93 protein-coding genes (2 of these 93 cut by a window edge) are annotated in these 115,343 nt (G+C 45.2%); 58 read left to right on the top strand and 35 right to left on the bottom strand.

Annotation, left to right across the window (positions count from 1 at the left end; all coding sequences use genetic code 11):
- On the top strand, positions 1-983 hold the 3' portion of the coding sequence (locus ACO0K1_RS03315; protein ID WP_423022668.1) for a YihY family inner membrane protein. The gene continues 277 nt to the left of window position 1, outside the view; 983 of the gene's 1,260 nt are visible here — the last part of the coding sequence; its start codon lies off the left edge, out of view; its stop codon occupies positions 981-983.
- Entirely contained in the window at positions 980-2,032 is a 1,053-nt protein-coding gene (locus tag ACO0K1_RS03310; RefSeq protein ID WP_423022666.1) for a GNAT family N-acetyltransferase, read from the top strand. The genes ACO0K1_RS03315 and ACO0K1_RS03310 overlap by 4 nt, the downstream gene beginning before the upstream one ends.
- 18 nt (positions 2,033-2,050) lie before the next feature.
- Here ACO0K1_RS03310 and ACO0K1_RS03305 read toward each other — a convergent pair whose 3' ends face one another.
- Both ACO0K1_RS03305 and ACO0K1_RS03300 read right to left on the bottom strand, forming a co-directional pair.
- Positions 2,051-3,412 carry an undecaprenyl-phosphate glucose phosphotransferase gene (locus tag ACO0K1_RS03305; RefSeq protein WP_423022733.1) on the bottom strand — a complete coding sequence of 454 codons (1,362 nt, stop codon included), beginning with the start codon at positions 3,410-3,412 and terminating at the stop codon, positions 2,051-2,053.
- 83 nt (positions 3,413-3,495) lie between these two features.
- Positions 3,496-4,398 (bottom strand): glycosyltransferase, encoded by a 903-nt coding sequence (locus tag ACO0K1_RS03300; protein ID WP_423022664.1) that lies wholly within the window; start codon positions 4,396-4,398, stop codon positions 3,496-3,498.
- A gap of 265 nt (positions 4,399-4,663) precedes the next feature.
- Here ACO0K1_RS03300 and ACO0K1_RS03295 point away from each other — a divergent pair, with 265 nt between their 5' ends.
- Genes ACO0K1_RS03295 through ACO0K1_RS03275 form a run of 5 tightly spaced genes read left to right on the top strand, consistent with a single transcriptional unit; the run spans position 4,664 to position 10,196 of the window.
- Positions 4,664-5,779: an SLBB domain-containing protein gene (locus ACO0K1_RS03295; RefSeq protein WP_423022662.1), complete on the top strand. Its 1,116-nt coding sequence runs from the start codon at positions 4,664-4,666 to the stop codon at positions 5,777-5,779.
- A gap of 8 nt (positions 5,780-5,787) precedes the next feature.
- Positions 5,788-7,197, top strand: coding sequence for a Wzz/FepE/Etk N-terminal domain-containing protein (locus ACO0K1_RS03290; protein WP_423022660.1), 1,410 nt, complete (start codon positions 5,788-5,790; stop codon positions 7,195-7,197).
- 20 nt (positions 7,198-7,217) lie between these two features.
- Positions 7,218-8,186 (top strand): polysaccharide biosynthesis tyrosine autokinase, encoded by a 969-nt coding sequence (locus ACO0K1_RS03285; RefSeq protein WP_423022658.1) that lies wholly within the window; start codon positions 7,218-7,220, stop codon positions 8,184-8,186.
- 3 nt (positions 8,187-8,189) lie between these two features.
- A complete protein-coding gene (locus tag ACO0K1_RS03280) occupies positions 8,190-9,125 on the top strand; it encodes a glycosyltransferase (protein ID WP_423022656.1) in 936 nt (311 codons plus the stop codon).
- 21 nt (positions 9,126-9,146) lie between these two features.
- Complete coding sequence (locus ACO0K1_RS03275; RefSeq protein ID WP_423022654.1) at positions 9,147-10,196, top strand: acyltransferase family protein; 1,050 nt, start codon at positions 9,147-9,149, stop codon at positions 10,194-10,196.
- A 7-nt stretch (positions 10,197-10,203) separates the two neighbouring features.
- Here ACO0K1_RS03275 and ACO0K1_RS03270 read toward each other — a convergent pair whose 3' ends face one another.
- Positions 10,204-11,526 (bottom strand): O-antigen ligase family protein, encoded by a 1,323-nt coding sequence (locus tag ACO0K1_RS03270; RefSeq protein WP_423022652.1) that lies wholly within the window; start codon positions 11,524-11,526, stop codon positions 10,204-10,206.
- A gap of 67 nt (positions 11,527-11,593) precedes the next feature.
- Between ACO0K1_RS03270 and ACO0K1_RS03265 the strand changes: the two genes are divergently transcribed.
- Complete coding sequence (locus tag ACO0K1_RS03265; protein ID WP_423022650.1) at positions 11,594-14,008, top strand: hypothetical protein; 2,415 nt, start codon at positions 11,594-11,596, stop codon at positions 14,006-14,008.
- 428 nt (positions 14,009-14,436) lie between these two features.
- Positions 14,437-15,735, top strand: a complete 1,299-nt coding sequence (gene aceA / locus ACO0K1_RS03260; protein ID WP_423022648.1) for an isocitrate lyase — start codon at positions 14,437-14,439, stop codon at positions 15,733-15,735.
- A gap of 210 nt (positions 15,736-15,945) precedes the next feature.
- Here the strand turns inward: aceA and ACO0K1_RS03255 are convergent, their stop codons facing one another.
- Positions 15,946-16,737: a WecB/TagA/CpsF family glycosyltransferase gene (locus tag ACO0K1_RS03255; RefSeq protein ID WP_423022646.1), complete on the bottom strand. Its 792-nt coding sequence runs from the start codon at positions 16,735-16,737 to the stop codon at positions 15,946-15,948.
- Positions 16,738-16,915: 178 nt separating this feature from the next.
- Here ACO0K1_RS03255 and ACO0K1_RS03250 point away from each other — a divergent pair, with 178 nt between their 5' ends.
- The 16 genes from ACO0K1_RS03250 to bamC all read left to right on the top strand — a co-directional run bounded on the left by ACO0K1_RS03250 (position 16,916) and on the right by bamC (position 34,212).
- A complete protein-coding gene (locus tag ACO0K1_RS03250; protein WP_423022644.1) occupies positions 16,916-17,581 on the top strand; it encodes a phosphoribosylanthranilate isomerase in 666 nt (221 codons plus the stop codon).
- A gap of 44 nt (positions 17,582-17,625) precedes the next feature.
- A complete protein-coding gene (trpB, locus tag ACO0K1_RS03245; protein WP_423022642.1) occupies positions 17,626-18,906 on the top strand; it encodes a tryptophan synthase subunit beta in 1,281 nt (426 codons plus the stop codon).
- 191 nt (positions 18,907-19,097) lie between these two features.
- Positions 19,098-19,895: a tryptophan synthase subunit alpha gene (gene trpA, locus ACO0K1_RS03240; RefSeq protein ID WP_423022640.1), complete on the top strand. Its 798-nt coding sequence runs from the start codon at positions 19,098-19,100 to the stop codon at positions 19,893-19,895.
- Positions 19,896-19,987: 92 nt separating this feature from the next.
- Positions 19,988-20,860 (top strand): acetyl-CoA carboxylase, carboxyltransferase subunit beta, encoded by an 873-nt coding sequence (gene accD / locus ACO0K1_RS03235; protein WP_423022638.1) that lies wholly within the window; start codon positions 19,988-19,990, stop codon positions 20,858-20,860.
- A gap of 107 nt (positions 20,861-20,967) precedes the next feature.
- Positions 20,968-22,257, top strand: a complete 1,290-nt coding sequence (gene folC / locus ACO0K1_RS03230; protein WP_423022636.1) for a bifunctional tetrahydrofolate synthase/dihydrofolate synthase — start codon at positions 20,968-20,970, stop codon at positions 22,255-22,257.
- An 88-nt stretch (positions 22,258-22,345) separates the two neighbouring features.
- Positions 22,346-23,389, top strand: coding sequence for an SPOR domain-containing protein (locus tag ACO0K1_RS03225; protein WP_423022634.1), 1,044 nt, complete (start codon positions 22,346-22,348; stop codon positions 23,387-23,389).
- Positions 23,390-23,401: 12 nt separating this feature from the next.
- Positions 23,402-23,890 carry a CvpA family protein gene (locus ACO0K1_RS03220; protein WP_423022632.1) on the top strand — a complete coding sequence of 163 codons (489 nt, stop codon included), beginning with the start codon at positions 23,402-23,404 and terminating at the stop codon, positions 23,888-23,890.
- A gap of 22 nt (positions 23,891-23,912) precedes the next feature.
- Positions 23,913-25,433, top strand: a complete 1,521-nt coding sequence (gene purF, locus ACO0K1_RS03215) for an amidophosphoribosyltransferase (protein ID WP_423022630.1) — start codon at positions 23,913-23,915, stop codon at positions 25,431-25,433.
- Between the two features lie 261 nt (positions 25,434-25,694).
- Entirely contained in the window at positions 25,695-28,001 is a 2,307-nt protein-coding gene (locus ACO0K1_RS03210; protein WP_423022628.1) for a TonB-dependent receptor plug domain-containing protein, read from the top strand.
- Between the two features lie 87 nt (positions 28,002-28,088).
- Complete coding sequence (locus ACO0K1_RS03205) at positions 28,089-28,943, top strand: 3',5'-nucleoside bisphosphate phosphatase (RefSeq protein ID WP_423022626.1); 855 nt, start codon at positions 28,089-28,091, stop codon at positions 28,941-28,943.
- Positions 28,944-29,007: 64 nt separating this feature from the next.
- Complete coding sequence (gene htpX / locus ACO0K1_RS03200) at positions 29,008-29,883, top strand: protease HtpX (RefSeq protein ID WP_423022624.1); 876 nt, start codon at positions 29,008-29,010, stop codon at positions 29,881-29,883.
- A gap of 52 nt (positions 29,884-29,935) precedes the next feature.
- Complete coding sequence (locus tag ACO0K1_RS03195; RefSeq protein ID WP_423022622.1) at positions 29,936-30,559, top strand: L-threonylcarbamoyladenylate synthase; 624 nt, start codon at positions 29,936-29,938, stop codon at positions 30,557-30,559.
- A 124-nt stretch (positions 30,560-30,683) separates the two neighbouring features.
- The gene (locus ACO0K1_RS03190; protein ID WP_423022731.1) at positions 30,684-31,364 is read left to right on the top strand and encodes a site-2 protease family protein; all 681 of its coding nucleotides are present in this window, start codon (positions 30,684-30,686) and stop codon (positions 31,362-31,364) included.
- A gap of 7 nt (positions 31,365-31,371) precedes the next feature.
- Positions 31,372-31,971 carry a class I SAM-dependent methyltransferase gene (locus ACO0K1_RS03185; protein ID WP_423022620.1) on the top strand — a complete coding sequence of 200 codons (600 nt, stop codon included), beginning with the start codon at positions 31,372-31,374 and terminating at the stop codon, positions 31,969-31,971.
- Between the two features lie 111 nt (positions 31,972-32,082).
- On the top strand, positions 32,083-32,967 hold the full coding sequence (gene dapA / locus ACO0K1_RS03180) for a 4-hydroxy-tetrahydrodipicolinate synthase (RefSeq protein WP_423022618.1): 885 nt from the start codon (positions 32,083-32,085) through the stop codon (positions 32,965-32,967).
- A gap of 78 nt (positions 32,968-33,045) precedes the next feature.
- Entirely contained in the window at positions 33,046-34,212 is a 1,167-nt protein-coding gene (bamC, locus tag ACO0K1_RS03175; RefSeq protein ID WP_423022616.1) for an outer membrane protein assembly factor BamC, read from the top strand.
- 299 nt (positions 34,213-34,511) lie between these two features.
- Here the strand turns inward: bamC and ACO0K1_RS03170 are convergent, their stop codons facing one another.
- The gene (locus ACO0K1_RS03170) at positions 34,512-34,730 is read right to left on the bottom strand and encodes a hypothetical protein (RefSeq protein ID WP_423018390.1); all 219 of its coding nucleotides are present in this window, start codon (positions 34,728-34,730) and stop codon (positions 34,512-34,514) included.
- 304 nt (positions 34,731-35,034) lie between these two features.
- Entirely contained in the window at positions 35,035-36,189 is a 1,155-nt protein-coding gene (locus ACO0K1_RS03165) for a JmjC domain-containing protein (protein WP_423022614.1), read from the bottom strand.
- Between the two features lie 56 nt (positions 36,190-36,245).
- On the opposite strand from ACO0K1_RS03165, the gene ACO0K1_RS03160 reads away from it, so the two are divergent.
- Entirely contained in the window at positions 36,246-36,800 is a 555-nt protein-coding gene (locus ACO0K1_RS03160) for an FKBP-type peptidyl-prolyl cis-trans isomerase (RefSeq protein WP_423022612.1), read from the top strand.
- A 108-nt stretch (positions 36,801-36,908) separates the two neighbouring features.
- On the opposite strand, the gene mutS is transcribed toward ACO0K1_RS03160, so the two are convergent.
- The 3 genes from mutS to ACO0K1_RS03145 form a co-directional block, all read right to left on the bottom strand.
- On the bottom strand, positions 36,909-39,551 hold the full coding sequence (mutS, locus tag ACO0K1_RS03155; protein WP_423022610.1) for a DNA mismatch repair protein MutS: 2,643 nt from the start codon (positions 39,549-39,551) through the stop codon (positions 36,909-36,911).
- 399 nt (positions 39,552-39,950) lie between these two features.
- Complete coding sequence (locus ACO0K1_RS03150) at positions 39,951-41,342, bottom strand: DEAD/DEAH box helicase (protein WP_423022608.1); 1,392 nt, start codon at positions 41,340-41,342, stop codon at positions 39,951-39,953.
- Between the two features lie 101 nt (positions 41,343-41,443).
- A complete protein-coding gene (locus ACO0K1_RS03145) occupies positions 41,444-42,247 on the bottom strand; it encodes an inositol monophosphatase family protein (RefSeq protein ID WP_423022606.1) in 804 nt (267 codons plus the stop codon).
- 161 nt (positions 42,248-42,408) lie between these two features.
- Here ACO0K1_RS03145 and ACO0K1_RS03140 point away from each other — a divergent pair, with 161 nt between their 5' ends.
- Complete coding sequence (locus ACO0K1_RS03140; protein WP_423022604.1) at positions 42,409-43,167, top strand: RNA methyltransferase; 759 nt, start codon at positions 42,409-42,411, stop codon at positions 43,165-43,167.
- Between the two features lie 295 nt (positions 43,168-43,462).
- A complete protein-coding gene (locus tag ACO0K1_RS03135; protein ID WP_423022602.1) occupies positions 43,463-45,286 on the top strand; it encodes a type IV pilus assembly protein FimV in 1,824 nt (607 codons plus the stop codon).
- A gap of 81 nt (positions 45,287-45,367) precedes the next feature.
- Here ACO0K1_RS03135 and ACO0K1_RS03130 read toward each other — a convergent pair whose 3' ends face one another.
- Positions 45,368-46,168 carry a PP2C family protein-serine/threonine phosphatase gene (locus ACO0K1_RS03130; protein WP_423022600.1) on the bottom strand — a complete coding sequence of 267 codons (801 nt, stop codon included), beginning with the start codon at positions 46,166-46,168 and terminating at the stop codon, positions 45,368-45,370.
- A 94-nt stretch (positions 46,169-46,262) separates the two neighbouring features.
- Between ACO0K1_RS03130 and ACO0K1_RS03125 the strand changes: the two genes are divergently transcribed.
- Positions 46,263-46,463, top strand: a complete 201-nt coding sequence (locus tag ACO0K1_RS03125) for a YdcH family protein (RefSeq protein ID WP_423022598.1) — start codon at positions 46,263-46,265, stop codon at positions 46,461-46,463.
- A 39-nt stretch (positions 46,464-46,502) separates the two neighbouring features.
- Positions 46,503-48,521, top strand: coding sequence for an ATP-dependent DNA helicase (locus ACO0K1_RS03120; protein WP_423022596.1), 2,019 nt, complete (start codon positions 46,503-46,505; stop codon positions 48,519-48,521).
- A gap of 144 nt (positions 48,522-48,665) precedes the next feature.
- On the opposite strand, the gene ACO0K1_RS03115 is transcribed toward ACO0K1_RS03120, so the two are convergent.
- The gene (locus ACO0K1_RS03115; protein WP_423022594.1) at positions 48,666-49,409 is read right to left on the bottom strand and encodes a substrate-binding periplasmic protein; all 744 of its coding nucleotides are present in this window, start codon (positions 49,407-49,409) and stop codon (positions 48,666-48,668) included.
- Positions 49,410-49,937: 528 nt separating this feature from the next.
- Complete coding sequence (locus ACO0K1_RS03110; protein WP_423022592.1) at positions 49,938-51,998, bottom strand: M13 family metallopeptidase; 2,061 nt, start codon at positions 51,996-51,998, stop codon at positions 49,938-49,940.
- Between the two features lie 396 nt (positions 51,999-52,394).
- Here ACO0K1_RS03110 and ACO0K1_RS03105 point away from each other — a divergent pair, with 396 nt between their 5' ends.
- The gene (locus ACO0K1_RS03105) at positions 52,395-52,787 is read left to right on the top strand and encodes a hypothetical protein (protein WP_423022590.1); all 393 of its coding nucleotides are present in this window, start codon (positions 52,395-52,397) and stop codon (positions 52,785-52,787) included.
- 184 nt (positions 52,788-52,971) lie between these two features.
- Here the strand turns inward: ACO0K1_RS03105 and ACO0K1_RS03100 are convergent, their stop codons facing one another.
- The 4 genes from ACO0K1_RS03100 to ACO0K1_RS03085 form a co-directional block, all read right to left on the bottom strand.
- Complete coding sequence (locus tag ACO0K1_RS03100) at positions 52,972-53,373, bottom strand: hypothetical protein (protein WP_423022588.1); 402 nt, start codon at positions 53,371-53,373, stop codon at positions 52,972-52,974.
- Positions 53,374-53,449: 76 nt separating this feature from the next.
- Positions 53,450-54,607 carry a hypothetical protein gene (locus tag ACO0K1_RS03095; RefSeq protein ID WP_423022586.1) on the bottom strand — a complete coding sequence of 386 codons (1,158 nt, stop codon included), beginning with the start codon at positions 54,605-54,607 and terminating at the stop codon, positions 53,450-53,452.
- Between the two features lie 240 nt (positions 54,608-54,847).
- Complete coding sequence (gene recJ, locus ACO0K1_RS03090; protein WP_423022584.1) at positions 54,848-56,539, bottom strand: single-stranded-DNA-specific exonuclease RecJ; 1,692 nt, start codon at positions 56,537-56,539, stop codon at positions 54,848-54,850.
- Complete coding sequence (locus ACO0K1_RS03085; RefSeq protein ID WP_423022582.1) at positions 56,539-57,534, bottom strand: hypothetical protein; 996 nt, start codon at positions 57,532-57,534, stop codon at positions 56,539-56,541. The genes recJ and ACO0K1_RS03085 overlap by 1 nt, the downstream gene beginning before the upstream one ends.
- A gap of 125 nt (positions 57,535-57,659) precedes the next feature.
- On the opposite strand from ACO0K1_RS03085, the gene ACO0K1_RS03080 reads away from it, so the two are divergent.
- The 8 genes from ACO0K1_RS03080 (at position 57,660) to pbpC (ending at position 72,210) form a co-directional block, all read left to right on the top strand.
- A complete protein-coding gene (locus tag ACO0K1_RS03080) occupies positions 57,660-57,875 on the top strand; it encodes a DUF6434 domain-containing protein (RefSeq protein ID WP_423022580.1) in 216 nt (71 codons plus the stop codon).
- A gap of 235 nt (positions 57,876-58,110) precedes the next feature.
- Positions 58,111-59,367, top strand: coding sequence for a lipoprotein-releasing ABC transporter permease subunit (locus ACO0K1_RS03075; RefSeq protein ID WP_423022578.1), 1,257 nt, complete (start codon positions 58,111-58,113; stop codon positions 59,365-59,367).
- On the top strand, positions 59,360-60,091 hold the full coding sequence (lolD, locus tag ACO0K1_RS03070) for a lipoprotein-releasing ABC transporter ATP-binding protein LolD (RefSeq protein ID WP_423022576.1): 732 nt from the start codon (positions 59,360-59,362) through the stop codon (positions 60,089-60,091). The genes ACO0K1_RS03075 and lolD overlap by 8 nt, the downstream gene beginning before the upstream one ends.
- A gap of 49 nt (positions 60,092-60,140) precedes the next feature.
- Positions 60,141-61,463: a hypothetical protein gene (locus tag ACO0K1_RS03065; protein ID WP_423022574.1), complete on the top strand. Its 1,323-nt coding sequence runs from the start codon at positions 60,141-60,143 to the stop codon at positions 61,461-61,463.
- Positions 61,460-62,197, top strand: coding sequence for a polysaccharide deacetylase family protein (locus ACO0K1_RS03060; RefSeq protein WP_423022572.1), 738 nt, complete (start codon positions 61,460-61,462; stop codon positions 62,195-62,197). Before ACO0K1_RS03065 ends, ACO0K1_RS03060 begins: the two co-directional genes overlap by 4 nt.
- A gap of 144 nt (positions 62,198-62,341) precedes the next feature.
- Entirely contained in the window at positions 62,342-64,228 is a 1,887-nt protein-coding gene (locus ACO0K1_RS03055) for an MFS transporter (RefSeq protein WP_423022570.1), read from the top strand.
- A gap of 3 nt (positions 64,229-64,231) precedes the next feature.
- Positions 64,232-70,012 carry an alpha-2-macroglobulin family protein gene (locus ACO0K1_RS03050; RefSeq protein ID WP_423022568.1) on the top strand — a complete coding sequence of 1,927 codons (5,781 nt, stop codon included), beginning with the start codon at positions 64,232-64,234 and terminating at the stop codon, positions 70,010-70,012.
- A gap of 23 nt (positions 70,013-70,035) precedes the next feature.
- Positions 70,036-72,210 carry a penicillin-binding protein 1C gene (gene pbpC, locus ACO0K1_RS03045; RefSeq protein ID WP_423022566.1) on the top strand — a complete coding sequence of 725 codons (2,175 nt, stop codon included), beginning with the start codon at positions 70,036-70,038 and terminating at the stop codon, positions 72,208-72,210.
- Positions 72,211-72,260: 50 nt separating this feature from the next.
- On the opposite strand, the gene ACO0K1_RS03040 is transcribed toward pbpC, so the two are convergent.
- The 14 genes from ACO0K1_RS03040 to ACO0K1_RS02975 form a co-directional block, all read right to left on the bottom strand.
- A complete protein-coding gene (locus ACO0K1_RS03040; protein WP_423022564.1) occupies positions 72,261-73,823 on the bottom strand; it encodes a DHA2 family efflux MFS transporter permease subunit in 1,563 nt (520 codons plus the stop codon).
- Positions 73,823-75,052: an HlyD family efflux transporter periplasmic adaptor subunit gene (locus ACO0K1_RS03035; RefSeq protein WP_423022562.1), complete on the bottom strand. Its 1,230-nt coding sequence runs from the start codon at positions 75,050-75,052 to the stop codon at positions 73,823-73,825. The genes ACO0K1_RS03040 and ACO0K1_RS03035 overlap by 1 nt, the downstream gene beginning before the upstream one ends.
- Positions 75,052-76,572, bottom strand: a complete 1,521-nt coding sequence (locus ACO0K1_RS03030) for an efflux transporter outer membrane subunit (RefSeq protein WP_423022560.1) — start codon at positions 76,570-76,572, stop codon at positions 75,052-75,054. The genes ACO0K1_RS03035 and ACO0K1_RS03030 overlap by 1 nt, the downstream gene beginning before the upstream one ends.
- Positions 76,573-76,634: 62 nt before the next feature.
- Positions 76,635-77,105: a MarR family winged helix-turn-helix transcriptional regulator gene (locus ACO0K1_RS03025; RefSeq protein WP_423022558.1), complete on the bottom strand. Its 471-nt coding sequence runs from the start codon at positions 77,103-77,105 to the stop codon at positions 76,635-76,637.
- Between the two features lie 109 nt (positions 77,106-77,214).
- Entirely contained in the window at positions 77,215-78,936 is a 1,722-nt protein-coding gene (locus ACO0K1_RS03020) for a PhoH family protein (RefSeq protein WP_423022556.1), read from the bottom strand.
- Between the two features lie 116 nt (positions 78,937-79,052).
- Positions 79,053-79,529 (bottom strand): peroxiredoxin, encoded by a 477-nt coding sequence (locus ACO0K1_RS03015; protein WP_423022554.1) that lies wholly within the window; start codon positions 79,527-79,529, stop codon positions 79,053-79,055.
- Between the two features lie 44 nt (positions 79,530-79,573).
- Positions 79,574-80,509: a polysaccharide deacetylase family protein gene (locus tag ACO0K1_RS03010; RefSeq protein ID WP_423022552.1), complete on the bottom strand. Its 936-nt coding sequence runs from the start codon at positions 80,507-80,509 to the stop codon at positions 79,574-79,576.
- A 25-nt stretch (positions 80,510-80,534) separates the two neighbouring features.
- The gene (locus ACO0K1_RS03005; RefSeq protein ID WP_423022550.1) at positions 80,535-81,575 is read right to left on the bottom strand and encodes a bifunctional UDP-4-keto-pentose/UDP-xylose synthase; all 1,041 of its coding nucleotides are present in this window, start codon (positions 81,573-81,575) and stop codon (positions 80,535-80,537) included.
- 61 nt (positions 81,576-81,636) lie between these two features.
- Positions 81,637-82,557, bottom strand: a complete 921-nt coding sequence (locus tag ACO0K1_RS03000; RefSeq protein ID WP_423022548.1) for a formyltransferase — start codon at positions 82,555-82,557, stop codon at positions 81,637-81,639.
- A gap of 68 nt (positions 82,558-82,625) precedes the next feature.
- Positions 82,626-83,582, bottom strand: a complete 957-nt coding sequence (locus ACO0K1_RS02995) for a glycosyltransferase (protein WP_423022546.1) — start codon at positions 83,580-83,582, stop codon at positions 82,626-82,628.
- A gap of 18 nt (positions 83,583-83,600) precedes the next feature.
- Entirely contained in the window at positions 83,601-84,728 is a 1,128-nt protein-coding gene (locus ACO0K1_RS02990; protein ID WP_423022544.1) for a DegT/DnrJ/EryC1/StrS family aminotransferase, read from the bottom strand.
- Positions 84,729-84,900: 172 nt separating this feature from the next.
- Positions 84,901-85,272, bottom strand: coding sequence for an EamA family transporter (locus ACO0K1_RS02985; protein ID WP_423022542.1), 372 nt, complete (start codon positions 85,270-85,272; stop codon positions 84,901-84,903).
- Between the two features lie 102 nt (positions 85,273-85,374).
- Positions 85,375-87,075: a glycosyltransferase family 39 protein gene (locus ACO0K1_RS02980; RefSeq protein ID WP_423022540.1), complete on the bottom strand. Its 1,701-nt coding sequence runs from the start codon at positions 87,073-87,075 to the stop codon at positions 85,375-85,377.
- Positions 87,072-87,449: an Mth938-like domain-containing protein gene (locus ACO0K1_RS02975; protein WP_423022538.1), complete on the bottom strand. Its 378-nt coding sequence runs from the start codon at positions 87,447-87,449 to the stop codon at positions 87,072-87,074. The genes ACO0K1_RS02980 and ACO0K1_RS02975 overlap by 4 nt, the downstream gene beginning before the upstream one ends.
- Positions 87,450-87,971: 522 nt before the next feature.
- On the opposite strand from ACO0K1_RS02975, the gene ACO0K1_RS02970 reads away from it, so the two are divergent.
- From ACO0K1_RS02970 to ACO0K1_RS02960, 3 genes are all read left to right on the top strand, one after another.
- Positions 87,972-89,201 (top strand): pyridoxal phosphate-dependent aminotransferase, encoded by a 1,230-nt coding sequence (locus ACO0K1_RS02970; RefSeq protein ID WP_423022533.1) that lies wholly within the window; start codon positions 87,972-87,974, stop codon positions 89,199-89,201.
- A gap of 55 nt (positions 89,202-89,256) precedes the next feature.
- Positions 89,257-90,567 carry a homoserine dehydrogenase gene (locus ACO0K1_RS02965; RefSeq protein WP_423022531.1) on the top strand — a complete coding sequence of 437 codons (1,311 nt, stop codon included), beginning with the start codon at positions 89,257-89,259 and terminating at the stop codon, positions 90,565-90,567.
- 178 nt (positions 90,568-90,745) lie between these two features.
- Positions 90,746-91,987, top strand: a complete 1,242-nt coding sequence (locus ACO0K1_RS02960; RefSeq protein WP_423022529.1) for an MFS transporter — start codon at positions 90,746-90,748, stop codon at positions 91,985-91,987.
- A 42-nt stretch (positions 91,988-92,029) separates the two neighbouring features.
- Here ACO0K1_RS02960 and ACO0K1_RS02955 read toward each other — a convergent pair whose 3' ends face one another.
- The 3 genes from ACO0K1_RS02955 to ACO0K1_RS02945 form a co-directional block, all read right to left on the bottom strand.
- Positions 92,030-92,773, bottom strand: coding sequence for an NRDE family protein (locus tag ACO0K1_RS02955; protein WP_423022527.1), 744 nt, complete (start codon positions 92,771-92,773; stop codon positions 92,030-92,032).
- Positions 92,764-93,051: a DUF4936 family protein gene (locus ACO0K1_RS02950; protein ID WP_423022525.1), complete on the bottom strand. Its 288-nt coding sequence runs from the start codon at positions 93,049-93,051 to the stop codon at positions 92,764-92,766. The genes ACO0K1_RS02955 and ACO0K1_RS02950 overlap by 10 nt, the downstream gene beginning before the upstream one ends.
- A 195-nt stretch (positions 93,052-93,246) precedes the next feature.
- Positions 93,247-94,284 (bottom strand): YgfZ/GcvT domain-containing protein, encoded by a 1,038-nt coding sequence (locus tag ACO0K1_RS02945; protein WP_423022523.1) that lies wholly within the window; start codon positions 94,282-94,284, stop codon positions 93,247-93,249.
- Positions 94,285-94,679: 395 nt separating this feature from the next.
- Here ACO0K1_RS02945 and mltG point away from each other — a divergent pair, with 395 nt between their 5' ends.
- From mltG to ACO0K1_RS02865, 16 genes are all read left to right on the top strand, one after another.
- Positions 94,680-95,666, top strand: coding sequence for an endolytic transglycosylase MltG (gene mltG / locus ACO0K1_RS02940; protein WP_423022521.1), 987 nt, complete (start codon positions 94,680-94,682; stop codon positions 95,664-95,666).
- Between the two features lie 23 nt (positions 95,667-95,689).
- The gene (gene tmk, locus ACO0K1_RS02935) at positions 95,690-96,334 is read left to right on the top strand and encodes a dTMP kinase (RefSeq protein ID WP_423022519.1); all 645 of its coding nucleotides are present in this window, start codon (positions 95,690-95,692) and stop codon (positions 96,332-96,334) included.
- Positions 96,334-97,368, top strand: coding sequence for a DNA polymerase III subunit delta' (gene holB / locus ACO0K1_RS02930; RefSeq protein WP_423022517.1), 1,035 nt, complete (start codon positions 96,334-96,336; stop codon positions 97,366-97,368). Before tmk ends, holB begins: the two co-directional genes overlap by 1 nt.
- Before the next feature lie 17 nt (positions 97,369-97,385).
- Positions 97,386-97,766, top strand: coding sequence for a PilZ domain-containing protein (locus ACO0K1_RS02925; protein ID WP_423022515.1), 381 nt, complete (start codon positions 97,386-97,388; stop codon positions 97,764-97,766).
- Positions 97,767-97,772: 6 nt separating this feature from the next.
- The gene (locus tag ACO0K1_RS02920; protein WP_423022513.1) at positions 97,773-98,276 is read left to right on the top strand and encodes a GNAT family N-acetyltransferase; all 504 of its coding nucleotides are present in this window, start codon (positions 97,773-97,775) and stop codon (positions 98,274-98,276) included.
- 187 nt (positions 98,277-98,463) lie between these two features.
- The gene (locus ACO0K1_RS02915; protein WP_423022511.1) at positions 98,464-99,390 is read left to right on the top strand and encodes a 23S rRNA (adenine(2030)-N(6))-methyltransferase RlmJ; all 927 of its coding nucleotides are present in this window, start codon (positions 98,464-98,466) and stop codon (positions 99,388-99,390) included.
- Positions 99,391-99,757: 367 nt separating this feature from the next.
- Entirely contained in the window at positions 99,758-101,410 is a 1,653-nt protein-coding gene (locus ACO0K1_RS02910) for a 3-(methylthio)propionyl-CoA ligase (protein ID WP_423022509.1), read from the top strand.
- 157 nt (positions 101,411-101,567) lie between these two features.
- The gene (locus ACO0K1_RS02905) at positions 101,568-102,803 is read left to right on the top strand and encodes a branched-chain amino acid ABC transporter substrate-binding protein (protein WP_423022507.1); all 1,236 of its coding nucleotides are present in this window, start codon (positions 101,568-101,570) and stop codon (positions 102,801-102,803) included.
- Positions 102,804-102,973: 170 nt separating this feature from the next.
- On the top strand, positions 102,974-103,921 hold the full coding sequence (locus ACO0K1_RS02900; RefSeq protein ID WP_423022505.1) for a branched-chain amino acid ABC transporter permease: 948 nt from the start codon (positions 102,974-102,976) through the stop codon (positions 103,919-103,921).
- Between the two features lie 3 nt (positions 103,922-103,924).
- Positions 103,925-105,211, top strand: coding sequence for a branched-chain amino acid ABC transporter permease (locus ACO0K1_RS02895; RefSeq protein ID WP_423022503.1), 1,287 nt, complete (start codon positions 103,925-103,927; stop codon positions 105,209-105,211).
- Positions 105,208-105,975 carry an ABC transporter ATP-binding protein gene (locus ACO0K1_RS02890; protein WP_423022501.1) on the top strand — a complete coding sequence of 256 codons (768 nt, stop codon included), beginning with the start codon at positions 105,208-105,210 and terminating at the stop codon, positions 105,973-105,975. The genes ACO0K1_RS02895 and ACO0K1_RS02890 overlap by 4 nt, the downstream gene beginning before the upstream one ends.
- Entirely contained in the window at positions 105,972-106,685 is a 714-nt protein-coding gene (locus ACO0K1_RS02885) for an ABC transporter ATP-binding protein (protein ID WP_423022499.1), read from the top strand. Before ACO0K1_RS02890 ends, ACO0K1_RS02885 begins: the two co-directional genes overlap by 4 nt.
- Before the next feature lie 242 nt (positions 106,686-106,927).
- On the top strand, positions 106,928-109,006 hold the full coding sequence (locus ACO0K1_RS02880; protein WP_423022497.1) for a 3-hydroxyacyl-CoA dehydrogenase NAD-binding domain-containing protein: 2,079 nt from the start codon (positions 106,928-106,930) through the stop codon (positions 109,004-109,006).
- 196 nt (positions 109,007-109,202) lie between these two features.
- Positions 109,203-109,886: a GAF domain-containing protein gene (locus ACO0K1_RS02875; protein WP_423022495.1), complete on the top strand. Its 684-nt coding sequence runs from the start codon at positions 109,203-109,205 to the stop codon at positions 109,884-109,886.
- Positions 109,887-109,954: 68 nt separating this feature from the next.
- On the top strand, positions 109,955-111,193 hold the full coding sequence (locus tag ACO0K1_RS02870; RefSeq protein WP_423022493.1) for a voltage-gated chloride channel family protein: 1,239 nt from the start codon (positions 109,955-109,957) through the stop codon (positions 111,191-111,193).
- Positions 111,194-111,442: 249 nt separating this feature from the next.
- Positions 111,443-113,044 (top strand): ABC-F family ATPase, encoded by a 1,602-nt coding sequence (locus ACO0K1_RS02865; protein ID WP_423022491.1) that lies wholly within the window; start codon positions 111,443-111,445, stop codon positions 113,042-113,044.
- Between the two features lie 77 nt (positions 113,045-113,121).
- On the opposite strand, the gene ACO0K1_RS02860 is transcribed toward ACO0K1_RS02865, so the two are convergent.
- Complete coding sequence (locus ACO0K1_RS02860) at positions 113,122-113,733, bottom strand: hypothetical protein (RefSeq protein ID WP_423022489.1); 612 nt, start codon at positions 113,731-113,733, stop codon at positions 113,122-113,124.
- 389 nt (positions 113,734-114,122) lie between these two features.
- A protein-coding gene (gene feoB, locus ACO0K1_RS02855; protein WP_423022487.1) for a ferrous iron transporter B crosses the window boundary here: on the bottom strand, positions 114,123-115,343 show its 3' portion. The gene runs 669 nt beyond the window's last position; the window shows 1,221 of its 1,890 coding nt (coding positions 670-1,890); its start codon lies beyond the right edge, outside the window; its stop codon occupies positions 114,123-114,125.

Raw genomic sequence — 115,343 nt, 5'->3', positions numbered from 1 at the left:
CGCGATTATCTGCGGTTGGTGGTGTTGCCCTGATGTTTACGGCGATTGCAACGATGGCCATGATTGATCAGTCATTTAATCAAATTTGGCAGGTGAAACGTGCACGGCCTTTTTTTCAGCGTGTCTTGGTGTATTGGGCGATCGTTACGTTAGGACCGTTCTTGATTGGCGTATCGATTTCAATTACATCTTATCTGTTCACTGCTACGAGTGGCGTAGTTGGTGCTGTTCCTTTTCTTGGTGGTGTTTTTTATACACTGATATCGATCACCTTTACGACTGGCGCTTATACACTGTTGTATTTGACGGTTCCCAATAGAGTGGTGGATTGGCATGATGCTGCCTGGGGGGGATTATTTGCGGGCTGCGCATTTGAAATTGCGAAACGTGGGTTTGCGATTTTTGTGGTTCACTTTCCTACATATACGATCGTTTATGGCGCATTGGCGGCGGTGCCGATTTTCCTGGTCTGGATCTATTTATCCTGGTTGATTACCTTAATTGGCGCGGTGATTGCTGCCGCACTGCCAATTGTAAAGTTCGAACGCTGGTGGCACGTACCCAAGCCGGGTAGCGCATTCGAGGATGCAATGAGGATTCTTCAACTGTTAACACTGGCAAAACATGAAAAAACCGATGCTGTCCTTAGTGTTGCTCAACTTCGTGAAAAAACGCGTTTTGGCATGGATGAAATTGAAGGCTTGTTGCAACGGATGCAGGATGCGGGTTGGGTCGCCAGAATTGTGTCAGATAGCGTCAAAAGCACCGAGACTGTTTGGTGGGCGAAGCGGAATGAAGGAAGTGAATTATGGACCTTAATAGCGAATCCGGCAATGTTAAAAATTGCCGATATATATCGCGTTTTCGTCTTTGAGCCAGTGCACGGTAGTCGCTTGTCGACGGTGATTGAGCTTGCAATGGAAGCTCAACTTCAAGACAATTTACAACAATATTTGCTTAGTCGCGAACAAGAAAACCAATGAAGTTCAGTAAAATAAATTATCGTGAGCTTGATGCTGGTTTGCAGGAAAAATGGCGTCAATTATTGACAAGCTCGGCTATTTTTAACAGTCCGTATTACCAGCCGATGTATTCCTTGATTGTCGGTGAGGCGCGTCCTGATACGCGCATACTTGTAATTGAAGATGCGGGTGAAGTACTTGGATTTCTGCCATATCACAAGAAAAATTCGTTTTCTGCGGAAGTGATTGGTGGCGGTTTGACAGACTATCAAGGTCCTATTTGCTCGCCTCAGGTAGCATTGCCGGCGCGAGAAATATTACGTGCAATGTCCGTAAGTTATATGGGGTTCAACCATATGCCCGTCGAGCGTTCAGATTTTTCGCAGTGCGGCTGGGAGCATAGCCGCTCGCTGACGTTAAACCTCCAGGGTGGTTTTGCAGCTTATGCGCAACGCTTACAAGAGAAACGGGACGCCTCGTTATTAAAGAAAATTGAAACGAGCGAACGTAAGTTGAGCAAAAAACTTGGCGTCTTGCGTTTTTGTATCGATTCACGGGAACCCTTAGAATTTGCGGCGTTGTTGGCGGGAAAATCCGATCAGTTTATCCGCACGCTCGGAGCCGATCATGATATTTTCGCGGTACCTTGGATTCGTTCAGTCGTTGAGGCAATTCAGTTAGAAAAATCGCCCGATTTTGCTGGCGTTTTATCGACACTATATGCTGGTGATACCTTGATTGCAGCGCATTTTGGTATGCGTTCAGCGCATACTTTGCACTATTGGTTTCCCTGGTATGAAACGACGCATGCAGAATTTTCTCCTGGCTTGATTTTATTGGCTGGATGTGCCAGAGAAGCTGCTACGATGGGTCTTAATTTAATAGATTTAGGGCGTGGTGAACAACCCTATAAAGTACGTTTTGCAACCGGGCATCATGACCTGTGTGAGGGTGCCATATCCGCGCCGGCCATCATCAGTAAATCACAAGCTACCTATGTATCGCTGCGCAAGGAATTAAAAAGCTCAGCGCTTGGCCAATATTTACGCAAATTCAAACAAGCTAAATAAACGATGCATGTGGTTCAGTTAGTACGCGTTTTTATCGCCAAACAGAACTTTGACTGTGCGCCACAAAATGACAAAGTCGAGCCAGATTGACCAGTGTTGCAGGTAATAAAGGTCATAATCTACCCGCGCCTGCATTTTTTCAAGTGTATCGGTTTCTCCGCGTAAACCATTGACCTGCGCCCAGCCAGTGATTCCTGGCTTAATTTTGTGGCGGAACATATAACCGTTAACCAATTTTCGATAAAGCTCATTGTGCGCGACGGCATGTGGCCGTGGACCAACCAGGCTCATATCGCCATTGAGTACATTAAACAGTTGAGGCAATTCATCCAGTGATGTCTTACGGATAAAGCTCCCAAATTTTGTGACGCGGATATCCCCAACCGTTGCTTGCACCACGGGCGTATCTTTGGCCGCCATTTTCATGCTACGGAATTTAAAAACGTTGATGGCTTTACCAGCGATACCGTATCGAACTTGTTTGAAAAAAATCGGTCCGGGTGAACTCATTTTCACGCCAATTGCAACTGTTAACATGACGGGCGAGAGCAAAATGAGAGCAATGAAGGCACCAATAAAGTCGATAATTCTCTTCGGTAACGCAGCCAAACCAATAAACGGTGTTTCGACGGACGCCAAAACTGGCCGGCCGGCTAATTCTCGGAGTTGAATTCCAGGCATACCGAAAATCAGAGATTCTGGTACAAAATAAGTCGTTGCCGTGCTGTCATATAAAATTTCCAAAATTTCAGACAGTTCTTCTGGTTCTTTGGTATTCATGCCAATGAAAACAACATCGACCTTAATCTTGCCAGTCTCTGAGTCAAGGAGCCAATTTACTGCATCGCCGAGATCGCCTAGACGGTCGATATTACTCGGGGGGCGCGACACATTGCGATTATCAAAAAAACCGATAACATCAACTGCCGCCAACGGTGAGTCTCTCAGTGAACTAACGAGATCGGCGCAGGCAGAATTTGACCATATTAATATGGCCTTACGTCGCCTCAATGGACTGGCGTAATAGGCGCTTGCGACAACACGGATCAGTAGTGCCATTGCCATCAGAGAGAATGGTGTAATCACCAACCAAAGTAACATGACCTTTCTTGACAGCTGCTCAGATGTTTTTTCTACGTAAGCCGAGAGCAGGACGACCATAAAAACCACGAACCAACGCCAGGTTAACTTCGGTAGTAAAGAGAGAGCATTCCTATCCTGAAGGGAGTTTAGTAGACGATGACTAGAAAAAACAATGATACTGCCCATCGCCGCAATCACAAATCGAATGCTGAATACATCATCGTCGACGTGGCCAACGTATTCTATGATCAAGAATAGCGTCAAACAAATGGCTACGCTAAAAGCGCCACCAGTCATTACAGATAATAAATGCGCAGGTTGTGAAGCATTCGATGGGGAATGGGAGTTGAACATAGTTGATTAATGTGGAACCGTTTTAACTACTTTGTATTAGTTTTAAAAAATAAGGCCTTGATTTGCCCCAATTGCCAACGATGTAAATGTTCTCTGAACTCCGGGTTGTCATATCTTGGCGCCTGCCTGATTGCTGCGCCAAGGTAGCCCGCAATAATCAATAAGCCGCCAATAATAAAAGGCTTTTCGCGCATTCTGAAAATACCGGAGGCAACGGCATATAACGGGTGATAACCCATAAACCAAATGCCGCGACCCCATCGTAGTCTTCCGCGATAAACGTTTTTGTCGGACGAACCCATAAGCCTGTGATGCATCAGAATCGCATCCGGGTGATAGAAGCTTTTGGTTTCCCAGCCTTTCATGCGCGCCGTGTGAACGTCAATTCCATCCCAAAGCACTTCTTCTACAAAACCACCAATTTGCTCAAAAGCCTCACGCCGATATAGCTTGAACTGACCCGCGACGTGTTCATCGATAATGATCTCTTCAACACGATTGCCATTCTCTTCACGGAATACTTTCCCCGATACTGCAGCTAATTTTTGTGTGTTTTGAAACTGTTCAAACATTATTTCCAGATAGCGTGGTCCGAAAGACATGTCGCCATCTAGTTTGGCAATATATTGATAATCAGTGTGTTGAATTTGCGACACACCGAATTTAAAAGCCGCTACTACGCCGCCGCCCACCTTACGAAATCCGCGATCGGGCCGTTTTACTAGTCTGATAAACGGATATTTAGCAGCGTATTCCTGCACAATCTCCGCCGTATTGTCTTGTGATCCATCGTCAACAATGATCCACTCAACGGGAATTACAGTTTGTTGCGCCATCGACTCCAAGGTCAATCTGATCAGATCAGCTTCATCCCGGACTGGGGCGATGATTACCAATGGTACCTGTTTCTTTATTGGATCTGTGCTCACAGAAATTCCAGTCGAATGAGTGTTGTCAAATTGATTATTTGTCATTTGTGCATTTTCCAATTTTTTGCGTAATGGTAGCTTAGCCGACGAAGGGTGACAATTTATCGATGGTTAATTATTGTTATGCCACATTAATTTCCATAATGGAATTAGATATACTTGCACTCTTTTGTTTGTATGACAAAAAAATGTCACTCTTTTTGTTGTAGCAAGATAAAATAAACTGTTTTTCTCACATACTTGGTTTTCAATGATTTTTGACACTATGCCTAAGTTGAGCTTGAAATTTCCAGGTTTTTGTTTCACTGGGGCGTTTTTACTCTTGTTTTCGGTCAATTTGATGGCACAAGAGGCGCAAAACAACGGTTCAACCCAGTTGAAAATAGAGCAAAGTTTGACCGGTTTGGTGGCAGCGTCCTATTTTCCGCCTGTTGCTAATATGCCCGCGACCACAACGAACAATAATAGTGATCGTTACATCGCCACGGTTAAAAGCAATAATGGTGTCAATGATGTCAATCCGGTAGTCGTACCTGTTAATCCGGTGTTACCTGCCACAACGGTTGTTCCTGTCGAGACTCAAGCTGCCCCAGTGACGAATGTTGTCGCTGCCACAGTCAAACATACTGAAACGACTGAGCCGCAAAATGACGTAGTTGGCGAGGGTGATCAGTTGCTAGTAACGGTGTTTGGCCAGCCTGACTTAAGTGCAGATATTATCGTAGGTGCAAACGGCAGTATTACCTTGCCTTTGGTTGGCACCATTGATGTAAAGGGTAAAACGGGGGCGGAAGTAGCTGCTGCCTTTGCTAACAAACTTCAACAGGGGCAGTACTTGGTTAATCCCAAGGTCTCCGTTAAAGTTGCTCAGCAAGTCAGCCGTAGTTTTTCAGTGCTTGGTGAAGTCGCGCGTCCAGGTCGTTTTATTTTACAAGGCACCTTGAGTGTCCTGGATGCATTAAGTCTGGCTGGAGGTGTTACACCGCGTGCGGACAAGAATTTAAAGGTTTTACGTCGGGCAGGGCAGGATGGTAAAGCAGAACTCGTTGAATACGCTAGCATTCATTTAGACTTTGATAGCGATAAGAGCAACGGTCAATTTATGCAAAAAGTGCTTCCTAACGATGTTCTCATCGTTGGACAGCTGAAAAACTTTTATGTGTACGGTGAAGTTCGGCGCCCCGGTTCTTATCCGATGGAAGACGATCTGAATGTGATGCGAGTGATTTCTATCGGTGGTGGCGTCACTGATAGGGGAAGTACTTCACGAATCATTATTCATCGTAAGTTACCTGGTGGTGAACTAAAAGAGATTTCCGCTCGCATCTCAGATGTTGTACTTCCTGGTGATGTCGTATTTATTAACGAACGCATTTTTTAAAACTGCCGATGCGAAGTTCTCCAACCGAATTAATTCTTTCTTTTACGCAAATAGGTGCGATGCTGCGCGCCAGGAGGAAATTAATTTTAACCATTACTGTTGTAGCGGTCGTCATTGCTGGTGTCGTCAGTTTTTTGTTGCCGAAAACCTACATCGCGAGTGCGAATATTTATATCGATTATCGGATTAATGACCCGATTAGTGGTCGCCAATTTAACCCAGTACAAGACGAAAGTTATCTCGAAACACAATTTGATGTTATCAAGAGTGTCCAGGTTGCTGAAAGAGTTATTGATGCTCTGCGTTTGCAAGATACTGAAGATTTTAGAACTTTAGTACGTAAATTTGGCGAGCAGCGATCATTGCGCTTGTTGGCGGAGTCGATCACGCAGCATGTGGAAGTGTCGCCGCACAAAAATAGCCGTGTGGTCGAGGTTCAATATTCCTCGCATAATCCACAAGAGGCCAAAGATATCACCAATGCTATCGTAAAGTCGTATATTGATCTCTCATTGGAAATGATGAACGCTCCCGCCCGTGCGCGTAAGGATCAGTACAATGCACAGTTGGAAACACTCAGCCGTCAGATTGATGAAATTCAGAAAAAATTAACCAGTTATCAGCAAGAGTTTCAAATCGTTGATGTGGATGAACGTGCTGATCTCGATTCCCGCCAAATGAGTGCGCTGAGTGCGCGTATCCTTGATGTGCAATTATTACGCGTTGAGGCACAGGCCAGGAAACATTCTCTTGATGGCCTCGTGAAGCAGGGAAATATTAGCTCCGACCTCCCTGAGGTCGCTGCCGCTGGCAATATTTCCGGAATTAAAGCAGCATTGATTGCGCTCGACTCTCAGTTGGCGAATGCACAGTCAACGTTAGGACCCCGACATCCAAAATACATCGCAATACAGGAAGAACGCCAGGCCTTGCTGACGAAATTGAAACGCGAGTCCTCAACGGCGGTCGATTCGATGCAGTCGGTCGAGAGTCGCCTCGCTCATCAACAAAAGGTGATGGAAGAAGAGCTGGCAAATTATCAGAAAAAGACTTTTGAGAACAAAAAACATCGGGACGTCATCAGTTCTTATCAGCGTCAATTAGATAGTGTGCAGAAAATCTACAACGCGGCGATTCAGAAATTTGATGAATTGCTGATGACAAGTAATGTCGCCATTTCTGATGCTACCGTCATGCAGTGGGCTGAAGTTCCTGAAAAGCATGCGAAGCCACTCCTTAGAAATAATCTTATTTTCGGACTCATCGGTGGTCTCATGTTTGCTCTGAGTCTGGCATTTTTGCTTGAGTTACTGAATAGAAGAGTGCGTTGTGCAGAGGATCTTGAGCGAGAATTTGATGTGCCGGTGATTGCTCAAATTGGGTTTGATGAGGCGCTCTCAGTGTCCGGACGCTTATAAAACAAGAGGCAAAAAAGATAATGACAATGTCGGAACCGGACAACCTGCAAAAACCAACAGCCTTACCGCCAAAAATTGGTCGTTTGGGCGATCTGTTTTTAGAAAAAGGATTGTTGACTTCTCAGCAGGTAGAGCAAATTGCCGCAGAACAGAGGCAAAAGAAACTGCGTTTCGGTGATGCGGCGCTCAGTCTGGGTTTTCTGAGTCAAGCAGAAATTGATTCAGCGCTCGGTGAACAGTTTGGTTTTGGCACCAAGGAATTGTTCAATGGTTCGGCTGACGAAAAATTGCGGTTCTTTCATTTTCCGTTTTCTAAGGAGTCTGAAGAAATCAGGCGTTTGCGAAGCGAACTGCTTTTAAAGTTCAGTTCAGCCGATAGAATTAATGTAGCGCTTGTGAGTGCTGGCTCAAATGAAGGTAAATCCTACATGGCAGCAAGTCTCGCCATTGCTCTCTCTCAGGTAGGTCGTCGCACACTACTGATTGACGCGGATTTGCGCACCGGTGATCTTCATTCTTTGTTTGCGCTGGGTGCGCCGGATGGGTTGTCTTCAGTACTAGCCGGACGTATAGCACTCGCCGATGCGCTGATTCCATTAATGCCTAATTTGCAGATTTTACCCGCGGGGCCACGCGTTCCTAATCCACTGGAAATTTTACGTGTGCCGCGTATTCGCGAATTACTCGATAGCTGCAGCGAGAATTTCGATGCGGTCGTGCTGGATACTTACTCGTCTTCTCTGGCCTCAGATGCACAGATGGTCGCGCATCAGGTGGGGTTCGTTTTGCTGATGGCTCAAAAAGATGTCACTTTACTCAGTGACCTCAGGCAAACGAAAAGCGATATGCAAGCAGCTGGTGTCGAGGTGATCGGGACGGTGTTTAATCAATTTGAGTCAAAATCTGCTCGATCCAATGCAGGAGTGATCCCACGCTTGATGACTTGGTTTGGTCGTTTGTTTCATCGTCGTCCTGCTCATATTTCATAACGTATGATTTCTGTCAGCGTTTGTATTTGCACCTTTCGTCGACCAGAAATGCTACGTCGCTTATTGACTGCGGTGTTTTCTCAGGAGCTGCCTGGGGCTCAGCTCAACGTTGTTGTTGTCGATAATGACCATCTACAAAGTGCGTCTGTTGTTTTGGCCGAAATGGTGAAAGCCTATCCTGATCGCTTAAAATGCTTGGCGTTAAGTGAGTCGAATATTTCCCTTGCACGAAATGCGGCAATTCGCTCTGCCACCGGCGAATGGATATGCATGGTTGACGATGATGAATGTCCAGATGTTGACTGGCTAGCACATCTATTTAAAACCCAGCAGCAATATCAGGCAGACGTTATTTTCGCACCTGTTATTCCAGAATATGCGCCGGGTGTACCAGCATGGGTTATCAACGGCGGTTATTTTGATCGTCGTCGTTTGCCAACGGGAACACTCATCGACGATAAAAATGCCCGTAGCGGCAACGTGTTGGTCAGACGAAAGTTGTTAGATCAAGTGATGCCGTCAGGAAAAGCAGGACCCTTCGATCCAGCCTTTGGTAAATCGGGAGGTGAAGATAGTATGTTGTTCCGTGCCTTGGGGTCTGTCGGGGCGAAAATGGTATGGTGCGATGAAGCGCCGGTTACTGAAGTGGTGCCGGTCGAACGTGCGACGGCATCCTGGTTATTGCAACGTTCTTTCAGAACCGGTCAACTTTTCATGCGCACAGAATTAGCGATGTTTTCCGGCTATCATGTGTGGACTCGTGGTGCTTGGTTAGCAATCAGGGCAATCGTGCAGATGATTATTGCATTTGTTCTGACTATAGTGCTCGGTGTGTTCGCGCCATTGAAAGCATTTTATTGGGCCAGGTTGGGGTTTTCTCAGCTAGGTAAGTTAAATCATTTTCGTGGTGTTGTCGCGCACGTTTATGGCGATAAGTAGATCACCTTTCACTTTTTTAATATGACAGCAACGCATCAAACTCGCATTATCGCTCTGGATGGTTTGAGGGCAATTTCCATCTTACTTGTGTTGTTTTCACATGCGTGGCTCGGGCATATTGTGCCGGGAGGACTTGGGGTTACCATCTTCTTTTTCATCAGCGGTTTTATCATTACCAGGCTGATGATTGCCGAATGGGATGCAAGTGGCACTGTCAGCATCAAAAAGTTTTATTTAAGACGTTTCTTCAGGCTAATGCCAGCATTGATTGTCTTTGTTTTGATTTCTTTATGCGTGATGCAATTAGCTGCAGTGCAATGGACCTGGGTTGAATTGGCGTCCGTTTTTTTCTACTTCGCTAATTATTTTGGTATTTTTATAGGATTCAGCGACGATGTTCTGCCGCCACCATTGTCGATTACATGGTCGTTAGCGGTTGAAGAGCATTTTTACATGGTCTTCCCATTTGTATTTTTGGGATTGATTAGCGTGCCGAAGCGGTTCTTAACTGTGATTTTAGGTTTGCTGGTAATTCTGCTGGCGTGGCGCATTTATCTCGTTTATGGCGTCGGTCTGGATCACTTGGTGCATTACAGAATCTATAAAGCCACCGATACGCGTGCGGATTCGATCATGTATGGCACTGGGTTTGCCATTTTATTAGCACGATATCCGAAAGTGATCGCGGTATTTCAGCGTCGTGAAACCCTGGTGCTAGGTATTGCAATGATGCTTTTCTCGCTCTTTTGGCGCGATGAAAATTTCCGCGAATCCTATCGCTATTCCTTGCAAGGTATGGCACTTGCTTGTATGTTCTCGTGCATCGTGTTGAATGATACTTTTGCGAGTCGCTTCTTAAGTAGTGCACCCCTAAATTATTTGGGAAAGGTAAGCTACTCGCTCTATTTGTATCATTGGCTCGTGTTTGGCGTTATTACTGTATGGATGCCTGCGTTATCTCTGCCACTACGTATCACCTTGATGATCGTAGCTTCTGTTGTTTTGGCGGACTTATCTTTCCGTTTTGTTGAGCGACCAAGCTTAAATTTTGGTAGAAAATTTTTACATTGAGTCCAAATTACGTGCTGCCGATTGAATCGTTTGATGTGTTTAACCTGCGGTTGACAGTTGTGGCGGCAACTAAGGCAAAGATAAAGAAGACGTTTTGAAAACCAAAACCACGGAAAAGGCTACTTTCTGTGAAATTTGTGACGATGACGACCAGTAACATTGCCGTCCAAAATGCAGACTGGACTCGATCACCATGCGACATCCGGACGAGCATGACGATTTGCGTCAATAAACATAAGATTGTCATGGTCAGTCCAATGATGCCTTGTTCATTTAAAATATCCATATAGCCGTTGTGAGACTGTAATGGTATCCAATGCAGGGCGCTGATCACAAACTGGGATAAGCTATCAGGGCCTAGCCAGAATGCGCCGTAACCTAGTCCCATCACCCAGTGTTTGCGAATCTCCAGCCACACCAGTTCCCAAATATCAGTTCTACCAGTCAGGTCAGAACCTTTGCCAAAAATATGCGCGATCGGCGACGAAAGCTCTGGCCAGGTAGGAAAGCGTGATTCCTGCATGTAAAACACATATAAACCTATGATCACCACACATAAAATGCTCAATAGAATGCGTGATATTGAGTAGTCTGATTGTATGCGTCGTTTTCTTAATGCATGAAAAATCAGGCTGGTCGAAATAGTGATAATCATGCTGGTCGAGCTTTTGCTCATTACTAGCAAGAAAAAGCTAAATAAAATACCAACTAAAAATAAGCGGATATCGATTTTTTCGATACAAGCGAGCACCTGCCAAAGTAGAATTGCGATGGCTGCTACTTGTCCTAATTCATTTTTTTGCGACAGAGCGCCTCGCCAGGCGCCTCCAAGCTCGTAGTCGATGCCAATACTCGGTGTCGCAATAGCCATGAAGGCCGATAAAACTAATATGCACATCAGAGTAAAAAGCATCCCGCGTATTAAAACATGTAAAGGTTTTGGCGCCATCTGGATGCTGAGCCCAATCATGACAATGCCGTAGAGTTGAATTGCTCTTTTGAATGTAACGCCTGGCAATGGTGACCACATGCTAGAGAGTAGGCACCAAATGAGAACTGCGACGAGAAATGGGTTAAGTGCCCTAAGGTCACGCCTCGTGATGTGCCAATGCTGATACAAAATGTAGGCGGCAACGCTGATTAAGCCGCCCCATTCTAGTTTTGTCGTAATGGAACCCTCCATCGTTAATGCCGATGTGCCTGTGTAATCCCAGGAAATGCCATAAGGTAATAATGAAAAGACGACGAAGAGCACAACCATGAGTTTAATGACAAAAACTTGACTTGCCGGCATGTCGGTTTGTTGCAGATCGCTTGCAGGAATTTTCATCGAGTTTATGTTTCACGTTTGGTTGTGCGATATTCTAATGTCTTGCCTTATTAATGCGACTTATTTCATGAACTATTTTCCAATTATCGGTAAGCAAGTTTGGTCTTTGTGCTTGTTCAGCTTGTGGAGTTTGGCGAGTCTGAGCTGTACGTCAGTTTTTGCGGCTAACCTTGAATGGTATCCTTTTGCTATTAATGAAGAGCAATTGTCTAATATTACCGATTTTAGTGGACTAAATCATCCTCTAAGCAATGCGGACCGTTTGTTTGTGAAGGGCGCCCATTTTTATAAGGTAGGAGTCGATAAAAAGGCCAACACCAACGACGATCAACGGGTACGTTTATTTGGAATCAGTCTGTCGGGACCAGCGAATTTTCCACGTGAAGAAGATGCACCTAAAATAGCAAAACGATTGCGCAGTCTGGGTTTTAATGCGGTGCGTTTGCATCATCTGGATTCTGTGTTAAGCGATAGCGAAGAAAAGCCACAAGGTATTTTGACGACCGGCGCTTACCCCAGCTTTAATTCCGTTGCGGTTCAACGCCTTCGAACCTTGATTGATGCCCTTAGTCGAGAAGGCATCTATGTCAATTTGAACCTACATGTTGGGTATACTTTTCGCTATGCGGTCGATCAGTTAACACCACTTGTTCCTGGTGAAAGTATGCCGTTCGCCAGCAGTCCTATGCATTTATTTGAGCCGCGTATGGTTGCGTTACAGGTGGAATATGCCCAACAGCTAATGCGCAGATTGCAGTTGAATAATGATCCGGCGCTGGCAATGGTCGAGATTAATAATGAATCGTCGCTGGTTGGTGCGTGGCAACGCAAAGATATTGATGCTTTGCAGGGAGAATATCAACGGCTTTTGCAACAACAATGGCAACGCTGGGCGCAACGTCAACATGGCACCCTAGATAAAGCATGTCACGTGTGGAATAGCTGTGGCCTTGTGAAGCAAGGAACGCTTTTGGTGCGACAAGACGAGGCAAAAGTTCTCGCGTTCGGGGAGGGATGGGTCGCACGTGGACAACAATTGGCAAAGCGAGCTTTGGACAAAATTGATGTTGCTACGCCAGCTATTCTTGAGCCCAAATTCAAAGCGCAGGAAGAGGGGGCAGAGCGTCGAGTTCTTGATTTTGTGCGCTTCTTGTCGGAGATGGACCGTAATTACCTCGATACGATGCGCAAGGCAATCCGTGCAGAAGTAGGTCATCTTGTGCCGTTAACCGGAACGCAAATGTATTACGGCGGCATCCTGAATGCCGATGCGCAAAAAGACATGGATTACCTGGATCAGCACTTTTATGTGGATCACTATGATTTTCCTCATCAGCAATGGGATAGAAATGACTGGCGCATGAAAGATCAGTCTGCTGTACGTGAAGGCTGGGAGCCATTGTTGAAGCAGGCGTTCTATCGTGATGTGCAAAAGCCATTTGTCATCAGCGAATTTAATCAGGCCTATCCAAATCGTCAGAGCGCTGAAATCTTGCCAGTAATGGTCGCAATTGCGAGTGCGCAGGATTGGGATGGCTTGTTTTTCTTTCAGTACGTGGATGGGAACAGCTGGAAAGCGTTGCCGGATAGTTTTGATCTGAGTGGTAACGGTGGACAATTGGTGACGACGGGGATTTCAGCCTCCATGTTTCGTCAATTTCAAATTCCCGCTTTACGTGAAAGCCTGGTGATTCCTCTATTGCCGGAAGCGCGACTGATGGTAGCTGGAATGGGTGAAGGTGTGAGTTCCAATGCCTACTTTGACTTCTTAAAATCAACGCACGAGATTGTTCCAAAGGACGCTTTTTTTAAACGAATTGGTATAGACGTCAAGTTAAAATCGCCGCCGCAAATCTCAACTCTGCATAAAACAGTAAATGATGCCGCAAACCTGGATTCAGCGTGGTACGCCAATGGTGGACAGATGGTCACTGATCGAGCTGCGCCAAACTTGTATTTTCTTGGATCCTATAGTGCTCTATTCGCGGGATACGCTCCTTTAACGAACGCGCGGTCTCGAACAGAATTTTTATTTCCGACTTTTTCCAGGGAGAGTAGGCAATTTGGTGTGATGTTGTTAGTCACGAGGGACGCTAAACCATTGATTAAATCGCGTCGATTGTTACTCACATTGAGCGGCGCTACTACAGGATCGCAACCAGACACTTTCCCCACGAGACCGAAGAATGTGGTGCCATACCCCGGTGAAGCAGGCTGGTGGACGCTAGAGCCAGACGCTGCAAACGCGACAAAACCCTCGGGCCCGCGTGATGCGACTGGGCCTGTATGGTTAGAACGCATTAATGTTAATTTCTTTTATCCGACAACGATGAAGCATATGACGATTTTCCCGTTGGATGGCGATGGGCAGCGGCTGCCAGCTGTTTCTCGTACAGATGTCGTACGGACAGGGCAGGGATTCAAGATTGCGTTAAACAAAGCGTCACCTTGGTATGAAATAGTGCTTTTTGATAACGATTGACATACGAGGCACGCGAGGATCTTTGTCAGGCGCAAGGGTTTGTTTCGTCCTTGATCTCAAATATGGCGATGGAATAGCAATTTGAGCCATATTTTTATGAAACTGTCGTATTTTTGTCTCACGATACGTTGGCATTATCCTGCCAAAAATTATTCAAATGCAAAAATATGCCGAATTGGCGCTGATTTTCTTGTAATGTGAAATTTGCTTATCGCATTATGAAAAGTTTCGCATTAACGCACAAACTTTTTTTCTCATTTTAAGAAAAATGATTTCGTATCGCGAAAAGTGTAAATTAAGTATTTGAATTTAAACGATAAAATATTTGTTATATGTCTTATATAAGACCTTGTTGCTATGCAAAAAATCTCCTATTATTGATCTCAACGGAACACACATTTCATTCGTTTTGACCACAGGAGAGAAGCATGACAACACGCGCACAACAAATAGCTGAATTGCAAAAAGACTGGGATACCAATCCACGCTGGAAAGGTATTAAACGTAATTACACGGCAGAAGACGTTGTTCGTCTGCGTGGTTCCATCAAGGTTGAGCACACGCTCGCCAAAAATGGTTCGATCAAATTGTGGGATCTGGTTAACAACGAACCATTTATCAACGCACTCGGCGCTTTGACGGGTAACCAAGCGATGCAACAGGTAAAAGCTGGCTTGAAAGCGATTTATCTGTCTGGTTGGCAAGTTGCTGGCGACGCTAACGTTGCTGGCGAAATGTATCCAGATCAATCCTTGTACCCAGCAAACTCGGTGCCACTGGTTGTTAAACGTATCAACAATACATTGACACGTGCTGATCAGATTCAATGGTCTGAAGGTAAAGGCGATATCGATTACTTCGCTCCTATCGTTGCTGATGCTGAAGCTGGTTTCGGTGGCGTATTGAATGCATTTGAATTGATGAAAGCCATGATCGAAGCAGGCGCATCTGGCGTTCACTTTGAAGATCAATTAGCTTCTGTCAAAAAATGCGGTCACATGGGCGGTAAAGTATTGGTTCCAACACGTGAAGCTGTTGAGAAGCTCAATGCGGCACGTCTGGCTGCTGACGTCATGGGTACACCAACTGTGTTGTTGGCACGTACCGATGCTGAAGCCGCCGATTTGTTGACTTCTGACGTAGATGACAACGACAAACCATTCCTGACTGGTGAACGTACAGTGGAAGGTTTCTACAAAACTAAACCAGGTCTGGAACAAGCAATCTCCCGTGGTTTGGCATACGCAGAATATGCAGACATGATCTGGTGTGAAACTGGTAAGCCTGATTTGGAATTTGCTAAAGCATTTGCTGATGCAATCCATGCTAAGTTCCCGGGTAAATTGTTGTCCTACAACTGCTCACCATCTTTCAACTGGAAGAAAAACCTGGACGACGCAACGATTGCTAAATTCCAGAAAGAATTGGGCAAATTGGGTTACAAATTCCAATTCATCACGTTGGCTGGTTTCCATGCATTGAACTACGGCATGTTCAACCTGGCCCATGGCTATGCTCGTAACCAGATGTCTGCGTTCGTTGAATTGCAAGAAGCGGAATTTGCCGCTGCAGAAAAAGGCTTTACTGCCGTTAAGCATCAGCGCGAAGTTGGTACTGGTTATTTTGATGCGGTAACACAAGTCATTCAACAAGGTCAGTCTTCGACAACTGCATTGCACGGTTCGACAGAAGATGAGCAATTCTTTGATGCGAAGAAAGTTGCTTAAGACTAAATCATGAGAGAGAGTGCATCCATTATTCTCTCTCGTGTAAAAGTTCTCCCGTAGTAAAACGAAAGCCGGTCTTCATCAGAAGATCGGCTTTTGTCTTTGGCATCAATGGTTTGGATTGTAAATCTTGCGCGGATACAGCCTCTCAGCCTCGTCACTTTCATTAAGCTCTATGTTAGAGAACGCCGCTGCAAAAATGGATTGATCTTATCTGTGAAGTCGACGTTCGCGCCAAAGAATGCCAATAAATTTAGAGCCTTGAATCGTATAGCGCTGCCATAGCCGACGTGGCTCACTCGCCAGTCGCCAAAACCATTCAAGTCCAGATTTTTGCATCCACATTGGGGCACGTTTTTTCTGGCCTAACGCGAATTCCATTGCTGCGCCAACGCACAGAATCAGTGGGCAATTATTAATGGTTTGCTCGCGTTGATATCTGAAAGCAAAGTATTCTTGCTTTGGCATTCCGAGGCAAATAAATAAAATGTCAGGTCGTGTTTCCTGAATCTGTAGAATCGCAGCATCGGCCTCTGGACCGTCAGGCGTAAATTTCATCGAAGGGCAGGTGATATTGACCTTTAAACCTGGATAGACCTTCGCAAACGCAGCGACTAACGCATCTTCTTGTCCGGGCATACCGCCGAGAATGAAAATGGAGAGACCCTTTGTCGCTGCGCCTTTGCACAAGGAAACGAATAAATCAGCTCCCGTCACTCTTTCGGGAAGTGGATGTGACGTTAATTTACTTGCCCAGACGATTGGCATGCCATCTGCAAAAATATGGTCAGCTTTGGCATAAAGTGCTTTGAAATCGGGTTGCTTATCGAGGCGTACGATATGATCGACATTAGGCGTGACGACTACCTGAGTTTTATTACCTGATTGTGTTGCAAGATCGAGTAGAAGATCATTAGCTTCAATAAATGGCATACGACGTATGTCGAGCCCAAATAAGTGGGTCACATCGTTTTGCGGCGGTTTTGGGAGCGCTGTCGTCATGGGCTTTCAAACGAAAATTGTGTCAATTCGCATGATTGTCGCAGAAGTTCGTTGCGTACATTGTGGCAGAAAGTAAATATTTTAATTTCACAGGTAGAATCCTGAACTTTGAACGAAGCAAATTAGATTGACGTTGCAATGCTGCCTCAATATAGAAATAACGACAGGAGTTTTATTTATGCAGCACCGGACCAGAATAAAAATATGTGGCCTGACTTCCGTTGAAGATGTGCAGATGGTCGCCGCTGCCGGCGCCGATGCCCTTGGCTTCGTCTTTTATCCGCCGAGCCCACGTTACGTGACGCCAGAGAATGCTAAGCAATTGTTAAGGGCGATTCCCCCCTTTGTTGTGTCAGTTGGTTTATTTGTAAATATTGCAGAGGCAGACCTGCGCGCGGTAGTGGCGCAAGCGCCTGTGCAATTGTTGCAGTTTCATGGCGATGAAACGCCAGCGCAATGTGCTAGCTTGTCTGCTGCGGTAAATCGGCCATTTTTAAAAGCATTTCGTGTCAGGTCTGACACAACGGCGCAGGATTTGCTAGAATGTGAAGCAGCATATCGTGCTGTAAGTCCTTTGTTTCATGGTTTATTGCTGGATACCTTCGTCGAAGGGTACGGCGGTAGTGGAAAGGTTTTTGATTGGTCTCTCATTCCAAAAGAGCTCGCGCCTCGGGTCGTTTTAAGTGGTGGCTTGAGCGTACGCAACGCGACTGGCGCAGTTAGTCAGGTGCGGCCTTTTGCTGTCGACATTAGTAGTGGTGTCGAATTATCAAAGGGAGTGAAGGATGAAATTAAAGTACGTGCGTTTATCGATGCCGTACGACAAGCTGATCAATTACTCTGAGTGAGTTCGGTGAACACCGTAAGCTGCTCAGGCAAAGGAAAATAATGCAACAATCTACCCATTCCGGCATTTCTGCCCTTGGCTCATTGGCGCAAGCCAGTGTTGAACCAAAAGAACTCTTTCATGCAACCGATTACCAATTTCCGGATGCCAGTGGGCATTTCGGTCAATACGGCGGCACTTTTGTGTCTGAAACATTGACGCATGCATTGGCGGAACTCAAGGAATCCTATGCCCGCTATCAGCATGATCCGGCATTTCTGGAAGAATATCGCAACGAATTGAAGTATTTTGTTGGTCGCCCGTCACCCGTCTACCATGCTCGTCGCTGGTCTGAAATGATGGGTGGCGCGCAGATTTATTTCAAACGCGAAGATCTAAATCATACTGGCGCACACAAAATTAACAACGTCATTGGCCAGGCTTTGTTGGCAAAGCGTATGGGTAAGCCGCGAGTTATTGCTGAGACTGGTGCTGGTCAACATGGTGTAGCAACGGCGACTATTTGTGCGCGATTCGGCCTTGAATGTGTGGTGTACATGGGCTCTGAAGATGTGAAACGGCAGGCGCAGAACGTCTATCGCATGAAATTGCTGGGTGCAACTGTTGTGCCAGTTGAATCCGGCTCTAAAACGCTCAAAGATGCACTGAATGAGGCGATGCGTGACTGGGTAACGAATGTCGAGAATACCTTTTATATCATTGGTACTGTCGCTGGGCCGCATCCGTATCCAATGATGGTGCGAGATTTTCAGGCGGTGATTGGTGAGGAATGTTTGTGGCAGATGCCAGAGCAAACCGGGCGCCAGCCAGATTATGTCATTGCTTGCGTTGGCGGTGGCTCAAATGCGATGGGTATTTTTTATCCATACATTGATCAGGTGGATACGCAATTAGTTGGTGTCGAAGCGGCGGGTGATGGTATTGAGACTGGCCGTCATTCGGCATCGTTAAGCGCCGGCTCCCCTGGTGTTTTGCATGGCAATCGCACCTATTTGCTACAAGATGAGAATGGCCAGGTGATTGAGACGCATTCGGTCTCGGCGGGTCTGGACTATCCTGGTGTTGGCCCAGAGCATGCGTGGTTGAAAGATTGTGGCCGAGCGCAGTATGTCGGCATTACGGATGATGAAGCGTTAAAAGCATTTCATGATTGTTGCCGGATTGAGGGCATTATTCCTGCACTGGAATCAAGTCATGCATTGGCATACGCCTGCAAGCTCGCGTCAACATTGCCAAAAGATAAAATTATTTTGGCAAATTTGTCTGGTCGAGGCGATAAAGACATGCATACCGTCGCTGAGCGCGCAGGTTTGTCACTTTAAATTGACGCGTGTCAACATTCTGATCTGCATACTCCCCTGGTTATTTTATTTTTCGCCGTTCTTATCTAAATAGATAACGGTGATTGTAAAAATACAGGGGGGAGTACGAAAATGGCTCAGATTGCCAAGAATTAAACGAATGATGACGTTTATTCGTCGCCTCCCAAAATCTCAAACAAATCATTACGCATATGTCAAAAATACAAAATACGATGGCGGAACTCGCCAGGCAGAATAAAAAAGGCTTGATTCCATTTATTACTGCAGGTGATCCCTCGCCGGCTATGACTGTCTCTCTCATGCATGCATTGGTGGAGGGCGGCGCCGATATTATTGAACTTGGTGTACCGTTTTCCGACCCGATGGCGGACGGCCCCGTTATTCAGCGAGCATCAGAGCGTGCACTGAAATTTGGAGTTGGTTTGCGTCATGTATTACAATTCGTCCGCGAATTTAGAGTAAACAATCAAAAGACACCGGTTGTACTGATGGGATATGCCAATCCTATTGAGCGCATGGGGCAAGATTTGTTTATTGAGGAAGCTGCGAAGGCGGGCGTTGATGGCGTACTGGTGGTTGATTATCCTCCTGAAGAATGTGAGGAATTTGCTGCTAAGATGCAAAAAAATGGCATGGATACCATCTTTTTGCTGGCGCCTACATCGACCGATGCGCGAATCGAACTGGTTGGTAAAATTGCCAGTGGTTACGTGTACTATGTGTCATTGAAAGGTGTTACTGGATCAGGTAATCTTGATTTGGATGCGGTTGCTGAAATGATTCCGCGCATTAAAAAACACGTAAAAGTACCGGTCGGCGTGGGATTTGGTATTCGGGATGGCGCCACTGCCCGAGCCATTTCATCCGTATCCGATGCAGTTGTTATCGGTTCGCGAATTATCCAGGAACTAGAGAATTCAACGCCTGAAAATGGTGTTGCCGCTGTAAAAAGTTTTATTTCTGGTGTCAGACACGCTTTGGACGAGTAAAATACGCTCCGAACGTACCTGATCGGTTCTTTAACCAGAATGAACCAGATGCTAACGTATCAAAATTGCGTTGGCTGTAAAGAGGAGAAAACATGAGTTGGTTAGAAAAGTTGTTACCACCGCGCATACAGCGCTCAGAATCTGCAAATCGCAAGTCCATCCCTGAAGGATTGTGGGTTAAATGCCCATCCTGCGAGGCAGTGCTGTATCGTTCGGATCTGGAAGCGAATATCCATGTCTGTCCTAAGTGCAGCCATCACATGCGCATTGGTGCGCGTGAGCGTCTGGACGCCTTGCTTGATGCTGGCGGGCGCTATGAGATCGGACAAGAGGTTACGCCGATCGACACGCTGAAATTCAAAGATAGTAAAAAATACCCGGATCGTCTGAAAGATGCGCTGGAAACGACAGGCGAAACGGATGCGCTGGTCGTGATGGGCGGTTCTATCATGTCGGTGCCAGTCGTTGCTGCTTGTTTTGAATTTGAATTTATGGGCGGATCTATGGGATCTGTCGTAGGTGAGCGTTTCGTGCGTGCAGCGCAAGCTGCACTGGAGCAAAAAGTGCCATTTATTTGCTTTACTGCAACTGGTGGCGCGCGTATGCAAGAAGGATTGTTGTCCCTGATGCAAATGGCAAAAACCACTGCGATGTTGACGAAATTATCAGAAAAGCGTTTACCTTTCATTTCCGTGTTGACAGATCCGACTATGGGTGGTGTTTCTGCATCGTTTGCTTTCTTGGGTGACGTTGTCATTGGTGAACCAAAGGCATTGATCGGTTTCGCTGGTCCACGCGTAATTGAAAATACAGTGCGTGAAAAATTGCCTGAAGGCTTCCAACGTTCTGAATTTTTGTTGCAAAAAGGCGCTATTGATATGATCGTCGATCGCCGCAAAATGCGTGAAGAACTCGCTCGACTCCTGGCTTTATTGCAAAATCAGCCTGCTGAAGCTGTCGCTTAATTATTTTATTTTTTAAATGCCCGAACGGTTAGGGCGTGCTGATGTCTATTTTTATGCACTCCTGAAATAGATGTCAATGCGCTCAGATTCGGGCTTTTTTTTATCCTATGTCCACATTACCTATTAGTTTGCCAGAATGGCTGGCGCTGCTCGAAACCCGTCACTCAAAAGAAATTGATATGGGTTTGGAACGCGTCGCTTCTGTCAAAAATCGCCTTCAAATTGAATATAACTGTCCCGTAATCATGGTGGCTGGAACAAATGGTAAGGGCTCGACCTGTGCCATGTTGGAGGCAGTTCTGTTGCAAGCAGGTTATCGCGTTGGTTTGTATAGTAAGCCACATTTTTTGGATTTCAATGAGCGCGCTCGTATCAATGGCGAAAACGTCAGCGATCAAGTTTTGATTGAGACCTTTGCACAAGTCGAAGTTGCCCGAGAGCAGACTTCACTCACCTATTTCGAATTTACTACACTGGCAATTTGCAAATTGTTGGCTGATGCGCCATTGGATGTAGTGATTTTAGAAGTCGGTCTTGGTGGTCGCTTGGATGCGGTGAATGTGATTGATGCCGATGTTTCTATTGTCACTAGTATTGATATTGATCACGTCGATTACCTTGGCGATACCCGCGAAAAGATTGGCTTTGAGAAAGCAGGCATCTTCCGCCCGGGTAAAGCGGCGATTTGCGGCGATCCTTTGCCACCTCAATCATTGATCGATCATGCTAATGCCATTGGTGCGGATTTGTGGTTGTTTGGTCGCGATTTTAATTATAACGGTGATAAGCAGCAGTGGAATTTTGCTGGTCGTGCGCAACGACGCAACTCGTTGGGATATCCAAGCTTGCGTGGTGCAAATCAGTTGCTAAATGCCTCTGCTGTGCTGGCAGCTTTGGAGGCGCTACGCCACGAATTGCCCGTCGGCGCACAAGAAGTCAGAACTGGTTTAGTGATGGTCGATTTACCCGGACGTTTCCAGGTGATACCTGGGCGTCCTACCGTCGTGCTTGACGTGGCACATAATCCGCATGCTGCCGCGACCCTCTCGCAAAATCTGGATAATATGGGGTTCCATGCTTACACTTATGCCGTGTTTGGCTCGATGTTAGATAAAGACATTGAGGGCGTGATTGAGCAATTAAAAGGTAAAGTTGATCACTGGTGTGTTTGTGATCTGCCTTTGCCGCGTGCCGCCAGTGCCGCCTATCTAAAAGATAAAATTATGACGTCTGGATTGTTAAGTGACCCCGAAAAAACTGTCACAACATTCAATTCTCCCGAAGAAGCTTATGCACATGCCATTAGCAAAGCGGGTGAAAATGATAGAATAGCGGTCTTTGGTTCTTTTCTGACGGTCGCTGGTGTAATGCGTGCCCGCAGGACTGTACTTCATTGATGTGATTTTGCGTTGTTTGCCATTGATGTTGCATCGAGTTCGGATGTAAGTTGATCGTAAAGAACGCTAACCAACCAGATATTTGCACATGGGTTTGCTCTCGCGTTTTAAACAAAAGAAAGAATCATCTGACAGCCACGATAACGGTGAATTCCGTTCTCGTACTGAAGAAGATAGTATTGCGTCCCGTTCACGTGGTAAAAAATCTGAAAACACGCGTAAAAGTAAAGTAATCGACCCTGTATTGCCAGAAAAGAAACGTGCCAGACGACGTCTGATTGGTGCTACCGCGCTCGCGCTGGCGGCGATCATTGGCTTGCCGATGGTGTTCGATTCTGAGCCTAAATCTTTGCCAGATGATATTACGGTCAAAATTCCATCCAAAGATAAAGTGCAGGACGTCGATTCAGTAAAGCCTGCCGAACCAACACCGCCAAAAAAAGCGAACTTGATGGACGTTGATCCGGGTGAAGAAATTATCGATCCTGTAGCGCCCGCCACAGACAAATCTACTGCAAGTCAGATAAATAAAGTCGTTTCTGACAATAAATCGACGAGTCAGCTTGATCCTGCATCGCTGAAAATAAGCAAGCCGGACGTCCCCGTACCAGTCAAGGCCGAAGTTAAGCCTGAAGTTTCCTCATCAGAAAAGGTGGCTGAAGTCAAAACAGCTGCAAAATTTGAATCTAAAGCAGATAAAAAAGCTGAAACTAAACCTGATGTAAAGACGCCGACAAAGCCGGAACAGAAAGCTGAACTTAAATCTGATGTTAAATCGGATCTTAAAGCTGATGCCGCAAAATCTGTGAAGCACGGGACTGATGATGATGCGAATCGTGCGATGGCAATTCTAGAGGGTAAAGCACCTGCAAAAACGGCGACCAAATCAAATGACGGCGATCACTCGTCTTATGTGGTTCAGGTTGCGGCATTAGCTACGCAAGAAAAAGTAGATGAGTTGCAATCAAAATTAAAGGCAGCAAATATTAAGTCGTACACCCAAAAGGTAGCGACCTCCTCAGGTGACAAAATCCGTATCCGGATTGGTCCATTTGAGTCGAAGGAAGAAGCGGATAAAATGCGCGCAAAGTTGGTGAAGTTAGGCTTGAATGGTAGCTTGGTACCAAACTAAACTGGATGCGTCATGACTTTATTTGATTACATCGTCATTTTAATTTTAGTGTGTTCGGTGATTATCAGCATGATGCGAGGTTTGATTAAAGAAATCTTATCCCTGGTCAGTTGGGTTGTCGCGTTCGTGGTGGCAAATGCTTATGGAGAATTGGTCTCCGGCTGGTTGCCCGCGATATTTCCCGGACAGATTATCCGCTTGATTGTGGCGTTTATTGCTTTATTCATAGGCGTACGCTTACTGATGGCCTTGGTTATGCTTGCGGTAAACGCCCTGATCACCGCAACCGGCTTGTCACTCGCGGACCGTGGCTTAGGTGGATTGTTTGGTTTGGCGCGCGGTTGCGTGCTGGTGTTGGCGGCAGTCATGGTGTGTGGTATGACCACCGTGCCGCAACAAGCTTTTTGGAAAAATGCTTTATTTAGTCCGTTGGCAGAAACGGCAGCTCAGACTGTCATTCCGTTTTTGCCAGCATCCATTACCAGCCATGTTCGGTTTTAACTTGTCTTTTTAGGAGTCCACCATGTGTGGCATCGTCGGTGTAGTTTCAAATAGTCCTGTCAATCAATTGCTTTACGATGCGTTATTGCTTTTGCAGCATCGCGGTCAAGATGCGGCAGGTATAGCAACCAGTCATGGAAATAAGTTCGCCATGCACAAGGCTAATGGCCTGGTGCGTGACGTTTTCCGTACGCGTAACATGCGTTCTTTACCGGGTAATATCGGTATTGGTCAAGTGCGTTATCCGACGGCTGGTTCGACTAGTGAAGAAGAAGCACAACCATTTTATGTGAATGCGCCCTTCGGTATCGTGCTTGCGCATAACGGTAATTTAACAAATGCAGTTGAACTAAAAATCGAATTGTTTAAAAACGATCGTCGTCATTTAAATACTGATTCTGATTCGGAAGTCTTGTTGAATATTCTCGCGCATCAAATTCAAGAAGTGACGAGCGGCTATTCTCTCGATCCTGAATCATTATTCCGTGCCGTGTCGATGTTGCATCGTCGGGTGCGTGGTTCTTATGCAGTGGTTGCACAAATTGCTGGTTACGGCTTGCTGGCGTTCCGCGATCCGTTTGGGATACGTCCACTATGTATTGGTGTTTCTCAGAATGAGTCTGGCACTGAATACATGATTGCTAGTGAATCGGTTGCCTTGGAAGGCCTTGGGTTTAGATTTCTGCGTGATGTCGATCCAGGTGAGGCTTTGTTTATTGATTTGGATGGCAATTTGCACAGCCAGCAATGTGCCGATAATCCTAGCCTGAATCCATGCGCATTTGAGTATGTATATTTGGCGCGTCCCGATTCCATTATTGATGGTGCTTCGGTCTATCTGACGCGTCTGAAAATGGGCGAATATCTGGCAGAAAAAGTGCGCAATCAGTTCCGCGATGGGGAGATTGACGTTGTCATGCCCATTCCTGACTCCTCACGTCCCTCAGCAATGGAGTTGGCATTAAAACTCAATCTTGACTATCGCGAAGGTTTTATAAAAAATCGCTATATCGGTCGTACTTTTATGATGCCTGGTCAGGCTATTCGTCGTAAGTCTGTGCGTCAAAAACTGAATGCTATCGGTTCAGAATTTAAAGGTAAAAGCGTCTTGCTGGTCGATGATTCTATTGTCCGTGGCACGACAAGTCGCGAAATCGTTCAGATGGCGCGTGAATCCGGCGCGAAAAGAGTTATTTTTGCATCGGCTGCGCCTCCAGTACAATTTCCTAACGTCTACGGTATCGATATGCCAACCCGCAGTGAATTGATCGCATACGGACGTTCTGAAGAGGAAGTTTGCCGTGAAATTACTGCTGATGCGTTGGTTTATCAAGACGTGTCTGCGATGAAACGATCGATTTCAGATGTGAATCCTCGCCTGAAAAATATTGAAGCTTCTTGCTTTGATGGATTTTATGTTACCGGTGACGTGAGTTCTGGATATCTCGATAAGTTAGAAGCTGCGCGTAATAAACCTCGCCCAGACACAGAAGACCTTTTGCGTTCTCAGTTAAATTTGAATCTCGCGAATACGACAGATTAATTTTTCTATACGCAGTTCCAAAAGCCCGCTATCAGAATATAGTGGGCTTTTTTATTTGTAACTGAACCATTGTTAATTTAGGTGGTCATAATTCCTTGTAATACTTGGCGTATCGGAAAGTAACGCCAGCGAATGCGTGTTTCATTTTCATACAAAAATGCTAATGTATTTTTGGATTTATCTCCCAGATTGAAAATACAATGTCAGAATCATTTTCTCCCTCTAAGCTTTTTCATTCCACACTTTCTGTGATTACTATTCATGCGCGTTCCATTTAACATTTCATATTTAACTCTGAGCATTATTGGCGCAATATCGAGCTTGCAGGCGGCACAGGCACAGTCAAGTTTAACCGAGCAAAAGGTTGTTGTTGGTGAAGCTCCTGCAGAAAAAAAAGAAAATACTGCCGTTTCGCCAGAACAAAAAGCCGCCAGTCAAACGCGGGTCAAAAAAAGTGATGCAACAACGACGGATAATATTCAAAAGGTGGTCATTGACGGTGGCCGTAGCGATGATGATGCGCGCCGTCAATCAACTGCTGCTAAGTTGATTTTTGGTCGTGAAGAATTAGATAGAAATGGTGACACAAATCTAGGTGAAGTTTTGAAGCGACTGCCGGGCGTGACCATTGGTGGTCGACCTGGGCGTGGTGGTGATATTCGCATGCGTGGTATGGGTAGTGGTTATACACAAATACTGATCAACGGCGAGCGTGCGCCTCGTGGATTTTCCATCGATTCCTTATCGCCAGATCAAGTTGAACGCATTGAAGTAATTCGCGGCGCTGTGGCGGAATTCAGTACGCAAGCGATCGCGGGTACGATCAACATTGTTTTACGTGAAGATTACAAACAGAAAAATGTTGAACTAAAGGCTAGCCTTGGAACCGAGCAAAACCGTTTATCTCCCAATGTGTCAGTTTCTTTTCCTGGTGAAGTTGGTAATTTGAGCTATGCGGTAAATGCGTCCGTGTTTCAAAATCATCAGCGTGATCAGAGTACCACCAACGCCATTGAAACTGCATCTGATGGAAGCACTAATTTATCCCAGAATGAATACGATGAAACTCATCGCCAATCTGCGGGCATTCATTTTGCACCACGATTCAATTACAAGTTTGAAAACGGCGATACGTTGATGTTTCAGCCTTTTATCATGCGCTCGCATAGTACTTTTGATGGCATAAGCGTGGTTGATCAAATCTATCGCGCTCCGACAGCAATTGAGCCACCAGCTTATGCTGTCGCCAATAATAGTGGTAGCGCTGATACGACGTTTATCCGTAGCTTTGGCAACTGGCAACACAAATTTGATGACAACGCAAAACTAGCCGTTCGATTCGGTGGCGGTTATGGGAAGATGCAAAATTCTTCGCTCAGCAATGAGCTTGATGTCAATGCAAATCCAGTAGCAGTCGTTACAGTGGCGACTAATATTGTTGATAAAACACTCAATAACGGTGGTAAATATACGAAGCCAATTGGAGAAGGACAAACTTTCGCCGCTGGTTGGGAATTGGAGTTGGGTCGGCGTAACGAAACAAGTGTTTCATTGAATAATGGGAAGCCACAATTTCAGGATTCAGGTGACGATTTGAGTGCAAGCACCAAACGATTCGCAGTCTTTGCGCAAGATGAAGCGGATCTCAGCGCCCAGGTGTCAGTGTATGCTGGTTTGCGTTGGGAGGGAATTCGGACGTCAAGTAGTCTTGCTGGATTGGATGTGGGAAATAGTAGCAGTGTCTGGAGTCCCATTGCACATGCGGTGTGGCGTATTCCCGGAGAATCTAAAGATCAGATCAGGATTAGTTATGCCACTACTTATCGGGCACCTGTATTAAACGATCTGATCGCGATTCCGAGTATTTCGAATCTGAATAGTCCAACACGCCCCGATCGAATTGGCAATCCTTCACTAAAACCTGAACTTTCAAAAGGAATTGATCTCGCATTTGAACACTATCTAAGCCGTGCAGGTTTGTTGAGCGCTAATTTCTTTGTCAGAAATATAAATGACTTAATGCGCAGAACAACGCAGTTAGTGAATGAGCCAACTGGTCAGCGTTGGGTTTCATCCCCAATCAATATTGGTCAGGCGACGACGAAGGGTATTGAATTAGAAGCGAAATTTCAGTTGAAGGAATTTCTTCCAGACGGTCCAGCGATTGATTTCAGAAGCAATTACAGTCGTTTCTGGTCTCGTGTTGATACCGTTCAAGGGCCTTACAATAAAATTGATCAACAGCCACCTTATACCGCCAATGCAGGGTTTGATTATCGTCTCTCAGGGATTCCCGTTACTTTAGGAGGAAACTTGAACCTGACCCCGGGGTATTCCATCCAGAGCACAGATACACAATTAAATGTTATTGGTCTTAAGCGTCAAATCGACATCTATGGATTGTGGAAATTTAACCCAGATTTACAACTGAGGCTGTCTGCAAATAACTTTCGCGCTAATGACTACGTAACAAGCACGGACGTCAGTTTGGGCGGCGTAAATCGTCTTGACTATGTGACAAATAAGACCTATACAACTTTTAGCTTGCGCCTTGAGATGAAGTTGTAATCGTTCAATTCTGCGTTGCGTCGCAGCATATAACGCAACGCAGGAGTACAATGTGAGTTCAATTTGTTTCTGAATGACTAGCTCACCATGTCTGTCCTGTCTCTCAACGTTGATTTTCATAGCCATTCGACTGTGTCTGATGGTGTTTTGTCGCCTACAGAATTAGCTGCAAGAGCTAAGAAAAACGGTGTAGACGTCTGGGCGCTTACTGATCATGATGAAATTGGTGGCATTGCCGAGGCACGTGCCGCCGCAACAGCGCTAGAATTGAAATTTATACCAGGTGTCGAAATTTCGATTACCTGGGCTAGAAAGACGATTCACATCGTCGGCCTAAATATCGACGAAAATAATAGTAAGCTACTCGAGGGCCTGGCTAAAACGCGAGCTGGTCGCGAACAGCGCGCCCGTGACATGTCTGCTGATTTGGCTGCACGCGCGGGTCTTAATAACGTCTACGAGGGTGCGCTGACCTATGTTAGCAATCCGAACTTGATTTCTCGTTCACATTTTGCCCGGTATCTGGTTGAAATTGGTGCGTGCAGATCCGTTTCGGAAGTGTTTAAGAAATACTTGGCCGAAGGTAAGCCTGGTTATGTTCCGCATCGTTGGGCAACGCTGCAAGAAGCTGTTACATGGATTCTTGCCGCTGGAGGAGTTGCCATTGTTGCTCATCCAGGACGCTACGACTTATCTCCGGTGGCGTATGATAGTTTTTTTAGAGAATTCAAAGCCCTCGGCGGCACTGCAATTGAAACCGTGACTGGAAGTCACACGGTTGATCAATATGAAGAATATACAAAAATAGCTAATAGTTACGGCTTTCTTGTCTCTCGTGGGTCGGATTTCCACTCTCCTGCCGATGCCGAGGTGGATATCGGTAAATTGCCAGCAATGCCAAAAAATTCCAAACCTGTATGGACAAGTTGGTTTGACGCTTGAAATTGAATTGAATGCCCACATATCTCTTGCAGATATTTTTATTTCCCAATAGCGGAGGGATAGCATGAAGCGTATTGTTTTATTTTTGCTCACCAATCTGGCAGTGATGGCGGTCATGTCCATCGTACTCTCCTTGCTTGGTGTTAATCGGTTTTTAACTGCCAATGGCTTGCAAATGGGAACATTAATGGTGTTTTCATTAGTGGTCGGTTTTACAGGCGCTATTTTTTCTTTATTGATCAGTAAGCCAATGGCAAAGTGGTCGACCGGAGCGCGGGTGATTGATTCACCCACGTCGTCAACTGAATTGTGGCTGGTGAACACGGTTCGTATGTTGTCTGAGCGCGCAGGCATTCAAATGCCTGAGGTCGCGATTTATGAAGGTGAACCTAACGCCTTTGCGACCGGTGCGTTCAAAAATTCCGCGTTGGTTGCTGTGTCGACAGGATTGCTGCAAAGCATGACAAAAGAAGAAGTCGAAGCTGTTCTAGGGCATGAAATTGCCCACGTTGCCAATGGTGATATGGTGACCATGACGCTCATTCAAGGCGTTGTAAATACCTTTGTCGTATTTTTGGCCAGAGTAGTGGGTTATCTGGTTGATAAGACATTTTTCCGGAATAATGACGATGACCGCCCCGGTATTGGCTATATGATTACCGTCTTTGTCTGTGAAATCGTGTTTGGGATTGCTGCTTCAGTGATCGTTGCATGGTTTTCGCGCCAACGTGAATTTCGTGCCGATGCTGGTTCAGCCCGTCTGTTGGGAAATCGTCAACCGATGATTCACGCGTTAGCCCGTTTGGGCGGTATGGTTCCCGGAGAGTTGCCAAAGTCAATTGCTGCTGCCGGCATCAGTGATAAACCGGGATGGTCGGAATTATTTTCCTCGCATCCACCAATGGAAGCGCGTATCGCAGCGTTGCAAAACCTTAAATAATGCAGCATTAACTTTTCTGGCGGTAGCAAATGCTACCGCCTTTATTCATTTTATGAGCCAATTTTTCCAGATTCATCCAGATAATCCGCAGCTGCGATTGATTAAACAGGCTGTACAAATTATTGATGGCGGCGGTATTGTTGCGGTGCCGACGGACTCTTGTTACGCGTTGGTGTGTCACTTAGATGATAAGGATGCAGTCATGCGTCTGAGAAAGATTCGTGACGTCGATGAAAAACACCATTTGACCTTACTTTGTCGCGATTTGTCAGAAATTGCCCTGTACGCGAAAGTCGATAACCGTCAATACCGTATGCTCAAAACGGCGACGCCTGGACCGTACACGATGATTTTAGAAGCAACCAAGGAAGTGCCACGACGGTTGAGTCATCCGTCACGTAAGACCATTGGTTTGCGAGTCCCTGAAAATAAGATTACGCATGCACTGCTTGATGAATTGCGACAACCATTACTGGCCACAACCTTAATTTTGCCAAACGAAGATGAGCCAATTACGGATCCAGAAATGATTCGCGAGCGCTTGGAAAAATTGGTAGATTTGATTATAGACGGGGGACCATGCAGTTTGACACCAACGACGGTCATAGACATGACGGGCGATGTGCCTGAGTTAATCCGTCAAGGCAGGGGTGATGCCAGCGTGTTTGGCTTATAGTTGTCTAAGCGTCTTATTTCGTGCAAATTTCGACTCTGTCTTTTGGCTCTAACGTTCTTTCTCAATGTAGCATTAGCGAATTTGAATTTCTTTTTGGCAATAATTAAAACAACATATGAATGACATCAGTGAACTGATTAGAACGCTTCTGATTTATGCGTTACCAGTGATATTTGCCATTACTTTGCACGAAGCTGCGCATGGCTACGCTGCTAAATATTTTGGTGATTCGACGGCGTACAATCAGGGCCGGGTAAGCCTTAATCCGCTGGTGCATATTGATCCCGTGGGAACGATTATTATTCCCGTTGTTTTATATGTGGCCAGTATTGCTACTGGTGGCGGGTTTATATTTGGCTACGCTAAACCAGTGCCCGTCAATTTTTCTAAGCTGAAAAACCCCAAGCGAGATATGGCTTGGGTGGCACTGGCGGGGCCAGGCGCGAACTTTATCATGGCCTTTTTTTGGATGCTGCTTGGCGTGATATTGAATTCTGCAAATATAGCGGAGCCTTTTTTTATAAAAATGGCTGATGCGGGTGTGCTCACCAATTTGGTGATGCTCGCTTTTAATTTATTTCCCATTCCCCCTCTGGATGGCGGTCGGATTTTAATCAGCTTGTTGCCGAATAAACTTGCCTATAAATTTGCCCAAGTTGAACCCTATGGGTTTTTCATTGTGATGGGAATGGTGATGATTCATTGGTTGCAATTCTGGTTGGTGCCTGTCATCGTTCTTTCTAACTTTCTTCTCGAGCAACTGATGACGCCTTTTTCGATGTTGCTTGGTTTTCTGGCTTTATAATTCCGCCGTGTCTGTAGATAACTGTCCAATAAGCTTGGGAGGGAGTACACCTGGATTGGTTTCTCCCTGGGTTCAGCGTTTTGCCCATCTATTGCCGCCGGGATTGATACTCGATCTAGCCTGCGGCAGCGGACGGCATGCCAGTTGGTTGCTCGCCTCTGGCCATGAAGTAATGGCATTGGATCGCGATGCTGACGCGTTGTTAGCATTAAAGCAGCAGGGTAGCCGAGTATTGCATCATGATCTGGAGCCTGACCCTGACCCTGAGACAGCGAGCTGGCCTTTCGAGGATCATTTATTTTCTGCGATTATTGTTTGCAATTATTTGCATCGACCATTGTTTCCGCATTTGTTAGCGAGTCTAAAACCTGAAGGTATTCTTATTTATGAAACCTTCGCCACGGGCAACGCATTCTTTGGAAAACCATCAAATCCACAGTTTTTATTAAAACCAGGTGAACTTTTGCAGCAAATGGCTTCTAACGCATCAGTGGATATGCATGTCATCGCATATGAGGAAGGTGTTGTTGAGGTGCCGAAGCCAGCCATGGTGCAACGCGTTTGTGCGCGTAAAACGGCAATTTCTTCGCTCAATGACCTGATTTGAATTGATAAGAACCATTTAGTTGAATAGTTTGAATCCAAATTCCAGCTTTTTACGCCCCCGATTGGCAGTCTATCCGCTACAATCGGGGTTTTACTTTTTTCGTGCACTAACATGACAAAGATACAGGGAAGTCTGGTTGCTATTGTGACCCCTATGCATGCTGATGGCAGTCTCGATTTGCCGTCCTTGCGTACGTTGATTGATTGGCATATTGCTGAAGGTACTGACGGTATCGTAATCGTTGGGACGACGGGTGAATCGCCTACAGTTTCTCCAGAGGAGCATTGCGAATTAATTCGTGTCGCGGTTGAGCACGTTAATAAGCGGGTCACTGTCATTGCAGGTTCAGGGAGTAATTCGACCACTGAAGCAATTGCTTTTACAAAGTTTGCAAAAGAAGTTGGTGCAGACGCATCCTTGCAAGTTGTGCCTTATTACAATCGCCCAACTCAAGAGGGTATGTATCAGCATTTCAAAAAAATTGCTGAATCAGTCGATATTCCAGTGATCTTGTATAACGTTCCAGGTCGCACCGTTGCCGATATGTCCAACGACACCATCCTGCGTCTCGCGCAAATTCCGGGAATTATTGGTGTAAAAGATGCCACCGGTAATATTGCACGCGGTATTGAGCTGATTCGCTCGGCCCCAGAGGGTTTTGCGGTATATTCCGGCGATGATCCTACTGCTATGGCGCTGATGTTCTGCGGTGGCAAGGGTAATATCTCAGTGACTGCGAACGTGGCGCCACGTGCCATGCATGAGTTGTGTGTCGCAGCGATGAACGGTGATACAAAAACAGCCATTGCCATTAACAATCGCATCTTATCTCTGCATAACAAATTGTTTGTTGAGCCGAATCCTTTGCCTGTTAAGTGGGCATTAATGGAAATGGGGTTAATTTCTTCCGGTATTCGTTTGCCCCTCGTTCCTATGTCTGAGCAATTCCATGAGACGGTTCGTGCTGCGTTGCGTGAAGCAGGTGTATTACAATAAGCATCATCTTGAACGATTTGTTACCAAGTCGTTTGCTCCAGGTCGTTTTAATTGATAATAATTCGTAGGGACTTTCACATGGCAAAAAGCTTTGTTGCTAAAAATGGGATCATCGGCGCTGTTGCGTTAGTTGGATTGTCTGGTTGTACTTCAGTGGGTAATTTGCTGGAGCCTAACAAGATTGATTACAAGAGCGCTGGAAAGGTGACGACAGTCTCTTTGGAAGTTCCACCTGATCTGACGCAAATTCGTCGTGATAGCCGTTTTGCAGTCCCTGAAGCGAACAAGTCTACCGCAACAGCTTCCGGTTATAACCTCGAAAAAGGCGATAAGGCAGCGGTGGCAAGCGCATCGATCGCACCTGGTCAGTTAAAGGATATGCACATCGAGCGTCAGGGTAATCAGCGTTGGTTGGTGATTTCTCGTCAGTCACCAGAGGCTTTGTGGCCGCAAATTAAAGATTTTTGGCAAGAGTTGGGTTTCTTGATTAATGTGGAAAATCAGGAAGCTGGCGTGATGGAAACGGATTGGGCTGAAAATCGCGCCAAAATCCCACAGGATTTTATTCGCGACACGCTGGGTAAAGTCTTGGATTCATTATATTCTACTGGAGAGCGTGATAAGTTTCGCACGCGTTTAGAGCGCGGTCCTAATGGTTCACTAGAAATCTACATCAGTCATCGTGGTGCTCAGGAAGTTTTGTCGGGTGCTCAAAAAGATACTGCTGTCTGGACGTCGCGTCCGGAAGATCCGGGTCTTGAAGCAGAGTTTTTGACGCGTCTGATGGTGCGTTTAGGTGCAGATGCAGATGGCGCTAAGCAAGCAGTGACTACTGCAGCTGTAACAGATAGTAAACCTCACTCAAAATTGCTTCAAAATGGCGACACAAGCTATATTTCGGTTGATGAAGGTTTTGACCGAACATGGCGTCGGGTTGGCTTGGCTCTTGATCGTGTGGGCTTCACTGTTGAAGATAGAGATCGTTCAAAAGGCTTGTACTTTGTTCGTTATATCGATCAGGATATCGAAGCGAAAACAAAAGGTGCGAGTGAAGGCTTCTTCTCTAAATTGTTCTCATTCGGATCATCAGATGCTGATAAAAATGCGAAGAAATATCGTGTGTTTGTTAAAAATGCGGATGCAGGTGACGCAAGCACTGTCACTGTTCAGGATGCGGATGGTAAGATTGACTCTTCCGCCGTTGCAGACAAGATATTAAAATTGCTGCAGGAGCAGTTGAAATAAGCTTCAACGTAACGAAAAAAAACGCGGCTTGCCGCGTTTTTTCATTTTATCGCCGATTTGATTGATGCTTGGATGTAAAGTGTGGCTTTTACATTCATATGTATCAAGAGCCTATGAACCGATGAACCGATGAACCGGCGAACCGATGAACTGACGAACAAATGAACCAATTAACCAATGAACCAATGAACCAATGAGTCATTGAGTTCTTGAATATATAAATTGATGTATATACTCAATTGATTCTGGTAATAAAAAAAGCCGACCAGTTGGTCGGCTTTTTAACAAGTAATTAAAAATTACTTGGAAGCTGGTGCCGCTGTTGCGGAAGCAGCTGGAGCTGCGTCAGAAGCTGGAGCTGCGTCAGAAGCTGCAGCAGGTGCTGGTGCTGCTGCTGGTGTTTCAGCTGCTGCTGAAGCTGGCGCTGGTGCAGCAGCGGATGCTGGTGCTTCATCTTTTTTGCCACAAGCTACCAAAGCGATTGCTAACAGGGATACGAGCAAGAGTGATTTTTTCATGTTTGTACTTTCAATAAGTAGATCAAAAAATAAGATCAAAATTTTGCGATGAATAATTACCGGTAATTATCGCTCTATAGGCTTACTCAAAGGAATCTGTTGAAATAAATCCAGCAACTCCTCCGAAAGTTTCCTAGCCCATGATTATAATGATTTTTCCGGCAATGGAATAGACATTGATGCCTAATTGCCCCTAATTTGTTAAAAATTTACACCGAGCAAAGCGTCTAAACCTGAAAATAGCGGATTTTTTGGAAGATTACGCTATTTTCATTCCAATTATGATGTTGAAAGGAAAAAACCATTAGCTTAATTGTAACCAGCCATCTTCATACCAAAGACAAAATGCCTCTAAGACGTCGGGCGTCGTATTGGCTAAATCTTCGCCGTTCAGACAACGTTCATTTGCTAGTTTAATCAGTAGCTTTGCATCTTCTTTTCCAACAGCAAAAGACTCGCCATTAATAAAGACATGCTTGCCTTTGTATAGCATGGTTGTTTTCAAAGACAGCCGAATGCCTCGTTTCTGTGCGCTTTGCGCGAAGCGTTTTGGGCTAAGTGGTTTTTCTGGAGAGTTAAAAAATACGCTAGCTTTTGGTTCGGACATGTACTCACCGATGAAAATGGTGATGTCTTCTTCAGAAAATTTAATTTTTGCAATTTCGGCACCGATTTTCTCGACCATTGCCGTACTTAATTCCGCGGGATGTATGGTTGCTTGCAATTCTGGATCTTCATAGCGGCCCGGTAAGTCGATTGTATCTGACATAAAGCCAAGGAAGGATTCGCCAAGTTCCTGATAAGAGGGCGCACGAAAACCTATTGAATAAGTCATGCACTCTCCGATCGCGACGCCATCATGTGCGTACTGCGGTGGAAGATAAAGCATATCGCCAGGTTCAAGAATAAACTCCTGTTCCGGTATAAAGTTGCTTAATATCTTCAGTGGCATTCCTTCGATTAAAGACAAATCTTTTTGGGCGCCAATTTGCCAACGTCGTTGGCCATGTGCTTGCAATAAAAATACGTCATAAGAATCAAAATGAGGACCTACGCCGCCATTATCTGCGGCATAACTGATCATTAAATCATCTAATCGGGCGTCTGGTATGAAGCGAAATTGTCTTAATAGGTTATCTGCAGCGTCATTATGAAGATTCACGCCTTGTACTAAAAGAGTCCAATCTTTCTTTTCTTTTAGAGGAAGTTTGCTAATTGGGCCATTTTTCATTTCCCAATGTTGTTTAAAAAAACTGATTAATCTGGATTCAACGTCATCCTGCTCAGCTAGCGCAAATAGTTCAGAAGGACTTAGTAAGGGAGAAAACCCGGGAATAGCCTGGCGAATGACTAATGGTTTCTTATGCCAGTATTCGCTGAAGAATTGATCTGCGCTGAGTCCGCCCAGCAGGGGAAGGGGTGTGGAATTTTTTTTCATATCTGTATTATATGCCTGCATGAATGCTTGTTCCAGACGGGTATAATCAGGGATGAATATTTTTTTAAGGAAGTTGTATGAAGATCGTCAAAAACTCAGTCGTGACGGCCCGTTATAAGTTAACAGATGCGCAAGATAATCTGATCGAAGAAGGGCAAGAGCCTATGGTTTATCTTCATGGTGGCTACGACAATATTTTTCCAAAAATCGAAGAAGCTTTGGAAGGTAAAGAAGTCGGCTACGCAACAACGTTGCAATTGAACCCCGAAGACGCTTTCGGCGACTACGATGCTGCGCTGATTAAGGTTGAGCCACGTTCACGCTTTCCTTCGCCTTTGGAAGTTGGTATGCAATTTGAAGGTATGCCGGAGGATTCTGATGAGTCCGATGAGTCGGAAGAGGAAGCACATATTTTTACAGTGACCGATATTGCGGACGACAAGGTTGTCTTGGATGGCAATCATCCTTTGGCAGGGATTGCTTTGCGTTTTTCTGTCACGGTTGATGACGTCAGAGAGGCAACTGATGAAGAAATCGCACATGGTCATGTGCACGGTGAGCATGGACATCACCATGACGATGATGAAGATGAGGACGCAGGGAATGAATACCGCAGCCACCCAATTCACTGATTTAAACTAATGTAGACTGATAATTCTGGGTAATAACAAGCGTCTTATTATTTGTATTTAATCTGTGAATTGTGATGAAAAAAAAGCCGCATTTTTGCGGCTTTTTTTCTATTTTTTATATTTCTTTTGCAATGCTTTTAAATCGTAAAGTGCATCTAAGGCTTCACGTGGCGTCATTGCGTCAGGGTCAATTGATGTTAGGGCATCATTTAATTCATTCTCTATTGGATCAGGCAAGGTTACGTCTTCTTCAATTCCGACAGGTACTGCGGGGGCTGAAAACAAATCAAACTGGGGTGTAGATTGTAACGAATGTGCTTCCAGTTCTGTTAAGTGCTTGCGTGCAGAGCGAATAACTGACTGCGGAATGCCGGCAAGTTGGGCAACTTGCAAACCATAGCTTTGAGAAGCTGGGCCTGGTTGCACGGCATGCAGAAAAACAATGTTCTCTTTGTGTTCCACTGCAGAAAGATGGACATTTTCGGCACTAGGATGAACTTCCGGTAATTGAGTTAATTCAAAATAATGGGTCGCAAATAGCGTGAAACTTTTAGAAACTTGAATTAAATGTTTCGAAATCGCCCATGCCAATGCAAGGCCGTCAAATGTCGATGTCCCGCGGCCGACTTCATCCATGAGAACCAGCGAATTCTCAGTCGCACCATTTAAAATCGCGGCAGACTCAGTCATTTCCACCATAAACGTTGAGCGTCCTCCTGCAAGATCATCCGCAGCACCAATTCGTGTAAATATACGGTCGATAGGGCCGATTGTGGCGGAAGTTGCAGGTACGTAACTGCCAATATAGGCAAGTAATGTAATTAATGCGACTTGGCGCATAAATGTTGATTTACCACCCATATTGGGGCCCGTAATTAAAAGCAGTTTGCGATCTTGCGACAGATCGCAATCATTAGCAATAAATCGTTCAATTTGGTTTTCAACGACAGGGTGCCGTCCCTGATGAATTTGTAATATGGGCTCAGATACCAATTCAGGTGGGCACCAATTATTTTTGGTTGCATGCTCAGTCAAGCTAACGAGGGTATCCAATTCAGCAATAGCGTGTGCTATGGCCTGCAAGAGGCTGATGTGCGGCAATAAGTCTTGCAGTAGCTTTTCATAGAGCACTTTTTCGCGAACTAAAGCCCGTTCTTGAGCGGATAAGGCTTTGTCTTCGAAGGCTTTTAATTCTGGCGTGATGTAACGTTCGGCATTTTTGAGGGTTTGTCGACGGCGATAATTTTCAGGAACCTTGTCGCTCTGACCATTCGTAACCTCGATATAAAAACCATGAACGCGGTTGTACTCAACACGTAAATTCGTAATTCCAGTGCGCTCTCGTTCCGACGTTTCAAGATCGACCAAAAATTGACCTGCGTTTTCAGAGAGTGCGCGCAGTTCGTCGAGTTCAACGTCAAATCCAGTCGCAATAACGCCGCCATCTCTCACCATCGTGGCGGGCAATGGCATCAGTCCACGCTCTAATAAGTCCAAACAATCACTGGGCGTCATTAGATCGGTAAGTATTTTGGTCAGGACGCTGGTTTGATTGTCGGCAATGCACATACTGACGTAATTACGTAGATTTGGCAGATGTTGCAGGCCGTCTCTTAAGCTTGATAAATCACGTGGCCGGGCAGATTGCAGGGCGATGCGGGTCGTTATGCGTTCAATATCCGGAACGGCATTCAGTGTTGTCGCAAGTCCATCCGCAGAATCCGCCTTAATTAAAGCTTTTATCGCATCATGGCGTGCCCGCGCGATCTTCTGATCCCGTTTTGCGTGATGTAGCCAGTGTCGTAAGAGTCGCGCGCCCATCGCTGTACGGCAATGATCCAATAAGGAAAATAACGTAGGCGATTCCTGACCACGTAATGTTTCAGTGATCTCAAGATTTCGACGGGTTGCCGTGTCGAGGCCGATAAACTCATGTTCACTTTCTACTGTGAGGCTGTTGACGTGTTTTAAACCGCGGCCTTGTGTGCTTTCTGCGTAACGCAGCAAAGCGCCTGAAGCGCCAAGTGCGGGACTTATACTTTCTACGCCGAAGCCAGTTAAGCTACTGGTGCCTAATTGATCCTGTAGTGCTTTTTGACCTTGCTTTACATCAAAATGCCAATCAGGGACCTCAGAAAATTTGCCTGGCAAAAGTTGATAATGTTCATCAAGCAATAAGGTGCCGGCTGAAATTAAGATTTCTGCTGGTGATATACGTTCCAATTCATGTTGGAGTCTTTGCAGTAACGATTTCTCATCCGTTGCAAATTCCATTAATTTTAAAGCCCCACTGGCCAGCGAAAGCCACGAGAGTCCAACGGTGACTGTTTTTCTATGTTGCAGTAAGCACAGTGATAGCAGAGGGCGCTCAGACTTTTCGGGTAGTAAGTCTGTATCTGTCAACGTCCCAGGCGTAATCACGCGCATTACTTTGCGCTCGACAGGTCCCTTGCTTGTCGCTGGGTCACCGATCTGTTCACAAATGGCAGCTGACTCGCCCATCTTGACCAGTTTGGCAAGATACGGTTCTAATGAGTGAAACGGAATTCCTGCCATTTTGATAGGGTTTCCACCAGAACTACCTCTTTGGGTGAGTGTAATGCCCAGCAAACGTGAAACTTTTTCGGCATCGCCAAAAAATAATTCGTAAAAATCGCCCATGCGATAAAAGACCAGGGTCTCTGGATGTTCCGCTTTAATGCTGAGGTACTGCTGCATCATCGGGGTGTGTGTGCTTTTTTCTGTACTCATAATTCGTTGATTTTTATTGTTTTATATCTTAAGTATCTGCTTTTTTATTGGTTAAATTGAAATTTTTATTTTGCGAAAATTGAATGGCGACAGTTAACTATTTCAAGGCTTTTGGTTCGCGTCATTTTATTAAATGTGGCTCTGTCAATTCAGCTCGTAACACAAGCGTGAAAGCATTTTTTCACGCTCTTCAATTTGATACTGATCACAACAAATGAGCAGATTCCGCGGCAACCATTATAGTCGACAGCTGGCTATGCTTTGTAAGTGCGGTGTTGATTTAAATTTTATAAAATGACCGATGTTGTTGGGCATAAAAATAGGGTAATAAAAGTAGGATTTTACAATCCTGATTTTATTACCCTTCACAACTTAACTACTAATAACTATTTTGTTCGCTTAGCCATTGCCGCGGCCGCCAGAGCGCCGTGGTGTAGATTGCTTTACGGTGGGGCGATTGCCAGCGGGGCGTGGTTTGCTACCACCGTCACGTACTACCGCTGCGCCTTGTGTTGGGGTGCGGCTTTGTGTACGTTGTTGTGCTGGTTTATTTCCTGATTGAGGGCGTTGACCTCTGCCACCAGGGGGCGTTCCGCGTCCTTCAAAACTGCGTAATTGAATTGGTTGAGCCTTGGCGTGCGGATCTGGAATAAAGCCGTCGACAATTTCTTGAGGAATTTGGCGTTTGATGAATTTTTCGATGTCAGCTAGTAACTTAAATTCATCAACACAAACCAGCGAGACTGCTTCTCCGGTCGCACCAGCGCGGCCAGTACGACCAATGCGATGCACATAATCTTCTGGAACATTAGGTAGATCATAGTTCACCACGTGTGGTAACTGATCAATGTCGATCCCGCGTGCAGCGATATCTGTTGCAACAAGTACCGGTAAGCTACCATCTTTAAATTCGGCCAACGCTTTGGTTCGTGCTGATTGGCTCTTGTTGCCATGGATTGCCATCGCGGCGACGCCATCTTTTGCTAATTGTTCGACCAACTTATTGGCGCCATGTTTGGTTCTGGTAAACACTAAAACCTGCGACCATTGATGCGTTTTAATCAGGTGGGCAAGTAGCGGGTGTTTTTTATCGCGATCAACTGGGTGAATTTTCTGTGCAATGACTTCAACCGTTGAATTGCGCCGTGCAACTTCTATCATTTCAGGATTGTTCAGAAGGCGATCTGCTAGTACTTTGATTTCGTCAGAAAAAGTCGCTGAAAATAATAAGTTCTGACGTTTTGCCGGCAATATCGCGAGAACTTTTTTGATGTCGTGGATAAATCCCATATCCAACATCCGATCAGCTTCATCGAGGATCAAAATTTCAATGTTGCGCAGATCGATTGTGCCTTGCTGATGGTGATCCAGCAGGCGGCCTGGCGTAGCAACTAAGATATCAACGCCATGCTTCAACAACTTAATTTGAGGATTGATACCGACGCCGCCAAAAATCACACCAGATGTCAGTGGAACATATTTTCCGTAAGTTTCTACACTCTCTTGAACCTGAGCAGCGAGTTCGCGGGTCGGTGTGAGAACCAATGCGCGAATCGGACGTTTGGAAAGTTTGTCTTTAGGAGCGTTGGCAGAAGTGGAAAGGCGCTGGAGTATTGGTAAGGTGAAACCCGCAGTTTTTCCGGTACCGGTTTGCGCGCCAGCCAATAAATCCCCACCCTTGATGACAGCCGGAATGGCCTGTAACTGAATCGGGGTTGGTGATGTGTAACCTTGTTCGCTAACTGCACGAACAATGTCCTCGGATAGGCCGAGTTCAATAAATGAGGGCATGTGTTTCTACTGATCTTGTGAACGCACTGACTGACTTACGCCAGTCCTGTGAAAGGGCACTCAGCGAAAATGACGCTGAGTGTAAAAGAGATAAAAAATTTTTACTTATAAGACGCTGAGAATGGTTGAAGTAAATTAACCATTTGTCCAAATACTTTTGGTGTTCCTGCCAGTACATCGCCTTTGTGCAGGTAGTCAGAGTCACCAGCAAACGTACCAACGATACCGCCGGCTTCAGTGATTAACAATGATCCTGCAGCGATATCCCAAGGCGCTAAACCTTTTTCAAAGAAGCCGTCGAGTCGACCAGTCGCAACATATGCCAGATCCAAGGCTGCTGAACCAGGTCTTCTTAATCCATGGCATTTAGCCGTCATTACTTTAAACATGTCGACGTATTGATCAAGACCAGATAGATCGCGTGACGGAAATCCTGTCCCGATCAAGGCATCAGCGATTTTGTCACAACGGGTGACGCGGATACGTTTATCGTTCAGGAAAGCACCGCCGCCCTTGCTTGCAGTAAACATTTCGTTGCGTGTTGGATCGTATACCACGGCTTGAGTAATGATGCCGCGATGTTGTAAAGCGATTGAAACGCAATATTGCGGGAAACCGTGGATGAAATTAGTAGTACCATCTAGAGGATCGATGATCCAGACATATTCACTTTCGTCGTTTAGATTAGCGGAAGCCCCCGATTCTTCAGCAAGAATTGCATGGTCGGGGTAGGCTGTTTTCAGCACCTCAATGATTGCGGCTTCTGCAGCTTGATCGACTTCAGTAACAAAATCATTGAAATGTTTTTCTGTTACGCTAACGCGATCGAGGTCAAAAGAAGCGCGATTGATAACTGTCGCGCCGCGACGAGCGGCTTTAATAGCCGTATTGAGCATTGGGTGCATAAGGTTTCCGATAAAATGACGGCAAACGCGGCTCTGTCAATTAAAAATGACAGAGTCAGGTTTGCTACACAAAAATGATAAAGAGCGTGCGCTATTGTCTTTCGTCAGGCAACCAGGTCGCTCAATCAAATAACAATTAACGCTTAATCTTGCTATTTTAAATGAACTTGACAGAAACTGACACATCTCTTTTTCAAAGACTTCGCTTCGTTCTCGTAGAAACTAGTCATCCTGGCAACATCGGTGCGGCAGCAAGGGCGATTAAAACGATGGGTTTTGGTCGATTGATCTTAGTCAATCCACGTTTTGAAAATGCACTGAGTCATCCAGATGCAATAGCCTTTGCAAGCGGCGCATTAGATATATTAGAGTCCGCACAAATTGTGAAGACCACAGAAGAAGCGGTATCAGGTTGTAAGTTTGTGGCGGCCGTCAGTGCGCGTTTGAGAGAATTTTCACCCCCTATACTTTCTCCCAGGGAAGTCACTGAACGGATTGCGTACAAGGAGGAGGGGGAGGTTGCATTTATTTTTGGCAGTGAACGCTACGGCCTGCCCAATCAAGTCGTAATGAATTGTCAGGCGTTGATCAATATTCCTGCCAATCCCGACTACTCATCTTTAAATCTGGCACAAGCAATACAGTTGCTGGCCTATGAAAGCAGAATGGCTGTGAACGTGAAAAGCGATGGTGCTAGTCAAGTTGGATTTTTTGGGCAAGCAGCGTCCAATGAACAAATTGACGCCATGTATTCCCATCTTGAGCGGGCGTTAGTCGCGATTGATTTTCTTGATCCGGAAAATCCTAAAAAACTAATGCCGAGATTGAAACGCTTATTCTCTCGTGCCGGCCTTGAGGCCGAGGAGGTGAACATTTTACGTGGAATTTCTAAGAAAATTCTTGATGTTAGTCAGAAATAATTGGTAACTTAATTGTAAGATGATGCAATTGAATTTAGAGTGGTGTTGTTTAATTCAATAAAAAAAATGAGATTTAATAAAAATTAACCAAATTTCTTTGGTGTAAGGCATTTTGTTTCATCTTTAGCATTTTCATATTAGTTTAGTTTTGTTATAACCATACTAAGATTGCATTAGAGTTATATTGCTAATAAAACATTGATGTTTATAATTTATTGAGGACATTATTATTACTGTTCCATCTCCACGACCATCTCTTTATCTTTTGTGTTTGGGCACTTTGGTTGCTAGCACAATGGGGGATGCCTACGCGCTTGGTGTGGGTAATATCCGTGTTCAATCGTCGCTCGGTCAACAACTTAGAGCCCAATTAGAAGTTACAGGCGTTGAAGCTCAGGATGTAGATCTAGGGTGTTTCCGGGCGAGTGTCGAGTCTGCTGAAGGTGTGTTTTTATCGCCTGTGGATCTCAAATTGTCGACACAGGGCAACGTTAAATATTTAAATTTATTTGCCCGAAAAAATATTTCTGAACCTGCCGTAAGGGTCGTCCTCAATATTTCTTGCGACCTTCAGTTGCATCGCGAGTATTTAATTCTTCTTGATCCTCCCGATATAAGCGCAAGTATCCCGAATCAGATTGCGGCGATGAATGAGGTCGCCCAAGCGCCCGCAAATACTTTGCCACAACGTGTAGAACTGCCTGCGCAGATCTCAAAAAAAATCGTCGTAAAAAATAAGTCAGAAATTGTTGCAGTTAATGCGGATCAAAGCACAAACAGCAAAAGGCTTAAGTCGACAAAAAAAATGATCGACATGCCGCGTACGAAAGACGCCCTAAAATTATCTGATGACGCAGATGTTGTGCCACAAGGTCTGAAACTTGAAAGTACCTTGTCCCAAGAGTCGGATCATAAGAACGGCGACCGTTCTGCGGAACTCCGGCTGGCTCAGGCGCAGTTTGCCGCGATGCTGCGAGGCGAAAATGCGCCATCGAGTTCAGCTGCCGTACCCGTTGCGCCAGATCAAAAGAATCGATCGACAACGCAAGAATCAATACAACTGAAACGGCAACTTCTGCAGGGAAGAACAGCGCTCGAGGACCTGAGAGAAGCGTCGGTGCCAAAAGAGTGGTTCTATGTTTTGATCGCGTTGATACTTGCAGCGCTTGGGTTGGCTGGCTTATTGGTCGCATATATCCGCCGGATTCATAAAAAGACATCGTCGACCTGGTGGGAGCAAAAAGAAGCGAGACCTGTCGTCGAAACGAAACCAAATATTGAGGAGTTGGTCAACAGTGTGCAGGCAAGTTATATCTCGTCCACGACCGTTGCCAGAGAGTTACCTGAATCGGGACAGAATTCAAGTTCTGCGCCGCAATCAACAATTGCCAAAACCAAATCGAAAACTGAATCCCAACAAGCGTTGGGCAATATCGATGCGCCATCGATATTTGGCAAAAATTACACCCCGTCGTTAGAAGATACAAATAGTAGTACTTTTAATTTTTTCTCTTCAAGGGCGACATCGGTGAAGGTTGAAGAAATATCGGATGTGACTCAAGAAGCTGAATTTTGGATGTCAGTGAATGATCCTGAACGGGCGATAGAAATTTTAGAGCCGCAAGCCGAACTTGATCAGCCAGACTCGCCAGTGCCTTGGTTATATCTGTTAGATTTGTACAGAGTCGTCGGTAACAAAGAAAAATATGATCCATTGCGAGATCGCTTCGTGGTATTTTTTAATGCCAATGTACCAGAGTTCGAAGTAGATCCAGCAACTTTGCCGTCCAGACATTTAGATGACTTTGAGCATTTGTCTAAAAAAATCTGCTCAATGTGGAACAGCAATGAAATTTTGCCGTTCTTGGAAAGCTTACTTATCGATGATAGAGATGGAAAACGAATGGGTTTTGAACTTCCTGTTTATCGCGATATTTTATTGCTGATTTCCATCGCTAACGAGCTAGAACGTCAAAAAACATCGGGAGGTGGTGCCAGGGTTTGGGAGAATGCCAGCACGACCCCAGTTGCTACCAATGCTCCAGTTATGTTAGAAGAAGATAGTAATGTGATCAATTTCGAGACTATCGATTTTCAAAATAAACCGGATCTTGCCTGAGCAAATTGTGTTTGACGTAACTTTACGTTTCACCCAGAAATTAAGGCCGGTTCCCGGCCTTATTTATTTGCTTTCTTAGGTTCAAATTGCACTGCGGATTTTTTGAACTGTGTAAGTTTTGACTTCTGTTGGTTGGTTGATGAGTTTGACGATTGCAAAAGTGCAATTGTCGCCTCTTGGATTGCCACGATCCCGTGCTTTCCTTATCAATAACTCTGACGCCTGACGTGGAGTGTTTGCGGCGACCGCTGCTGATAGCTCTGCATCGTCAAAATAGTGCCACAGTCCATCTGTGCACAATAAGAAACTATCTCCGACCTTTAAATTCTTGTGTTTTCCGAAGGTAATATAGGGCGTGGCATTTGTTGAGCCGAGAACATTAACCAAAATATTGGATAACTTGTGTGTTTTCGCTTCTTCGGGGAGAATTTTTCCCTCGTCGACTAATTTTTCTACATAAGAATGGTCTCGAGTTTTTTCCCCGAAATTGGGGCCAGTAAAGCGATATAGCCTTGAGTCACCAGCGTGTGCCCATATCGCCTCGTGCTGAGGTGTTAGCACCAGGGCAACAAAGGTGCTATGTGGTTCCTTCTCCGAGGAAACAGCGGTTAATTTAATGACGGTATGTGCTTCATTCAGGATATTTTCTAATAATGCCTGAACGTTATTTCCGGGGTAAAATTCATCAAATAGCTGCTTGCTAGTGCGTACAACCTGTTCGGCAGCAAGCGCTCCACCACTTTTTCCGCCCATTCCATCAGCGACGACAGCCATCATATAACCCGGCGCATGGGGTGCCGCGAAAAGTGCAACCCTATCTTGTTGTTCCTGTCGATCACCGATGTGTTGTCCGGTACCCGCTTCTATCTTATATTGGCTCATACGTCTTGGTAGATTACACTAGCGGAAAGTCGAATTTTTTTCGCTTTCCAAGATTTAATACTCACTGACACTATTTTACTTTAAGCTGAAGGCTATGAGCCAATTTGAACATGTACGACAACGCATTATTGAATTAGAAGTTGAGCATCGCGATCTTGATGTTGTCATCGATGCTTTGACGAAAGATCCTGATCATGATGAATTACAGCTGCGTCGTTTGAAAAAGCGAAAACTCCAGCTCAAGGATCATATCACTTTACTCAAAATTCAATTAACTCCTGATGTCCCGGCCTAAGCCACTTTTTCGAGTGAGAATTTTATTTGTTGTTAGTTATTGACTGTCGCCATTTTGATTGAAAATTCTACTAAAGAAGCATCTGTTAGCCTACACGATGCAGAAATTGACCATATTTTTGGACTTTCCGGTCCGTTAAGTGCAGCGATCGCTGGCTATCGTCCAAGAACCGCTCAGACGGAGATGGCAAAGGCAATTGCAAGTGCGATTGCCGGGCAAAGCACTTTACTAGCAGAGGCGGGAACTGGAACTGGCAAGACTTATGCCTATCTTGCTCCGGCATTGCTGTGGGGTGGGAAGGTGATCGTTTCGACAGGTACCAAAAATTTGCAGGATCAGTTGTTTTTGAGAGATATTCCCACCATTAAGAAGGTGTTGAAGGCACCCGTTTCGGTGGCGCTATTGAAAGGCCGATCCAATTATTTATGCCACTATCACCTTGAGCGAACCATGCAAAATGGTCGTTTGAGCTCCCGTGAAGATGTTGGTTATCTAAGAGATATTTCCCGATTTATTAAAACAACCAGCAGTGGTGATAAAGCTGAGCTTGCCAGAGTTCCTGAAACGGCAAGCGTTTGGAATCTTGTTACGTCGACAAAAGACACCTGTATGGGCTCCGAGTGCCAATACTACCAGGATTGTTTTGTGATGAAGGCGCGGAAAGAGGCGCAACAAGCGGATGTTGTTGTTGTTAATCACCATTTGTTTTTTGCTGACGTAGCGCTCAAAGATACAGGCATTGCAGAATTATTGCCGTCAGCAAATACAGTTATTTTTGACGAAGCACACCAGCTTCCTGAAACTGCAACGTTATTTTTTGGCGATACGGTGTCAACTTCACAAGTTCTTGAATTGTGCAGGGATACGTTGGCAGAAGGTCTATCGCACGCCAGGGATGGCGCAGAATGGGCGAAGATTGTTGCGCCTGTTGAGCGCGCCGCAAGAGACTTACGGCTCGCGTTTCCGCAAGATATCGTGCGTTTGTCAATCGATCAAATCGCGTCATCCAGTCCATTCTTTGAGGCATTGGAGGCGCTTAAATCAAGTTTGTCCGATATGGTGGCAGTGCTTGAAAAACAAGCGGAACGCGCCGAAACGCTGGAGCAATGTCGCGCTCGCGCAATTATCCTAAGTGACCAAATTGAAAGTTGGAATGCTGAACCCACCGGTAAGGAAAAAGACGGCGACTATGTTTTATGGGTCGAAGCTTTTTCAGTATCACTTCAGCTGCACAGAACGCCGCTATCTATCGCGCCCATCTTTAATAAGCAGAGAGAGGGTGTGCCAAGGGCGTGGATATTTACGTCCGCAACAATGGCAGTGAAAAATGATTTTACGCACTTTGTTTCGCAAATGGGTTTATGGAACGAACCTGCGCATACGTGGGCGAGTCCATTTAATTATCAAGAGCAAGGTTTTTTATACGTGCCTGAGGGAATGCCTGATCCAAACTCGAGAGATTATGCGGAGGCTGTCGTCAATGCTGCTTTGCCCGTTATCGCAGCGGCTGGAGGCAGAACGTTTCTTTTATGTACAACTTTAAAAGCAGTTAAATTCTCAGCAGAGCGATTAAAAGAAGAGTTTGAAAAACTGGGTTTAACCTTTCCCTTGTTCATACAGGGCGATGCCGGTAGGACCGAATTGTTGGATCGTTTTCGTGCATCTGGTAATGGCGTGTTGATTGGCAGTCAGAGTTTTTGGGAGGGGGTTGATGTGCGGGGAGAAGCGTTGTCGCTGGTTATTATTGATAAATTACCATTTTCACCGCCAGATGACCCAGTCCTTGCTGCCAGAATTTCCGCCATGGAAAAGAAAGGTATGAATGGTTTTGTGCATCACCAACTGCCGGAGGCAATTATTAATCTTAAGCAGGGGGCAGGTCGTTTAATTCGTGATGAAACTGATCGAGGTGTGCTCATGATATGTGATCCACGTCTTATATCTAAACCTTATGGTAAGCGTATCTGGCAAAGCTTGCCAAGTTTTGCCAGAACTCGCGTCGAAGCCGATGTTGTTGGTTTTTTTAAGCAAATTAAAAATGAACCTGTGATTGTTTGATGTTATGACGTTACTGCACAGTGCGATCTTTATGTGATCTTTATGTGATTATTTTGTTTTATTCTTCGAAACCAATCGCGTTCCATCAAAGCAATTAAGTGTTAATGTTAAGGGCAAGTCATGTACCCGTTTATCTTAGAATATTTAATGATCGACCAATAGTCGGGAACGGGTGCCATTTTTTTCTAAGTCATCATAGGCCCGAATTATTCGTTGAGTCACGCTCTTAGGGGTGGCTTTATTCGCAGCCAATTCTAGATTGAGGTGTAGGTTCAGAGGAAACGCGATTTCATAATTGGCGCAATCAGGTCGACAGATTGCTTTGAAATTATCAATCGATAACGGCAAAAGTTCTATTCGACCTATCTGTAATAATCTGATCCCATCTTTGTTATTGACAATATTTGTAAGTCCGCTCTGTTCGTGATGGCGGAAACCATTGTCGATTAAATATTGTTCCCTCGCATCGCCCTCAATCGCGCCTATCCGATATTTTTTGGCATCGTTTAAATTTTTTAACCGGATATCATTACGCGCTTTGAGCTTATAAAATTGATACTGATGGAAATGAATCAGCGTACCAAGCCATACGTACTTTGTTTCGCGTTCGCGCGTTCGTGCTAAAGGGAAAAATATCACCGGTTGATCAGCCTCAGCGGTATGCATGATTCCCGCCCAACTTAAAAGACGAATATCAGGGTCGTAGCCTGCGTGCCTCATTAACACACGGACGTAATCGGCGTAGGGGGATGATACTTTCTCATTCTCTAAATAAGCGAAAGGTAATGCGTCTTCTACATACACGACTATTTTTTCTGTATGAGATTGCGCATGCAAATTAGTGCAGACGCAAATCAAGAAAAAGACTAATAAATCACGTAAGTGCATGTTTAACCTTCTAATGAGCATTACAAGTAATGTGTGCAACGTCTTATATTGGAAAAACAGTCTCGTAGCCAGGTAAATATAATTTACACCACTTATATTGCTCGCAAATGACCTTAAGCATGGTGCTCCATCGTACGGTATTTCAAGAAAGTTATATTTGATAATGGCGTCAAATGAAATATCTGGGTACTTTTTTCTAAGGTATCGATAAATATTACTTAGGTGAAGTGTAGTATTTAAAACGTAGTTTCCAAGTTTAAATAATTCATTTAAGAATTTTTTATAGTTTCTTTAGATAATTGTAGATAACTTATAGCACTCAGGACAATCAGGTGAGCTGTTTGACTTGAGTAGTAGGGTGACTAGTCAATTGGGATCTGAATTGGTACCGAAATCTATTGGCAAAAAAAAGGTACGTAACGTTCGGTTACGTACCTTTTTTACGAAGCGCAGCACCAGTTCCTAAAAAAATAATCCAATAAACTTAATATTTCTAGTAAAAGCGGCTATCGGTTATGCAGGCTGACATCACCAGATTGAAACGCGATCTGCGGGAGGCAAGTACATTTTGCCGCCTTCTTTGACATCAAAAGCTTTGTAAAATGGTGTCATGTTTTGTAACGAGCCATTTGCCCGGAATTCGCCAGGTGAATGCGGATCAGTTTTTATACGAATAATGGCCTCTTGTTCACGCATTTTTCCACGCCAGACTTGAGCGAAACCCATAAAGAAGCGTTGGTCGCCTGTTAAGCCATTGATGACCGGTGCAGGTTTGCCTCCCAATGAGAGCTGGTAAGCTTTGTAAGCGATAGAAATGCCAGAATTATCCGCGATATTTTCGCCCAAGGTCAGTTCGCCATTGACGTTATAGCCTGGTACTGGACTAAAATTATTGTACTGTTTTACTAATGCTGCCGTTTTTGCAGCAAATTTTTCGTGATCTTCTTTCGTCCACCAATCGCGCAAATTGCCTAATCCATCATATTGCGCACCTTGGTCATCAAAACCGTGGCTAATTTCATGGCCGATAATTGCACCAATGCCACCGTAGTTAACGGCATCATCTGCTTTTGGATTGAAGAATGGTGCTTGCAAAATTGCCGCAGGGAAGACAATTTCATTCATTTCGGGATTGTAATAAGCATTGACAGTTTGCGGTGTCATTCCCCATTCGTCGCGATCAACTGGTTTGCCTAATTTGTTGAGTTCAGTTTTAGCTCCAAAAGTACGAATAGCCCGCAGATTGCCTACCGCATCACCTTTAACAATTTGCAAGGCTGCATAGTCTTTCCATTTGTTTGGATAGCCAATTTTTGGCATGAAAGTCGACAGTTTTGATAAGGCTTCTTTTTTCGTCTCTGGACTCATCCAATCCAACGTATCAACGCTCTTCTTATAGGCGAGCAGTAGATTGTTGACGAGCGTTTCCATTTTTGCTTTGCTTTCAGCTGGAAAGTATTTTTCTACATACATTTTCCCAAGGCTTTCACCCATGCCTGCATCGACCAGACGAACACCTCTTTTCCAGCGAATTTCTTGTTCAGGCACGCCACGTAAGGTTTTTCCAAAGAATGCAAAACTCTCTTCACTGAACTGTTTAGGCAACTGGCCTGCTGCAGATGACAATAAATTCCATTTGAAGTAAGCCTTCAAGGTCTCAATTGAGGTTTCAGCCAAGACTTTGTTCATCGCTGTCAAATAGCTAGGTTGGGCAAGAATCAGATAATCGACTTTCCCTTTCACTCCCAAGTCACCCAAATAGGCATTCCAATCGTAACCTGGCGTCACGTCGTTTAATTTGCTTAAATCGACTTTGTTGTAGGCTTTTATTGGGTCACGTAACTCAACTTTGGTCCATTGAACTTTTGCCAGTTCGGTTTCAAATGCCAGGATTGCCGCAGCATTTTTTCCTGCCTCCTTGTCGCCTGCCATGGAGAGCATTTTTTCAATGTGCTTGAGATACTTTTCGCGCGTATCTTTTAATTTTGCGTCGTCGTCTTTCAGGTAGTAGTCGCGATCCGGCAAACCCAGGCCTGATTGAGAAATATCCAGAACATACTTGGTTGAATCTTTATTGTCCTGGTGCACTGAAATATCGTATGGGACGGTGACGCTGTTCAGATTGAGCCAAGCCATTAAGGCTGGCAATTGCTTTTTATCGTTAAATGCATCGATTTTTGCAAAATCAGCCTGCATTGGTTTCAAACCTAAGGATTCAATGTGTTTGAGATCCATGAAGCTAGAGTACAGATCACTAATTTTTTGCGCATCAGTTCCATTCGCATTTTTTGTTTTTGAGAGACTCTCAATGATGGTATGCAAACGTGGAACAACAGCCTCGCGAAGGTCCATAAAGGCGCCAGCGGATGATCTATCCGAAGGAATTTGCGCAGTTTTGAGCCATCCGCCATTTACATGGCGATAAAAATCGTCCTGAGCCTTCACAGATTTATCGCCATATTGGCTGTCAATCCCAGAAAGCAACACTGCAGGAGCACTAGCTTTGGTTGGCTCTGCGGCATAAACATGGGCGGTGCTGGTCGTTCCAGCAATCATCAGCGCAATCGCGCTCAATACTGTAGCTTTCACTTGGTAGGGTCTCCTGAAGGTGAGTGACAGACGCTATGTGCGGGCATTCTTCGAAATGCTACAAAATGCCATACATAGCGATGAGGTCAAAGGTTCTCTTTGATTATGTAAATAATTTCTAAAAAATGTAGAAAACGTTTTTTGAGAATTTTCTCAGTATTCTCGTGCAAGCAAATTTGATAATCGCTTACCGACATTCAATTGACAGCTAATATGTTACTTTGGTTTCGTAAATGCTACAAATATTTTCATTTATAGGGATTTTCTTTGAGGTGTTATTTTTTTTATAATTATCACGTTTAAGTTATGCTGAAGAGAGCAAAATTTCAGATTGATTATCCTCCTAATGATTCTCCTTGTGCCGTCCTAGTGATTGCCCCAGGTGTCCGTTACGACATGGATCGCACTATATTTAAGTTAATGGCGCGATTTTTAATGATAAACGGCGTTGTGGTTGCGCGTTTCAACTGGGATTTTTATCTGAATGATTCAATCAACGGGCGACCATCTGAAACGCTCGATAACGAGAGCAGAGAAGTGCACGATCTGATTGAGTTTTTGCGAAAAGATGCCAGAATCGATGTCTCTAAAATGTTCATTTTAGGAAAGTCGTTTGGTTCGGTGGCGGCCTGGAAAACTTTTTCCATTGAGACATCTTTGCGAGGGGCGATTTTATTAACGCCGATTTGTAATGAAGGCGCAAACATTATCCCAATTGCACTTCAGAATCGCGCCCTGCCTTGCTCATCTCTGGCGATCTTGATCCCCACGCAAAGCTTGAAAGCCTGAATGAATTGGCTGCTACATTCAAAAATGATGCCCACATTTACGTCGTGCCAGGTAACCACGGTCTGGAAGACAAGTATGGGAAGGACATCAGTGAGCATCAACAAGAAGCAGACTATTTCGAGCAAAGAATCGCTGGGATCAATCAAGTGATCGTATCTTGGATGCGGACGAATTTTCTTTAAGATTACGGTACGGTCAGCAATACTTTGACGGAGCTATCAACTGATGCTTTATCGATATAAGCCAAGGCAGTTGGTTCTGCTGCAACTGCCTTTTTAATTGCTGCGTCGTTTGAAAACTCTTTTGGTGGAGAGCCTTTTCCCGAAAAACTAGCTTTAGCCCAGATGGCCTCAACTTGTGAAGGCGATTTCTTGATAACCTTTTCGTAGAACTCTTTATGCAGAGAAGAATCTTTTGCGTGATCTAAAGGTGTAAAGATGGTTGATCCGCCGAGAAAAAATTGGGCTACTTGATCGGGTAGCATGCGGGTAGCAGGATTAGCGGGATTGGTAACAACGACAATTTCAGCCAGAGCGGGCAGTGAATTCAAAGATAATGCAAGTATTATAAGTAGTCGCGTTTTCATCACAGTTCCTTAATTACCAATTGTTGGACAAGCCTGAGACCGTTAAAAATATCTTTAATGGTAGTGATTCGGGCTATTAAAACAGTCGATCGTAAGCTATGCGGAAGACTTTCACGTTGCCACCATAGTTATTGGTTACATCCAGATGTTTGTCTAACTGCACCTTGATTGCACTCTTGGCGTCAATGTCGTATCTCAAGGTTGCAGATGTGCGTTTATATGACTGAGGCTGGTACTGTGAGAGGTCAGTGGAAGTTTCCCGGTAGCTGGCGTAATTGATGAATGGGGTCCATGCGCCATAGTGGTAACCTGCACCAACTGTATAAGCTGGTGCGGTTATTTTATATCCGGCTGACTCAAAATTTCTTGAAAGTTGTGTCAATTCAGTTAAGAAAAACCAATCATCCAAATCGAGATTAGCGGCGACGCCGAAGGCCTTTAGTTTTGCTGTGCTGTTAATCGAATTTAAGGCGTTAATGACCAAGACATCTGCTTGCACGTATACCGCGCGCAATGTGAGCGGCCCGCGATCAAGTTCTGCATCAGCGCCAAGTATATTGCTCCAAGTGACATTGGTTTGCCCGGTGTAGCCTAGTTTTTCGTACAAAGAATCGTTAACCTTTTCTCTGCCGCCGAATGCGCTGAAAGATAAATTATTTTCGCCAAAATTTGTACGATAACGGACGCTGGCGCCGTTGTAATTGGTCGCTTCCCAGCCATACAGTTCAGGTGGTGGACTTACCCAGGGGTAGGCGACCCCGATATCTTGAAAATCCGAGTAAAAATAGAGTGGAATACGTTTTCGTCCAGCTTGAACTTCCCACTCATTATTCAACTTGTAGCTGGCATACGCCCACTGAATATTTGGTGTTGAGTCTGCGCCGCGGACAACAACTTGTCCTGTTAAATTAAAATCTTTATTGATGTTATAGTTGACTTGAATTCCGGCCCGAGATTCGGGTTGTAAGGAAAAGCCACTGTTATAAACACCAGCATTCGTCCAGTCCGCCGTATAGCAGGGACAATTTGTGCCGTTAATTGTCGTGTTACCGGCATAGTTGGCGGGAATTTCACCATTAAAAGTTCGTCCGCCAACAACTGACAAAAAGCCGCTCAACTTGAAATTTGAGGTGGCATCTGTCTCCTCTGCCTTGGCCGAGGTCACGAATAAACTAACGCTACTGATAAGATACGCAAACAGTTTGCGCTGTAACTGGATTTTGACGCGAGTCATGATGCAATCCTTTAGATAATTAGCCAAATGGGTTTGACGTAGAAGCAGTGCTGTGAAGCTGTTTCGGAAATCTAAGGTGCTAAGGCGTGTAAATAAGACAATCAGCAATTAACGATGAAATTTATACCAAATAGAGTTCACGTTGTCCTAGGAAAAGTCTACGCTAAAGGCTGAAAAATTGCTTTAAATAATGAAAAATGGTTGCGTAGCTGCAACCATTTTTCATTTTGGCAATGATGATTAAACATCAATATGTTCGATCATTAACTGAACTTTTGTTACGCCATTGTATTCATTGGCATCTAGTCGGAATGCCACATTGGCACGTTCCCCCAATGTCTCAGTATGACCAAACCAGATGCCATCATAACGTACACCGTTTTTTTCGAGAACGAGTTTTAGGTGGCGTTCTTTGAGAATACGTTGTGACACTACTTTGAATTCATCCCAAAATATCGGCGGAGGAAATCCCTGTCCCCAGACCTGGTCGTCCAGCAACTGTATGAAGTCAGTTGTGAAATAGGCTTCTTCGAGTTTTCCATCTGTATCTATTATGCGTTCTAATTGCTCTTTGGCGAGCCACTGCTTGCCGACGGCCTCGAAAGCAGCTTGAAATGTTGATAAATCATCAATTTTTAGCGTCAAGCCGGCCGCCATCGCATGACCACCAAATTTTTGTATCAGACCAGGGACTTTTTTTGAAACCAAATCGAGAGCATCGCGTAAATGGAAACCGGGAATCGATCTACCCGACCCTTTGATTAGCCCATCGTCGCCTGGAGCGAAGGTAATCGTTGGTCGATAAAATTTGTCTTTCAACCTGGATGCCACAATTCCAATGACACCTTGATGCCAATTTTCGTCAAATACCGTGATGGTATGATTGGCATTTGGTTCAAATGAATCCAAATGAAGTAGCGCGACATCTTGCATTTCACGCTCAATGTCTTTGCGATCAGCGTTGATGGCATTGAGTTCTTGTGCAATGTGCCAGGCGAGGGCGTCATCATCAGTGATCAGACATTCTATCCCTAACGCCATATCAGCAAGCCTTCCAGCTGCATTGAGTCGAGGCCCCAACGCAAAACCCAGGTCAAACGGCGCAGCACTTCGTGGCTCACGCCCTGAAACTCTATACAATGCGGCTATTCCGGGGCACATACGTCCAAGGCGAATGCGCTTTAGGCCTTGCGCAACCAAAATTCGATTATTCGTATCTAGCCGGACGACGTCCGCCACTGTCCCTAATGCAACTAAATCAAGTAGTGAATCAAGTTTGGGTTGCGAGTGCTGATCAAATCTACCGCGCCGCCTCATTTCTGCTCTCAATGCCAGTAGGACGTAAAAAATCACGCCGACACCAGCCAGATTTTTGCTCAAAAACTGACAATCAGGCTGGTTAGGATTAATGATGACTGCTGCATCTGGCAGACAGTCACCTGGCAAATGATGATCGGTAACAACGACTTGAATTCCCTGCGCCGCAGCAGCGGCAACACCTTCGACGCTGGCGATGCCATTGTCGACCGTGATAATGATATCTGGCGATTTTTCTTTGATTGTGAGAGCGACAATTTCTGGCGTTAATCCGTAACCGTATTCAAATCGATTTGGAACAATGTAATCAACAATTGCACCTAACATCCGAAATCCGCGAATGCCTACCGCGCATGCCGTTGCTCCGTCACAATCATAATCAGCAACGATAATGAGTCTTTTTTTTTGTTCTATCGCATCTGCCAAAAAAATCGCTGCTCTATCGAGTTGATGTAATCCAGAGGGGGACAACAACGACGATAAGTCTGTATTTAAATCATTGTTGTTGACCGCGCCCCGTCCGGCATATAGGCGTGCTAAAACCGGATGGATTCCATTACGCTTCAATGCTTCCGTTTCGTGCGGGTTAACTTGACGTACTGCGATCCGAGTCATTATGTATGGAGAGTAAAAAGTTTGTTTAACGAAGGTTTGATCCAAAATTGACGTAACGACCAAGGTGTTATCGTAAATTGCGATACCTGTTTTGCATCGCTGCAGATCAGGTTGATCTGTTCTAATTGCTTGTTCTTCAAGGCTTTAATTAAGGGGGCAAACCATTCATTCTCTAGTCCGTGAATCTGTTCGAGCCAATGTCCCCAATCACTGTTTAATGCAGCACTGGTAAGCGTATCGACAATGGCTGCCGTATTTTGTTGGTCAGAAGGCAGTGTCAATAAATCCGTCAGGCTTTTATTTACAAGGCTAGATCGAGATGTCGCCATCAATTTGTCTGCACCACCTGAGATCCAGACAGAATTGATGGGATTTGAACCCTTCAATTCACGTTCTTGGTTGACTGGATGTGAAAACCACAGCATTTGAATCTCGTTTTGCAATTTTCGCCACGCGCGTGCTTGCTCTCCTTGTGCCATCCAAATTTCGATATTGTGACCACAAGCAGCGTCTGGCGTGGCTGTTTTTAAGCCTGCCCATGCATCCGCTCGTAAGAACCACGTAGTCAAATCTCCATAAATTAATTCGAGTTGAAATTCATTGCAAATATCCTTCGCAGCTTCAAACAATCGCTGCGCTTCTTCCTCTTTTAGTTGAAGGCGACGTGGGTCTAGTAAGACTAAATAGTCACTGGCAAAGTGAATATGAACTGGTTGCAATGTGAACCAGAAGCCCACTTGCGGAGCAATCCTATGTTCTTGCATCTTATTCCAGGTATTTGCTGGACTGGTTGAGAAGTCACCTTCATTTACTTTATTCGCGAGCCAATATTCATGCGGCAGTGCTTTGGAGAAATCGTCCACCGTCATGATTTTTGATCGTTTCGACGAGGCGACTAATGTGGCCAATGCAGGTGTGCGCATGGCTTTGAGCAAGTCTTTCTCCAATCCAACGGGAGGAATACTAAATGGCAAAATGAGTTCTAAATTTTTCATAAGCACCATTGTAGGGCAAACGAATCCGCAGTGGTGATGTCATACTATTTCTGAAAGTTTGTGATTTGGAAATTATTTCTAAATTTAAGATTAACAACATGGCGTGTCTGCGAGAGGAATAAAGTATGCGTTTCGATTGGCATGGTGGGACTATCACACGAGAAACAATGGTTGATGATCATTATCGGAATACCCAAAATGTAAGGCGATTCTTGAGAAAGTCGTGCGGCGAGAACTTTAAGTTTGACCGCTTTTTCATGACATGGATACGAAATGGAACTGTCAAAACCATGGGTGACGTTGCAGACGAGTGGGTGCGGACACATCTCCGACGTAATTAAATATTGTTGAACCTAACTTTATTTCGTTTCTCTAACCGGTTTGATGTCAATGCAGATTGATTTTGAACATCCGTAAGTGATTGATTTTTAAAGTTTCTTCGTTTTTTTGTATAGCTTGTTTTAATGCTTCAAGATGACAAGCTAAGCATATGATTTCATTGAATAAATGACTATCAGAAACGACTTTTGTATGGCAAACTGCTGGCTGCCTTGATTTTTTGAAACGAAATTTGCAGTGAAAAATATCTCTTTTGAATGGCTGGTCGGTTTGCGCTACACCCGTGCAGGTCGTCGCAGTGGCCGCAATAGCTTCATCTCCTTCATCTCAATGATTTCGATGGCAGGTATTGCATTAGGTGTCGCCGCTTTAATTATTGTTTTGTCGGTGATGAATGGATTTCAAAAAGAGGTGAGGGATAGGATGTTGTCGGTGCTGGCGCATATCGAAGTGTTTGATGCGGGCGGTGCTATCCCTGATTGGCAAGCGACGGCTCTCCAAGCGCAGAAAAATCCCGCGGTGATCGCATCCGCACCGTACGTGGACGGACAGGCGATGATAATAGGCGGCGATGTTATGCGCGGTGTTATCTTGCGCGGCGTGCTGCCAGCTCAGGAATCGAAAGTGTCCGAAGTGGCGGATAAGATGAAAGCTGGTAAATGGGCGGATCTGAAGGCGGGCGAATTTAATATTATTTTAGGTTCAGCATTAGCTGCCGCTCTCCATGTGGACATTGGAGACAAAATACGACTGGCGGCACCTGATGGTCAAATGACACCAGCAGGCATGTTGCCGCGTATCAAGGCCTTTACTGTCGTTGGCATTTTTGAGGCTGGACATTATGAATATGACTCTGGGATGGCCTTTTTGCAAATCGACGATGCACAGAAGTTTTTTAGATTAGGTTCGCCGTCTGGATTACGACTAAAAATTAAAGATATGCTGAAAGCGCCTCAGGTTTCTCTGGAGTTGTCTCGCACGCTTACCGGTGATTTATTGATCAGAGACTGGACGAAGCAAAATAGAAATTATTTTGCCGCGGTCAAAACCGAGAAGACGATGATGTCTATTTTTTTGACGTTGATTGTTGCTGTTGCTGCATTTAATCTTGTTTCGACTTTGGTGATGACGGTGACAGATAAACAGGCTGATATCGCCATATTACGCACTTTAGGTGCGTCTCCTGCTTCAATCATGAAGATATTTATGATACAGGGTGGGATTGTCAGTTTAGTCGGCACCGCAGTGGGCGTTGGGTTCGGTGTGCTGGTTTCTTTGAATATAGATGTGATTGTGCCGTTTATTGAACACATGCTCAGAGTTGATTTATTGCCCCGAGACTTATATTTCATCAGTGCTTTGCCATCCGATTTACGTTGGCCTGAAGTGTTCCAAATTAGTGCAATGGCGGTCGTATTGGCCTTTTTAGCGACGATTTATCCGAGTTGGCATGCTGCGCGGGTTAAACCAGCGGAGGCTTTACGCTATGAGTAATTTTCAAGAACGTAACGATGATTTGGTTTTAAGTTGCTCTAATCTGGGCAAGACATTTAATGAAGGAGTTGAGGCCGTTCAGGTTCTTAACGATATCAATTTAAGTGTGCTTGCTGGTGAGCGGATCGCTATTATTGGTGCTTCGGGGTCAGGTAAATCAACTTTGCTTCATTTGCTCGGTGGGTTGGATACACCAAGTACAGGGACGGTGAGTTTGTTAGGAGAAAATTTGGCCGTCATGAGCGAATCTGTGCGTGGTGTTATGCGCAATCGCTCTTTGGGTTTTGTTTATCAGTTTCATCATCTTTTGCCAGAATTTTCTGCGCTAGATAATGTCGCTATGCCATTAATGATCCGGCGCATGGCTCGATATGAGGCGCAACAACAAGCATTAGCAGTCTTAAACAGGGTAGGCTTGGGTCATAGAGTTAAACATGTACCAGGTGAATTATCCGGTGGGGAAAGGCAACGAGTAGCCTTAGCGCGCGCTTTAGTCACACAGCCAGCGTGCGTCTTGGCTGATGAGCCTACGGGGAACCTCGATGGAGGAACAGCCAACCAAGTATTCGACCTGATGTTAGAGCTTTCTCAAAATTCAGGCACGGCATTTGTCATTGTTACCCACGATGCTGAATTAGCCAAACGATGTGATCGCGTTTATCGACTTACTTCGCAAGGCCTCATTGCGCAACCGAACCCAACTCCCTTAGTTTCTGCAGACTAGGATCGTACCGATGATTTCATTTCAAACTTATATTGTTTGTTGCAAACAAGTGAAATTTAAACAGAGCATTGTATTGTTATGTGGTGTATTGATTAGTTTGAGCGTTCATGCCACTAATGATTTGGTGTTGCAAATAGAGACGTCGCTAAGTCAAAATAGTAATCCGTTCCGTTTTTATAATGGTCAGACAGATGGCGCGCAAGTGATTTCGCATCAAAAAGATACTGTCGAAGGAGTAGATCTGCGTGCCGGCGTCATTATTCCCGTTTTATCGGAAGATACTCGATTAGTACTGACTGGATCGCTAGGTGACCGACGTTATTTGGAAGATACAACGCTGAATCATTTGCAAGGTGGTGCTGACGCAAGTTTCGAATGGGTAGCCAGTAAGGTGTTAAGCGGTCGGATCTACGCCGGAGATGGTCAGCATTTATTTAATTATATTAACGGTAGCTTGACTCAAAAAGATATTGAACATGATAAAAGCGCTGGCGTAGACGTTAATGTCAAAATCACTGATAGTTGGTGGTTGATGCCAAAATTACTTTTTAACCAGTTATCTTATGATCTTCCGATCAACCAACTGTACAACTTTAAGCAGAACGGTCGACAGTTAGGTCTGCGTTATATGTCGCCTACTGGTTCAAGTATTGAGGGTGGTGCGCGATACTCAACCACTGATTTTACTGATCGCAGTCCGTCGCAGATTGCACTGTATGATCTCCCGTACATTGGTAGTACATTCAAACCAGAATACGATACGCAATACAAAGAAACCGAGCTATATTTCGATGCTGAGTGGCAATACAGTATAAAGACATCGACAAGTGCGCATTTGGGAATGGTGCGCCGCAGATACAGTACCTTTAGTAATCTCGATACTAATCTATCAAACGTGACCGTGAAAACGACGTATCGCTATTCGCCCCAACTACGCCTTGATTTGCAGGTCTATGACCAACCTTTTTCTATCGTTGACCCAAGCATTTTGTACGTTGTAAGTAAAGGGTTGCGTGTCGATGGATTGTGGCTTTATTCAGATAAATTACAGTTCAATGCCTCCGCATTGTTGCAAAATAGCTCGCAGGTTTATATTCCTGGCGTTCCATCGCTTAATGGAAATGCTGATCGGGTTGATCGGATGAGACGTATCGGATTGGGTGCAAGCTATCAGTTAGATCGCGGATTACGCTTATTTGTCGATAGTTTTCTTGAGCGAAATCGCGGCGATGTTGCAACCTTGAATGTTAATCAATCAGTTATTAAACTTGGGTTTGAATATACCTTTGAGAATATTTCGGGCAGTGCCGCACGAATGAATTTGCAGCGTTATCAGGACTACTTAAGTTCGATACCTGGAATAACAAAATGATCTCTTATTATAAGAAACTTAGCCGCTTTGCCGCGCGTCATATGGCGAAACGCTGGCTTCCTTTAAATAAGAATCAGGGCGTCGTCAGTTTTTCATTTGATGATGTTCCTGCGAGTGCATGTCAACTTGGGGCAGCATTGTTGGAGCGTTACGATGCCAGAGGTACGTATTATGTTTGCGGCGGTCTCACTGACGGTGTAGAGCAAGGGCAGCAATGTCATAGCGTAGAAGATTTAAGGCGTTTGATTGAGCGCGGTCATGAAATTGGCTGCCACACGTTTTCTCACACCAATTGTGCCGAGGAAAGTGTAGATTTTGTGACGAAAGATTGGCGCCGTAATCGTGATTTTTTTAAGCAACATCAATTGTCTATTTCTGGCTTTGCCTTTCCGTTTGGCGCTTACGACTTACCCTCCAAAGTCGCCGCTTCCCGTGTTTTTTCGTATAACCGAATCACTGGCGGTGGAACGCAAATTGCACGAGCTGATTTGCATGCGCTCGGCGCACAATCGCTTTATTCAAATACGACGACTGCGGATACGATTCTGGAATTGATTCAACAAACAGCGAATGAAGGCGGGTGGCTCATTCTTTATTCGCATGAAGTGAGCGCCACGCCTGGACCTTGGGGCACGACACCAGAGCAATTAGAGTTGGCTTTGCGTTTGGCGAGGCAACATTCATGCAAAATCCTGCCTGTCAATAAAGCAATCGATTTTTTTAGAACTGAGTAGTCATTGGTGTTGGCTGTATCTTCGCCGTCACGTTTAGCTGAAAGTGACTCCATCTGTGGCCATTGTTGCATTTAACTTAATTGATTATCCGAATATTAAGTTAGAATTTAATCCACTTTTTGCATCGATTTGATTAGGAATACCATGAGTCAACAAAGCCAGTTTGCACTGCTGACACAACGTCGCTTCGCCCCTTTTTTTTGGACACAATTTTTAGGCGCTTTCAACGACAACGTTTTTAAGACCGCATTGCTGACGATATTAACGTTTGACGCTTTAAATTGGACCACGTTGGACGTTGGTTTGTTGAATCAATTAATTCCTGGCCTGTTTATTTTGCCTTTTGTGCTGTTTTCTGCAACTTCTGGACAATTAGCAGATAAATTGGAAAAAGGCAGCATGGCACGTAAAGTGAAATTGCTTGAGATCTTTATCATGTGCTTGGCTGCCTACGGGTGGATGACACACAATCTTTGGGTATTGATTGCTGGCATTGGTGGAATGGGGATCCACTCTACAATTTTCGGACCGGTTAAATATGCTTACCTGCCGCAGCATTTGTCTACCGATGAGCTGATTGGTGGCAACGGCCTCATTGAAATGGGAACATTCGTCGGTATTTTGATGGGTGAAATTTTAGGCGCGATGCTTGTCGTTCACCAACCTTGGGGTATCGAGTTGGTCGCCTTTGGTACTATCGCGATTGCAGTCCTTGGATATCTGACAAGCTTGAGAATTCCGTATTCACCCGCACCAGCCCCAGATTTGGCGATTAACTTAAATCCAGTTAGCGAGACCATTCGCAACATCGCTTTTAGTAAGCAAAATCGTCCGGTGTTTTTATCTTTATTGGGTAATTCATGGTTTTGGTTTTACGGCGCGATCGTGCTTGCTCAATTCCCACTTTATGCGAAAAATTACTTGCACGGCGACCATGGTGTATTCGTTTTGTTGTTGACGGTTTTTTCCTTTGGAAGTGGATCAGGTTCGTTATTGTGTGAACGATTATCTGGACATAAAGTGGAGATTGGCCTCGTGCCTTTTGGTGCAATTGGACTTTCTGTGTTTGGCCTGGAGTTATATTTTGCTAGTACTGCTTACACAAACACGGGCGCAGTGGATCTCTTGCGCTTCATAGAGCAAACAGGAAGTCTGCGCATTTTGTTCGACATCTTGATGCTGGGTATTTTTGGTGGCTTGTATATTGTGCCTTTGTTTGCGGTGATTCAAACACGTTGTGACCCGCAACATTTGTCACGCACGATCGCTGGCATGAATATTCTCAATGCTTTGTTCATGGTTGTGGCATCTTTAACTGCCTCGGCCATGTTAGTAAAAGGCTTTACGATTCCCCAAATTTTTATGGCCACCGCAATCTTAAATGCGATCGTAGCAATTTATATTTTCAGCCTTGTGCCAGAATTTTTAATGCGCTTCATTGCATGGCTGTTAATTCAAACTGTATATAAAGTAAAAACTGTTAATACGTCGATTATCCCTGAGCAAGGCGCAGGTGTTTTGGTCTGCAACCACGTTAGCTATATGGATGCGATTGTCATTATGGCTTGTAGCCCACGTCCAATCAGATTCGTGATGGATCATCGTATTTTCAAAATTCCATTTTTGTCGTGGGTTTTCCGAACTGCCAAAGCGATTCCGATTGCGCCGGCAAAAGAAGATCCTTGGGTGATGGAGAAAGCCTATGTTGACATCGCTCAGGCTCTTCATGAGGGTGAGTTGTTATGTATTTTTCCAGAAGGGAAACTTACCAATAACGGTGACATGAATGAGTTTAAGGGGGGCATTATGAAAATATTGGAACGCTCCCCGGTACCCGTTTATCCAATGGCGTTGCGTGGCCTCTGGGGAAGTAGTTTTTCTCGTGGGCGGGGAAATCCTTTTGAGCGAGCATTCCGCCAGGGCCCATTTTCTAAATTGGAGTTGGTGGTGGGTGACGTCATGACGCCACAGCAAGTAACACCGCTTGTTTTGCAGGAAAAAGTGAAAGAATTGCGCGGCGACTGGAGATAAAAAATGACTTCTGCTTTAAAGATTTCGCTCAAGCTGTTTGTTTTTCTTCTGGCAGGATTTACTTCTTTGATCGTCAGCGCGGCAAGCGTTGTACAGTTTTCTCCCCAGGGTGAAATCACCAGAGTCAGACAGGTAGTAGCGAAGTTTTCGGAAGCAGCAGTCGTATTTGGTGACCCTAAAGCAGAGGCGCCATTTGATATTCAATGTGCTGCGAGTGGTAGTGGACGTTGGGCGGATGAAAAAAGCTGGGTTTATGATTTTACCCAAGATCTTAACCCCGGAGAAAAGTGTCTATTCAGACTTAAACCAGGTTACAAAGTCCCGTCTGGTACTGGAATCTCCGGCCAGAGTGTTTTTCAATTTAGCACCGGGGGGCCAAGTGTAAGCAACGTAATGCCTTATTCCTATTCCGCCATCGAAGAAGACCAGGCCTTCATTTTTTTCCAGACGGCGGCCGCGACTGAAGCAAGTCTTCTCCAACACGTTTATTGCGAAATTGAAGGTATTCATGAACGTGTTCCTGTACGACTTCTTAGCGGCGACACACGAAAGGCCTTGCTTGCGCAATTTGCGCAATCTAGTGATCCCACAAAAATAAGCACATTTCAATGCCAGCAACGATTCCCGCCGAATGCAGCTGTAAAAGTTGTTTGGGATAAGGGCGTATCAACAACCAATGGCGTTCAGAACCAACACCTACAAAAATTTAGTTTCAAGGTTCGCCCTGTATTTAGCGCGAATCTGAGCTGTGAACGTGAGAATGCCAATGCGGCATGCACGCCAATTTTGCCAATTCGCTTGACATTTACCTCGCCTATTTCACGCAAATTGGCTGAGAAAATCGTCATGAAAAATGACAAGGCAACGATCAAACCTGATCTTGGGAATGATAAAGATGAATGGATCAGCGATTTAGTTTTTAAACCACCATTTGCTGAGAAGGTTGCATTATCGATCGAGCTACCATCAACTATTTCAGATGAAAGCGGACGTCTGCTTTCCAATATCAAGCAATTCCCATTAAAGATAATGACGGCTGGTTATCCACCATTAGCCAAGTTTCCTGCCGCGCCGTTTGGTATTGTTGAGTTAAACGCTGATGCCACGTTGCCTGTGACATTACGGAATGTAGAAAATTCATTGTTGATACGTAGCGTCGATGGCAAGCAGTTACCTGCGCAATTGGCAAATTTAAAAATTTCTGACGATGGGGCGATTATTGAGTGGCTTAGCAAGCTAAATGAATATCACGAGACGACGATCCTGAGCAATGGTAAGCCGGTCGAAACAAGAGCTATCGGCTTATTAACCTCAGAGCCGCGAGCGGAAAAAGTGAATTTACCGATGAGTACTCAAGCTGATGCGCGGCCTTTTGAGGTAGTCGGTATTCCATTTAAAGCCCCGGGCTTTTATGTACTAGAGTTAGAGTCGCAAAGACTTGGTGCGTCACTCCTCGGTAAACCTGTTCCAATGTATGTCCGTACAAGCGCACTGGTCACGAATATGGCGGTGCATATCAAACTGGGCAAAGAGAATGGGGCCGTGTGGGTAACTCGATTAGATAATGCCAAACCTGTTGCCGATGCTGATATTCAAGTCTCAGATTGTGCAGGCAAGCCTGTATGGAATGGTAAAACTAACGCAATCGGGGTAGCAATGTTACCAGCGGATTTGAAAGGTAACTGTCAAGAAAATCATAACGCCCAGCAGAATCGCATAAGGCTGGAAGGCTATTTCGTCAGTGCACGTAAAACTGATGAAAAGGGTCGGGCAGATATGGCGTTTGCTTTGTCCACGTGGAATAACGGTATTGAGGCATATCGATTTAACTTGCCGATGGATTATGGCCAGTATGCCACCATCCGGGCGCATACTATTTTAGATCGTAGTCTGTTCCGGGCAGGTGAAACTGTCTCAATGAAACATTTGATGCGCTTAGAAAACATGCAAGGACTGGCCTTCGTGAAGCCTGATCAGTTACCTACGCGTTTGCGAATTATTCATCAGGGTAGTAATCAGGAATTTCAGTTCCCTTTAAATTGGCGTGGACAAATTGCTGCTGAAAGTAAATTCACCATCCCTGTTCAGGCAAAATTAGGCCGTTACGATATTGTCTTGGATAAAGGTAAGGTTAAACAAGCACAGGCAGATAAGAATGATGCTGAAGATAACGATCGATTTGGCGAGCATACATATAATACTGGTAGCTTTCGGGTAGAAGAGTTTCGTTTGCCATTGATGCAGGGACGTTTAACACCTCCCAAAGGCCCTTTAGTTGCGCCAGGAGAAGTTGCATTAAATATGCAGTTGAACTATCTCAATGGCGGAGGCGCATCTGGACTTCCAGTTGAAATTTCAGGCATGTTGAGAAGTCGTCAGTTAAGTTTTAACGGCTATGATCAGTTTTCATTCTATGGTAACCAGGATAATGAGAATGATCAAAAAATTATCGCCAACAAAATTCCAGTAACACTTGATAAAAGTGGTGGTGGTAAAGTGGTTCTGAGTAAACTTCCCGCCGCTGATCGGCCGCGAGAATTAGTCGCAGAAATGACTTTTGCTGATCCCAATGGCGAGGTACAAACCGTCAGTAGCGTGGTGCCGTTATGGCAAGCGGGAATTGTGGTCGGTATAAAGAGCGAAAACTGGGTATCCGTAAAAAACAAAACCAGTTTTACACTTGTGAGCCTTGATACGACTGGTAAACCTGTGGCGGATGTTCCATTGTCAGTGACGGCAGTTGCAAAGAATACGAATTCTCATCGAAAACGTTTAGTCGGTGGATTTTATGCATTTGAAAATGAGGAATTGCGCCAGGATCTGGGACAGCTATGTAGTGGAAAGTCGGATGCACGTGGTTTGTTGATATGTGAGGTCGATGTCAAGACGTCTGGCAATATTGAGTTGACCGCGCATTCGACCGACCGCAATGGCAAAAGCGCCATCGCTAAGACGTCGTTTTGGTCGACAGGTCGGGGCGAAATCTGGTTTGATGGCGAAAATCAGGATCGCATGGATGTCTTGCCGGAAAAGAAAGAGTACCAACCAGGTGACACGGCTAGTTTTCAAATTCGAATGCCATTCAGGTCGGCAACGGCACTCGTTGCCGTTGAGCGGGAAGGTGTGATCGACACCATGGTAGTGGAATTGAATGGCCGCGATCCGACCATTAAATTGCCGATAAAAGCGTCATACGGGCCGAACGTTTTTGTCTCGGTTTTGGCAGTCCGCGGTCGTACGCGCGATGTGCCGTGGTATTCATTCTTTACGTGGGGGTGGCGGGAACCGATCAATTGGTTTGCAGAGTTTAAGGAATATCAGGCGCCAAGCGCAACAATAGACCTTGCAAAACCGGCCTACAAGTACGGCATTGCAGAGATTTCCGTCGGTACTGCTGGCAATCAGCTTGCAGTAAATGTGAGCAGTGATAAAACTAACTATCCGATTCGTGGCACCGCCAAAGTTTCTATTCACGTTAACCTTCCTAACGGAAAACCTGCAGCGGGTGCTGAACTCGCAGTTGCTGCAGTGGACGAAGCTTTGCTTGAATTGCAACCGAATGAGAGTTGGAACGTACTGCCAGTACTCTTACAAAGGCGTTCTTACGGCGTGGAAACGGCAACGGCACAAATGCAAGTTATTGGTAAGAGGCATTACGGTCGGAAGGCAGTCGCTGCCGGTGGTGGTGGGGGCAAGTCTCCAACCAGAGAACTACTCGACACCCTTTTGTTGTGGAAACCCGTCGTTGTACTCGACGTTAACGGTAATGCGCAGATTGACGTACCACTTAACGATGCGCTGAGTAGCTTCAAAATCGTAGCCATTGCGCAGAGTGGTACAAGCTTGTTTGGCACCGGCAGTACAACGATCAAGACCTCTCAGGATTTACAAATTATCTCTGGGCTGCCACCAGTAGTCCGTGAAGGTGATCGTTATACAGCAATGTTCACTTTGCGAAATACGTCTGCACGAGCGATGAATGTTGCTGTACAAATTAAAACATCTGGCACCGTCAATAAGCCAGTAGATCAACAATTGCAAATTCCTGCTGGTGAAGCACGTGAGCTGAGTTTGCCAATTGAAGTGCCAAACATGAATGGTGACGTTCAAAGCCAGCAATTGCAATGGGATGTTCAGGCACAAGAGACTGGCACTATGCCAGCAGGAGTGGCAAAAGACGGTTTAAAAATTATTCAGAAATTAATTCCGGCTATACCGGTTACAGTGCAACAAGCTAGTCTCACGCAGTTAGACAAGACGCTTACGCTTGCGGTCAATCAACCTTCTGAAAGCTTGCTGGGACGAGGTGGTTTGAAGGTTTCATTATTGTCGAGCCTGGCTGGCGGTAGCGAAGGAATTTATCGCTTTTTTGAGAGCTATCCTTATTCTTGTCTTGAGCAAAAAACCTCCAAGGCAATCGGTTTGCGTGACCCGGCGATGTGGCAAAAAGTCACTGCCGAATTGCCTACCTATCTTGATGGGGATGGGCTTGCCTATTACTATCCGCCGTCTGACGCCACGGGTCGCAACGGTAGTGACACACTTACTGCCTATTTGGTATCTGCTACGCACGAAGCAGGGTATGTGATTCCCGATTCGATCAGAGAAAAAATGCTGGCTGGACTCAGTGCGTTCGTTGAAGGAAAAATCACACGCGATTTTTGGGCACCGAGAAAAGATCTGGATGTGCGTAAATTGGCCGCCTTAGAGGCACTTTCTCGCTACCATCTGGTGCAGCCACGTATGTTGGGTTCAATCCAAATTAATCCAAACCTCTGGCCGACAAATGCAGTATTAGACTGGTATTCGATTTTATTGCGCACACCCGCATTACCACAACGCGACGCTGCACTGAAGGAAGCTGACCAGATTTTAAGAAGCCGCTTGAATTATCAAGGCACGCGAATGGGTTTTTCTACTGAGCGCGACGATTACTGGTGGTGGTTGATGGGTAACGGTGACGTCAATGCAAACCGCTTACTTTTGGTTATGCTCGATAGTGCTCAGTGGCGGGATGATTTACCTAAAATATTGAATGGAACGATTCAACGTCAGATGAGAGGTCATTGGATGACAACGACGGCCAATGTGTGGGGCGTATTGGCGCTGGAAAAATTTGCTGCAAAATTTGAATCCGAGAAAGTGAGTGGCACGACCAAGGCTATTCTGCAACAGGCGAGTGGCGCGCCTATTTCTGAGCAAAGTTATACGTGGCCAGGAAACACTAGTGCCGGATTCATGTTGGCATGGCCTGCCAAAGCAGTAAATCCTTTGGCGCTTAAACTGAATCAGGATGGCAAAGGTAAACCTTGGGTGAACCTACAAAGTTTGGCGGCAGTTCCTTTGAAGGCAGCGTTTTCTAGCGGCTATCGATTGACGAAAACAATAACGCCGGTGGAACAAAAAAATGCTGGTGCATTTAGTCGTGGCGATATCTTGCGCGTGAAGCTTGAGGTAGACGCTCAAACAGATATGACGTGGGTTGTGGTTAATGATCCTATCCCAGCCGGTGCGAGTTTGCTCGGCTCTGGTTTAGGCCGTGACTCTGTGATTGCTACGAGTTCCGAGCGCAGTAACGGTAGTGCTTGGATCGCCTACGAAGAGCGAAGCTTTGAAGGTTTCCGGAGCTACTATCAATTTGTACCTAAAGGAAAATTTAGTTTGTCGTACACAATTCGGCTGAACAATCCAGGTGAGTTCCAATTGCCGCCGACAAGAGTAGAAGCAATGTATGCACCAGAGATGTTTGGTGAATCACCTAATGCAAGTATGATAGTAAAGTGAGGCACGTTTACTGTTGTCTTTTTTTGGCGCTGTTCGTCGCAGTTTTTCCGGTCGAACGCGCTTTTGCAGTGACGAGTTTCAACGAAGTCAAAAATCAATATGCTTCGTCAGATGCCGTGTTATTAGATCGTCATGGCGTGGTCATTGATCAATTGCGGGTAGACCTGAAAGAACGCAAGTTATCGTGGATCAGTTTGGGTGATATATCGCCAGCTTTAAGAAATGCTTTAATTACATCTGAAGACAAACGTTTTTATGAGCACTCCGGTATCGATTGGAGTGCCGTTTCCGCCTCTGCATGGGGCAATTTCTGGAATACGAAAACTCGTGGCGCTTCAACGATTACCATGCAGTTGGCGGGTTTGTTGCAGGAAGATTTGAAACGACATGCCGGTGGCCGAACATTGTCACAGAAAATTTCCCAGGCTTATATTGCCCAACAACTGGAAAAGGCGTGGCGCAAAGATCAGATTTTGGAGGCATATCTAAATCTGGTACCTTTTCGTGGGGAACTGGTCGGCGTTCATGCCTTATCTCGCGTTTTGTTTGAAAAACATCCTAGTGGCCTCGATCAAATAGAAGCAGCTATAGCCGTTGCCTTAATCCGTGCGCCTAATGTGTCTGTCATGAAAGTCAGTGAGAGGGCATGCCACATTCTCAAAGAGCAGCAACATCCTGAATATTGCGCCAATGTAGAGGGGCAGAGTACCGTCGCATTTTCGCATTTAAATACAAAAGCGATCTTCTTTGATGACGCCAATATCGGTGGAGCAATCCATCTTGCTCCACATTTTGCTCGCAGGTTATTAAACAGTGAGCAAAAAACAGTGCGTTCTACGATAGACGCGAAGCTTCAAGCTTTCGCGAAGGATAGTCTGGTTCGTCAGTTATCTGCGTTGGTTGATAGAAATGTCGAAGATGGTGCAATTGTGGTGCTGGATAATGCTAGTGGCGACATCTTGGCGTGGGTCGGGTCTAGTGGCAACTTATCAGATGCAAGTCAGGTTGACGGCGTCGTCGCATTGCGTCAGGCCGGTTCAACATTGAAGCCATTTTTATATGAACGCGCAATTGAAAAAAAATTGATTACGGCAGCATCATTGCTGGATGACACGCCAGTCAATATAAGTACGTCGGGTGGTTTGTATGTGCCACAAAATTACGATAAGCATTTTAAGGGACTGGTGAGTGCAAGAACAGCGCTGGCGTCTTCACTCAATATTCCTGCTGTGCGGATTTTAATGAGCGTGACCGAAGATGATTTTTTTCAACGTCTGCAGTCGTTGGGGTTTCAATTACGTGAAACTGGCTCCTATTATGGCTTTAGCCTGGCGCTCGGAAGTGCTGATGTTAGCTTACTTAATTTAAGCAATGCGTATCGAAGTCTCGCAAATTCAGGTCGTTATAGTCCGCTCCGTTACAAATTTTCAGAGAAATCACCCACTCCTTTACCAGTGATGGAGGCAGGGGCAACTTATATTGTGAGTGACATGTTGAGTGATCGCGCTGCCAGATCACTCACGTTTGGTCTTGAGAGTGCGCTTGCAACAAGGATGTGGTCAGCGGTTAAGACCGGTACTTCCAAGGACATGCGTGACAACTGGTGCATAGGATTTTCAGATCGGTACACCGTCGGGGTATGGGTGGGTAATGCTTCTGGCGCGCCGATGTGGGACGTATCAGGTGTTACGGGCGCGGCGCCGGTATGGCAAGAGATCATGCATTATTTAAACTCAAGTGATGGTGCTATGCAACGATTACGTCCCCGCACGTTGCCGTCTAACGTCGTTGCAACAACAATTCATTATAGCAATGAGGTCGAGCCTTCCAGACGCGAGTTTTTTCTCCGTGGAACTGAGCAAACAGAAATTCGACATGCGCAATCTGACCAGATCGTCGCCACAATTCGTTATCCGAAATCGGGTATGGTCGTGGCACTTGATCCAGATATTCCGTTTGCACGTCAACGAGTGCGATTCAGTGCGTCTGCTGGTGATCAAAAAATTTCATTGGTGCTGGATGGTAAGCTTATACCAACGCAGGCATCGCAAGGTTCAGCTCATCACGGTGACCTGAAGTATGAATGGTTTCCATGGCCAGGAAAGCATGTCTTAACTCTATTGGATCAAAAGGGGAATGTAGTCGATCAGGTGCGATTTGAAGTTCGTGGTGCGGTAGAAAAGAAGGGGCGGCCATAATTTAGTCGACCCTTCCTTGATTTGCGACATTGAGCTTAAAAGACGGCGTGCTAATGCGCTCCGCCAGCATCAACCGGTGCAGCTGATTTTTTAGGTTTGGTAAGCCAGACGAAACCAATCAGACTTAAAAACATAAATGCAGCAAGATAGAAAATATCGGTCGCCGCCATGGTGCTGGCTTGAACTGAGATGATGCGATCAATCACCGCATAGGCGCCAGATTCAGGTACGCCTTGTTGTCCTAATCCTTGCACGGTTTGCACAAAGACAGGAAAGCTACTACCTGTATTTTCAGTGATTTGCGCATGGTGCAAAGTGCTACGACTATCCCACAAAGTAGTCATTATCGAAGCCCCCATACCACCACACATAATCCGCACGAAATTTGATAAACCCGATGCAGCAGGAATTTTTTCTGGTTTTAGTCCTGACAAGATGATTGAGGTCAACGGAATAAAAAACATCGACATTGCTGCGCCTTGAATCAAGGTTGGAATGAGTAATGTAATTGTGTCCACATCTGTGGTAAATCTCGCTCTCAAGAAAAATACCACAGCAAATAACAGAAAAGCGAGCGAAGCAATTTTTCTGGCATCAGTCTTAGGCAATGTTTTACCGATAATAGGTGACAAGATAATCGCAAAAATACCCACTGGCGCCATAATCTTGCCTGCCTCTGTCGCGGTATAGGATAGTTGGGTCTGTAACCACAGCGGCATAATCACCAGGCTACCAAAAAAGAGGCCGTATCCAATCGATATTGCAAGAACACCCGCAGAGAAATTTCTTCCGCTGAACAGAGAAAGATCGACCACAGGATGTTGCTGACCGCGCTCCCAAATGATGAAATAGATCAGACCAACGGCGGCGATTGCTGTCAATAATATAATTTCACCAGAATTAAACCAATCGAGCTCTTTGCCCTTGTCGAGCATAATCTGCAGTGAGCCTACCCAGATCACCAACAAAAAGAGACCTACTTTATCGATAGGTAAAGATCTTATTTGTGATTCACGGGTGTGATAAATTGTCCAAGTGGCGTAGGCGGTAAACAGACCTACTGGCACGTTAATATAAAAAATCCACGGCCAGGAATAGTTGTCGGATATCCATCCGCCTAGCAAGGGCCCCATAATGGGCGCGACAAGCGTCGTCATTCCCCACAGCGCCAGCGCCATAGAACTCTTGGACGGCTTATAACTACCTAATAACAATGCCTGAGATAATGGAATCATTGGTCCTGCCACTGCACCTTGCAAAATGCGTGCAGCAATCAGGGTTTCAATATTCGGTGCCATCCCGCACAACCACGACGAAAACACAAAAAGTAAGATAGAAGTCATAAATAACTTTACCTGGCCAAATTGTGTCGTCAGCCAACCTGTCAGCGGAACGGAGATTGCGTTGGCGACGGCAAAAGATGTAATAACCCACGTCCCTTGCTGTGGTGATACCCCAAGATTGCCCGAAATCGCTGGAATTGAAACGTTAGCGATCGATGAGTCGAGAACATTCATAAAGGTTGCCAGCGAGAGGACGAGTGTCCCCATCGCCAATTTAGCACCTTGTAGAGGCGGGTGCGGCGCGTTAGGCGCACTAGATGCCGAGCTCATTACTTTGCCTTGCTTGAGATGGCAGTTGTTGCCAGATTCGCGTTAATAATTTGCGCGATTCGCTGATCTGCGTCCTTGCCGGCTTGTTCAAACACCTTTGTTTGATAGATTGGCGTAGTGCTGACGTTCGGACTTGCCGCAATTGGCGTGCCTTGTTGTTCAGAAATGTTTACTTCGATCTGCATAGAGACGCCGATACGCAAAGGATGTTCTGCTAACTCTTTAGGATCGAGAGAAATGCGTACAGGAACACGTTGGACAACCTTAATCCAATTTCCGCTCGCGTTTTGTGCTGGCAAAAGTGCGAAGGCAGAGCCTGTACCTGCTGACATCCCTAAGACTTTGCCATGAAACTCGACCTTACTGCCGTAGATATCGGAATGTAAAACTACATCCTGACCAATTCGCATGTGTGCCAATTGTCCTTCTTTAAAGTTTGCATCAACCCACAAAGAATTGAGCGGGACGATCGACAGTAAAGGTGCGCCGGCTGCGACGCGTTGCCCTACTTGGACAGCGCGTTTCGCAATATAGCCTGTTAATGGTGCCGGGATGCTTGTACGGCTGTATGCGAGGAGCGTTTCACGAACCTTAGCGGCAGCGCGTAAGACATTGGGGTGTTGGGCAACACTTGTGTTTTCAGTGAGGGCATGGTTCGAGGTTAGTTGTTCGCGTGCGGCGATCAAAGCGGCTTCAGCTGTTTTGAGTGTGTCACGCGCATGCTCCAGTTCTTCTGTCGAAATGGCGCCGGTGCTTAACAATTGTTGGCGACGTGCCAAATCAGCTTTTGCACGTTCAACATCGGTGCTACGTACATCGATGTTTGCTTGCAAGCTTGCATTGTTCGCAAATAAGACTTTGACCTCTCGCACCGTTTGTGCAAGTTGTGCTTCTGCTTGTTCGAGTGCGACCTTTGCATCAGTCTGATCTAATTCGATGAGCGGCTTTCCGGCTTGCACCAGATCGGTGTCGTCGGCATGAATGGCCAATACTGTGCCTGCGACCTGTGGCGTTACTTGAACGACATTGCCTGCAGCATACGCATCTTCAGTATGTTCGTAATGGCTACCAATCAAAGTCCACCAAACGCCATAAGCAGCAATGGCAACTACCAGCAGCGTAGTAACAATGATTAATAATGTGCGACGGTTATTGCCATCTGGCGCTGCATCGATCGTTGTGGATGTAGTCGGGGCGTTATTTGTTGTATTTTGAGATGGAGCGTTCATTACGCTGCCTCCGGTTTGTTAGTGACTTGGGTTGCAGGAATAGACTTTGAATTCGTCGTGTCGGCTTTGCTGTCATAACCGCCGCCGAGTGCTTTAATTAAATTGATCTGGCTTTCCGCACGACGGAAGCTGATATCTAAGGTTTGTTTTTGCTGTGTTAAGAGCGCACTTTCTGCTGAAAGTACAGGGAGCATATTTGCGGTTCCGGCTTGTTGGCGTTGTTGCGCCAGTTGTAAGCTAATTTTTGTCGCTTGTTCGGCTTTAGCCTGTTCCTTCGCCTGTATTTCACTTACCTTAATCGTTTGCAATTGATCTGCGACGTCATGTAATGCGTCCGTCAGACTCTGATTGTAAGTGGCGACTGCAACATCGTAGTTGGCGACTTTATTTTTTAGCTGCGCTCTTAAGCGACCACCTTCAAAAATAGGTAAATGTATCGAAGGACCAACGCCGAGAATGAGGCTGCTACTTTTGAAGAAATTCTCCAGGCCAGCTCCAGTGCCGATGTCTGATAAACCTGCAAACCCGATAATATTGATGTTGGGGTAAAACTGAGTTTTGCCGATGTCGATATCGCTCTGGTTGGCTTCTACACGCCAGCGCGCAGCGACGATATCTGGACGTCGGCTGAGGAGTTCTAAGGGGAGGTTTGCTGGTAACTGTAAGTTTTGTGACGGTTGATATTGTGGCCGCGCGATGAGTGCGCCACGGGCAGGCTCTTCGCCCAGCAATGCCGCCAATTGATTGCGTGTCAATGCAATGGCTGATTCCCATGAAGAGATATCATTTTGTAATGCTGACACCTGAATCAAACCTTGCTGGATATCTGATTTTGTATCTAAACCAGCTTTGACGCGTTGAGCGATAAGCTGATCATATTTCTCACGAATGGCTAACTGCTTTTGACTCAATTCGAGTTGCGCATATTGGCGTGACAGTTGGATCCAGCTGCGGGCAACGGCGTTACTTAAGATTAAGCGTGCACTTTGCTGTTCAGCTGCTGCGACTTGCTCTTGTGAGAGGGCGCTGCGCATTTCTGCCTTATGTTTGCCCCAAAAATCCACATCGTAAGATACGCCGATGGCGAACTCATTGTCTGAATAGTAGTTTCCAGCCAGCGGAGGAGGGACCAAGCCATGTTCAGTAAAGCGTTGAAACGTGTTTTCGAAACTTGCATTCACGCTAGGCAATCTGTTCGCGCCAACATAGTCGCTTGCTGCTTTTGCCGCATTGATGCGTGCTGCAGCAATTTGTAGACTTGGACTATTGGCCAGGGCGGAGTTAATCAGGTCTTGTAGTTGTTGACCACCAATATTTTTTGCCCAATTACTGTCCGGCCATTGGCCATTTTGTTGGCCATCAATATCAAAATTGTTGCTGGCGGATACTTGCTTGAGCTTTGCTTGACTCTCTATGCCGTTAAAACTTACACAGGCCGATAATATCGAAAGGGTACCAGTTACCAATGCGAAACGAATTATATTTCGCGAATTAAGTTTGTATTTATATGATGGCTTCATATCTGATCATTCACATGTTGAATGTTGATTTAATTAACATTAATTATTTTTTTTAATAATGTTTAACGTGTTTCTAAGAGGCCGCGGTTTGCCAGAAGTTTTCTTAGTAAACACTTAAGAAAACCAATTTCTTCTTGAGAAAAACCGGTAAAGCCGACGTCTAGTACTGATTTGTAAATGGCTGGAAGTTTCTGCGCAAGAGCATTGCCTTCGGCAGTCAACTCGAGCTTATTCAAGCGTTTGTCACTTGGGTCAGTAATTCGCTGTATAAAACCTTTTGCTTCTAATTTGTCGAGGGTGCGTTTCATTGCAGCAGAATCAATAAATAACTCGCGCGATAATTCTGCTGCAGTGGCGCATTTGCCGATGGACAACATCATAAACACGCTACCTTGTGAGTGCGTTATACCAAAAGAGTGCAGTGATTCATCAATGCCTTGAGAAAGCATTGTCCTCGCTCTTGCCAAAAGATAGCCAACGCTATCTTCGATCTTTGTCGCGTCAAATTGTACTGAGGGGATTTCGTGGTTCATGATTGCAATAAATCGTTGCCTAGGCAAGAGTCTACCTCACCTAAAATTTTTCTGCAGGAGACATAAAAAAAGCGCTGCAATGCAGCGCTTTTTTTTAAATTATGTGTAATTACAAAATTTCACTCGCATGATCAGCCAAGCGAGAGCGTTCACCTCGTGCCAGTGTGACATGACCACTATGTGCCCACCCTTTAAAGCGATCTACCACGTATGTTAAGCCGCTAGATCCCTCGGTCAGGTACGGTGTATCTATCTGTGCAATATTGCCCAGGCAAATAATTTTCGTTCCCGGGCCAGCGCGGGTTACCAATGTTTTAACTTGTTTTGGTGTCAAATTCTGTGCCTCATCAATAATCAGGAATTTATTGACAAATGTGCGGCCACGCATAAAGTTAAGTGACTTGATTTTAATTTTTGAGCGAATCAAGTCCTGCGTTGCTGCACGACCCCAATCCCCGGCATCATTGTCAGATTTGTTAAGTACCTCTAGATTGTCATCAAATGCACCCATCCAAGGTGACATTTTTTCCTCTTCGGTTCCTGGTAAGAAACCAATGTCTTCTCCAACTGGCACTGTGACGCGTGTGACAATGATTTCATTATAAGTTTTGGTTTCAAGTACTTGCGCTAAACCTGCGGCCAGTGCCAATAATGTCTTGCCAGTACCTGCCTGACCAAGCAAAGTGACAAAATCACATTCAGGATCCATCAGTAAATTAAGTGCAAAATTCTGCTCTCTGTTGCGTGAAGTAATACCCCAGACGCTGTGTTTGATATGTCCGTAATCGCGCAATGTTTGCAGAACAGCAGTTTTGCCGTTGATCTGACGCACTTGTCCATAAAACGATGCTTCTCCGTTTTTTGGTTCCAGATAGACGAATTGATTGACTAATAAACTAGGAATGACTGGACCCGTAATGCGGTAAAAAGTGCTGCTCAGGCCATTTTTATTTTCTTGCCAGGTTTCTATGCCTTTGCCATGTTTATTCCAAAAATCATCCGGTAACTGCACAATGCCTGAATACAAAAGATCTGAGTCTTCTAAAACATGATCATTGAAGTAGTCTTCGGCTGGCAAACCCATGGCACGGGCTTTAATACGCATGTTGATATCTTTCGATACCAGCACGATAGGGCGGCCGGGAAATTCCTGTTCGAGTGCGCGAACCACGCCAAGAATTTGATTGTCTGCTTTACCCTGAGGTAGGCCGGGTGGCAATGCGCCGATCTGCAATTTCGTCTGGAAGTACAAATGTCCACCGGCATCCTTGTTACCTAATTTCGATAACAAAATACCTTTTTCAATCTCGTGGTGATCAATATCGCCGACCAGCGCATCTAACGAGCGCGATACCTGGCGCGCATTACGTGCAACTTCAGACATTCCCTTCTTATGATCATCGAGCTCTTCCAGAGTAATCATCGGTAAGTAAACATCGTGTTCTTCGAAGCGGAACAGCGATGTTGGATCATGCATTAATACATTAGTATCGAGCACGAATAACTTAGTTACGCCAGATTTATCTGCGGCACGGCTGGTGCCAGACTTAATTGGATTCGATGATGTTTTATTTTTGGTTGCAGCAACGACGGCTGGCACTGCTACGGGGGTAGAAGTGGTTCTTGTAGCGACAGGAATTGTGACCTTTGGTGTAGCAGGCAAGGTTGTGGAAACAGGCTTTTTTCGCTGTGTATTGGTAGAATTTTCCGGTTTAGTCTTTTCAGGCAATGTGGCTTTAAGTGCTTTTACGGGCTTGCCTTTATCTGCTTTTGGATACTCTTTTGGAGAAAGCAAAGCGGCTGGTTTTGTCGGCATTTTAGGCAATGGCATGAAAACCTCAATCAAAAAGTGAGAGCAAAAAAAATTAAAAGCCGCTATGGCATCACCAGCGAAAAGCTGGTTTTGCCATTGGCGGCTTTATTCAATATAAATTCTGGCGAGTTCAATTAGGTTTGGGCGCTCACAAATTCAAGTACATCATCAACGTGTCCTGCGACTTTGACGCCTCTCCATTCTTTCACTAATTTACCCGTGGCGTCAATCACAAACGTGCTACGTTCTATGCCTCTTACTTGTTTTCCATACATATTCTTCATTTTCATGACATTGAACAAGTTGCAGAGTGTTTCGTCAGGATCGCTAATGAGTTCAAAGGACAGCGCCAGTTTATTTTTGAAACCCTCGTGTGAGCGAAGGCTGTCGCGGCTCACGCCAAAAACAACCGTATTTTTTTCAAGAAATTGTGGGTGCAAATCGCGGAACGCAATACTCTCAGTCGTGCAGCCCGGAGTGTTGTCTTTTGGGTAAAAATAAATAACGATATTTTTACCAGAGTATTCTTTTAGTTCAAATGTTTTACCACCAGTCATGGTGGCGGAAAAATCTGGTACCAGGCAATTTAGTGCAGAGGGGGTGTCAGCCACTGTGATCTCCTTAATTATGGTTGGGAGAAATAGCCGCTGACAGATCAGACCTGAGCGACCAATTCTCCTGAGCGCCCCGGCAATGTTGCCCAGGACAGCGGATACATGGGTAAGTCGGTGTTTTGAATGGTGTCATAGTAGGAAGCCATCGATATGCAATGGTATCCTTGCTCAGCCCAACCAGTCAGCAATTGTTCGAATATGGGGGCAAGTTTTTGGCCTTCAAGCTCTGCATGCAGAGTAAACACATGATCTCTAGGGTCTTTGGTCAACTGGAGTATGTGACTCGCAATATTACCCGTCGTGATTTCGACGTCATTAATTATGCGCCCTAACAATTCATCGAGCGTTGGCAGGGTTGTTGGCATCTGTATGCATGAACAAACACCTTCCTTCAGCGCAAGTCTGTAAGGTCCGTAGGTTGGATTTGCCAAACTGCCATCTTCATTGAGCATGGCACGCCCATCAGACGCGTAACGCATCCCAAACTGATCTAATTTCTGAAACGCAAAAGAGTTCATTTGCCAACCAGCTGCACCGTGAGTGGCAGGTGCCGTTCCAAAAATTTGCTTGAATTTACTGTGAGCTTGCTCTAATTGGTGATGCGTCCACTCAGAACCACGCTGACGCACATTGTCTTGCCAGACGACATGATCCCACGTGTGAATCCCGCATTCGAATCCAGCCTGTTGTACCGCCCGCATTTCGGCCGTGCATGCGCCGATATCTGGCGCCGGCAAAAATACGCCGTACATCAAGGTTTTAATACCATAATGTTCGACGACGGACGTGCGGGACACTTTTTGAAAAAAGCCAGGACGGAATGCGCGACGCAACGCCCAGCCAGTATGATCTTTACCCAAAGAAAAGAGGAAGGTGGCACCCGCCTGATGTTTCGTCAGAAGGCGCACCAGATTTGGTACGCCTTCTTTGGTGCCACGATAAGTATCAACGTCGATCTTGAGAACGATAGAAGGCATGTAGGCTTTTTAACGGTAAAACAAATTAGTCCATCAGTGCGCGAGCTTCTGCGACTTGCGAACGGTACGCGTCAAAAATATTACGCATTGTATCCTGCATAGTAGTAACTGGCTTCCAGCCGAGTTCTTCACAGGTGTTTGTGATCTTAGGAACACGATTTTGAACGTCCTGATAGCCTTTGCCATAGTACGCAGCAGAAGTTGTTTCTGTCAGTTGTACTTTTTTGACTGATTCTGCGTATTCAGGATATTCAGTTGCCAGATCCAACATCATGTGTGCTAACTCGCGAATCGAATAGTTGTTGGTCGGGTTGCCAATGTTGTAAATTTTTCCGGTGGCAATGCCATCTTTATTGTCGATAATGCGCATGAGTGCGTCGATACCATCGTCAATATACGTGAAAGCACGTTTTTGCGCGCCGCCGTCAACGAGAGAGATATTCTCACCACGAACGATATGACCAAAGAACTGTGTCACCACACGTGAGCTGCCTTCTTTTGGTGTGTTGATATTATCGAGGCCAGCACCAATCCAGTTAAATGGACGGAACAGCGTGAAATTCAAACCTTCCATGCCGTAACCCCAGATAACGCGATCCATTAATTGTTTTGCGCAAGAATAAATCCAGCGTGGTTTGTTGATCGGGCCACAGATTAACTCAGATTCTTCCGGATCAAACTCTTCATCATGGCACATGCCATAAACTTCAGAAGTAGAAGGGAACACCAAATGCTTACCGTATTTTGCCGCAGAGCGAACGATAGGCAGGTTTGCTTCAAAATCGAGTTCAAAAACGCGCAATGGTTGTTTGACGTAAGTTGAAGGTGTTGCAATGGCAACTAAAGGCAAAATGACGTCGCACTTTTTAACATGATATTCAACCCATTCTTTATTGATGGTGATGTCACCTTCAAAAAAGTGCATACGAGGATGGTTGATCATGTCGCCTAAACGCTCGGTTTGCATGTCCATGCCATAGACTTCCCAGCCAGTGGTTTCGAGGATGCGTTTGGACAAATGGTGACCGATAAAACCGTTCACGCCGAGAATGAGGACTTTTTTCATGGTGAGTTCTTCTTAAGTAAATGTTGATTGCTGCGATGTATTGATTCAACTGCGATACAGCCTATGCATTTTGTTGTGTCAATTGCTGCAATTCTTTTGCTGTAATGGGATTGCCATCACAGCGTAATTCGATAATACGCAATGCGCGACCGTCGCCACACACGCCAAAAACGACATTATCTACTACATGTAAGCCTGTCTGCAAATTTGCAGCGGATAAATCTGATAAACGTGCTTTTTCGATAATGAAATTATGACCAAATTGTTCAAAAAAGGCACCTGGGTAGGGTGGGGCGACTGCTCTATGCAAGTTGTAGACTTGGTTTGATGATTGATTCCAATCTATCCTGCCGTCTTCTGGCTTACGTCCGCCAAAATAACTTCCTTCTGACAGAATATTAGGGAGGGGTACGGCGGTCCCATTTACTAATTGTGGAATTGCCGTCCACAATGTTTGCTCAGCAGCAACAGTGAGTTTTCCAAAGACTTCGTAGGCGGTATCGTCCGGCAAAATGGGTACGGATGTTTGCGCTATGATCACGCCAGCATCTGGTTTTGCTGCCATTTCATGTAATGTGGCGCCAGTTTCTGTTTCGCCATGTAAAACTGCCCAATTGACTGGCACGCGTCCACGGTATTTTGGCAATAGAGAACCATGCAAGTTATACGCCCCACGTTTTGCCAGTGCTAGCAAGTCAATTGGCAGCATATGCCGGTAATAAAAGCTGAAAATGAAATCAGGTGCGGCTTCAGTGATGCGTTTTTTCAGATCATCACTTTTAGGGTCGGCGGGCGCAATACTTTCTATTCGGTGCTCTTTACACAAAGCAGCCACTGACTCGAACCATATCGTTTCCGCGGGGTTGTCTTCGTGCGTAACGACTAATTTTATCTGGATGCCTCGGGCTAATAAGGTTTTAATCGCGCGGACACCAACATTGTGATAGGCAAAAACAACGGCGGTAGTAGGAGTTTGATTCATCTATGATTCTCTGATATTTGTCTTAATTGTCGGAACGAATGATCATACTTCCTTCAACTGGCGATCGTTTATGGCTGACTGATATTGTCGTCTTGTAATATGGTTTGCACGACATAACGTGGCCGCCCGCGTACTTGTTGGTAAATCCGACCAACATATTCCCCTAACAGTCCAATGCCAAATAAGATCACGCCCATCATAAAGAAAGCGATCGCAAATAGAGTGAACAGTCCTTCTGCTTCAGCACCGAAGATAAAACGACGAATTAATAGCAACCACACCAGTCCACCTGACAACAGCGATAAAATCATGCCTAACATCGAAAACCATTGTAATGGCATGATGGAGAAGCCAGTCATCAGATCGAAATTGAGGCGAATTAAGCTGTAAAGTGAGTATTTTGATTCGCCCGCAGAGCGTTCTTCGTGTTCGACAATGATCTCCGTCGGCTTACGTGAGAATGTGTAGGCTAATGCAGGTACAAACGTATTGACTTCACTGCATTGATTCATCAAATTGATGACGTTGCGGCCGTAGGCGCGCAGCATATTGCCTTGGTCAGTGATTTTGATGCGGGTGATTTTTTCGCGGAAGCGATTCATTGCTTTGGATGCGTAGGTGCGCCATGCGCTGTCCTGACGTTTGCGTCGAATTGAACCAACATAATCGTAGCCTTCACGCATTTTGTCGACCAACGCACCAATTTCTTCGGGTGGATTTTGCAAATCAGCATCTAGCGTAACAACGATATCGCCACGCGTCGCTTCGAAGCCAGCAAGAATCGCCATGTGCTGGCCGTAATTACCGTTAAAAAGTACAACACGCGTAACGTCCGGGCGCAACCGGAATTGATCGGACAAAATAACCGCAGTGTTATCACGACTTCCATCGTTGACGAACACGATTTCATAGCTAATGCCACGCGCTGCTAAAGTATCAAGGGCAGGGTAGAGTCGCTCGAAAAGCTTGGCTAGTCCAGCTTCTTCGTTATAGACGGGGATGACGACGGAGAGTTCGGGTTTCATTGTGGACGCATGCAAATATCAAAGAAGGCGGGATTTTACCGCAGACACGACTCTTTCGACATCGGCCTTTGTCATTGTCGGGAATAATGGCAAGGTAACGATCTGTTTGCCGATCCGTTCAGCAATAGGAAACATGCCATCGGTAAAGCCACGTTCACGATAGTAAGTAAATAAGTGGATAGCGCGGTAATGGTAGCCCAGTCCAATTTTGACATCCAGCATTTGCTGCATAAATGTCGCACGGTTGATATGGTCTGGCAAAACCAGATGGAACATATGCCAGTTGGAGTTCTCAAAATCGGCAACCGGTAATTCGGCGCCTGTTTTAGCTTCGAAATCAGGGCCAAATTGATCAAAGTAGTGCTTGGCCAATTCGAGACGTTTAGCATTAAATTCAGCCAAATGTTTCATTTGGCCTAAACCGATAGCGCCAGCGATATCAGTCATGTTGAATTTTCCACCTAAAACATCGACATCGATGCCGTCTAAACCACTTCTGGTGACACCTTGCAGGCGATATTTTTCTGCAAGTCTGGCTTCTTCGGCGTTATTTAAAACAAGGCAGCCGCCCTCGCCAGTCATGATGTTTTTATTTACTTGAAAGCTAAAAGAAGCGAAGTCACCAAAAGAGCCGATGCGCTGTCCTTTCCAGCTGGAACCAATAGCCTGCGCTGCATCTTCAATCACCCGCAAATTATATTTGCGAGCAATTTCATACAATTTATCCATGTCACATGGCAAGCCGCACATGTGTACTGGAATGATTGCTTTGGTGCGTGGGGTAATTGCTGTTTCTACTTTGGCCAGGTCGATATTATGGGTCTTTGGATCGATATCGGCAAAAACAGGCGTTGCGCCTGTCTCGATGATCACGTTTGCGGTTGCAACCCATGAATTTGGTGTCGTAATAACCTCATCACCCGCACCGATACCAGCGATGCGCAGGGCTATTTCCATCGTGCAGGTACCAGAGTTGAACGTGCGAACAGGGCGTCCGCCAAAATATTCTGAAAGTTGGGCTTCCAATGCCTGCACTTTTGGGCCGCTGGTCATCCAGCCAGAGCGCATCACATCGGCAACCGCGGCAATGGTTTCTTCGTCCATTGTCGGTTTGGTAAAAGGTAAAAATGCTAATGCGTCACTCATAACGATCCTTTTTTATTCTCAAATGTCGTGCATCAAATAGGTTGCAAGTACACTGGTTGATTTATTATTTAACAATACTGGGTGGTGTATATGAAAGTATGTGCCCAAAAGTCTTTATTTACCTTGATTTAAGCGTAAAACGTCTTGCATACTCCCTCTATTTATTACTGAATTAGCTTTTTACAAGAAGTACAACACCAGAAATAATGATGCAAATTGCCACAATTCTTTGCATAGAAATGACTTCTCCTAAAAAGTACCATGCGCCAATCGCTGCAACGATATAACCTATTGACAACATTGGATAGGCAATGGACACGTCGACTCTTGATAATGCAATAATCCAGACCACAACGGAAATGACGTAGCAAGTCAAACCGCCAATAATGGGCAATTGCGTCGCTAATTGCAAGCCTGTTGAAAACCAGTTTTCAGCATTCAGATGAATAGCACCAACGGCCCTGGTGCCAGCTTTGAGTAAAACTTGTGCGACGGCATTGAGCAAGATGCCAGTGATGATGAAGCCAAAGGTAGCAAGATTCATAATATTTCTTAATGATTGTTGTAAGTTTTCTGGTACTGCTGGTACTGCTGGTACTGCTGGTACTGCTGGTACTGCTGGTACTGCTGGTAGTTGTCTGGTTGGTTATCGGGTTGTAGCGATAATCACCCGTTTTGGGTCTTGCCCTATCAGTCGCATTGGCAATTGACGCTGCTGCAAATCCTGATAGACGTCGGTGCGTAATATGGCAACCGCGGGTTCGCCTTTTTGTTCGTGCATCAGCCATTGCCTCACAAAATCGTCTCGTTTAGGTATCCATAATTCAGGTTGTTGTTCGAGACCAAAGGCTAGTTCATCCGGAAATTCAACTAGGGTCATCGTACGTTGCAAATAAAATGGCAGTGCTTGTTCGTACCGGCCTACCGCATAAATGGGCGTTTCTGGTGTTTTTAATTCAGCCTTAATCGCCGCGATGTGAGCTGTACCTGCGATGTATTTTCCGTAAGGATCATGCCCTAAAAACGCGATTTGCCCTGCTAAAAATCCAGCTGCTGCCAGAACAATGATCGAAAAATCTTTCCCTGATTTTCCCTTGTTTGCATAAAACCAGGCGATCAGACTGCCGGCGATGACGATACAGCTAGCAACAGCCACCCACGGTGCATAATGATCATAAAGCGGAATTTCGTACGGATTTTTGCTTAGTTGAACAATCTTGAAGAGCAGCGAAAGACTGAAAATTAAGCCAATCATTCCTAATGCGCCAAATAAAGCACTAGCAATTTTGAGTGCTTTGGGTAAGCATTTTTCTAGATAGACCGCGATCATCAATGCTAATGCAGGGAAAATCGGCAAGATGTAGCCTGGTAACTTTGAATGTGAAATGCTGAAAAAGAAAAAGAAAAACACAGACCAGATCAGCAAAAGTTTTAAGGGCTGAAAACCAGGTGATTTTTCCTTGATGCCAGTCCATAGCCCCTGCACCAACAACCCCATCCAAGGCACTATCCCCAACACGAGTAACGGGAAAAAGTAATACCACGCTCCTTCACGTTTATGTACATCACTCGTGAAACGTTGAATATGTTCATGGATGAAGAAAAAGTGCGGGTGTTCAGGATTGCGTATTGCAATCAAAATAAACCACGGTGCAGTGATAGCGAAAAACAGTAACACGCCTTTGCCAAATTGCAAACGTGACCAGAGCGCCCAATCCCGCGTGATTAACGTGTATATCACCAATACAGCACCCGGCAGCACAAATCCAATCAGACCTTTGGACATCGTAGCCAAAGCCATTCCTATCCAGCAGGCCAGCATTGCATTGCGTCTAAATTTTTCGCTACCCGATTGGTGTTGTCCTAACAGCAATCCACACATTGTAATGGCTAGCATGCCCGACAAACCCATATCAAGTGAGTTGACATGCCCCATTCCTGCCCAATAAAAACTGGAGCCAAGAACTATTGCTGCGATCGAACCAACTCGAGCGCTAAAAATTTGACGTCCGGTATAGCCAACTGCAGCGACGCCGATTAAGCCACATAAACCAGTCCACAGCCGCGCTTGCCAGTCTCCGACGCCAAAAACAGCAAAAGTTAAGGCATTCATCCAATTTTGAAGTGGGGGTTTCTCAAAATATTTGATGCCATTCAACCGTAAGGTAATCCAATCACCAGTAGCGAGCATCTCGCGCGCCATTTCGGCATAACGGCCTTCATCCGTAGGAACCAAGGTCCTGGCACCTAACATATAAAACCAGATGCATAAAAAACTAATCGCCAACGTCCATAGAATGCGCGGCGATTCCAAAGGGAGAGTGGGAGAAGTGACGTGCTGCTTCATGCGGCTTCCATAATCAATGCAAGTGCCACTTTTCGACCTTCGGCCATCAATATATTGTAGGTACGGCATGCCGCCTGATTGTCCATGCACTCGACGCCAATCCGGCGCGAAGTTAAGGCCGTGATCAGTCGTGGGTGAATGAATCGTTGTTTATTGCCTGTGCCAAGGATCACGACATCAGGTTGGGTTGCTTCAATCTGGGCGACATGATCAACGGTAATGTGATCAAAGTGAGTGACAGGCCAATCGGCCGGTTTCGATTCGGGTAAAACGATAAGACTATGTTTAAAAGTAATTGCGTTAATTTCGACGCTATCCAATTCATAACCTGTGATGGTCTGATATTGCTGGGTTTGGGTTGAATGTAGCTTCATAAGTCTGGCTCTCTGCTTATTAATGTGCCTGGCAAGTGCGGCATTGTAGCGTTTTTTAAGGTTTTCGAACTAGTTTCCAGTCGTTATGTACGGGATGTAAGCAATTTCTCGCTGAGGACTCGGCATCTCTTATTCCATTTTGATGGGAGAGGGTACGTAGCCAAATTGCGGGCTTGTGCCGAAAAATGTTCCCAAGAAGAAAGTGCAAAAAGGGAGGTTGAAGGTTTGCGGCTGAAGTTGAATACGTTTTGCTAACGATGCAGATTGACTGTATTTGCAGTTGATTGCAGTTGATTACAGTTGAATGAGTGATTTAATTTCCGATTAAATTACATATAAGCTTATTTCTTGCGCATCTGTAGAGTCATAAATATTGTTATTGAACGACAAATAAACCTAAAACAGTTTGATTAAACAGCATTCCTTGTGCAAAATGCTTTGTTCGGCAGTGCAGCAAACGTGGTTGAAAAATGCCATGCTCGCTGACTATATGCAAGCTTAATGAAAAGAAGGAATCTGCTAGTGCGTCCCATACAAAAATCACAAAAATTAGCTGACGTGTGTTACGACATTCGTGGTCCGGTCATGGAAAAAGCCAAGCAGATGGAGGATGAGGGTCACAAGATCATCAAATTAAATATCGGCAATCTGGCGGTGTTTAATTTCGATCCGCCGGATGAAATTGTGCAAGACATGATCCGCAATATGCATAACGCGGCTGGCTATACCGATTCCAAAGGTATGTTTGCACCGCGCAAAGCGATCATGCACTATACGCAGGAAAAGAAAATTCATGGCGTGACCATAGAGGATATCTACATCGGAAATGGTGCGTCAGAATTAATCGTGATGGGGATGAATGCCTTGCTCAATAACGGCGACGAGGTTTTAGTGCCTGCACCAGATTACCCGCTTTGGACAGCCGCAGTCAGTCTCTCAGGTGGCAAGCCAGTGCACTATGTTTGCGATGAATCGGCAGACTGGATGCCAGATATTGATGATATCAAAAGCAAAATTACACCAAATACGAAGGCCATCGTCGTTATTAATCCGAATAACCCGACGGGGGCTTTATATCCGGTGCCTGTGTTGCAACAAATTGTCGATCTTGCTCGACAGCATCAATTGATTATTTTTGCCGATGAAATTTACGATAAGACCTTGTATGCTGAAGCGCAGCATGTGTCAATCGCTTCGTTGGCGGATGACGTCCTGTTTTTGACGTTAAATGGCCTGTCAAAGAATTATCGTTCATGCGGTTATCGCGCGGGTTGGATGGTGATATCGGGTGAAAAACGACATGCGAAAGACTACATTGAGGGCTTGAATATGCTTGCCTCGATGCGGCTTTGCGCAAACGCGCCAGGTCAGTTCGCTATTCAGACGGCCTTGGGTGGATATCAAAGTATTCAGGATCTGGTCGGACCTGGTGGGCGTTTATTAAAGCAACGGGATTTAGCCCACAAATTATTAACGGCGATTCCAGGCGTTACCTGTGTTAAGCCAAAAGCTGCGTTATATATGTTTCCGAAACTGGATCCTGAGGTTTACCCAATCAAGGATGACCAGGAATTTATTCACGAATTGCTCACCGAGCAGCGTGTGTTGTTGGTACAGGGAACAGGTTTTAATTGGATCAAACCTGACCACTTCAGGGTCGTTTTCTTGCCAAATACGGATGATTTGACTGAGGCATTTGGACGTATTGATCACTTTTTAGAAGGTTATCGAAAACGCCACGGCACTAACTAATTTAATTTAATTTAATTTAATTTAATTTTACTGTTTTTTTTACTGTTTAAAAGATATGAAACCAATCAAAGTAGGTCTGTTAGGCATAGGCACTGTCGGTACCGGCACATTCCATGTATTGAAGCGCAATCAGGAAGAAATTATTCGTCGCGCCGGACGTCCGATTGAAATTGTCATGGTCGCAGCCCGAAATGTTGAGCGCGCACGTAGCATTGTCGGTGACAGTGTTGAGGTGGTCAGTGATCCATTGTTGGTGGTAAATCACCCTGATATTGATATCGTAGTGGAAGTGATTGGTGGTTGCGGTATCGCCAAAGACTTAGTCTTGCAAGCAATCGCGAATGGCAAACACGTCATCACAGCCAATAAAGCACTGTTGGCAATTCATGGAAATGAAGTTTTTTCGGCGGCGCATAAAAACGGCGTGATGGTGGCTTTTGAAGCGGCAGTAGCAGGTGGTATTCCTATCATCAAGGCTTTACGTGAAGGCTTGACAGCCAATCGCATCGAATGGATTGCGGGCATCATCAATGGCACGACCAATTTTATATTGTCTGAGATGCGGGATAAGGGTCTGGATTTTGCCACGGTCTTGAAGCAAGCCCAAGCGTTGGGATATGCCGAATCAGATCCTACTTTTGATATTGAGGGTGTGGATGCCGGTCATAAAGCAACCATCATGGCATCGATTGCCTTTGGCGTTCCTATGCAGTTTGATAAAGCCCACGTTGAAGGCATTACTAAATTACAGGCGAACGATATTCGTTATGCGGAAGAACTTGGCTACCGGATTAAATTGCTCGGTATTGCTAAACGCACAGCAGACGGGATTGAGTTGCGGATTCATCCGACCTTAATTCCGTCCAAGCGTCTGATCGCGAATGTCGAAGGCGCGATGAATGCCGTGTTGGTACAAGGTGATGCGGTTGGCGCGACACTGTATTACGGCAAGGGTGCTGGTTCAGAGCCAACGGCGTCAGCCGTGATCGCTGATTTGGTCGATATCACGCGCCTTGCTACCGCCGATCCTGAGCACCGTGTTCCGCATCTGGCATTCCAACCTGGTGCGATTAGTGATTTGCCGATTTTGCCGATGTCGGAAGTGGTGACGAGCTATTATTTGCGCATGCATGTCGAAGATCGCCCTGGCGTTTTGGCCGATGTCACCCGTATTCTCGCTGATCTGAATATTTCGATCGATGCAATGTTGCAAAAAGAGCCTGGTGACGGTGAAACTCGCACCGACATCATTATTTTGACGCATCAAACGAAAGAGAAAAATATCGTCGCTGCGATTGAAAAAATCGAAAATTTGCCAACGATTTTTGGTCAGGTAACAAAGTTACGTCTGGAAAATTTGAGCTAAATTTTTCTTTATAAAATTTGCAATTGCTGCTAGTTGCCTTCTGTTCCATTCAGTGAAGTGGTAAAAAACATAAAAGCGCGTTCATGGAATAATGACCGCGCTTTTTTAATTTTTTTGACTTGCTCGAGTTGTTAGCAGACCTTTACTTTGAAAGCTTTTAGTCATGAGTCACGGTGCGATGAATTACTTAAACTTTTCAAGGCTGGTTGCCTATGGTTTGCTGGCTTTTCCACTGGCATTTGTCGCATTGCCAATCTACGTCTATGTGCCGCAATTTTATGCCGAACACTTTGGCATTTCTCTGAGTGCAATTGGCTCTGCGCTGCTCGTTTCACGAATTGCAGACGCTTTTTTTGATCCATTGATTGGTGGACTGATTGATAGGCGCCCGGCAGGGGTAGGGTATGAGCGTTATATTATTGCCGCCATTCCTTTGTTGATTGGCGGGTTTGTTGCATTGTTTCATCCAATGGTTGATTCCGGGGGCGCATTATTTGCGTGGTTCTTTGCTTCTTTGATTGTGGTTTATGCTGGTTTTAGTCTGGCAAGTATTGCTTATCAAGCTTGGGGCGCAGCACTGACCCAATCGCCTGGCGAACGCTTGCGTATCAGTGCTGTACGTGAAAGCTGCGGTTTGTTGGGTGTTTTAAGTGCAGCCTTGATGGGGCAATTGGCGAGTTTTTCCTGGCTTTCCTGGCTGCTTGCTACGAGCTTGCTAATTTCTGCTGCGTGTCTATTGCGCTGGACGCCAAGGATTTATCGTCAGCTTGAGCAGAAAAATGTCGCGCTGGCGTGGTCAGAAATGTTTATGAACATGCAGTTCAGACGATTATTTACGGTCTTTGTTCTCAATGGGATTGCTGCGGCTATCCCCGCGACCTTATTTTTATTCTTTACGAAAGACCGAATGCATTTGGGGGCGCAATCTGGATATTTGCTCTTGATCTATTTTCTTGCGGCCGCTGTTTCGATGCCGTTTTGGATTGCGTTTGCGAGGAAGACGCACGAACGTGATGCATGGCTTCTATCAATGCTGACGACAATCATTAGTTTTATCTGGGCATACAATTTGCCAGCCGATGCTCTAGTTGGGTTTGGTTTGATTTGTGTATTTACTGGCTTTTCATTGGGGGCTGATTTGGCCTTGCCTCCAGCATTGTTGGCGGCAGTCATTAATCATGCGGGGCATAGTGAAAAGTATGAAGGCAGTTATTTCGGCGCCTGGAGTTGGGCCGGAAAGATGAATCTGGCACTAGCTGCCGGACTCGCTTTACCTTTGTTAGATCTGCTTGGGTATCAGCCTGGAGGCGCGTCTCCAGGTGGTTTGCAGGCCCTAGGTTATGCTTACGCCATTCTCCCGTGCGGCTTAAAATGCGTGGCGGCATGGCTACTTTGGCGCTCTCCATTACGTTCGTTGTGATGTGGATGTGCTTTTCGAAGCTTAAATAAGCGTCAATTTTTTCTATCGTAAAACCTTTTCATGAAACTCGGCAGGCTGGTGTGCATGAATTTTCACCAGGGTAGAAACTCTTGTTCCATAGCCCTCGGATACAATGCAGGGGGCGGAGAGCAGACGTTCCATTTCAAACGAGACGCCAGTGTCTGGCAAGCGACAATCAGGGGCTTGCGTAGTATTGGCCAACATTTCAAAGAAGGCATCTTCAGGCGCAAGCTGACAGATTAAGCTGGCAAACTCTGCTTTGGTACGTACGACTTTATGCCAGCAAGTGTCGAGTGCGGCATTTGAGACGCCGTAAATTCCTGCGGGAAGCGGCACGCCATTCTTAGGGTTGTCGAGCTGCCGATTCGAAAACCAAATAAGGTCGTTTTGATCTCCCACCAATAAATTAAAGCCATTGTAGTCGTCAACGTTCCCCTTTATCTTGGCGATATATTCTTGTGCGGATAGGTCAGAACGCAAATAATTTGCAACGAGTTCGCCGCGTGATGGCGCGTCTTCACGTTTCTCTGAGGGAGCTCTGACGTTGGTAATTGCAGCAAATTTTTTTGCCGGCGAACCATCTTGCGCACTTTGCATACCCAACCAGGTGCCGCCTGATTGTAAATCGCGGCCTGCGTATATTTCCGGCGAATCAGCCCACCAATTTGCCGGGCTGGCAGGACGATCATAAAATTCATCACGATTGGCAGCCACAACCAAAGGGCTGCAAGGGAGTAATTTCCAGGCAAAAACAATCAGGCACATGCTTCGACATTCAAAAAATATTCAACATGACGCTCACTGTACTGCAAATCAGACAAAGTTGTTTGCTGCACTGCATTTGCTAACACCTCTTCAAAATTCGCTGGTATATCTTTATAGACTTCCATCCACGTATGCAAAACGTTCTCGGGTTCTGGTCGTCTTTGGAGCGACATGTCGAGGCGATATTTTAGCTGCAAATGAGAACGCAAAACATGTTCAGCATGCATGATTGCATTCTCATTTTCAACTTTCGCTTTAAAGTAAACGTAGCAATTCATTTGGTTTTAAGCATTAAGTTGATTTATAAAAAGCGCATCTAAAGAAATTCAGGGAATAAAGGGAGTATGTAAGAAATAACCTGATATATCAAGATAAAATAAAGGGGTAATTTATATACTCATGGGTGTATAAGTGTCGATCAATGGGCGCGAAGTGATCGACCGACTGACCGACCGACCGGGTGACCGGACGAGTTATTGTGTGATATCCCTGATTTCATAGGGTAACGGCAATAAAGTCGCCATCGGTCCATCGACGCTGCCGCAATGAATTCCACCTTGCTCCTGGTCAGCCAGACTCATTTCTATGAGTGCAAGGCTATTGTTGTCGTCAATACTTGTGACGTTGACGATCGTGCCGCACGGTTGGGAAGGATCGATCTCCTTGAAGACTTCTGTGCCTTCTATCAAACCGCTGGCACTTATCTTGGCCAGAGCCATGCGTCGTTTTAGTTTGCCTAAATATTGGCTGCGGGCGACGATTTCCTGGCCGGGATAGCATCCTTTTCTGAAATTGACGCCGCCAATGAGTTCGAAGTTGATCATCTGCGGAACGAATTTCTCTTGTGTTTTTGCAGTCACACAAGGAATACCTGCATTAATTTCGGCCAATTCCCAGTCTTTCTTGTTACAAGCTGTCAGATGGACGCCTAAATTTTTCCAGGCATCTTGTGCATTTGTAATCGGGCATATCCACTGAAAACGTGGTGATTGATGCGCCTCATTAAACCGTATCAGCGTGCCAAATTCGTTGCTGACCTGGGTGTTGACTTCCAAGGGCAGTGTTGGGAACCAGCTTGATAGACTCGTTTCAGCGCGCTCTCCGCCGATGCCGAAAACGACAAAATTGGCGCTTTCATTGCTTAATTTTACTTTTGCACGCAACACAAACATGCTTAAACGCTTTTGAATAGACGGCAGTACGTCCAGCGGCAACTGTAGCAAGATGCCTTCAGTGGTCTGCCAATAGAGGAGACTTGCCAGCATCCGACCCTTGGCGGTGCAATAAGCCGCACGCCGTACCGTAGAATTCGTGAGATGCTCTACGTCATTGCTTAATTGATTGTGCAGGAAACTTGCAGAATCATCACCCGCAGCTAAAATGAGCCCTGAGTTTGAAAGCAAGCTTAGGTAACCAGACGCAAACGCTGGGGTTTCCCAAATGGATGGCAATGCCGCTAATTCAATATCGAATTTGGCACGTTGTTCTTCAGCTAAAAATTTTTGCGACATAATTTTTGTACTTTCTATGTAACTATTTCTACCACGCAAACCGGCAGTTTTGCCTATTCAAACTGACCCGTTATCGACGATGCCTTAAAATCAGTAGCATACAGATAAACGCCAATCCCAGCTTAACTTGCCTTAAGTCCCTTAACTTATTGGTACGATGGCTTTACAATACGGTCTCCGTCAAATGATGCGCATTATAGTAGCCTGTACAAAAAATGGCTGACGTCAATTTTACAAATTGTTTAAATATAGCGTTTACTCAATAAATGACGCAGCCTCCAGTGTAATAATGTGCCGGCAACTCTTAATTTGGGAAGCCTGACCCAATGACCCGATGAGCCAATGCAATGCTTGTGGCATCATTGATCACCAGTTAATCAAAAATAATCTAGACTATGAGTTTGATTCGAAATCTTTTTATATTGGGACTGTTATTGATTGCTGCGACGATCGGTGGCATCGTCTATTGGTCTGGTCAAGTGATAGACACAGGCGGCAAGCCAATAGATTTTGTGATCAAGCCGGGAAGCGGTGTTCGTAGCGTAGCACGTCAAATGCAAGATGCAGGTATTCCAGCACCTGCTATTCTGTTTGAATTGCTGGCCCGAGGAACAGGTAAAGCAAATAAACTTAAGGCAGGCTCATACGAGTTAGAGCCAGGTAAAACGCCATTGCAATTATTAGATAAAATTGTGAATGGTGAATTTTCATTTGGCGCGGTAGCAATTATCGAAGGCTGGAATTTCGCCCAAATGCGTAAGGCTATCGATAATAGTCCCGATTTAAAACACGATACCAAGGCGTTGTCGAATGCTGAACTAATGAAAAAGCTCAACGCGGACAAGAGCGCGCCTGAGGGCTTGTTTTTTCCGGATACGTATCTGTTTGCAAAAGGTACCAGCGATTTGCAAATTTACTTGCAAGCATATAACGCGCAAATCAAACGCCTGAACGAAGCATGGGAAGCTCGTTCTCCCGGGCTGCCATTTAAAAATAGCTATGAAGCGTTGATCATGGCCTCAATTATAGAAAAAGAAACCGGGCAGAAGTCCGAAAGGTCGATGATCTCTGCTGTGTTTGCAAATCGGCTCAAGAGTGGCATGCTGCTGCAAACTGATCCCACAGTGATTTATGGAATGGGGGAGCATTATCAGGGCAAAATTCATAAAAAGGATTTGCTGACCGATACGCCTTTTAACACGTATACACGTCCCGGTTTGCCTCCGACGCCGATTTCTTTGCCGGGTCTTGCCTCATTAACTGCCGCATTAAATCCGGCGCAGAGCGAAGCCTTGTATTTTGTCGCCCGTGGTGATGGAACCAGTGTTTTCTCAGTGAATCTGAGTGAGCATAATCGCGCAGTAAATAAGTATCAGCGCTAAAAAAATATTTAAATATTTAAATAATGAAACCAAAAGCAAAATTCATCAGTTTTGAAGGCATCGATGGTGCTGGAAAATCCACTCACATCGCTTATGTCGCAGAGCGCTTGCAGACGGCCTTAAAAACATACGGTATCAACGTTATTTGCTCGCGAGAACCGGGCGGCACTCCTTTGGGAGAAACGCTGAGAGAATTACTACTGCAACAAAAAATGCACCTTGAGACCGAGGCTTTGCTCATGTTTGCTGTACGCCGCGAACACATTGCACAGTTAATCGACCCCGCTCTTGCGCGAGGTGACTGGGTCATTTCTGATCGCTTTACCGATGCCAGTTTTGCTTATCAAGGGGGAGGGCGTCATTTGTCTCTGGATAAACTTAATATTCTTGAACAATGGGTGCATCCAGATCTGCAACCGGATTTAACGTTCTTATTTGACGTGCCCCTCGACGTTGCCAGAGCGCGGTTGGACGCTACGCGACAATTGGATAAATTCGAGCAAGAAAAAGCCGATTTTTTCGCCGACACACGGAACGAGTATCTTCGTCGTGCCGCCGAGTTTCCAGATCGATTCTGCATTATAGATTCGACTCAAAGTATCGCTACTATCCGGCAAGAATTAGACAAATTAATCGATGCTCTCATTCAAAAGGCGATAGTTCCCTGATGAGTAACCCGCTCTTTACCTGGCAATCAAACGCATGGGATTATTTTCAATCTTTGCGAGATCGCTTGCCGCACGCCTTTTTGCTCTATGGGCCTCAAGGAATTGGTAAAACCCTGTTCGCTGAACAAATGGCGCAGTCGCTATTGTGTGATCACCCAGATGCACAAGGACATGCATGTCAGCGTTGTGGATCTTGCGGTTGGTTTAGCCAGTACAGCCACCCGGATTATCGGCGTGTTCGTCCGGAATTGTTGGATGAGGAAGATGCTTCCACCGGTGACCCTGAAGCTGAGGCAGCACCAAAGGCTGGTAAACCAAGTAAAGCGCCCTCAAAAGAAATCGTCATCAATCAGATTCGTGCTTTGTCTGATTTTATGAATATTTCTACTCACCGACAAGGTAAGCGGGTCATTGTGTTGTATCCGGCAGATGCGCTCAATATTCCTGCAGCAAATGCGCTACTTAAATCGTTGGAAGAGCCCAGTGCGGAGACGGTGTTCATTTTGGTGACGGACAGTTTGGACAAGCTATTACCCACCATATTGTCGCGCTGTCACAAAATGGCTTTGGCAATGCCTGAGCCTGAAGAAGCGTTGTCCTGGTTACAAGGACAGGGCGTGAAAGATGCCGATATGTGGTTGGCTCAGCAAGGCGGTGCACCGTTAGCTGCTTTGGAATTATCACAATCAGATAGCCGTACAGACTTAGAAGATTTTTTGCGTCAACTGAGTAAGCCAAGCGCAGACGGTAGTCTGAAATTGGCGGATAAAATGCAGAAATTGGACTTGCCAACGACTGTTGCCTGGATGCAGCGCTGGCAATACGATCTATTTTCTTATAAACAAAGTGGAAGAATCCGGTATCATCCACGCTATGAACGAGAATTAAAGGGGCTGGCAAGCCGTGTTGAGATGAATTCCTTACTCAAGATTATAAAGAGTACGAATGAACGTCAGGCAAATGCGAGCCATCCTTTATCTGCCAAATTATTTTTAGAAGATATGTTGCTGGAATATTCTGCACTCTTCGTTTAAACCCGCGGAAACACAAAATGTCCGATTTAGCATCAGATTCAGGTATTCCAAATTCTCCTAATCGACCATCAGTATTGTCGTTGGCGATCAAAGAGAAAGCAGCTTTGTTTGCGGCTTATATGCCATTTTTAAAAAATGGCGGCATTTTTGTACCAACGAACAAGACCTATCGGTTGGGTGAAGAAATTTACCTGATTTTGACTTTGCTTGATGATCCTGCGAAATATCCGATTGCTGGTAAAGTTGCGTGGATCACTCCTGCCGGGGCAGGTAATAACAAATCGCAAGGTATTGGGGTGCATTTTCCTGATGACGAGAGCGGGAAGCGGATACGGCTGCGCGTTGAAGAAGCACTTGGTACTGCGATACGTTCTAGTCGGGCAACTCATACTATTTAAAAGAAAATGGCTGAAGAATTTTCATATCGAATCGCCAGATTCGAAGATTTACCGCAAATTGTTGCAATTTATAATTCCACCATCGCGTCACGGCAAGTGACTGCAGATACCGAACCCGTTTCAGTGGAATCGCGTCATGCTTGGTTTTATGATCATACGCCAGAGCGTCGTCCGTTATGGGTAACTGAGCGGGATGGTAAAATAACGGGTTGGCTGTCTTTTTCTAATTTTTACGGTCGTCCAGCGTACAACGGAACCGCCGAGTTATCGATTTATTTACATGAAGATGCTCGAGGACAAGGTATAGGGCGACGCTTCCTGACACTTGCGATTGAACATGCACCAAAGATCTCCGTGCATACTTTATTAGGTTTTATCTTTGGGCATAACACTCCCAGCCTCAAATTGTTCGAAGCATTCGGTTTTGGAACATGGGCTACTATGCCACGTGTCGCGACTTTGGATGGCATAGAACGGGATTTAATTATCCTGGGAAAACGCGTCGATTGACCTAATTTTTAACAATAAGAATAAACAGATCTGCCGTGAATTGTCTGTTCGCCGTTGAAATACCTTGTTCTACAAAAGGACCTCGGTGTTTGATGATGATTTAGCAATCTGGGCAGACCAATCTTTGACGTTATTTTTTGGCAACTTGCAGCGGCAAGTTGCCTTTCATTTTTATAGGAAATTCATCATGCTCAGCTATCGCCATGGCTTCCATGCCGGCAATCACGCCGACGTGCTCAAACACTTTGTATTAATTCAGTTGCTGCAATACATGAACCAAAAAGATGCAGCATATACGTATGTTGATACGCATTCTGGGGCTGGTTTGTATTCACTTGACAGCGGCTACGCCAGTAAAAATGCGGAATTCGAAACTGGCATCGCACCGCTTTGGGATAAAAAAGACCTGCCTTCGGCACTTGGTGAATATCTGGATCTCGTTAAGGAGTTGAATCCTAGTGGTAAGATGCGTTATTACCCGGGCTCACCGTATTGCGCAGATAAAATCATGAGAGAACAAGATAGATTGCGTCTCTTTGAATTGCATCCAAGTGAGATAAAGATCCTCAGCGAGAATTTTAGAAAACTTGACGCGCACGCTGCTGAGCAAGGTCATCGGCCGACGGTTCGTGGCAAGCGCGTAATAATTTCCGATGGTGATGGATTTGAAAGTCTGAAGGCATTATTGCCACCCCCATCGCGCAGAGGTTTGGTGTTAATCGACCCTCCATACGAGGTAAAAGACGATTATCGTCGCGTCAAGGTTGCCTTAGAAGATGCTTTAAAACGCTTTCCGACAGGCACCTATGCAATTTGGTATCCTGTTTTAAATCGTCAAGAATCACGACAACTACCAGAAAAGCTAAAGCGCCTTCCGAGCAAAGATTGGTTAAATGTGACACTCTCAATCAGCGGTCCCACACCCGACGGCTTTGGTCTTCATAGTAGTGGTATGTTTATCCTCAATCCGCCTTGGACCTTAATGGCAACCTTGAAAGAAGTGATGCCGTATTTGGTGGCAGCCTTGGGTACTGATAAGGACGCCGGTTTCGTTTTAGAATCGGGTGCGCCAGTGACTGGTGCTGGCGTTAATTTGAGACCAAAGCGGACTTAAACAGACGCGCAAATCGAGAGTTTTTCATCACATTTTGATGTGAAAATTAAGATGGCGGGAGTTAAACGAGAAATATTTCGTTTAGCTCCTGTTTTTTTTTGCTCTTTTTTACTTTTTTAAAAGTGCCATGTGACAAAAAAGAGAACTTTTTTTAATGCTTTTTTTTGCGTTGCAATAGGTTGCATAAGCAATATCTCGCTATGGGATAAAAACATAAATTTACTTTTCAACTGATAAATGCTGCTTTGCAAAAAAAATAGTGATTGACGAATTAGAACGGTCGTACAAAAATCGACCAAGTACTCTAATTTAGCTATTCAGCAATACAAAAAATCTTATCTTCGTGTCACACATTTAAGGAGCGCACATGTCAGGTTATGCACCGAGTCCGGTACTAGGTCAGATGATGAATAAACCTATGCTGATCTCCAGCATTATTGAACATGCCGATCGCTATTTTGGCAAAAACGAAATCGTTTCGCGTCGCGTTGAAGGGGATATCCACCGATACAACTATACTCAATGTCATCAGCGAGCAAAAAAATTAGCTAATGCACTCAAAAAATTACAGGTGAAGCTAGGTGATCGCATCGCTACTCTGGCGTGGAATGGATATCGGCATTTGGAAATTTATTACGCCGTATCCGGCTCGGGCGCTGTTTTACATACTGTGAACCCTCGACTTCATCCTGAACAGATTTCTTACATTATCAATCACGCAGAAGATCAATACGTCTTCTTCGATATCACTTTTTTGCCGATCATTCAGGCTGTAGCGTCACACTGTCCGTTGGTAAAGGGTTTTGTCATGATGTGCGATCGCGATCGTATGCCAGTGGATAGCGCGATTCCAAATTTGTTGTGTTACGAGGATTTAATTGCGCAAAATGATGCAAATTTTGTGTGGCCTGAGTTTGATGAAAATTCGGCTTCCAGTCTTTGTTATACATCGGGAACAACAGGTAATCCAAAAGGCGCTTTGTATTCGCATCGTTCGACGATTTTGCATTCATACGCATCAGCGTTACCCGACGGTTTGAACGTGTCAGCGCGTGATTCTATTTTGCCAGTGGTGCCTATGTTTCACGTCAATGCATGGGGGCTACCTTATTCGGCGCCACTCACTGGGGCTAAATTAGTGTTTCCGGGGCCTCACCTTGATGGCAAATCGCTCTACGAATTGTTTGAACAAGAACAAGTCACGTTTTCTGCTGGCGTACCGACCGTGTGGCTAGGCCTACTCACGTACGTCGCCCAAAACGATCTCAAATTCTCTAGTTTCAGGCGTACCGTGATCGGTGGTTCTGCGTGCCCGCCGGCGATGATGCGCACTTTGCGCCACACCTATGGCGTTGAAGTTGTTCATGCCTGGGGCATGACTGAAATGTCACCATTAGGTACAGCATCCACCTTGCTGTCGCGTCATAGCGATCTGTCCGAGGACGAGAAAGAAACGATCTTGGCAAAGCAAGGGCACGTTTTGTATGGCGTCGACATGAAAATTGTAGATGACGCCGGAGAGGAATTGCCGTGGGATGGTAAGACCTACGGCAATCTGCTCGTAAAAGGCCCTTGGATCATTTCTTCATACTATAAGGCTGAGGGCGGTGATATTTTACAAGATGGTTGGTTCCCAACAGGCGATGTGGCTACGATCGATAGTGATGGCTATATGCAGATCACCGATAGAAGCAAGGATGTCATCAAATCCGGCGGTGAGTGGATAGGAACGATCGATCTGGAAAACGTCGCAGTGTCTCACCCCGCGGTATTGCAGGCAGCGTGTATTGGTGTTTTTCATCCTAAATGGGATGAGCGTCCATTATTGCTAGTCGTAAAGAAGCCGGCTGCAGATACCTCAAAAGAAGAGTTGCTGGCATATTTTGAAGGCAGAGTTGCCAAATGGTGGACGCCGGACGATGTGGTTTTCGTTGACGCTTTACCTGTCGGCGCTACCGGGAAAATTCTGAAAAATAAGTTAAGAGATCAATTCAAAGATCATAAGTTGCCGACTGCATAAACATCATTAAGGGTCATCAACATTGAGGGGAATAAAGCAGTCGAAATGGTAGTACGAAGAAATCTAGTTTTATTAGCAGCGTTGCGTCAGGTCAGGCATTAAGTAGTTCCTTAGGATACACACAGATTTCCACATTAAAATAATTGGAGAGAGACAAATGATATTCCCACTACGTGCATCGGTCATTGCAGTTGCATTCACTTTGGTTGCGCCGGTCACGATGGCAGAGACCATCAAAATTGCGTATATCGACCCTTTATCTGGGCCATTTGCACCAGTTGGGCAAAACATTCTGAATTCATTTCAGTTTGTTGCCCAAAAAGCAAACGCCGAAAAATGGGCCGGAAATAATACATTTGAAGTCGATGGTTTCGATAACAAAGGTAGTCCGCAAGAGTCATTAAATGTTCTCAAGACGGTGATCGATAAAGGATATCGTTACATTACTCAAGGCAACGGTTCCGGCGTCGGCCTTGCATTGCTGGATGCAGTGAATAAGTACAATGAACGCAATCCGGGTAAAGAAATCGTCTACTTGAACCATGCTGCTGTTGACCCTGATATGACCAATAGTAAGTGTAGCTTTTGGCATTTCAGGTTTGATGCTAACTCAGACATGAAAATGGAAGCATTGACCAGTTATCTCTCTAACGATAAGAGCGTTAAGAAGGTCTATATTATCGGTCAGAACTATTCATTTGGGCATCAGGTAACCCGTGCCGCGAAAGAGTATCTTGCTCGTAAGCGTCCTGATATTCAGATCGTAGGTGATGATTTACATCCTATTGGTCAGGTAAAAGATTTTTCACCCTATATCGCAAAAATTAAGGCGTCAGGTGCTGACACCATCATCACCGGCAATTGGGGGGCTGATCTGGCTCTATTGATTAAGGCGGCCAAAGATGCCGACCTGAAAGCTAATTTCTTTACCTACTATGCGTCAACAACGGGGGTTCCTACTGCGATGGGGCCATCGGGTGTTGATCGAGTTAAATATGTCGCTTATTGGAATACCAATAATGATGGCTTTGTTGGTAAAGACATCGTGCAAGGTTTTAAGACCAAGTACAAAGATGATTACTATTCAATGGCGACGTATTCCATTCTGACAGCGATGTCGCAGGCGGTGAAACAAGTCAAATCAATTGATCCTGTGAAAGTGGCTTTTGCTTTGGAAAATGCTAATTTCAAGAGCTTGAACGGCGACGTCAGTATGCGCAAGATGGATCACCAGTTGCAGCAGCCACTGTACATCGCAACCTGGGTTAAAACGAATGGTAAGGACGTTTTGTTTGATCAGGAAAATACAGGTCTTGGTTGGAAAACTGATGTGAAAATCGATTCTTACGTCGCTGCACAACCGTCTTCTTGCCAAATGAAACGACCTGGCTAATTGGAGCAATAAAAGAGCAGCTGTGATTGAATCATCGCTGCTCTTTTTTATTCGTTAATAAGCTCACTGATGCAGGTGTAGTGCGAAAATAATTCGCAAAACTTAATCTGTAAAGATGTAGGTTGCCTGGTTGGTTTGCGAGAGCTCTGACAAAAAAAGGAATATTCATTTTGGAATTCACACTGATTACTTTACTCAATGGCGTGAGCTATGGGTTGTTGTTGTTTATGTTGTCGTCAGGTTTAACCTTGATTTTCAGTATGATGGGAGTCTTGAATTTCGCCCATGCTAGCTTTTATATGCTGGGCGCCTACTTTGCGGCAATGTTAAGCGCACACTTTGGGTTTTGGACTGCTCTGTTTGTCGCACCGTTGTTGGTAGGTGTGTTAGGGGCGGTAGTCGAACGCTATGGTTTGCGTACGGTACACAAATATGGGCATATTCCAGAATTATTGTTCACTTTCGGTCTTTCTTATGTGATTGTCGAAGTGGTGCAATTGGTGTGGGGGCGTGCGAGCATTCCCTATCCGATTCCGACTAGCCTGGATGGTCCTCTATTCACTCTATATACAACAACGTTCCCTATTTACCGTGGCTTCATTATGCTCGTGGCATTGGCGATGTTGGCATCGATCTTTTTGCTGCTCACAAAAACAAGAATAGGTTTAATCATTCAAGCAGCGTTGACTCATCCCGATGCAGTGGAGGCACTCGGTCACAATGTTCCTCGCGTATTTATGCTGGTATTTGGTGGTGGTTGCGCGTTGGCTGGATTAGCCGGTGTCGTTGGAGGTAACGCATTTGTCACTGAACCTGGTATGGCAGCGACACTAGGAAGCATCATTTTTGTGGTGGTCGTGGTCGGAGGTATGGGGTCATTGGCAGGTGCCTTCGTAGCATCATTACTCATTGGTGTGGTTCAAACCTTTGCGGTTGCATTGGATTACTCCTTGTCGAGTGTACTAAAAATATTCGGCATTATCATGACAACGAGTTCACCTTTGTATTCTCTTTTTAATTTAACGATCTCTCAGGTTGCCCCTGTGATGCCCTATTTTTTATTGGTACTGATTTTGATTTTCAGACCGCGCGGGTTGTTAGGAACGAGGGAGGGATAAAAAATGAATCAAGTAAACAAAACAGTCTCTGCCAATCGAGGTCGATGGTTAGTCTGGTCAGCATTTGCCGTTATGCTGATCATCGCGCCAAAAATTTTTACACAAGGTGCGTCTTTGTCTTTGCTCTCGCAAATCGGCACACTAATGATTTTTGGCTTGTCCTTTAATATGTTGCTTGGTCAAGGTGGAATGCTGTCATTTGGTCATGCGGTGTATTCAGGATTGGGCGCTTTTTTTGCAGTTCATGCGATGAACCTCGCCACAGATGGTTCTTTTCCAATTCCGGTTAGTTTGATTCCACTTGTTGGTGGTGTGGCCGGTTTGTTTTTTGGTGTTCTGTTTGGCTACGTGACGACAAAAAAGTCAGGAACCACATTTTCGATGATTACGTTGGGTATGGTTGAATTGGTATTTGCGTCGTCTTTAATGTTTCCTAAGTTTTTTGGCGGTGAGGGCGGTATATCGACCAATCGTGTCATTGGCAAAGCAGTCTTTGGGATCACATATGGCCCACAGATTGAAGTCTATTATTTAATCGCTTTTTGGCTATTTATTTGCACTATCGCGATGTACGCTTTTACGCATACCCCGCTTGGGCGAATGATTAATGCGGTTCGTGATAATCCTGAAAGAGCTGAATTTATTGGTTACGATACTCAATGGGTGCGCTACCTCACCTTGATTTTATCTGCTTTTTTCGCAGGTGTGTCAGGAGGGCTGTCAGCGATTAATTTTGAGATCGTCACTGCTGAAAATGTCAGCGCAATACGTTCTGGCGCGGTATTGCTTTTCAGTTTTATCGGCGGAATAGGTTATTTCTTTGGCCCTATGATCGGCGCTGTAATTGGCGTGTTTCTCACCGTTATGCTGTCTGATTATACAAAGGCGTGGCAATTATATTTAGGTATCTTTTTTATTCTGATTGTGATGTTCGCGCCAGGTGGGGTTGCAGGTATTTGGGTTGCTAATTATCGGATGGTTAAATTTGGGAAGTTCAAGCAAATTTTCCTTCCGATGATGAAAATTTTTGCGTTTTCCTTGTTTGTATTCGTCGGTATCGTACTGATGATTGAAATGCTTTATCAGCGTTCGCTTGCGATGGATCAAGGGCCTGAAATATCAGTGTTTGGTTTCACGATGAACTGCATGGAAAATAGCGCCTGGATGACGGCTGGTTTGGTGGTTTTAGTCGGAGTTTGTGGTTTTACTTACACTAAAAAAGCGTTCTCATTGGCATGGAACGGAGCTGTAGCTGAAATTGAAACAGCGATTTTGAAAGGGTATGAATGAGTCAGTTTTCGCTTGAATTAAAAGATGTTCGCAAAAGCTTTGGCTCTGCTGAGATTATTCGGGGTGCAACGTTACAAGTGAATAAGGGTGAGCGCGTAGCGATTATTGGTCCAAATGGCGCTGGTAAATCGACACTCTTTAACTTAATTTCAGGTCGTTTCGGTATTACTTCTGGCGATATTTTGCTTAACGGTTCCAGTATCGCTGGCTTGCAGGCCTACGAAATTAATCGCCGCGGACTATCACGTAGTTTTCAAATCACGAATATTTTTCACCGCCTGAGTGTTTATGAAAACTTACGCTGTGCTGTTTTATGGTCACTTGGCTATAAGTACTCGTTTTGGCATCGCCTGAATGGTCTCAAAGACGTTCATGATCGGGCAGAAAAGGTCATGGAAGAAATTGGCTTGCAATCAAGGCGCAATGTCACAGCGGGGTTGCTTACCTATGCAGAGCAACGAGCGCTCGAGATTGGTATTACTGTTGCAGGAGGTGCTGAGGTGATTTTGCTGGATGAACCTACCGCTGGTATGAGTCGTTCAGAGTCTGACGCGGCTGTCGAGTTAATTCGTAAAATGACAGTGGGAAAATCCTTACTTATGGTTGAACATGATATGAGCGTGGTTTTTGGGTTAGCAGATAGGATCGCTGTGGTTGTTTATGGTGAGGTGATCGCGTGCGACACGCCGCAAAATATCCGGCAAAATCAAGCAGTTAAAGATGCTTATCTAGGTGGTCACGCACCTGCGGAGAATGCGGCATGACGGCACTTCTTGATATAAATGACTTGCATGCTTTTTACGGAAAAAGCCATGTCCTGCACGGTGTCAGCTTGCAGGTGCATGAGAAAGAAATTGTTAGCCTCCTCGGTCGCAATGGTGTGGGACGCTCTACCACGGTCAAAGCGATTATGGGACAAGTTCATGCGCAAGGTTCTATCCATTTCAAATCTGAGCAAATTCTCGGGTTAAAAGCGTTCCAGGTTGCCCATAAAGGTATAGGCTACGTTCCGGAGAATCGCGACATCTTTCCGACGTTGACCGTTGAACAGAATTTGATGCTGGGTGAAAAGTCACGTCAAAGTGGCGCGCCAGCGTCGCGCTGGTCAATCGATGACATGTATCAGATGTTCCCAAGGCTTAAAGAAAGGCGCAATACGCAGGCTGGGGTTATGTCAGGCGGGGAACAGCAAATGCTAACCCTGTGCCGTACTCTGATGGGTGACCCCGATCTGATTATGATTGATGAACCGACAGAAGGGCTGGCACCGATGATTGTGCAGTTGGTTGCTGATTATCTGGAAGAACTTCGTCGGCGTGGGATATCGGTCTTACTTGTCGAACAAAAGCTCGCTATTGCACTGCAGATTTCGCAACGTGTGTATGTGATGGGACACGGCAGTATTGTATTTGAAGGTACGCCCGACGAGTTGATGGCAAATCATAAAATCCGTCAGGAATGGTTAGAAGTTTAAGTAAAAATTCACGACGATTTTTTACATCTTTACATCATTTTTAGTTTTTTTTGATAAAAATAATACGATCGTACTATTTTTGAGTTATAGTCAAACTTGATATGACTCGATGACAAGCTGTCGCTTCGTGGTTATGAGTGCCTCGGGGTGAGAATTAATTTCGGATAATCAATGAGTCATGCTGAGAAGTAAGCATTGAATCAACTAAGTAATTCAATAGTAATCCAACTTTAGGAAGAGACATGAGTGCAGAATACAAAGCAGAAGGTAATATTGCCGTCATTACCTTAAATAATCCACCCGTCAATGGATTAGGCTATGCCACCAGACATGCAATTGTGGAAGGAATGAAGCTGGCATTAAATGACAGCGCGATTACCGCCATTGTCATCACTGGTGCAGGTAAAGCGTTCTCTGGTGGTGCTGATATTAAAGAATTTAATTCGCCAAAAGCGTTTGCAGAGCCAAGCTTACACACTGTTATTAATGTGATTGAGTCCTCAGAAAAGCCCGTTGTGGCGGCGATACACACCGTCTGTATGGGCGGCGGCCTTGAGCTGGCATTGGGATGTCATTACCGGGTTGCAAGTGCTGGTGCACAAATCGCGTTACCTGAAGTGAAATTGGGAATTCTGCCAGGTGCTGGCGGCACGCAGCGTCTGCCACGTGTAGTTGGTCTGGAATTAGCATTGAATATGATCGTCTCAGGTACACCTATTGCTTCCGAAAAATTGGCGAAGACCGCATTATTTAATGAAATCGCTGAGGGGGATTTGCTGCAAGCTGCCATCGCGTTTGCCAATAAAGTGGCTGATGTGCGTCCGTTGCCCAAAGTCCGGGATATCAAGATTGATTATCCAAATTACGAAGCATTTTTACAATTCTCACGCAACACAGTACGTGCCATGTCAGGACCGTTTCCTGCGCCACTAAAGTGTGTGGAAGCTGTCGCTGCATCGGTAACTAAGAAGTTTGATGATGGCATGAAGATTGAACGTGATTTGTTTTTAGAACTTGTTCAATCGTCTGAATCGAAAGCGCTACGCCACGCATTTTTTGGTGAACGTGCCGCGAGCAAATTGCCTGATGTTCCCGAAAATACACCGGTTCGCCCAGTCAAGGCCGTGGCAGTTATTGGCGCAGGTACCATGGGTGGTGGTATCGCAATGAATTTTGCTAATGCTGGAATTCCGGTGAAAATTCTGGAAATGAAGCAAGAAGCGCTCGATAAAGGTTTGGCGACCATTCGCAAAAACTACGAAAACACCCTGAAAAAGGGTAAGTTAACCCAAGAGAAATTCGATCAACGCGTTGCTTTGATCACGGGCACCCTGTCGTATGAAGAAATTGGTCAGGCTGATCTGGTGATCGAAGCAGTATTTGAAGACATGGGCGTGAAAGAGCAGGTCTTTAAAAGGCTTGATGAAGTAATGAAGCAGGGTGCAATTTTAGCGTCTAACACATCCACTTTAGACGTAGATAAAATTGCGGATTTCACTCAACGTCCTCAAGATGTCGTTGGTACGCACTTTTTCAGCCCTGCGAACGTCATGAAATTGCTTGAAATCGTGCGCGGCAAAAAAACTGCGAACGACGTTTTAGCGACTATCTTGGGTATTTCCAAAAAAATTAAAAAAACTGGCGTCGTTTCTGGTGTTTGTGATGGGTTTATTGGCAATCGTATGATTGAACAATATAGTCGCCAAGCAGGGTTTTTATTGGAAGAAGGTGCAACACCGGAGCAAGTGGATAAAGCCGTAGAAAAACTTGGCTTTGCGATGGGGCCGTTCCGCATGGGCGACTTGGCTGGGAACGATATCGGCTGGTATATCCGTAAGCGCCGTTATGTCGAGAAGCCACAAATAACGTATTCCAAAACTGCCGACTTGTTATGCGAACTGGGACGTTTTGGACAGAAAACCGGTGCAGGTTGGTATGATTACAAACCAGGTGATCGTAAGGCTTATCCATCCTCTGTGGTCAACGATATGATCGTACAACACTCTGCTGATTTGGGAATTACACGTCGTAAAATTACTGATCAAGAAATTGTTGAACGTTTGATTTATTCTCTCGTCAATGAGGCTGCTTATATTTTGGAAGAGGGTATTGCAACTCGTGCCTCAGACATTGATATGGTCTATCTGACTGGCTATGGTTTTCCATTGCACACGGGTGGTCCAATGTTCTATGCGGACACGGTTGGATTACCGAACGTTGTAATGGCAATGGAAAAATACGCCAAAGGTCGACATGGCGATGCTTGGAAGCCAGCGCCATTGTTAGCTAAATTGGCTGAAGAAGGTAAGACTTTTAATTAAATAAATGTAGATAATTTTTGAATTAAAGACGCAGCTCACTATTGGAGCTGCGTTTTTTTTGCGCCAAATCATTTATCGGGACCGTAAAGTCTGTTGACGTATTGGGCTTTAGCAAAGAGATTGGGTTGTTTTTTTGTTTCTGACGCATAAGCCTGTATCTGCTAAACTCGATCGCATTTTTATCCGCAAATAATTTATGTTAATCGACCAATACCTTTCCTTGAGTGGCATTCAACTTTCAGACTTCTCGCCTGACTTTAATGAATCTTTTGCTTCTTTTCAGCGGCAACTCGATGCGCTAGACGGCCATCAAGAAGCAGATTTGACATGGCAATATCAAGTGCCCGAATTAGGGGAGGGAGGTTCTTGCTCACTTTTTGATCAATTAGCAGATGAACCTTATGACTTGTCGATCATATTAGGTGGGAAAACCACTCTAAACATCGAGATGCTCACACAAGTGAGTGCGCTGGTGAAGTTTTACCAGGCACATAGTGGTAGCCAATGGTTTGGCGTTTATCAAAAGCGTCTGAATCCTCAGGGTCAGCTAGTACTCGTAAAACTTGCATATTTTGGTGCTGCATCGCGGGCTGAATTTCCACTAACGCAAGAGTTTGCAGCGATGAGTAATAACAGTACCGTAGGTTTGACTGGCAAAGCTCGCATAATTAACGACGTCGGTGTTTATTTGTCGGCAGGTGGTGAATACTATACTTGTGACCCCAAGGTGCAGTCTGAGGCATGTTTACCTATATTTGCGAGTGATGGCAGCTTAATTGGAATCGTTGATTCGGAAGCATTTGGGAAGAATGTTTTTGTTGGAAATGAGCTTACCTTGTTATTATCCGTAGTGATCAAATTGGCGAGTATTTTGCGTTAGGTTTTTGATGACTTTTTTGGGGATTTTTGTTATCCGTATTTCTTTTGCTGACGGGATTCAGGTTGGGTATGGGAAAATCAGACAAGGTTGATCGTTATCTGCCTTTGATTTATTTGGCAAAATGGATCGCTTTAGCATCTTTGGTCGCACTGTCTGCGGGATCTGCTTCGGCATTTTTTTTGTTTGCCCTTGATTGGGCAACGCTGACTCGTATTGCTCATCGTGATTTAATATTGTTGCTTCCTTTCGCAGGTTTTACTGTCGGATGGCTTTATTTGCATTTTGGTCAGACTGTAGAAGCTGGCAATAATCTGTTGATTGACGAAATTCACGATCCTAAATCAGTTATTCCTCTCCGTATGGCGCCTCTGGTGCTTGCGGGAACCCTCGTGTCGCATTTGTTTGGCGCCTCAGTTGGTCGCGAGGGAACAGCTGTACAAATGGGGGGAGCGCTAGCTGATCAATTTACGCATATTTTTAAATTGAAGCATGAAGATCGACGGATTTTATTGATGGCGGGGATCAGTGCCGGATTTGCGTCGGTCTTTGGTACGCCGTTGGCGGGTGCTATATTCGGTTTGGAGGTGCTGGCTGTGGGTCGCTTGCGTTTTGATTCGCTACTACCATGCTTGCTTGCGGCTATTATTGCTGATCAAGTCGGCTTATTGTGGGGCGTCCATCACACGCATTACCACATTAATGCGATCCCGCATTTTACCTTGACACTCTTATTGGCGATCATCGTGTCTGGTTGTCTTTTTGGTTTGGCTGGAAGGAGTTTTGCTGGTGCTACACATCAACTCAGTGCATTGATGAAATCCAAGGTGGCGTATGCACCTTTGCGGCCGTTTTTGGGTGGCATTGTGATCGTCTGCGTAGCTTATTGTTTGCCGGTCGATCAATATTTAGGTTTAGGAATTCCAGGAATCGTTAATGCTTTTCAACAGCCTGTCGCTGTGGTTGATTTTGCCGCCAAAGGCTTATTGACGGTTGCGTCACTCGGATCTGGTTTCAAAGGGGGCGAAGTAACACCGTTATTTTATATTGGAGCAACGTTGGGTAACGCATTAGCTCCAATTCTGAACTTACCTTTTGCTTTCCTTGCCGGTATCGGATTTGTTGCCGTATTTGCAGGTGCTGCAAATACGCCAATTGCCTCTACATTGATGGCTGTGGAATTATTTGGCGCCGAAATAGGCGTATACGCTGCAGTAGCGTGTGTCATGAGCTATTTGTTTTCTGGGGAAACCGGTATTTACCGTGCGCAACGAAAGTCTTCCAAAAAAATCTCTTCGATAAACGATTGATAAAGAGAAATGTTGTCTCGAAATATTTAAACTAAGTGACTAAGTGACTAAGTGACTAAGTGACTAAGTGACTAAGTGACTAAGTACTTGAATTAGTGAAAAAATATTAATAAACAAGAAGCTTCTAGTCAGTTAATTTGCGCCTCTAACCTGCTAAATTTAGCCATTGATACTCCGGCTTCAAAATCTTAGTTATGAGCGATGGTATAATAGAAGGTTAATTCATATCATTATCGCAAAAGGTTTTCTGTGCTCTCCACCGCTAATATTACCATGCAGTTCGGCCCTAAGCCGCTGTTTGAAAACATCTCCGTCAAATTTGGCGAAGGCAATCGTTACGGCCTGATCGGTGCTAACGGTTGCGGTAAATCAACTTTCATGAAAATTCTTGGTGGCGATCTGGAACAATCTTCCGGTACTGTCATGTTAGACCAAAATGAACGCCTCGGTAAATTGCGTCAAGATCAGTTCGCCTTCGAAGATATGCGCGTTCTCGACGTGGTAATGATGGGGCACACAGAAATGTGGGCTGCGATGGCTGAGCGTGATGCGATTTATGCCAACCCCGAAGCGACCGATGACGACTACATGAAAGCCGCGGATCTGGAAGCGAAATTTGCGGAATACGATGGTTATACCGCTGAAGCTCGTGCTGGTGAATTGTTGCTAGGTGTTGGCATTCCCACAGATCAGCACCAGGGAAATATGAGCTCTGTCGCACCTGGCTGGAAGTTGCGTGTATTGCTCGCTCAAGCTTTGTTCTCGAATCCTGATATTCTGCTGCTTGACGAACCGACCAATAACTTGGATATCAATACAATTCGCTGGTTGGAGGACATTCTTAATCAGCGCAATTCAACAATGATCATCATCTCCCATGACCGTCACTTCCTGAATCAGGTTTGTACACATATGGCTGATATGGATTATGGAACGTTGAAAATCTACCCTGGCAATTATGATGATTACATGCTCGCATCCTCCCAGGCACGTGCGCAGCAATTAGCAAACAACGCTAAAGCGAAAGAAAAAGTCGCCGAATTGCAAGATTTTGTGCGTCGCTTTTCAGCAAATAAATCGAAAGCGCGTCAAGCAACATCTCGTGCTAAACAGATAGAAAAAATCAAGATCGAGGATTTTAAACCGTCGAGCCGCCAGAATCCTTTTGTTCGCTTCGACGGCGAGAAAAAATTGCATCGTCTCGCAGTCGAAGTGCAAGGAATCACAAAGGCCTATGACCGACCATTGTTTAAAAATGTCGAGTTGATGGTGGAGGCGGGTGAGCGGATTGCAATTATCGGTTCAAACGGCATCGGTAAAACGACATTATTACGCTGCATCGGCGGGACTGATATCGCCGGTCTGGCGGCGGACCGTGGATTGGTTAAATGGGCTGAAAATGCGAACGTTGGCTATATGCCGCAGGATCCAACAGAGGAATTTGCTGTTGATAAAAACCTGACCGATTGGATCGGACAATGGACGCAAGAGGGCGACGATGATCAGGCTGTGCGTTCTATTCTTGGTCGCTTATTATTTGGTGGCGATGATGTGAAGAAGTCTGTAAAGGTTTTATCCGGTGGTGAAAAAGGTCGTATGATGTACGGCAAATTAATGCTCGGTCGTCACAATGTCTTGTTACTGGATGAGCCAACGAATCACATGGACATGGAGTCCATCGAGTCGTTGAATATAGCCCTGGAAAAATACGCTGGTACCTTGATTTTTGTGTCTCATGATCGAGAATTCGTATCTTCACTGGCAAATCGAATTTTAGAAATCAAAGAAAACGAAATTATTGATTTCCGTGGTACTTACGAAGAATATCTGAGTAGTCAAGGTATTGAATAAGTTGAGTTCCCATTAGATGTCGATTAAAGAGCCCGGTTTGGCGAAAAGCTACCGGGTTTTTTTTATAAATGAATGCGTTATTCAAGATCAAGTACGGTTAGTCTGGTGAGGCTGTCATTTCTCGCTTTTTCGCTCTCATAAAGCAGTACATCAAGCCTGTCGCGCATGCCACGTGCAATGTCGCGACCTTTTAATTTGAGAATTGCTTCAAGATAAGGTTTTCGTAAATTTTTAAAATCTTCAATGCTCTTTGCGCGTTCTACTTTTAGCTGCAAGGCAAATCCCCGCAAGCCCAACATGCTTTTGATGGTTTCGTTAAAGAAATTATAGAGCAGTAAAAATTGTTCAGATTCAACGCGCTCAATATATTCAGCCACCGCATCAGAGCTATCAATTTGCTTTTTTTCGTTAGCAGCCTTGGGTGTTTTAATGACTTTTGTCGCGCTTGTGTCGTTGCTTATTTCTGCCGCTGTTCTTGAGAGGACTGGAGTAATCATGTCGAGATCAAGTAACTCTTGCAGGCTATTTTCATCTAAGCCAATTGCGGCCAGTTTATTGAGTAATTCAGCTGCACTTTTCTTGCCGTCTACCATTACTAGTAATGATCGAAGACGATTGGCCAGTTGGTGTTTTCTGGTTGCAATTTCTTCCCGACCTTTTTCTGTCTTATCGTATGCTGAACTGAGCATGTTGTATGGCGACCCCAAGTATTGTCTAAGAGCCAGAATTGCATTCTGGTAAGTGAGCAAAAGGATACAGCAGCTGAGGCGGGTAGGCTATAGGGAAAGACGCATTAAATTTTCGGAAAAAAATAAAATAAATTATGTTTTTCGAATGAAATTAATTGGTTTTATAACGACATCACGATTAACAATTGTTGACGTTTCGCAGCTATTACACGACGACGAACACGAGCTCGCACATTTTTTTACCGTGCCTTCAAAATAGGATGCCAGACGAGGGTGGCGAACGGATAATCTTGAGCGAACTTTCTCCCGCAGCGTGCGCGGCATCCATTTAAAAAATAGATAAGCGATCGCAGTCAATAAGATCAATACGGTGATGGTCGATTGCATGCTCAAACTCCTGTCAAAAACCTTGCGAGCTGATAAGTAATAAACGAAGCCAGATACGCCAGACCAAATAAGTAACCCGCCATTAAAACGGGGTAACGCATCGTATTCGTTTCTCTCTTTACCACGCTTAGTGTGGCAATACACTGTGGCGCAAATACGTACCACGCAAGAAGCGATAATGCTGTAGGCAAGCTCCATGAATGCGAGATGAGTGGCTCCAGAGAATGGCTTAATTCTTCACCAGACTGCGATAATGCATAAACTGTTCCTAGTGCAGCCACTGCAACCTCGCGCGCGGCAAGGCCTGGAACCAATGCGATACAAATTTGCCAGTTAAAGCCAATCGGTGCGAAGGCGTATTCCAGAAGCCGTCCAAGATAGCCAGCAATGCTATAGTAAATTGGTGGCTGAGTCGCATTTTCTGGGACACCCGGAAAGCTGCTCAAAAACCAGAGTAACACCATGAGCGACAGGATAATTGTGCCAACTCTGGTGACGAATATTTTAATTCTTTCCCATAAACCCAAAAGAAGGTTTCGTGTGTTTGGCCAGCGGTAGTCTGGTAGCTCTAGCATCAACGGATGTTGCTCTGCATTGCCCCACAAACGTTTGAAAACCAAGGCAACTAACATTGCGGAAACAATACCCGCGATATATAAAATAAAAAGTACCAGGCCTTGAAGACTGAGAAAACCAAGCACCGTACGCTCAGGAATGAATGCAGCAATCACTAATGCGTAGACCGGAAGTCGAGCCGAACAAGTCATTAGCGGCGCGATCATAATGGTCACCAGACGATCGCGGGGATTTTGAATTGTGCGTGTCGCCATGATGCCTGGAATGGCGCAAGCAAAACTGGAAAGCAGGGGAATAAAGGCACGTCCCGACAATCCGACTTTGCCCATTATCCGATCTAGTAAAAAAGCTGCGCGTGGTAAATAGCCGGAATCCTCCATCACGAGAATGAAGAAAAATAAAATGACGATTTGCGGTAAAAATACAAGTACGCTACCAGCACCTCCGATCACACCCTTCACGAGCAAGCCTTGTAACATGCCAGGTTGAAGTGCATCTTCAACTAAGTGCCCGACATGTTCTATGGCAGCTTTGATAAAATCCATAGGCGGTTGTGCCCATGTAAACACTGCCTGAAAAACCAGGAACATGAGAGCAGCGAAAATTACTGGCCCCAGCAATGGATGGAGTAAGTAATTATCAATGCG

Origin of the sequence: Undibacterium sp. SXout20W (genome assembly GCF_049340285.1) — a bacterium.
Lineage (GTDB): Bacteria > Pseudomonadota > Gammaproteobacteria > Burkholderiales > Burkholderiaceae_D > Undibacterium.
Note: the sequence above shows the minus strand (reverse complement) of the source record. Positions and strands in the feature narration are given on the sequence as shown.

What these genes read in the sequence shown, in the direction of transcription:
- trpA (WP_423022640.1), top strand. Translation starts at nt 19,098, where the DNA reads ATGTCAAAAATACAAAATACGATGGCGGAACTCGCCAGGCAGAATAAA.
- ACO0K1_RS02905 (WP_423022507.1), top strand. Translation starts at nt 101,568, where the DNA reads ATGATATTCCCACTACGTGCATCGGTCATTGCAGTTGCATTCACTTTG.
- ACO0K1_RS03225 (WP_423022634.1), top strand. Translation starts at nt 22,346, where the DNA reads ATGGGTTTGCTCTCGCGTTTTAAACAAAAGAAAGAATCATCTGACAGC.
- ACO0K1_RS02870 (WP_423022493.1), top strand. Translation starts at nt 109,955, where the DNA reads ATGGGAAAATCAGACAAGGTTGATCGTTATCTGCCTTTGATTTATTTG.
- ACO0K1_RS03145 (WP_423022606.1), bottom strand. Translation starts at nt 42,247, where the DNA reads ATGCACCCAATGCTCAATACGGCTATTAAAGCCGCTCGTCGCGGCGCG.
- ACO0K1_RS03100 (WP_423022588.1), bottom strand. Translation starts at nt 53,373, where the DNA reads ATGAAAACGCGACTACTTATAATACTTGCATTATCTTTGAATTCACTG.
- ACO0K1_RS02980 (WP_423022540.1), bottom strand. Translation starts at nt 87,075, where the DNA reads ATGAAGCAGCACGTCACTTCTCCCACTCTCCCTTTGGAATCGCCGCGC.
- ACO0K1_RS02995 (WP_423022546.1), bottom strand. Translation starts at nt 83,582, where the DNA reads ATGAAACCCGAACTCTCCGTCGTCATCCCCGTCTATAACGAAGAAGCT.
- ACO0K1_RS02945 (WP_423022523.1), bottom strand. Translation starts at nt 94,284, where the DNA reads ATGTCGCAAAAATTTTTAGCTGAAGAACAACGTGCCAAATTCGATATT.
- ACO0K1_RS03105 (WP_423022590.1), top strand. Translation starts at nt 52,395, where the DNA reads ATGGATCGCACTATATTTAAGTTAATGGCGCGATTTTTAATGATAAAC.
- ACO0K1_RS03030 (WP_423022560.1), bottom strand. Translation starts at nt 76,572, where the DNA reads ATGAAGCCATCATATAAATACAAACTTAATTCGCGAAATATAATTCGT.
- ACO0K1_RS03000 (WP_423022548.1), bottom strand. Translation starts at nt 82,557, where the DNA reads ATGAATCAAACTCCTACTACCGCCGTTGTTTTTGCCTATCACAATGTT.
- ACO0K1_RS03195 (WP_423022622.1), top strand. Translation starts at nt 29,936, where the DNA reads ATGAGCCAATTTTTCCAGATTCATCCAGATAATCCGCAGCTGCGATTG.
- ACO0K1_RS02950 (WP_423022525.1), bottom strand. Translation starts at nt 93,051, where the DNA reads ATGAATTGCTACGTTTACTTTAAAGCGAAAGTTGAAAATGAGAATGCA.
- ACO0K1_RS02985 (WP_423022542.1), bottom strand. Translation starts at nt 85,272, where the DNA reads ATGAATCTTGCTACCTTTGGCTTCATCATCACTGGCATCTTGCTCAAT.
- recJ (WP_423022584.1), bottom strand. Translation starts at nt 56,539, where the DNA reads ATGACTCGGATCGCAGTACGTCAAGTTAACCCGCACGAAACGGAAGCA.
- ACO0K1_RS02925 (WP_423022515.1), top strand. Translation starts at nt 97,386, where the DNA reads ATGTCCGATTTAGCATCAGATTCAGGTATTCCAAATTCTCCTAATCGA.
- ACO0K1_RS03095 (WP_423022586.1), bottom strand. Translation starts at nt 54,607, where the DNA reads ATGACTCGCGTCAAAATCCAGTTACAGCGCAAACTGTTTGCGTATCTT.
- ACO0K1_RS02955 (WP_423022527.1), bottom strand. Translation starts at nt 92,773, where the DNA reads ATGTGCCTGATTGTTTTTGCCTGGAAATTACTCCCTTGCAGCCCTTTG.
- ACO0K1_RS03005 (WP_423022550.1), bottom strand. Translation starts at nt 81,575, where the DNA reads ATGAAAAAAGTCCTCATTCTCGGCGTGAACGGTTTTATCGGTCACCAT.
- ACO0K1_RS02880 (WP_423022497.1), top strand. Translation starts at nt 106,928, where the DNA reads ATGAGTGCAGAATACAAAGCAGAAGGTAATATTGCCGTCATTACCTTA.
- accD (WP_423022638.1), top strand. Translation starts at nt 19,988, where the DNA reads ATGAGTTGGTTAGAAAAGTTGTTACCACCGCGCATACAGCGCTCAGAA.
- ACO0K1_RS03025 (WP_423022558.1), bottom strand. Translation starts at nt 77,105, where the DNA reads ATGAACCACGAAATCCCCTCAGTACAATTTGACGCGACAAAGATCGAA.
- ACO0K1_RS03150 (WP_423022608.1), bottom strand. Translation starts at nt 41,342, where the DNA reads ATGCCCTCATTTATTGAACTCGGCCTATCCGAGGACATTGTTCGTGCA.
- ACO0K1_RS03080 (WP_423022580.1), top strand. Translation starts at nt 57,660, where the DNA reads ATGCGTTTCGATTGGCATGGTGGGACTATCACACGAGAAACAATGGTT.
- ACO0K1_RS02915 (WP_423022511.1), top strand. Translation starts at nt 98,464, where the DNA reads ATGCTCAGCTATCGCCATGGCTTCCATGCCGGCAATCACGCCGACGTG.
- purF (WP_423022630.1), top strand. Translation starts at nt 23,913, where the DNA reads ATGTGTGGCATCGTCGGTGTAGTTTCAAATAGTCCTGTCAATCAATTG.
- ACO0K1_RS02895 (WP_423022503.1), top strand. Translation starts at nt 103,925, where the DNA reads ATGAATCAAGTAAACAAAACAGTCTCTGCCAATCGAGGTCGATGGTTA.
- mltG (WP_423022521.1), top strand. Translation starts at nt 94,680, where the DNA reads ATGAGTTTGATTCGAAATCTTTTTATATTGGGACTGTTATTGATTGCT.
- mutS (WP_423022610.1), bottom strand. Translation starts at nt 39,551, where the DNA reads ATGAGTACAGAAAAAAGCACACACACCCCGATGATGCAGCAGTACCTC.
- ACO0K1_RS03050 (WP_423022568.1), top strand. Translation starts at nt 64,232, where the DNA reads ATGACTTCTGCTTTAAAGATTTCGCTCAAGCTGTTTGTTTTTCTTCTG.
- ACO0K1_RS02960 (WP_423022529.1), top strand. Translation starts at nt 90,746, where the DNA reads ATGAATTACTTAAACTTTTCAAGGCTGGTTGCCTATGGTTTGCTGGCT.
- tmk (WP_423022519.1), top strand. Translation starts at nt 95,690, where the DNA reads ATGAAACCAAAAGCAAAATTCATCAGTTTTGAAGGCATCGATGGTGCT.
- ACO0K1_RS03265 (WP_423022650.1), top strand. Translation starts at nt 11,594, where the DNA reads ATGAACTATTTTCCAATTATCGGTAAGCAAGTTTGGTCTTTGTGCTTG.
- ACO0K1_RS03210 (WP_423022628.1), top strand. Translation starts at nt 25,695, where the DNA reads ATGCGCGTTCCATTTAACATTTCATATTTAACTCTGAGCATTATTGGC.
- ACO0K1_RS02990 (WP_423022544.1), bottom strand. Translation starts at nt 84,728, where the DNA reads ATGAGTGACGCATTAGCATTTTTACCTTTTACCAAACCGACAATGGAC.
- ACO0K1_RS03125 (WP_423022598.1), top strand. Translation starts at nt 46,263, where the DNA reads ATGAGCCAATTTGAACATGTACGACAACGCATTATTGAATTAGAAGTT.
- ACO0K1_RS03130 (WP_423022600.1), bottom strand. Translation starts at nt 46,168, where the DNA reads ATGAGCCAATATAAGATAGAAGCGGGTACCGGACAACACATCGGTGAT.
- ACO0K1_RS03060 (WP_423022572.1), top strand. Translation starts at nt 61,460, where the DNA reads ATGATCTCTTATTATAAGAAACTTAGCCGCTTTGCCGCGCGTCATATG.
- folC (WP_423022636.1), top strand. Translation starts at nt 20,968, where the DNA reads ATGTCCACATTACCTATTAGTTTGCCAGAATGGCTGGCGCTGCTCGAA.
- ACO0K1_RS03220 (WP_423022632.1), top strand. Translation starts at nt 23,402, where the DNA reads ATGACTTTATTTGATTACATCGTCATTTTAATTTTAGTGTGTTCGGTG.
- ACO0K1_RS03280 (WP_423022656.1), top strand. Translation starts at nt 8,190, where the DNA reads ATGATTTCTGTCAGCGTTTGTATTTGCACCTTTCGTCGACCAGAAATG.
- ACO0K1_RS02920 (WP_423022513.1), top strand. Translation starts at nt 97,773, where the DNA reads ATGGCTGAAGAATTTTCATATCGAATCGCCAGATTCGAAGATTTACCG.
- bamC (WP_423022616.1), top strand. Translation starts at nt 33,046, where the DNA reads ATGGCAAAAAGCTTTGTTGCTAAAAATGGGATCATCGGCGCTGTTGCG.
- ACO0K1_RS03205 (WP_423022626.1), top strand. Translation starts at nt 28,089, where the DNA reads ATGTCTGTCCTGTCTCTCAACGTTGATTTTCATAGCCATTCGACTGTG.
- dapA (WP_423022618.1), top strand. Translation starts at nt 32,083, where the DNA reads ATGACAAAGATACAGGGAAGTCTGGTTGCTATTGTGACCCCTATGCAT.
- ACO0K1_RS02975 (WP_423022538.1), bottom strand. Translation starts at nt 87,449, where the DNA reads ATGAAGCTACATTCAACCCAAACCCAGCAATATCAGACCATCACAGGT.
- ACO0K1_RS03275 (WP_423022654.1), top strand. Translation starts at nt 9,147, where the DNA reads ATGACAGCAACGCATCAAACTCGCATTATCGCTCTGGATGGTTTGAGG.
- ACO0K1_RS03270 (WP_423022652.1), bottom strand. Translation starts at nt 11,526, where the DNA reads ATGAAAATTCCTGCAAGCGATCTGCAACAAACCGACATGCCGGCAAGT.
- ACO0K1_RS03055 (WP_423022570.1), top strand. Translation starts at nt 62,342, where the DNA reads ATGAGTCAACAAAGCCAGTTTGCACTGCTGACACAACGTCGCTTCGCC.
- htpX (WP_423022624.1), top strand. Translation starts at nt 29,008, where the DNA reads ATGAAGCGTATTGTTTTATTTTTGCTCACCAATCTGGCAGTGATGGCG.
- ACO0K1_RS03290 (WP_423022660.1), top strand. Translation starts at nt 5,788, where the DNA reads ATGCGAAGTTCTCCAACCGAATTAATTCTTTCTTTTACGCAAATAGGT.
- ACO0K1_RS03035 (WP_423022562.1), bottom strand. Translation starts at nt 75,052, where the DNA reads ATGAACGCTCCATCTCAAAATACAACAAATAACGCCCCGACTACATCC.
- ACO0K1_RS03255 (WP_423022646.1), bottom strand. Translation starts at nt 16,737, where the DNA reads ATGACGACAGCGCTCCCAAAACCGCCGCAAAACGATGTGACCCACTTA.
- ACO0K1_RS02860 (WP_423022489.1), bottom strand. Translation starts at nt 113,733, where the DNA reads ATGCTCAGTTCAGCATACGATAAGACAGAAAAAGGTCGGGAAGAAATT.
- ACO0K1_RS02875 (WP_423022495.1), top strand. Translation starts at nt 109,203, where the DNA reads ATGTTAATCGACCAATACCTTTCCTTGAGTGGCATTCAACTTTCAGAC.
- trpB (WP_423022642.1), top strand. Translation starts at nt 17,626, where the DNA reads ATGCAACAATCTACCCATTCCGGCATTTCTGCCCTTGGCTCATTGGCG.
- ACO0K1_RS03160 (WP_423022612.1), top strand. Translation starts at nt 36,246, where the DNA reads ATGAAGATCGTCAAAAACTCAGTCGTGACGGCCCGTTATAAGTTAACA.
- holB (WP_423022517.1), top strand. Translation starts at nt 96,334, where the DNA reads ATGAGTAACCCGCTCTTTACCTGGCAATCAAACGCATGGGATTATTTT.
- ACO0K1_RS02890 (WP_423022501.1), top strand. Translation starts at nt 105,208, where the DNA reads ATGAGTCAGTTTTCGCTTGAATTAAAAGATGTTCGCAAAAGCTTTGGC.
- ACO0K1_RS03020 (WP_423022556.1), bottom strand. Translation starts at nt 78,936, where the DNA reads ATGCCATTGCCTAAAATGCCGACAAAACCAGCCGCTTTGCTTTCTCCA.
- ACO0K1_RS03010 (WP_423022552.1), bottom strand. Translation starts at nt 80,509, where the DNA reads ATGCCTTCTATCGTTCTCAAGATCGACGTTGATACTTATCGTGGCACC.
- ACO0K1_RS03135 (WP_423022602.1), top strand. Translation starts at nt 43,463, where the DNA reads ATGGGGGATGCCTACGCGCTTGGTGTGGGTAATATCCGTGTTCAATCG.
- ACO0K1_RS03285 (WP_423022658.1), top strand. Translation starts at nt 7,218, where the DNA reads ATGACAATGTCGGAACCGGACAACCTGCAAAAACCAACAGCCTTACCG.
- ACO0K1_RS02910 (WP_423022509.1), top strand. Translation starts at nt 99,758, where the DNA reads ATGTCAGGTTATGCACCGAGTCCGGTACTAGGTCAGATGATGAATAAA.
- ACO0K1_RS02965 (WP_423022531.1), top strand. Translation starts at nt 89,257, where the DNA reads ATGAAACCAATCAAAGTAGGTCTGTTAGGCATAGGCACTGTCGGTACC.
- ACO0K1_RS03170 (WP_423018390.1), bottom strand. Translation starts at nt 34,730, where the DNA reads ATGAAAAAATCACTCTTGCTCGTATCCCTGTTAGCAATCGCTTTGGTA.
- ACO0K1_RS02885 (WP_423022499.1), top strand. Translation starts at nt 105,972, where the DNA reads ATGACGGCACTTCTTGATATAAATGACTTGCATGCTTTTTACGGAAAA.
- ACO0K1_RS03040 (WP_423022564.1), bottom strand. Translation starts at nt 73,823, where the DNA reads ATGAGCTCGGCATCTAGTGCGCCTAACGCGCCGCACCCGCCTCTACAA.
- ACO0K1_RS03250 (WP_423022644.1), top strand. Translation starts at nt 16,916, where the DNA reads ATGCAGCACCGGACCAGAATAAAAATATGTGGCCTGACTTCCGTTGAA.
- ACO0K1_RS03140 (WP_423022604.1), top strand. Translation starts at nt 42,409, where the DNA reads ATGAACTTGACAGAAACTGACACATCTCTTTTTCAAAGACTTCGCTTC.
- ACO0K1_RS03115 (WP_423022594.1), bottom strand. Translation starts at nt 49,409, where the DNA reads ATGCACTTACGTGATTTATTAGTCTTTTTCTTGATTTGCGTCTGCACT.
- ACO0K1_RS03310 (WP_423022666.1), top strand. Translation starts at nt 980, where the DNA reads ATGAAGTTCAGTAAAATAAATTATCGTGAGCTTGATGCTGGTTTGCAG.
- lolD (WP_423022576.1), top strand. Translation starts at nt 59,360, where the DNA reads ATGAGTAATTTTCAAGAACGTAACGATGATTTGGTTTTAAGTTGCTCT.
- ACO0K1_RS03295 (WP_423022662.1), top strand. Translation starts at nt 4,664, where the DNA reads ATGCCTAAGTTGAGCTTGAAATTTCCAGGTTTTTGTTTCACTGGGGCG.
- aceA (WP_423022648.1), top strand. Translation starts at nt 14,437, where the DNA reads ATGACAACACGCGCACAACAAATAGCTGAATTGCAAAAAGACTGGGAT.
- ACO0K1_RS03305 (WP_423022733.1), bottom strand. Translation starts at nt 3,412, where the DNA reads ATGACTGGTGGCGCTTTTAGCGTAGCCATTTGTTTGACGCTATTCTTG.
- ACO0K1_RS03085 (WP_423022582.1), bottom strand. Translation starts at nt 57,534, where the DNA reads ATGAAAAATTTAGAACTCATTTTGCCATTTAGTATTCCTCCCGTTGGA.
- ACO0K1_RS03165 (WP_423022614.1), bottom strand. Translation starts at nt 36,189, where the DNA reads ATGCAGGCATATAATACAGATATGAAAAAAAATTCCACACCCCTTCCC.